The organism is Acinetobacter sp. ANC_7504 (genome assembly GCF_056779995.1).
In genome coordinates, this window is sequence record NZ_JBWYIZ010000004.1 from 115,344 (window position 1) to 198,840 (window position 83,497).

At 38.2% G+C, this 83,497-nt stretch carries 78 protein-coding genes and 1 pseudogene (1 of these 79 running past the window's edge); 24 read left to right on the top strand and 55 right to left on the bottom strand.

Features of this window, described 5'->3' with window-relative positions:
- The 6 genes from hcaD to hcaE form a co-directional block, all read right to left on the bottom strand.
- On the bottom strand, nucleotides 1–1,065 hold the 5' portion of the coding sequence (gene hcaD / locus AC1M9F_RS06795; protein ID WP_481589006.1) for a 3-phenylpropionate/cinnamic acid dioxygenase ferredoxin--NAD(+) reductase subunit. The gene continues 165 nt to the left of window position 1, outside the view; only the first 1,065 of its 1,230 coding nucleotides appear in the window; its start codon is at nucleotides 1,063–1,065; its stop codon lies off the left edge, out of view.
- A 4-nt stretch (nucleotides 1,066–1,069) separates the two neighbouring features.
- Nucleotides 1,070–2,035 (bottom strand): 3-carboxyethylcatechol 2,3-dioxygenase, encoded by a 966-nt coding sequence (locus tag AC1M9F_RS06800; RefSeq protein ID WP_481591390.1) that lies wholly within the window; start codon nucleotides 2,033–2,035, stop codon nucleotides 1,070–1,072.
- A 68-nt stretch (nucleotides 2,036–2,103) separates the two neighbouring features.
- A complete protein-coding gene (gene hcaB, locus AC1M9F_RS06805) occupies nucleotides 2,104–2,919 on the bottom strand; it encodes a 3-phenylpropionate-dihydrodiol/cinnamic acid-dihydrodiol dehydrogenase (RefSeq protein WP_035267124.1) in 816 nt (271 codons plus the stop codon).
- Between the two features lie 2 nt (nucleotides 2,920–2,921).
- A complete protein-coding gene (hcaC, locus tag AC1M9F_RS06810) occupies nucleotides 2,922–3,248 on the bottom strand; it encodes a 3-phenylpropionate/cinnamic acid dioxygenase ferredoxin subunit (protein WP_005181999.1) in 327 nt (108 codons plus the stop codon).
- The gene (hcaF, locus tag AC1M9F_RS06815; RefSeq protein ID WP_481597383.1) at nucleotides 3,248–3,766 is read right to left on the bottom strand and encodes a 3-phenylpropionate/cinnamic acid dioxygenase subunit beta; all 519 of its coding nucleotides are present in this window, start codon (nucleotides 3,764–3,766) and stop codon (nucleotides 3,248–3,250) included. Before hcaF ends, hcaC begins: the two co-directional genes overlap by 1 nt.
- Nucleotides 3,763–5,130 (bottom strand): 3-phenylpropionate/cinnamic acid dioxygenase subunit alpha, encoded by a 1,368-nt coding sequence (gene hcaE / locus AC1M9F_RS06820; protein ID WP_092767097.1) that lies wholly within the window; start codon nucleotides 5,128–5,130, stop codon nucleotides 3,763–3,765. The genes hcaF and hcaE overlap by 4 nt, the downstream gene beginning before the upstream one ends.
- A gap of 281 nt (nucleotides 5,131–5,411) precedes the next feature.
- Between hcaE and hcaR the strand changes: the two genes are divergently transcribed.
- Entirely contained in the window at nucleotides 5,412–6,311 is a 900-nt protein-coding gene (gene hcaR / locus AC1M9F_RS06825) for a DNA-binding transcriptional regulator HcaR (protein ID WP_035267131.1), read from the top strand.
- 332 nt (nucleotides 6,312–6,643) lie between these two features.
- Here hcaR and AC1M9F_RS06830 read toward each other — a convergent pair whose 3' ends face one another.
- From AC1M9F_RS06830 to AC1M9F_RS06850, 5 genes are all read right to left on the bottom strand, one after another.
- The gene (locus AC1M9F_RS06830; RefSeq protein WP_481597384.1) at nucleotides 6,644–7,504 is read right to left on the bottom strand and encodes an alpha/beta fold hydrolase; all 861 of its coding nucleotides are present in this window, start codon (nucleotides 7,502–7,504) and stop codon (nucleotides 6,644–6,646) included.
- Between the two features lie 331 nt (nucleotides 7,505–7,835).
- Nucleotides 7,836–9,107 (bottom strand): OprD family outer membrane porin, encoded by a 1,272-nt coding sequence (locus AC1M9F_RS06835; protein WP_481597385.1) that lies wholly within the window; start codon nucleotides 9,105–9,107, stop codon nucleotides 7,836–7,838.
- 397 nt (nucleotides 9,108–9,504) lie between these two features.
- Nucleotides 9,505–10,524, bottom strand: coding sequence for a 4-hydroxy-2-oxovalerate aldolase (dmpG, locus tag AC1M9F_RS06840; protein WP_092767099.1), 1,020 nt, complete (start codon nucleotides 10,522–10,524; stop codon nucleotides 9,505–9,507).
- A gap of 11 nt (nucleotides 10,525–10,535) precedes the next feature.
- Complete coding sequence (locus tag AC1M9F_RS06845; RefSeq protein WP_035267137.1) at nucleotides 10,536–11,432, bottom strand: acetaldehyde dehydrogenase (acetylating); 897 nt, start codon at nucleotides 11,430–11,432, stop codon at nucleotides 10,536–10,538.
- Between the two features lie 25 nt (nucleotides 11,433–11,457).
- The gene (locus AC1M9F_RS06850; protein WP_180028836.1) at nucleotides 11,458–12,255 is read right to left on the bottom strand and encodes a 2-keto-4-pentenoate hydratase; all 798 of its coding nucleotides are present in this window, start codon (nucleotides 12,253–12,255) and stop codon (nucleotides 11,458–11,460) included.
- Between the two features lie 543 nt (nucleotides 12,256–12,798).
- On the opposite strand from AC1M9F_RS06850, the gene AC1M9F_RS06855 reads away from it, so the two are divergent.
- Nucleotides 12,799–13,500 carry an SIMPL domain-containing protein gene (locus tag AC1M9F_RS06855; RefSeq protein WP_180028835.1) on the top strand — a complete coding sequence of 234 codons (702 nt, stop codon included), beginning with the start codon at nucleotides 12,799–12,801 and terminating at the stop codon, nucleotides 13,498–13,500.
- 50 nt (nucleotides 13,501–13,550) lie between these two features.
- Here AC1M9F_RS06855 and AC1M9F_RS06860 read toward each other — a convergent pair whose 3' ends face one another.
- Both AC1M9F_RS06860 and AC1M9F_RS06865 read right to left on the bottom strand, forming a co-directional pair.
- On the bottom strand, nucleotides 13,551–14,645 hold the full coding sequence (locus AC1M9F_RS06860) for a fatty acid desaturase family protein (protein WP_035267144.1): 1,095 nt from the start codon (nucleotides 14,643–14,645) through the stop codon (nucleotides 13,551–13,553).
- A 12-nt stretch (nucleotides 14,646–14,657) separates the two neighbouring features.
- Nucleotides 14,658–15,728: a flavin reductase family protein gene (locus AC1M9F_RS06865; RefSeq protein WP_481597386.1), complete on the bottom strand. Its 1,071-nt coding sequence runs from the start codon at nucleotides 15,726–15,728 to the stop codon at nucleotides 14,658–14,660.
- 139 nt (nucleotides 15,729–15,867) lie between these two features.
- Here AC1M9F_RS06865 and fabR point away from each other — a divergent pair, with 139 nt between their 5' ends.
- A complete protein-coding gene (gene fabR / locus AC1M9F_RS06870; RefSeq protein ID WP_092767102.1) occupies nucleotides 15,868–16,548 on the top strand; it encodes an HTH-type transcriptional repressor FabR in 681 nt (226 codons plus the stop codon).
- 43 nt (nucleotides 16,549–16,591) lie between these two features.
- Here fabR and AC1M9F_RS06875 read toward each other — a convergent pair whose 3' ends face one another.
- Complete coding sequence (locus AC1M9F_RS06875; protein ID WP_035267149.1) at nucleotides 16,592–18,298, bottom strand: AMP-binding protein; 1,707 nt, start codon at nucleotides 18,296–18,298, stop codon at nucleotides 16,592–16,594.
- Nucleotides 18,299–18,616: 318 nt separating this feature from the next.
- Here AC1M9F_RS06875 and AC1M9F_RS06880 point away from each other — a divergent pair, with 318 nt between their 5' ends.
- Both AC1M9F_RS06880 and AC1M9F_RS06885 read left to right on the top strand, forming a co-directional pair.
- Entirely contained in the window at nucleotides 18,617–19,819 is a 1,203-nt protein-coding gene (locus AC1M9F_RS06880; protein ID WP_481597387.1) for an iron-containing alcohol dehydrogenase, read from the top strand.
- Nucleotides 19,820–19,898: 79 nt separating this feature from the next.
- A complete protein-coding gene (locus AC1M9F_RS06885; protein WP_481597388.1) occupies nucleotides 19,899–20,702 on the top strand; it encodes an enoyl-CoA hydratase-related protein in 804 nt (267 codons plus the stop codon).
- 29 nt (nucleotides 20,703–20,731) lie between these two features.
- On the opposite strand, the gene rapA is transcribed toward AC1M9F_RS06885, so the two are convergent.
- The 8 genes from rapA to AC1M9F_RS06925 all read right to left on the bottom strand — a co-directional run bounded on the left by rapA (nucleotide 20,732) and on the right by AC1M9F_RS06925 (nucleotide 29,606).
- Entirely contained in the window at nucleotides 20,732–23,569 is a 2,838-nt protein-coding gene (rapA, locus tag AC1M9F_RS06890; protein WP_481597389.1) for an RNA polymerase-associated protein RapA, read from the bottom strand.
- 203 nt (nucleotides 23,570–23,772) lie between these two features.
- A complete protein-coding gene (locus AC1M9F_RS06895; protein ID WP_481597390.1) occupies nucleotides 23,773–24,417 on the bottom strand; it encodes an RluA family pseudouridine synthase in 645 nt (214 codons plus the stop codon).
- A gap of 160 nt (nucleotides 24,418–24,577) precedes the next feature.
- Nucleotides 24,578–25,288: a phosphopantetheine-binding protein gene (locus AC1M9F_RS06900; RefSeq protein ID WP_481597424.1), complete on the bottom strand. Its 711-nt coding sequence runs from the start codon at nucleotides 25,286–25,288 to the stop codon at nucleotides 24,578–24,580.
- Nucleotides 25,289–25,295: 7 nt separating this feature from the next.
- Nucleotides 25,296–25,712, bottom strand: coding sequence for a GlcG/HbpS family heme-binding protein (locus AC1M9F_RS06905; RefSeq protein WP_035267160.1), 417 nt, complete (start codon nucleotides 25,710–25,712; stop codon nucleotides 25,296–25,298).
- Between the two features lie 89 nt (nucleotides 25,713–25,801).
- On the bottom strand, nucleotides 25,802–27,100 hold the full coding sequence (gene hemL / locus AC1M9F_RS06910) for a glutamate-1-semialdehyde 2,1-aminomutase (protein ID WP_481597391.1): 1,299 nt from the start codon (nucleotides 27,098–27,100) through the stop codon (nucleotides 25,802–25,804).
- Nucleotides 27,101–27,131: 31 nt separating this feature from the next.
- Entirely contained in the window at nucleotides 27,132–27,752 is a 621-nt protein-coding gene (gene thiE / locus AC1M9F_RS06915) for a thiamine phosphate synthase (RefSeq protein WP_481597392.1), read from the bottom strand.
- 501 nt (nucleotides 27,753–28,253) lie between these two features.
- A complete protein-coding gene (locus AC1M9F_RS06920) occupies nucleotides 28,254–28,928 on the bottom strand; it encodes an HAD family hydrolase (RefSeq protein WP_481597393.1) in 675 nt (224 codons plus the stop codon).
- A 297-nt stretch (nucleotides 28,929–29,225) separates the two neighbouring features.
- The gene (locus AC1M9F_RS06925) at nucleotides 29,226–29,606 is read right to left on the bottom strand and encodes an Mpo1-like protein (protein ID WP_035268687.1); all 381 of its coding nucleotides are present in this window, start codon (nucleotides 29,604–29,606) and stop codon (nucleotides 29,226–29,228) included.
- Between the two features lie 215 nt (nucleotides 29,607–29,821).
- On the opposite strand from AC1M9F_RS06925, the gene AC1M9F_RS06930 reads away from it, so the two are divergent.
- On the top strand, nucleotides 29,822–31,288 hold the full coding sequence (locus tag AC1M9F_RS06930; protein WP_481597394.1) for a CYTH domain-containing protein: 1,467 nt from the start codon (nucleotides 29,822–29,824) through the stop codon (nucleotides 31,286–31,288).
- Between the two features lie 39 nt (nucleotides 31,289–31,327).
- Here AC1M9F_RS06930 and AC1M9F_RS06935 read toward each other — a convergent pair whose 3' ends face one another.
- On the bottom strand, nucleotides 31,328–31,975 hold the full coding sequence (locus tag AC1M9F_RS06935; protein WP_481597395.1) for a TetR/AcrR family transcriptional regulator: 648 nt from the start codon (nucleotides 31,973–31,975) through the stop codon (nucleotides 31,328–31,330).
- 117 nt (nucleotides 31,976–32,092) lie between these two features.
- Between AC1M9F_RS06935 and AC1M9F_RS06940 the strand changes: the two genes are divergently transcribed.
- From AC1M9F_RS06940 to AC1M9F_RS06950, 3 genes are all read left to right on the top strand, one after another.
- Nucleotides 32,093–33,331, top strand: a complete 1,239-nt coding sequence (locus AC1M9F_RS06940; RefSeq protein ID WP_481597396.1) for an MFS transporter — start codon at nucleotides 32,093–32,095, stop codon at nucleotides 33,329–33,331.
- Nucleotides 33,332–33,672: 341 nt separating this feature from the next.
- Nucleotides 33,673–33,897 (top strand): hypothetical protein, encoded by a 225-nt coding sequence (locus AC1M9F_RS06945; RefSeq protein WP_180028591.1) that lies wholly within the window; start codon nucleotides 33,673–33,675, stop codon nucleotides 33,895–33,897.
- 383 nt (nucleotides 33,898–34,280) lie between these two features.
- A complete protein-coding gene (locus AC1M9F_RS06950; RefSeq protein ID WP_481597397.1) occupies nucleotides 34,281–34,970 on the top strand; it encodes an aspartate/glutamate racemase family protein in 690 nt (229 codons plus the stop codon).
- Nucleotides 34,971–35,138: 168 nt separating this feature from the next.
- On the opposite strand, the gene AC1M9F_RS06955 is transcribed toward AC1M9F_RS06950, so the two are convergent.
- Entirely contained in the window at nucleotides 35,139–36,848 is a 1,710-nt protein-coding gene (locus tag AC1M9F_RS06955) for an ATP-binding cassette domain-containing protein (RefSeq protein ID WP_481597398.1), read from the bottom strand.
- 144 nt (nucleotides 36,849–36,992) lie between these two features.
- Nucleotides 36,993–37,625, bottom strand: coding sequence for a hypothetical protein (locus tag AC1M9F_RS06960; protein ID WP_035268706.1), 633 nt, complete (start codon nucleotides 37,623–37,625; stop codon nucleotides 36,993–36,995).
- 115 nt (nucleotides 37,626–37,740) lie between these two features.
- Between AC1M9F_RS06960 and AC1M9F_RS06965 the strand changes: the two genes are divergently transcribed.
- Nucleotides 37,741–38,130: a DUF3144 domain-containing protein gene (locus tag AC1M9F_RS06965; RefSeq protein WP_092767127.1), complete on the top strand. Its 390-nt coding sequence runs from the start codon at nucleotides 37,741–37,743 to the stop codon at nucleotides 38,128–38,130.
- 141 nt (nucleotides 38,131–38,271) lie between these two features.
- Complete coding sequence (locus AC1M9F_RS06970) at nucleotides 38,272–39,336, top strand: amidohydrolase family protein (protein WP_481588990.1); 1,065 nt, start codon at nucleotides 38,272–38,274, stop codon at nucleotides 39,334–39,336.
- Nucleotides 39,337–39,391: 55 nt separating this feature from the next.
- On the opposite strand, the gene AC1M9F_RS06975 is transcribed toward AC1M9F_RS06970, so the two are convergent.
- From AC1M9F_RS06975 to AC1M9F_RS06995, 5 genes are all read right to left on the bottom strand, one after another.
- On the bottom strand, nucleotides 39,392–42,181 hold the full coding sequence (locus AC1M9F_RS06975; RefSeq protein ID WP_481597399.1) for a M16 family metallopeptidase: 2,790 nt from the start codon (nucleotides 42,179–42,181) through the stop codon (nucleotides 39,392–39,394).
- A 72-nt stretch (nucleotides 42,182–42,253) separates the two neighbouring features.
- On the bottom strand, nucleotides 42,254–43,081 hold the full coding sequence (locus tag AC1M9F_RS06980) for a PhzF family phenazine biosynthesis protein (protein ID WP_092767133.1): 828 nt from the start codon (nucleotides 43,079–43,081) through the stop codon (nucleotides 42,254–42,256).
- A 173-nt stretch (nucleotides 43,082–43,254) separates the two neighbouring features.
- Nucleotides 43,255–43,380 carry a hypothetical protein gene (locus AC1M9F_RS06985; RefSeq protein WP_257219857.1) on the bottom strand — a complete coding sequence of 42 codons (126 nt, stop codon included), beginning with the start codon at nucleotides 43,378–43,380 and terminating at the stop codon, nucleotides 43,255–43,257.
- Nucleotides 43,381–43,484: 104 nt separating this feature from the next.
- Nucleotides 43,485–43,676, bottom strand: a complete 192-nt coding sequence (locus tag AC1M9F_RS06990) for a hypothetical protein (protein ID WP_035268717.1) — start codon at nucleotides 43,674–43,676, stop codon at nucleotides 43,485–43,487.
- A 235-nt stretch (nucleotides 43,677–43,911) separates the two neighbouring features.
- A complete protein-coding gene (locus tag AC1M9F_RS06995) occupies nucleotides 43,912–44,463 on the bottom strand; it encodes a M23 family metallopeptidase (RefSeq protein ID WP_035268718.1) in 552 nt (183 codons plus the stop codon).
- A 304-nt stretch (nucleotides 44,464–44,767) separates the two neighbouring features.
- On the opposite strand from AC1M9F_RS06995, the gene AC1M9F_RS07000 reads away from it, so the two are divergent.
- From AC1M9F_RS07000 to AC1M9F_RS07010, 3 genes are all read left to right on the top strand, one after another.
- Entirely contained in the window at nucleotides 44,768–45,550 is a 783-nt protein-coding gene (locus AC1M9F_RS07000) for an rRNA large subunit pseudouridine synthase E (protein ID WP_481597400.1), read from the top strand.
- Nucleotides 45,551–45,677: 127 nt separating this feature from the next.
- Nucleotides 45,678–46,073, top strand: a complete 396-nt coding sequence (gene uraH / locus AC1M9F_RS07005; RefSeq protein WP_481590269.1) for a hydroxyisourate hydrolase — start codon at nucleotides 45,678–45,680, stop codon at nucleotides 46,071–46,073.
- A 568-nt stretch (nucleotides 46,074–46,641) separates the two neighbouring features.
- Nucleotides 46,642–46,890 (top strand): hypothetical protein, encoded by a 249-nt coding sequence (locus AC1M9F_RS07010; RefSeq protein ID WP_481597401.1) that lies wholly within the window; start codon nucleotides 46,642–46,644, stop codon nucleotides 46,888–46,890.
- A 51-nt stretch (nucleotides 46,891–46,941) separates the two neighbouring features.
- Here AC1M9F_RS07010 and AC1M9F_RS07015 read toward each other — a convergent pair whose 3' ends face one another.
- The gene (locus AC1M9F_RS07015; protein ID WP_481597402.1) at nucleotides 46,942–48,645 is read right to left on the bottom strand and encodes a M61 family metallopeptidase; all 1,704 of its coding nucleotides are present in this window, start codon (nucleotides 48,643–48,645) and stop codon (nucleotides 46,942–46,944) included.
- Nucleotides 48,646–48,824: 179 nt separating this feature from the next.
- Between AC1M9F_RS07015 and AC1M9F_RS07020 the strand changes: the two genes are divergently transcribed.
- From AC1M9F_RS07020 to AC1M9F_RS07035, 4 genes are all read left to right on the top strand, one after another.
- Nucleotides 48,825–50,135 carry a D-alanyl-D-alanine carboxypeptidase family protein gene (locus AC1M9F_RS07020; RefSeq protein ID WP_481597403.1) on the top strand — a complete coding sequence of 437 codons (1,311 nt, stop codon included), beginning with the start codon at nucleotides 48,825–48,827 and terminating at the stop codon, nucleotides 50,133–50,135.
- 122 nt (nucleotides 50,136–50,257) lie between these two features.
- Nucleotides 50,258–51,544, top strand: a complete 1,287-nt coding sequence (locus AC1M9F_RS07025) for an NAD(P)/FAD-dependent oxidoreductase (protein ID WP_035267310.1) — start codon at nucleotides 50,258–50,260, stop codon at nucleotides 51,542–51,544.
- A 135-nt stretch (nucleotides 51,545–51,679) separates the two neighbouring features.
- Nucleotides 51,680–52,162, top strand: a complete 483-nt coding sequence (locus AC1M9F_RS07030) for an FKBP-type peptidyl-prolyl cis-trans isomerase (RefSeq protein ID WP_092767151.1) — start codon at nucleotides 51,680–51,682, stop codon at nucleotides 52,160–52,162.
- A gap of 131 nt (nucleotides 52,163–52,293) precedes the next feature.
- Nucleotides 52,294–53,706, top strand: coding sequence for a cryptochrome/photolyase family protein (locus AC1M9F_RS07035; RefSeq protein ID WP_481597404.1), 1,413 nt, complete (start codon nucleotides 52,294–52,296; stop codon nucleotides 53,704–53,706).
- Here the strand turns inward: AC1M9F_RS07035 and AC1M9F_RS07040 are convergent.
- Both AC1M9F_RS07040 and yaaA read right to left on the bottom strand, forming a co-directional pair.
- Nucleotides 53,693–54,328: an HD domain-containing protein gene (locus AC1M9F_RS07040; protein ID WP_481597405.1), complete on the bottom strand. Its 636-nt coding sequence runs from the start codon at nucleotides 54,326–54,328 to the stop codon at nucleotides 53,693–53,695. The two genes, AC1M9F_RS07035 and AC1M9F_RS07040, sit on opposite strands and share 14 nt — an antisense overlap.
- A 33-nt stretch (nucleotides 54,329–54,361) precedes the next feature.
- Nucleotides 54,362–55,141 (bottom strand): peroxide stress protein YaaA, encoded by a 780-nt coding sequence (yaaA, locus tag AC1M9F_RS07045; protein WP_481597406.1) that lies wholly within the window; start codon nucleotides 55,139–55,141, stop codon nucleotides 54,362–54,364.
- A 123-nt stretch (nucleotides 55,142–55,264) separates the two neighbouring features.
- Between yaaA and AC1M9F_RS07050 the strand changes: the two genes are divergently transcribed.
- On the top strand, nucleotides 55,265–55,894 hold the full coding sequence (locus tag AC1M9F_RS07050; protein WP_035267316.1) for an alpha/beta hydrolase: 630 nt from the start codon (nucleotides 55,265–55,267) through the stop codon (nucleotides 55,892–55,894).
- A 67-nt stretch (nucleotides 55,895–55,961) separates the two neighbouring features.
- Here the strand turns inward: AC1M9F_RS07050 and AC1M9F_RS07055 are convergent, their stop codons facing one another.
- The 4 genes from AC1M9F_RS07055 to AC1M9F_RS07070 form a co-directional block, all read right to left on the bottom strand.
- On the bottom strand, nucleotides 55,962–56,336 hold the full coding sequence (locus AC1M9F_RS07055; RefSeq protein ID WP_481595920.1) for a hypothetical protein: 375 nt from the start codon (nucleotides 56,334–56,336) through the stop codon (nucleotides 55,962–55,964).
- A gap of 111 nt (nucleotides 56,337–56,447) precedes the next feature.
- Nucleotides 56,448–58,694: a bifunctional prephenate dehydrogenase/3-phosphoshikimate 1-carboxyvinyltransferase gene (locus AC1M9F_RS07060; RefSeq protein ID WP_481597407.1), complete on the bottom strand. Its 2,247-nt coding sequence runs from the start codon at nucleotides 58,692–58,694 to the stop codon at nucleotides 56,448–56,450.
- 19 nt (nucleotides 58,695–58,713) lie between these two features.
- The gene (gene pheA / locus AC1M9F_RS07065) at nucleotides 58,714–59,823 is read right to left on the bottom strand and encodes a prephenate dehydratase (protein WP_035267321.1); all 1,110 of its coding nucleotides are present in this window, start codon (nucleotides 59,821–59,823) and stop codon (nucleotides 58,714–58,716) included.
- Nucleotides 59,824–60,106: 283 nt separating this feature from the next.
- Complete coding sequence (locus AC1M9F_RS07070; RefSeq protein ID WP_481597408.1) at nucleotides 60,107–61,249, bottom strand: acyl-CoA dehydrogenase family protein; 1,143 nt, start codon at nucleotides 61,247–61,249, stop codon at nucleotides 60,107–60,109.
- Between the two features lie 211 nt (nucleotides 61,250–61,460).
- Here AC1M9F_RS07070 and AC1M9F_RS07075 point away from each other — a divergent pair, with 211 nt between their 5' ends.
- Nucleotides 61,461–62,462, top strand: coding sequence for a glycosyl transferase family protein (locus tag AC1M9F_RS07075; protein ID WP_481586426.1), 1,002 nt, complete (start codon nucleotides 61,461–61,463; stop codon nucleotides 62,460–62,462).
- Between the two features lie 50 nt (nucleotides 62,463–62,512).
- Here AC1M9F_RS07075 and AC1M9F_RS07080 read toward each other — a convergent pair whose 3' ends face one another.
- Both AC1M9F_RS07080 and AC1M9F_RS07085 read right to left on the bottom strand, forming a co-directional pair.
- The gene (locus tag AC1M9F_RS07080) at nucleotides 62,513–62,779 is read right to left on the bottom strand and encodes a YeaC family protein (protein WP_035267325.1); all 267 of its coding nucleotides are present in this window, start codon (nucleotides 62,777–62,779) and stop codon (nucleotides 62,513–62,515) included.
- Between the two features lie 2 nt (nucleotides 62,780–62,781).
- On the bottom strand, nucleotides 62,782–63,723 hold the full coding sequence (locus tag AC1M9F_RS07085) for an NAD(+) kinase (RefSeq protein ID WP_092767167.1): 942 nt from the start codon (nucleotides 63,721–63,723) through the stop codon (nucleotides 62,782–62,784).
- A gap of 227 nt (nucleotides 63,724–63,950) precedes the next feature.
- On the opposite strand from AC1M9F_RS07085, the gene mrcB reads away from it, so the two are divergent.
- Entirely contained in the window at nucleotides 63,951–66,347 is a 2,397-nt protein-coding gene (gene mrcB, locus AC1M9F_RS07090) for a penicillin-binding protein 1B (RefSeq protein ID WP_481591358.1), read from the top strand.
- A 26-nt stretch (nucleotides 66,348–66,373) separates the two neighbouring features.
- Nucleotides 66,374–66,943 (top strand): tetratricopeptide repeat protein, encoded by a 570-nt coding sequence (locus AC1M9F_RS07095; protein WP_481593028.1) that lies wholly within the window; start codon nucleotides 66,374–66,376, stop codon nucleotides 66,941–66,943.
- A gap of 30 nt (nucleotides 66,944–66,973) precedes the next feature.
- Here the strand turns inward: AC1M9F_RS07095 and AC1M9F_RS07100 are convergent, their stop codons facing one another.
- On the bottom strand, nucleotides 66,974–67,876 hold the full coding sequence (locus AC1M9F_RS07100; protein WP_481597409.1) for a thiamine phosphate synthase: 903 nt from the start codon (nucleotides 67,874–67,876) through the stop codon (nucleotides 66,974–66,976).
- 136 nt (nucleotides 67,877–68,012) lie between these two features.
- Here AC1M9F_RS07100 and hemP point away from each other — a divergent pair, with 136 nt between their 5' ends.
- Nucleotides 68,013–68,183 (top strand): hemin uptake protein HemP, encoded by a 171-nt coding sequence (gene hemP, locus AC1M9F_RS07105; RefSeq protein ID WP_035267337.1) that lies wholly within the window; start codon nucleotides 68,013–68,015, stop codon nucleotides 68,181–68,183.
- A gap of 101 nt (nucleotides 68,184–68,284) precedes the next feature.
- Here hemP and AC1M9F_RS07110 read toward each other — a convergent pair whose 3' ends face one another.
- The 5 genes from AC1M9F_RS07110 to tsaA form a co-directional block, all read right to left on the bottom strand.
- Nucleotides 68,285–69,616, bottom strand: a complete 1,332-nt coding sequence (locus AC1M9F_RS07110) for a sensor histidine kinase (protein WP_481597410.1) — start codon at nucleotides 69,614–69,616, stop codon at nucleotides 68,285–68,287.
- A gap of 12 nt (nucleotides 69,617–69,628) precedes the next feature.
- Nucleotides 69,629–70,294 (bottom strand): response regulator transcription factor, encoded by a 666-nt coding sequence (locus AC1M9F_RS07115; protein WP_481597411.1) that lies wholly within the window; start codon nucleotides 70,292–70,294, stop codon nucleotides 69,629–69,631.
- A 146-nt stretch (nucleotides 70,295–70,440) separates the two neighbouring features.
- Entirely contained in the window at nucleotides 70,441–70,818 is a 378-nt protein-coding gene (locus AC1M9F_RS07120; RefSeq protein ID WP_035267340.1) for a NirD/YgiW/YdeI family stress tolerance protein, read from the bottom strand.
- Nucleotides 70,819–70,920: 102 nt separating this feature from the next.
- Nucleotides 70,921–72,678, bottom strand: a complete 1,758-nt coding sequence (gene tfpB, locus AC1M9F_RS07125; protein WP_035267342.1) for a type IV pilus assembly ATPase TfpB — start codon at nucleotides 72,676–72,678, stop codon at nucleotides 70,921–70,923.
- Nucleotides 72,679–72,806: 128 nt separating this feature from the next.
- Entirely contained in the window at nucleotides 72,807–73,526 is a 720-nt protein-coding gene (tsaA, locus tag AC1M9F_RS07130; RefSeq protein ID WP_481597412.1) for a tRNA (N6-threonylcarbamoyladenosine(37)-N6)-methyltransferase TrmO, read from the bottom strand.
- Nucleotides 73,527–73,631: 105 nt separating this feature from the next.
- On the opposite strand from tsaA, the gene AC1M9F_RS07135 reads away from it, so the two are divergent.
- The gene (locus tag AC1M9F_RS07135; protein WP_035267346.1) at nucleotides 73,632–74,411 is read left to right on the top strand and encodes a ferredoxin--NADP reductase; all 780 of its coding nucleotides are present in this window, start codon (nucleotides 73,632–73,634) and stop codon (nucleotides 74,409–74,411) included.
- A gap of 233 nt (nucleotides 74,412–74,644) precedes the next feature.
- Here the strand turns inward: AC1M9F_RS07135 and AC1M9F_RS07140 are convergent, their stop codons facing one another.
- The 10 genes and pseudogenes from AC1M9F_RS07140 to AC1M9F_RS07185 all read right to left on the bottom strand — a co-directional run.
- A complete protein-coding gene (locus AC1M9F_RS07140) occupies nucleotides 74,645–74,797 on the bottom strand; it encodes a transposase (protein WP_481591441.1) in 153 nt (50 codons plus the stop codon).
- Between the two features lie 3 nt (nucleotides 74,798–74,800).
- On the bottom strand, nucleotides 74,801–75,115 hold the full coding sequence (locus AC1M9F_RS07145; protein WP_481597413.1) for a transposase: 315 nt from the start codon (nucleotides 75,113–75,115) through the stop codon (nucleotides 74,801–74,803).
- Nucleotides 75,116–75,221: 106 nt separating this feature from the next.
- Complete coding sequence (locus AC1M9F_RS07150; protein ID WP_481591351.1) at nucleotides 75,222–75,458, bottom strand: helix-turn-helix domain-containing protein; 237 nt, start codon at nucleotides 75,456–75,458, stop codon at nucleotides 75,222–75,224.
- A 375-nt stretch (nucleotides 75,459–75,833) separates the two neighbouring features.
- A pseudogene (locus tag AC1M9F_RS07155) lies at nucleotides 75,834–76,129 on the bottom strand (type VI secretion system Vgr family protein); the annotation flags it as partial.
- Between the two features lie 56 nt (nucleotides 76,130–76,185).
- Nucleotides 76,186–77,304 carry a hypothetical protein gene (locus AC1M9F_RS07160; RefSeq protein WP_481597414.1) on the bottom strand — a complete coding sequence of 373 codons (1,119 nt, stop codon included), beginning with the start codon at nucleotides 77,302–77,304 and terminating at the stop codon, nucleotides 76,186–76,188.
- A gap of 122 nt (nucleotides 77,305–77,426) precedes the next feature.
- Nucleotides 77,427–78,353, bottom strand: coding sequence for a hypothetical protein (locus AC1M9F_RS07165; protein ID WP_481595901.1), 927 nt, complete (start codon nucleotides 78,351–78,353; stop codon nucleotides 77,427–77,429).
- Nucleotides 78,353–78,634 carry a hypothetical protein gene (locus AC1M9F_RS07170; RefSeq protein ID WP_481597415.1) on the bottom strand — a complete coding sequence of 94 codons (282 nt, stop codon included), beginning with the start codon at nucleotides 78,632–78,634 and terminating at the stop codon, nucleotides 78,353–78,355. The genes AC1M9F_RS07165 and AC1M9F_RS07170 overlap by 1 nt, the downstream gene beginning before the upstream one ends.
- Nucleotides 78,635–78,850: 216 nt before the next feature.
- The gene (locus AC1M9F_RS07175) at nucleotides 78,851–79,957 is read right to left on the bottom strand and encodes an Imm72 family immunity protein (RefSeq protein ID WP_481595899.1); all 1,107 of its coding nucleotides are present in this window, start codon (nucleotides 79,955–79,957) and stop codon (nucleotides 78,851–78,853) included.
- Between the two features lie 11 nt (nucleotides 79,958–79,968).
- A complete protein-coding gene (locus AC1M9F_RS07180) occupies nucleotides 79,969–81,462 on the bottom strand; it encodes a hypothetical protein (RefSeq protein ID WP_481597416.1) in 1,494 nt (497 codons plus the stop codon).
- A partial coding sequence (locus tag AC1M9F_RS07185) for a DUF2345 domain-containing protein (protein ID WP_481597417.1) occupies nucleotides 81,459–83,497 on the bottom strand: 2,039 nt, incomplete at its 5' end. The genes AC1M9F_RS07180 and AC1M9F_RS07185, both read right to left, overlap by 4 nt.

The following is an 83,497-nucleotide window of genomic DNA, read 5'->3' on the forward strand; positions in this document are numbered from 1 at the left end:
AGATTCTGCACGTAGCTCAGGATTGATTTCACCACGTACTAACCACTCAGCTGCTGCCATATCACCTACGAATTGGTAGTTAATGTCCAACTGATCTGTCCAGAACCATGCTGGATTAGGAGTAGGATGTTCTACACCCATCACATGGCGTGCAAAGATACCTGCTTGAAGATTGGCATTTTCCCAAGTCTCAACACGACGGTGGTTACCACAGTCACGAAGTTGAGTTGCCACATCACCTGCCGCATAAATATCAGCATTCGAGGTTTGGCAATTTTCGTTTACTTTGATCGCGAGATCAACGTCAAGACCAGCATCAACTGCCAACTGTGCATTTGGCACAATACCGATACCGTAAACCACAGCATCCGCACGAAGTTCTTCGCCATCAGCTAAAGTCACCACAATTTCTTCGCCATCAAGCTTGCACTCTGCAATTGAGGTTGAAAGACGAACATCCACACCTGCCAATTTTTGCTGTTCAAGCAAGAATTCACTCAAGATGCGTGGCGATGAACGCCCCATCACCATTGGTCCCATTTCAATGACAGTGACTTCACATTCTTTGAAACGTGCAGATGATGCAAGCTCAAGACCGATTACACCACCACCAATCAGGATGATACGTTGACCTTTTTGTAACACTGGTACAAGGGCTTGTGAATCTTCAAGATTACGCAGCGTGTAAACATGTTTGCCAAGTGCATCGAAGTTTGGAAGACGACGTGCTGCACCGCCAGTTGCAATCAGCAATTTGTCATAAGCAACAACATCACCATTTTGAAGTTCGACAGTTTTGGCTTCAGCGTTGATTTTCACGACACCATTACCGCGAATTGCTGTCACACCAAGATCTGCTAATTTTTCTTCAGATAAAATTTCAATCTTGGTTTCTTCAGGTTTTAAAATCACGTCTTTAGACAGTGGTGGACGCTCATAAGGAAGATGCGTTTCATCACCAATTAATGTGATTTTACCTTCATATTTGTTTGCACGAAGCTCAAGGATCGCACTTGCGCCTGCTTGACCCGCACCAACGATGACGATGTTGTTTACATTGCTCATGGGATTAACCTTTTAATTCCGCAGATACGATACCGAAGCCCGCAATCCACTCACTAATATCTTCATAGCAGTGAGTTGTCATTTCATACTCACCAACTTCGCTCAGTGCAGCAAATGCTGCCATCCAGCAACGCACTTCTTGACCACCACGACCACCTTCGACACGAATTTCTGCCTCAGTCATCGCTTCCATTGCAGCAAAATCTGCTTGTTTAAATTTCTCAAGCAATGCGATATCCCACTCAGGGCTCAGCGGTACTGCAACTGATGTATCTCCAGCAGCAAGTTTCTGACCAACTGCAATAATTTTCGCTTGACGAGCATTACGTGCTTCTTCAGTTGGATTACGGCCAGCAATTAAAAACTCTTCAACTTCTGGTGGCACTGAACCCATTTGAGGTGTTGGTGGATCATGAGACAAACCACCTGTACCCAATACAAGTACACGCTCATTTTCAAGATTAAGTGACTTAATATATTGTCCAACCGCACGGCCTAAAGCAATGGTACGCTTTGTGGTTGGCATTGGTGCGGCAGCGCCATTAATAAATATTGGAATCGTTTTATAACGATCAAGTTTTCCATCACAAAGGAAGTGTAATGGTTGAGTCACACCATGGTCAGCCTGCATACGATATGAGTATGCAACATCAACACCTTCATCTAGAACTTGACGCACAAGTGCCAAAGCCTTGTCTTCAGGAACATCGATTTTATTGTCAATTTTACCGTAATCCCAGTCACCAGCAGCCGTAGCACGGATACCGACACAGAAACTTGGCATAAGGTCGTAGAAAAAACCGTTAAAATGGTCTGGACCAAAAGTAATGATCAGTGTTGGATCGTAAGCTTTTACTTCAGCAGATAATTGTTCAAAAGCAGCACGTACTTTTTGCTCTTTTGACTGATCTTGAGGTGAAGCAAATTCCATTAAAGGACTGTGCGAAGCACAAATAAGTTTAACGGCCATGAGAGACTCCTTAAAAGGAAGGCAGCCTTAGAACAGGCTGCCGATAAGTCCATTTTTTAGACTAGATTTTATTCGTCAAAGAAACCAGCACGTGGTTGACGTAGACCACGAATACCCAAACCACATTCTGCATTGATCAGAACACCAGTTAAAGGTCGGTTATTTTGACGAGATGCCAAGAGCACATAAGAACCTGTCATTTCTTCAGGCTCAGGTAAGAAGTTCAACGGCATACCACGCGCGATTTTCTCAGGATCACGCGCATCTAAAAGACCTAGATTTTCTTGGCCTAATGATGCAGCACCTTTAATGTTTACATTCATACCTGACGGCGCAACAGCATTCACACGAACTTTGGGTGCAAGCTCGTACGCCAATTCCTTCATGATGCCTACGCCAGCATGCTTAGATGCTGTGTAAACTGGACCACCACCCGCAGAATATAATGCTGAGTTAGATAGTGTGAAGATTATCGAACCTTCAGATTTTACTAACTCATCAAGTGCAGCTTTAGCACCTAGAATTAATGCTTTCGTATTAATTCCCATGATTTCGTCAAACGCTTTATCAAGTTGCTCACCTGAAGTATTGACGATATCTGCGTAGTGATCCCAGATTCCTGCATTACCAATAAAGCAATCAAGCTTACCAAAACGCTCAACAGTTGCTTTTACAGCACGGACATTGTCTTCATAGTTGGCAACATCACCAGCGATTGCAACAATTTGATCACCAAAGCGTTCTTTTAAAGCATCGACTTTAGATTGTGAACGTTGTAACACACCAACGTGTGCACCTTCTTCAAGGAAGCGTTCAACTAAAGCCCAACCTAAACCAGAACCACCACCTGTGATCAGTGCAACTTCGCCTTTAAGCCAACCCATGATTACTCTCCTGCCATCTCAACGTATAACGCACCATCTTCAACAATCACTGGGAAAGTTTGAATTGGATCTGTCGCTGGTAAACATAATGCTTGACCGGTTTTTAAACAGAAGCGAGCTGAATGCAATGGGCATTCGACAGTGCCATCGTCTTCAAGATAACCTTCTGACATTGAAGCATTACCATGAGAACAACGGTCATTCATTGCGAAGAACTCACCACCATTGTTAAACACTGCAAGCGCATCGATACCGTTAACGCCGCAATCTACTTTCAACGCTTCGCCTTCGTCTAATTCGTCAACTTGGCAAACAAAAATCTTATTCATTAGAAGAATACACTCAGGTTGTGAGAGTTATAGGTAACTTGATCAAGCGTGATCTTACGGTTGAAAATTTGGAAGCCTAGGCCACCTTCAACTTTACGGATCTTGTCATGACGTTTACCACAGTAAATCGTGACATCTTTCTCTTTTTGTGTACGGTACAAAAGATATGTAACGTATACATCGTATTCGCCTTCCACTTCAGTAGTTTCTACGATCACGTTACTCACCATATGAGTTGTACGTGATGGAGGCTCTTCAGCCCAAGCCATACCTGTTTCAAGACGAGCAACACGACGCTCTAAAAGATCTTTCGTATCATTGAACACCCAAGTTGTAGGTGGTTCAATTGAACGACGACGGTCACGTGTTTGAGCATTTGGTGTTGTACGTAGCGTGTAAGAAATATCTTCAGCTAACGTATCTAACCAGTCGCGGAATTTCCAATCGTCAAGCAATTTCGCTTCACGATAGAGGAATTGGCTAATTTGATGGTGAAGTTCTAAACTCACTTGACTCATTTCATAAGCTCCTTCTCATATTCGTCAGCTGCTTTCTCAACATCTTCCCATTTTTCATGGATTAGCAAGTCTGCCCAACGACGGTACATGCCGCGTGCCGCAGTTTCTGAGAAAATATAGTTAGTGATACCAGGGATACCATCTTCACGAATTTTCTCGTTGCCAAGACCCATTTCCATAATGAGTTTGTTTTGACGCGCTTTATAACCACGTAAAACTTTTTGAATCTCGATCCAGTTTTCAGAGTCATCTTGCTCTAAGAAACCAGCCGGACCAAATGCACGTGTCGCAGAACGCTCAAACGCTTCTTTCACTTCTTGTGATGCTTCAGCATCCGCAATACAGAACGCCCATACTTCAGTTTTGTTTGGACCACGTGGGTGCCATACGCGAAGTGTTGCTGTACCGTTTAACCAAGACAATGTTGGGAACATAGTGTTATGACCAGCAAGACGTAACGCACGAATTTCACCAAGACGCTCTTTAACTTCTTCGTAAGTTTCGCGGAAATAGTTTGCTACTTCACCATCAACCCATACGTTTGCATCTGGTTTCTCTGTAAAGAAGAAGCCTGAACCGTGACCACGTGAACCATATTGGATCGCGTCTTTCGCAGTTTCCCATACAGGACGTGCAGTTTGCGCAGCACCTAATTTCTTAGTAGATTCGTCATCAGGTTTAGCACCTAATACTTGAATCGCAGATGCGTGAGAGAACAATGCATGATATTGGTCAGATGCAAACTGTTCAGCCGCAAATTTCCAGTTACATTCGATTTCCCACTTATGAACACCACCGATGATCTCAGTACCACCTGGACGACGATCTAATACGCCATCTAAGTACCAAGCGATATCACCCATGTATTCTTCAAGGTCTGGAGTTGTTTCATCCCAACAACCGAAGATTAAGCCTTTATAAGACTTCACACGGTTTACTTCGATCAAACTCCACTTCTCTTTACATGCGCCTTGAGGGAATGCACGATCTTCAAGAGGAATATCTTTAAGAGAGCCGTCTACGCCATAAGACCAACCGTGGTATGGACATGTAAATGCACGAGTGTTACCGCAGTCAGCAAAGCTCACGCGCATTGAACGGTGACGACATTGGTTTAACAATGCTTTGATTGAACCGTCTTTTTGACGTACCACGATGATCGGATCTTCACCCATATAGGTATTGAAGAAATCACCAGCCTTTGGAATTTGGCTTTCATGGCAAAGGAATAACCATGTACGACCGAACACACGTTCAAGTTCTAGTTCATAGATATCTGGATCTGTATAAATAGATGGCGTGATACGTCCATTTTGTGCATCGACTAAAGCATCGATTTCGCGCACATCAATTTTCCCACTCATGAAAAGCTCTCCTGTGACTAAATTAGACACAAACTAATAGACTCAACTTTGCAGAGATAATGAGTTTTGAACGAGTTTTGGGGAAATATTTTTTTTGTTTGAATCAAGATGTTTTATCGATAAATTAATCAATCGCTGAATACGTGAATTTTACCATATTTTAATAATAACGTTGATATTTCAATATGCTCAGCCCCACTTCACCGAATATCCATTTGTGAACTATACTCGCACTTGATCATATTTAGACATTATATGAATCAATCTTTGGATGATTTTTTATGGAACTACGACACCTACGATATTTCATTGCTGTGGCAGAAGAACTCAACTTCACCAAAGCAGCCTTGCGCCTTTATACTGCTCAGCCATCATTGAGCCAGCAGATTAAAGATCTTGAAGATGAAATTGGCGTCCCTTTGCTTTATCGTACAAAACGTAAGGTAGAACTCACTGAGGAGGGTCAAGTCTTCCTTGAACAAGCTCGCCTCACGATAGCCCAAGCAGACAAAGCAGTCGCAATGACTCGTCAGATTGCCAAATCTAAACAGCAATTGTTACGTATCGGCTTTGTTCCCGTCGTTGAAATGAAAATTTTTCCTTACGTTCTCCCTAATCTTCGTGTTCAAAACCGGGATTTAAAGATTGAATTGTTAAGCTTAAACAACTCCGATCAGTCAAAAATGTTAAAAAAAGGCGAAATTGATATCGCTTTTACTCGTCAAAATCTATTTAGTGATGAAATCGAAAGTCAATTTGTTTTACGAGAACCTTTGATTTTCTTACTCCCCAAAGATCATCCACTCGCTAAATACGATCGCATTCCAGTAAAAGAGCTCGATGGAATCGATTTCATTATTCCTTCTGAACAGCAATCTCAAACCCTAAATAAGATCATTCTAGATTTTGCAAAATATCATCAAATCAATTTAAATATTGTTCAAACTGCAGACAATATCCTCTTTAACATTAATTCTATTGGCATGAACCTGGGCTGTACTTTTCTACCTGGATATATCGCACCACTGACGATGAACAACACCGTGATTCGCCCGCTAGACGTGGAATTACCTTCAATCGATTTATTTGCAAGCTATAGAAAAAGTACTAACTCAGAAGGCGTCAAAAAATTTATGGACTTACTGAGCTCTGTTTTTTATCTTGATATTAATCGTAATTAATTAATTTTTTCAAATTAATGATCACCGTTAGAATTAGCGGTGATTTTTATTTTTTATTTTAACTGCCCACCTTAGACTTTAGTCTAATAAAGTTTTACGAATATCATCATAAATTCTATGAATTCAGGCTTTAGATTAGACTATTTTTTAAACAACCCATTAACTAACTAGACTTGATCTACCACTTAAGTCTAATGAATTAAAACAGCTCAATGCTCAATATTGATTATCAATATGCAGATTTAAACGTATTAAACACATGTTCTGTATTTTCAGTTTTAAAAAAGAGGATGATTAAATCATCCTCTTTTTTAGTTTTTTAGGATCTGAAATTATTTAACACCATGAACTGCTAGATAATTTTTGATCACCGTATTAAATTCTTCTGCTTTTTCAACTTGTGACCAGTGACCGCACTGACTGAAAATATGTGCATCAGCATTAGGAACGATATTTAAAATGTCCCAAGTACGAGACACAGGAATCACCACATCTTGAGTACCATGAATCAATAATACAGGAACTGTAATATCTTTCATTTTTTCAAAGTCTAATGGGAACTCGAAACGATCACGGTCACGCGCACCCACGACATCCATTAAACGATCAGATGCGTAGTCATTCGCCGCAGAATCAAAACGTACTTTTACCAGCTCATCTGTAATTAAGTCTTTATTTACAACGAACATTGAAAGTGTCTTACGAATACCTTCTTCTGTTAAAACTGGGTTTGCATGCGCTTTTAGGGCTGCAGTTTGTTTTGCACCACCTGTACCCATTGAAACAATACCGAGTACACGCTCTGGATAATCAAGTGCCAATTGGAATGCTAACCAACCACCTAGCGAATTACCTACTAACCATGTTTTTTCAATACCAAGTGCATCAAGAGTACGAATTGCATGATCAACCCATGCACGGATACCGTATTGAGTTCCTGGTGCAACGACAGTTTGACCATAACCAATGGTATCAATTGCGATACAACGCGCTTGCTCACCAATTGCAGGTAAATTCAACCACCAGTTAGCAGCTGCTGATACACCAGTACCAGAACCATGAAGGAATAAAATAGGCGTGCCTTCACCAATTTCATGATAATGGGTTAACTCGCCTTCTGCTGTTTCAATCCATTTATCTTCCAAACCAAAAAAAGCATCTGTTTTATAATCAGGAATCTGAACAGTACTCATAAATCTTCCTCGTAAAATCCAATATTCATCCATGTTCAGATAAATATTGTCGGTGGGTTTAAATTCAGCTTTACGCCACATATAAGCATGAATTTTAAAGCTTCACCATTTTTTTAATCATACTAAATAACGATAAAAAACAATCTTATATCTATAATTTAAGTTTTTGATTTCATTAAATATTTAAATCACTAACACTGAGATCCATACAACCAAATAACAGCCAAGCATTTATAGAAAATGATGCGGCATCATTTGATACCGCATTGTGTTAGCGTTAACACCAACTGGTAACAATATAGGCATTGAATCGCTTATATTGAAATTCGACTTAGAATGTATAGGTATAGGTTGTTGCTACACGGTGCTCTTCAAGGTCATTACCGAAGCTATAATCTGTATCGATAAACATATAGTTGAAGCCCAAGCCTTTCAACTTTCCTTCAGGCACGACATAGTTCACAATCACATTATTCTCTTTCTCTTCACCTTTAGCTTTGCCTGCACCAAAATCAATGTTATCACCATTGAAATGACGAACTGTTGCAGTTAAACCAGGAATGCCTGCATCTTTAAAGTTATAGGTATAACCTACACTCCAAGAACGCTCATCTTTACGAATAAAGCTTGCAACTGACCAGTTGTCTAAATACGGCTGCGGCACCCAACCACCTAATGTTGGGAACATGCCTGAACCACCCATGTCACCAAACATTTGCTGGTAGCCCAATTGAACGGTGTGCATACCATGATTAATTTTCGTACCTACTGAGACCGCTTGACTGTCGATTTCGCCGTACAATTTGTCGCCTGAATCACTATTATTAAAATAGCGTACATGGCTATCAAGCTTAGTTTTCTCAGTTAAGTTTGTTTTGAATGTTGCTGCTGCATAATGCTGCTGATAGATGTCTGTTACATCAGCATACCAATAGCTACCACCAAGTTCTGGCGTAAATTGATGATCTACACCCGCAATATACATGCCATCACTATTTGTTTTGGCAATTGCAAAGTTATTATGTGGGAATAAGCTAAAGTCTTGGTACTGGTTGTCGTAACGCGCATTAATCCCATCAATATACGCCAAAGTGAGCTTTGTATCTTTGATATCTTTTGATTCGAACCAAGCACCACTATATGTAGTCAACAATTGACGTGATGGATCAAAAAACAATACAGGTGACATTGGTAATAAATCACCTACTTTTAACTCAGTTTTTGCGTATTTAACTTTTAATGTTGCGCCTAATTTTGCGTTATCTTTTTCAACTTTTTTGTTCGCATAATCATATGGCATGTGAATATCATCGACAGTGCCTTGAGACTTTAAGCCCACCGCATATTGTGCCAAAAGGTCTGCACCGACTTGAATGCCTGCACCGATATCATGATAGCCAGATTTAGCATCTAAAGTGACTGCTTGTGTCCAGTTACCATAGCCACGTGTAACGTCACGTCCTGCTTCATGATTATATTCACGATCTAAATAAAAGTTTTTGAATTTCAGTTGAACATTGCTGTCTTTTACAAAATCTGCGTGTACTGTTGCACTCATCCCTGTTGCAGCAATCATTGCTAGCCATAATTTTTGATGACGCATGGCTTCATCCTATACTCAAATCAGCGTTGATGAGCATATTGCTAAATTGTGCACTCTGAAGAAATCAGACTAGAGTCTAAAAAAAATTTAGACTTTTCCGATGAAAAACAATACTTTAAAAACTCTCATTGTTATAAACAATTAATAATAGCTCAGTAACTAAGCAAATTAACTTTTACTATGGATAATTTATTATATTTTAATATCTTACAAATTAACCCAAAAGCATTTTGCCATTTTATTTAATAGTTTTTAAGTTTAACAATCACGATACGCTCTACACCAAATCACTCAATATAAGCACCCAAACATCTCACGCAATTGTTTTTTTATATGTATCTTTTCTAAATTCATAAAAAAAGCACTCCTAAGAGTGCTCTTTCAAATCACTTTTAAATTATGCGTTAAGTTCTTTTGCTTTCGCCATAGTCAAAGCTAGATCTTCAATCATGTCTTCCTGACCACCAACAGTACCACGGCGACCAAGCTCCATTAAGATTTCACGCGCAGATACGCCATATTTCGCTTCAGCACGTTTAGCGAACAATAGGAATGAAGAGTAAACACCCGCATAACCTAAAGTAGCTGCATCACGGTCTGCACGAATTGGGTTGTGCATCATTGGAATCACGAGATCTTCAGCAACATCTTGTACTTTGAACAAGTCAACGCCTGTGTCCATACCCATACGATTTGCAACAGCGATGAACAATTCAAGTGGTGTGTTACCTGCACCCGCACCGAGACCTGCAGACGCCAAGTCAACACGTACCGCGCCTGCTTCAACAGCAGCAACAGTATTTGATACACCCATACCTAAGTTGTGGTGACCGTGGAAACCCAACTCAATGCTTGGGTCCAAGTGTTGACGTAAGTGTCCAACGCGATCAATTACATCTTGAGGAAGCATGTAACCTGCTGAGTCAGTCACATAAATACAGTTTGCACCGTAAGACACCATCTTCTTCGCTTCTTCTAAAAGACGCTCTGGAGATGCCATGTGAGCCAACATTAAGAAGCCCACTGTGTCCATTTCTAATTTACGCGCAGCGGTGATGTGCTGTTCAGAACAGTCAGCTTCAGTACAGTGAGTTGCAACACGAATCGTTGATACACCGATTTCATGTGCCATTTTCAAGTGGTCAACCGTACCGATACCAGGAAGAAGAAGTGCAGAAACTTTTGCATTCTTCATACGCGGTACAACAGCAGACAAGTATTCTTCGTCAGTCGCAGCAGCAAAACCGTAGTTTACTGATGAACCACCAAGGCCGTCACCGTGAGTGACTTCAATTAATGGTACGCCTGCATCATCAAGTGCTGTTGAAATTGCAATCATTTGCTCAACAGTCGTTTGATGGCGCTGCGGATGCATACCATCACGTAAAGTCATATCATGAACAATAATCTTAGACATGCGGTTGCTCCTTAAGCTTCTTCTTTGTTGAATACGTGTTCAGCAAACATTTCTGCTGTACGAGCAGCTGCAGCTGTCATAATGTCGAGGTTACCTGCATATTTCGGCAAGAAATCACCCAAACCTTCTACTTCCAAGAAGATAGAAACACGGTTACCATCAAAAATTGGACCATTTACAAGTTTGTAACCTGGTACATATTTTTGCACTTCTTTAATCATCGCGTGAACTGATTCAGTGATCGCAGCTTGATCTGGCTCACCTTCAACAAGACAGTGTACTGTGTCACGCATCATAAGTGGTGGCTCAGCAGGGTTAATGATGATGATCGCTTTACCTTTTTTCGCACCACCAACTTTCTCAATAGCACCCGCAGTTGTACGTGTGAATTCGTCGATGTTTTTACGTGTACCAGGACCTACAGATTTTGTAGACACAGTCGCGATGATCTCACCATATTCAACAGGTTGAACACGTGAAACTGCTGCAACCATAGGAATTGTCGCCTGACCACCACACGTTACCATATTCACGTTAGGCACTTCACCTTCTGCAAGTAAAGCTTCTAAGTTCACAGGTGGAACACAGAAAGGACCAATTGCAGCAGGTGTTAAGTCAATCATCAGTACACCAAGTTCATTTAACTTGCGGCTGTTTTCAGCATGTACATATGCAGACGTTGCATCAAAAGCAATTTTGATATCATCTTCAATGACGTGAGGAAGAAGACCATCAACCCCTTCTGCAGTGGTTTTTAAACCCATTTTCGCAGCACGAGCAAGACCTTCAGAAGTAGGATCGATACCCACCATCCAAACTGGCTCTAACCATTCGCTACGTTGAAGTTTGTAAAGCAAATCAGTACCAATGTTACCTGGTCCGATCATTGCACATTTAATCTTTTTCATTAACGTACTCTCTCAAAATTCCGACTTATTCAGCAGCGAAAGCAGCAGTCACTGAACCAAAGCCTTCAATCTCAACTTTGAATTCATCACCTGGGTTTGCTACAACCATAGGGCCTAATGCACCTGTTAAAATAATGTCACCAGCTAACAATGGACGACCACGACGTACCATTTCATCAGCAAGCCAGACAGCTGCATTTAAAGGGTTTGCTAAGCAAGCCTTACCAACACCTTGAGACACGACTTCTTCACCACGTGTCATGATCATTTTACAATTCACTAGATCAAGGTTATCGAGTTTTACAGGACGTGAACCCAATACAAATGCAGCTGAAGATGCATTATCTGCGACAGTGTCAATCAAACTGATCTTCCAGTTTTCAATTCGACTATCCACCACCTCAACAGCAGGAAGTGCATAATCAGTCGCGCTGATAATGTCAGCATAAGTGTGTTTTTCTTTCGTTAAATCTTGTTTGATCACCAAAGCGATTTCCGCTTCTACTTTAGGTTGGATCAATAGACCTGCAGGAATCGCCTCTCCATCACCATAAGCCATGTCTGCAAACAGCATACCGAAGTCAGGTTGATCTACACCGAGTTGTGCTTGAACCACTTTTGATGTCAAACCGATTTTACGCCCAACTAAACGACGACCTTCTGATAAGGCACGCGCTGTATTCACTTCTTGTACAGCGTAAGCGATATCTACATCAGCAGCTTCACCACCCAACGTTGGGCGAATTGGTGCGATTGCACTTTGTGATAATTCAGCAGTTCGTAACGCTTGTGCTACTGATTCAACTACAGCAGAATTAGACATCAAGACTTCCTTCAACTTCATTCGATGATCTATTTGACCTTAGGAAATTGCTTGAAAACAACCTTCTAAAGGACAAATTCTTTTAGAGAGATACCTGCATCTCTGATGAGAGCTAGAATGGAAAAATCTTGACCTATATGCCAATACTTATTTTCTTTATGACAATAGTTTCAGACTATAAATAATTTATCAAATCAAGACACTATCTTATTGTTTTACATGTTTTTAAAAATTTATTATTTAAATATACAGAATGTTTAATCTATTTCTAATACTACTTATTAGACCATTGATAATAGAATTATCCATGAATTACAAATTATTAATGCACTAATCCAAAGACAAGTTATATTCTTTTATTGTTCAACTACAATTCAATTAAAATGCATTTTAAAAGCCTTGTTAAGGCGACTTAAGTCGTAAAATCGGTGTTGAATATTACAATTGCTACTATCTCATCACCAAATAATCACATTTTCTCTCCATCAAAAAAGATTAGAATAATCTGTAGAATATTCATCAGGTGAAGATACAGAGATAACAATGAAATTATTAAAACTGCCACTATTGATCTTAGCTACTGGCATTAGCTTTTCGGTACTTGCTGACACAGAACCTAAAACTAATATTATTAATCTTCAAGCAGATGCTTCTAAACAAGTCTCTAATGATGAAATGCACGCCATTCTATTTATTGAAAAAAGTAATAAACAGCCTGCACAACTTTCAACACAAATGACCCAATTGATGAATCAGGCCATCAACATCAGTAAAAAATACCCCCAAGTTAAGGTCGAAACAGGTTCTCAGACCACTTACCCTGTCTATGACAACAACAATTCAACAAAGCTGAAGGAATGGCGCGGCCGCGCTGAAGTGAATATTGAAAGCAAAGATTTTAAAGCAGCGAGCCAGTTAATTAGCGAGTTACAACAAGATTTTCAAACACAATCGATTAATTTCACTGTTTCCACTGAAAAACGAAAGCAGGTTGAAAATGAGTTATTGACAGAAGCCACGCAAAATTTCCAACAGCGCGCTCAGGTTCTCACTAAAGCTTGGAATCGTTCTAGTTATAACTTGGTTAACTTGAATATGAACACCAATAATTATTCACCAAGACCATTAGCCATGGCACGTGCCGCAATGGTTGTAGAGAGTGCACCCGCTGCAGACTCACAAAATATGGCTGCTGGAGAATCAACAATCACAGTCAATGCAAATGGATCAATTCAATTAAAATAGTTCGCTATTAAAGTTCAAAAAGCCACTCAATAAGTGGCTTTTTTTGTTTCTTACTTTTTAAATGGGAAGGCATATTTCACAATACGTCCCAAAACCTGACCATATTGTTTAAATAAACTCGCATTATTGTAATTCAGGCCGTATTTTTCACACACCGCTTTCACTTTAGGCCCCATTTGACGGTAACGTCGAGCAGGAATATCTGGATAAAGATGATGCTCAATCTGATGACTCAAATGCCCCGTCAAAATATGGAATCCTTCAGAACCTGTCAGGTTAGAAGACCCACGAATTTGACGCATATACCAATGGCCACGGCTTTCATTTTCTAAAACTGACTTTGGAAAAACTTCCACATCTTTGGTGAAGTGACCGCAGAAAATGATACTGAATGTCCAAATATTACGAATACCATTAGCGACTAAATTACCTGTGAAAACGGGTAATGCTGCAGGACCTGCAATGAGTGGGAAGAAAACATAATCTTTAAATAACTGTTTCCCCATTTTCTTTTTCATCGGGTTCAAACGTTGTTGAAATTCTTCTTTGGTCATGCGCCCTTTTAAGCGCTTACCAATTTCTAAGTTCTGAATCGCTACACCCCACTGGAATAACAAACAGAATGGAATACTGTAAAGTGGTTGTAATAAATATCCTTTTTTCCAGCGTTGCTCTGGGAACAAACGAAGAATTCCATAACCAATATCATCATCCATACCTTTAATATTGGTATAGGTATGGTGTTTGTAGTTGTGGGTTTGGCGCCAATCATCAGATGTGCCGACGATATCCCATTCGTAAGTTGTCCCTTTAAATTTAGGGTCGTTCATCCAATCATATTGACCATGCATCACATTATGGCCCAACTCCATGTTTTCCATGATTTTGGCAAAACCAAGCAAGCCTGTGCCTAAAAGCCATGCTGGAGGAAACCAGCCAGCAAATAAACATGCACGTCCAAGGATTGAACTGTAGCGAATCGCTGCATACACTCGCTTAATATACTTTTCGTCTTTTTCACCTAAATCATCAAGAACTTCCTGCTTAATTGCATCAAGTTCACGTGCGAGTTCATCAAGTTGTGCATCAGTGAGTTCACGATTTTTTGGGTTTTTGAAATATTGTGCTTGAACTGGCATATTCATGATTATTCTCGCTTATAGGTCGATAGTGAGATCAGACTGAGCTGAATTGATACAGATTTTGAGCAGATTTCCAGGCTCAGTATTTTCTGCACCATTGACGAGGTTTTTAGTTGCACCTTGCGCTTTATGGCATGCACATTTATTACATACCCCCATGCGGCAACCGTGCTGTGGGCGAATATTTTGTTGCTCTAAACTTGCAAGTATTGATTGTCCCTTTGGAATCGTGACGACCTTATTTGATTTCGTAAGTGTGACCTGAACAAAACCAGTTTCATCACTAATGAATGGTTCAACACTGAATGCTTCACCTTTAAATTTATGAACACGAGTATCAGTTAGTTGTTCAGCAACTTGCACAAATCCTGCTGGACCGCATGCATAAACCGTATATTGATCTAAGGATTCGATAGCAGTTAAATGCGAATCTTCTAAACGGGAATCAGCCACTTCATCTTGAGTGGTAAAAAATTCAACATTAAAATTTGAGTGTTGATTCGCCAAAGCAATCAACTCTGTTTGAAATGCTAAATCTTCTGTTTTTTTTGCCCAGTACATCAATTTAACTGACTGAACTAATTTTTTTTCTTGCTGCAATAATGCCTTGATCAAGCTGTACATTGGAGTAATACCACTCCCTGCGGCCAGCATTAATAGAGGTGTATTTACACTTCCAAGTGTCATATCTCCATAGGGTGCACCAAACTCAACAATATCGCCTACCTCAGCAATATCGTTAATCCAAGAACTGACTACACCCTCATCGACTTTCTTAGCAGTCAACAATACATGTTGAGTGTCGATTTTGGTCAAACTATAGGTACGTTCAAAACAACGACCTCGTGTCGTGACAATAACTGGATGATGTTGCCCTGCTTCACCAAACTGAAATTTTCGATTAACCGCAATTTTTAAGCTGACCGTATCATTTGCAACTTGTGTACGTTCAACAATTTTGCCTAATGATTGATTCACCGACCAAATTGGATCGATCTTTTGCAACCAAAAATTGGCAGCATTCGGATCAAATACAGCATTTACTGCGGATCTAATCAAATTTTTAGGTGGCTTAACTGCTTGCATTATGGGCTCATCACAGTGGGTTTAGAATTATTATACACATGTATATATATTTGTATAGACACTTGTATATCATCTATTGATTTCCATATCCTGACACAGATCGATATAATGCAACTCTAACTGTAAACTTCTGATATTTATGAGCAGCTCTACGATTACTCTTTCTCCTCTACATGCCAGTGAATCCGCATCCATTTTGGAGCATCCAACTGCACGTACAGTCGGAAGAAAAGCCACAATCACGAAAGAAGAATTATTCCAAGCTGCTCTCAACCTTATCGGACCTCAAAAAAGCATCGCATCTTTAAGCTTGCGCGAAGTTGCCCGTGAAGCAGGAATTGCGCCAAACAGTTTTTATAGACATTTTAAAGATATCGACGAACTTGCCATTGAATTGATTGATCGCTCAGGTATTGTTTTACGTCAAATCTTGCATCAAGCTCGCTTAAAAGCAGTTCGCAATTCAAGTATTGTGCGTAGTTCAGTTGAAGTATTTATTGAACAGTTAGATGCTGACGAAGGTAATCTGAGCCTGTTGTTACGTGAAGGTTATACTGGTTCTGCCTCTTATAAAGAGGCGGTTGAAAAACAGCTCAATTACTTTCAGCAAGAACTCATGGATGATCTTGTTCGTCTCGAGCAAAATAACTCTCATAAAATCAAGCATCCAGAATTGGCTGCAAAAGCGATTACTCAATTGGTATTCACTATGGGTGCTAAATTAATCAACATGCCACACGATGAAAGAAAAGTTGTAGCTGAACAAACGATGACGATGATCCGAATGATTTTAGAAGGCGCACGTCATCTGAAAGAATAAATACTGAGTGTAAAAAAAGCCCTTCAGTTGAAGGGCTTTTTTATTACTTTTCCCAAATAACTTCTTTATTTTGAGCAACCCAAGTTGGAATAAGAGCTTCGTACTTCGCCTCAATTTTATTACGCTTAATCTTCATAGTCGGCGTCAACATATCGTTATCCATCGTCCACAAATCCATAATGACCACAAAGAATGCAATTTTTTCATGTGGCTCAAGCTTTTCATTAATTTCATTCTTCAACTCAATTAATTTTGCTTCGATATCATCACGTTTATTATCTTGTTGCAATTTATTGCGAATTTCTTCTGCCAACATCACAAAGGCGATCGGCTGTTTATGGCTTGCACCACCAACACAGACAGATTCAATCATTTGGTTATTACCAATCTTTTGTTCAATTGGTACAGGCATCACATACTTACCTTTCTGAGTTTTAAAGATGTCCTTTACACGTCCAGTAATTTTTAGACGGCCAGTCGCATCAATTTCACCCATGTCTCCTGTTCTTAAATAACCATCCTCAGTCAAATCTTCAGCTGTTTTTTCTGGGTTCTTGTAATAACCCAACATGGTTCCTGGGCTTCTGACTAAAATCTCACCATTCTCATCAATCTTGCAGTCTACTCGTGCTTGAACATGTCCGACATATCCACTCATATATTCACCCATACGTGTGATATGCGAGTATCCACAGTTTTCTGTCATTCCATAAACTTCAAGCAACTCTAAGCCCAAATTACGATACCATTTAATAATATCGACGGGTAAAGGTGCAGAACCCGTTAAAGCATAACGAACATGATTCAAACCCAATTTTGCCAAGAGTTTTTGCTTAATCTTATTGCCCAAGAATGGGATTTTAAACAACACGTTTTGTACATTCAGTGGAATTTTTTCATTAATCCCCAAATAAAATTTAGTCCATAAACGTGGCACAGAAAAGAAGATCGTTGGTTTTGCACGATTAAGATCTTCAATAAATGTATCTAATGAATTGGCAAAATAAACGGTAAAACCACAAATCATCACGGATGATTGAATAAATACACGCTCTGCAACATGAGCTAGCGGCAAGTAAGATAAAGCACGATCTTTTTCTGAAACACCAAACGTAGATTTCAGCTCACTCGCAGGTGAGAGCAAGGTCTTATAACTTTGCATAACGCCCTTAGGTAGACCTGTACTGCCCGAGGTATAAATAATGGTCGCAAGCTCATCCTCGTTTGGAAAATAAGGCTCACTGGTTGGTGCTGTTTTCGCAGTGATTTCATCCCATGTTGGCGCATTATAGTCAGGTGCCAATGGCAATTTAATACAATGCATATCTTGCGGGATGATTTGTTTCACATCGTTCCAACTGTCGCCAATACCATCCAATTTACCGATAAACAAAGCCTTAGTTTCACTATGATCTAGAACATATTTGGTTCCTTCACCATTGAGAGTCGTATATAAAGGAACCGACACATGACCTGCCATCCAAATTGCAAGATCTGCCATAATCCAATGCGCACTATTCTTACCAAAAATTGCAATCTGAGAACGACCAGGCAAATTCAAAGATTGTAAATAAGCAGCCATTTTTTTGACTTGACTGGCCACTTCTCCCCAAGTGTATTTAATCACCTGACCATTTGGTAAAGGCTGAACCAAGAAATCTTGGTTTGGCGATTTCTTTTCCCAATACATTAAATAGTGAATATGAGTCGGTAAAAACTCAAATTGGTTGTTGTTCTGATTTACTTCCATGTGTAATGACTCCCAATAACGCATCATTGTTGTTATGTAATGACTCATAACCGAAAGCTGATTTAATCGTTTTAAACTCGTCCTGAGTTCCTGATTGCCGAGTAAAAACTACAGCTTTACGATTTAAATTTTCGAATTATTTTCTATTTTCTATCATGAATTCTGATCAAAATCCAACCATTATTTTGCTCAGTTTAATAGCGCTATATTTTTGATAAAATTGTAATTTAAGACCAATGTGTTGATGATTATCGCCAATGTACTTGGACAATGATTATCCTATAACTAAATCAAACTCATGGATAGAGATTGATCATTATGGCTCAGATTGCCACTATTTTACGTGCAAAAACTCAACTCATGGCTGTCAAAGCCCTCACCCTTGCAATCCCAGTATCACATCCTCTCGTATTTGCGGGTGAAGATTCATCAATGCAATTGTGTGGCAATATTGCTCAGCTCGGCATGAAAAAAGTGATGATTGTGACTGATGCAGTATTGGTCAAATTAGGTGTCATACAACCCATTCAAGATCAATTACAGCACAATGGGATTGAAGTTGTTATTTTCTCTGATGTAAAACCTGATCCAACTTGTGAAATTGTCGAAAAATCTCTAGCACTGTTTAAAAATACCGCATGCGATAGCGTATTGGGTATAGGGGGTGGTTCGACGATTGATACAGCAAAAGTATTAGCGCTCGCAGCCGCAAACCATAAATCGCCTAAACAACTTTTTGGAATTTTAAAAAGCCGTAAACCTGCATATCCATTGTTCGTGATTCCGACCACCGCAGGTACAGGTTCTGAAGTTACCATTGCCGCAGTTATTTCAGACAGTGAAACTCATATTAAAGGCTTAGTTATTGATCCCAAAGTCGTTCCATTAGCAACTGCTTTAGATCCCGTCATCATGAAAGGCATGCCACCTGCTATCACTGCTGACACTGGCATTGATGCCCTTACTCATGCAATTGAATCGTGGGTAAGCGGATTCGCCAACAAACAATCAGATTATTACGCCAGTGCAGCCATGAAATTGATCATGGAGAATTTAAAAAAAGCATTTGAAGATGGTCAGAATATTGCAGCACGTGAAGCAATGGCGCTCGGTTCTCATTATGCTGGTTTGGCAATGAATAGTGCTGGAATTGGCTATGTACATGCTTTGGCGCATCAATTAGGGACTCAATATCAAATCCCACACGGACGCGCTAATGCCATTATCTTGCCTCATGTTCTAGAATTTAATCGTAAAGCATCAGAAAAACGCTTAGCACTAGCAGCGAAGAAAATTGGTTTAAGCTCGTCACACACTTCGGATGAACAAGCCGCAAATATATTCATTCAAAGCGTAAAGCAATTACTCAAAGATTTGAAAATCAATACTGAGATTCCGAATTTAAAAAAGCAAGATTTCCCAGAGATGATTAAATCTGCTTTTACTGAAGCCCATGGAATTTATGCCGTACCAAAATACATGAATTATTCAGATGCTGAGCAAATTTTAAATCGACTTTAATGCCAATAAGGCACGAATAAAAGCTCAGTATACAATCGTGTCTACTGAGCTTTTTTAATTTGCGACAAGGAATGCCGCCATGTTAAAAAATTTAGATTCACTAAACCCTTTTATTCATGTCACGATTGAGAATAGAATCCTGACCATCAAAATTGATCACCCCGAGCAAAAAAATGCTTTAACTGGGGAAATGTACAATGACATTGCAAAAATATTGGATGCGGCAGATCAATCTCAACAAGTGAATGTTGTGATTTTACAGGGTAACGAACATGATTTTACCGCAGGAAATGATCTGAAAGATTTTATGTCTGCCGCTCAAAAATATGTTGGTTTAGCCGCTGATGCTACACCACCATTTGTCTTCCTAAAAGCGATCGCAAGATTTTCTAAACCTATTATTGCTGCGGTACGTGGCTGCACTATAGGCGTTGGCGTCACTATGCTATTTCACTGTGACATGGTATACGCTCACCCCGATACAGAATTTCAAATTCCATTTGTAAGTTTGGGATTATCTGTAGAAGGTGGCACCAGCCTTCTTTTCACTGAGTTGGCTGGTTATCATATGGCTGCCGAATTATTGCTCACAGGTCGAAAATTTTCAGCGGAAGAAGCGCTAAAATGTCGAATCATCAATCAGATTTGCGAGCAACCTGAACAATTAGCTTTGCAGCGAGCTCAACAGATGAGTCAACTGCCAATGACCACGCTAAAAATTATTAAAAAACAAATTCGACCCGAGCAAGATCAAATTCTGAATTGTATTGTTCAGGAAGCTGAGGTTGTTGCAGAACGTTTAACATCACCTGAAATGATTGAAGCCGTGATGGCTTTCTTACAAAAAAGAAAACCTGACTTCAATCAATTTCTGCAGTCCTAAAAAAAGCACCCTAGGGTGCTTTTTTTATTTTATGGCTTTACCACCACCAAGACTCGAATCGCTTCAGGCGTTACAGCTAAACCTTCTAAAAGGCTTAAGCCTTCTTTTTGAAGCTTCTGCAAACGTGCAATTTCATCTTCGCGAATACTTGGGTTAAATTGTTTCAAATAACTTAAACGATCAATTTCATATCGCCATTTATTGCTATAGATTTCTTTCGCTTGCTGTTTTAATTCAGGCAAAGCACCTTTTGCAATGTCTAAAGCTTGTGCATAACGTTGTTCAACGACATCACGACGTGCTTTCACCACTTGGCGACAACTATTACCGTCAAGATGATGTAAGTATGGTTTCAAAATATCTGGTGCAATTTTAGCTGATAAATCTTGGCCTTTTTCACTTAATAACACACGAATCAATTGTGTTGGTAAACTCGCTGGCAAGTTCAATGCTTTCGGTGCAATCACATCCACTTTGAACCACACCTCAACTAAAACTGAACCTTGTGGTAAAGCTGCAGATTTCAATAACGCCACATTGGTACTACCAAACGATTGCGTATTGATCATTTCCATGACACTTTCAGTGAAAGGATGCTCTAGCGTTATGTATTGCGCATCTTCACGGATCTGAGCCTGATCACGATAGAACGTCACGGTCATGCCTTCCTCATCCAAAGTCAGACCTTGGATTTGCATTTGATCAGTAGGCTTAATAATCACCGTGCCATTACTTTGCTCATCAAAATCAATATTGGTTGACGCCATGAAGCGTTTCATAAACATTGGCAAAGTCGTATTGTCATCATACTCTTCAAGCGCTTGCACAATTTCTTGCGCAACCATTGGGCGACAAGAATTGTATTCCAATAAACGATCACGTCCTGCTTGTAGCTCTTGCTCTAAAGCTTCTCGTTGCACACTTACAGCTTCAAGCAAATCTTCAAACGCTTGACCTTTATCAGCCAACAAGCAATCTTTAAGATCAATAATAAAGTTTTCTTGTAAGGTTTGCGCGGTCGGAGAAATATTGCTGAAAATATTTAATGCTTCATTGTACCAACGGAACATACGCTCTTGTGCAGTGCCCACTAAATATGGCACATGAATCTGAATACGGTTTTCTTGACCAATACGATCAAGTCGACCAATACGCTGTTCAAGAACATCAGGGTTCGCTGGCAAATCAAATAGAATTAAATCTGAAGCAAACTGGAAGTTACGACCTTCTGAACCAATTTCTGAACACAATAAAATCTGAGCACCATAGGAATCTTCTGCAAAATAAGCAGCTGCTTGGTCACGCTCTAATAGACTCATGCCTTCATGGAACATTGCTGTACGAATCCCTGCATGGATACGTAATGCATTTTCTAAAGCTTCAACCACAGGCCCACTACGCGCAATGAGTAAGACTTTTTTATGCTTTAACTGAGTACGGAGCATTTCCATAATCCACGTTACACGCGGATCAGTTTCCATCCAAGCCCCGTCCAATTGCGCTTCTTCTGGCCACATTTGTTCACGAAGTTTACCATCCATCGACCATCCTTCTGGCGCAGGTAATGGTGCAGGCTGACAATCACGACCAGGGAAGCCTTGAATCGCTTCACGTGTATTACGGAATAGTACACGTCCCGTACCGTGACGATCTAACAATTCATGAATTGCACGGAAACGCTGTTCTGGCTCATCTTCAATCTTGTGACCCAGTAACTGCTCAATTGCTTGGAAATGATCAGCTTCAAGGGGTTGATCCGACATCAGCACTTCCGCAATTTGAGCAGTTTGCTGATATTTTTCTTCTTCATCTAAGAAACGATCAAGTGAACTGAAACGTTGCGGATCGAGTAAACGTAAACGAGCAAAATGGGACTCGACCCCTAACTGTTCAGGCGTTGCAGTCAGTAAAAGTACGCCTGCTGTTTTTTCAGCAAATTCTTCAACAAGGTCATAGCGGTCATTACCCCCTTCTTCTTCTGACCACATCAAGTGATGTGCTTCATCCACCACAAGCAAATCAAAACCTGCTTCGAGCGCTTGCACACGTAAATCTTCATGGTCGATCATAAGATCAACAGACGCAATGATGCACTGTTCAGTTAAGAACGGATTCAATTCTGGATCATGTTCTTTGATCGAAGCAGTACGCGTTAAATCAAATAGCGAGAAATTCAAATTGAAACGGCGACGCATTTCAATCATCCACTGATATTGCAGCGAATCAGGTACTAAAACGAGGATGCGTTCAGAACGTCCTGTTTTAAGTTGCTGGTGTATGATTAAACCTGCTTCAATAGTTTTACCTAGACCAACTTCATCCGCCAATAAGACACGTGGAGCAAAGCGCTTACCTACTTCATGCGCGATATAAAATTGGTGAGGAATCAATCCAACACGAGCACCCACCATGCCACGTAATGGACTATTTTGCATATTAGCTTGCATTTGTAATGCTTCAATACGCAGGTCATACCATTCTTTATAATCAATTTGGCTTGCCAGTAAACGATCAAGTGGTTTAGACAATTGAATCGTCGCACCAACACGAGTTTCATTTAATGATTTACGTTCATCAGTACCATCTTGTAACTGACGAATTACGTTGTAACGAATAACGCCACCACGCTCTTCTAATGATTCGACTTTCCAGACGATGCCCTCTTGGTCTTGAAGCTCATCATTCACATTGAACACAATTCGAGATAAAGGTGCGTTACTACGTGCATAGACACGGGTTTCGTCACTTTTAGGAAAGAGGATACTAATTGATCGTTCATTTACATCAATCAAAACCCCTAAACCTAACTCTGTCTCTGTGTCTGATAACCAACGTTGACCAATAGCAAACTGCTGCAATTTTTCCACCTTATCTCAAGTTAGGACTGAAAACTTATGCTCAAACAGGAGATGATTTGAGCAAAATTTAACGTCTATAAGCAATATATTTTGACATAAAGCCCACCAAAAAGTGAGCAATATTTAGCAACGATATACTTAATTGATCATAACCATAATTTCATCATGATCAGATCATAAAAATATTCGTATGCTGATTTTAAAATGTGTATTTAGAACGGCACTGGACAATGAAAGTTCAGTCGTTCACCGGTAACAGGATGATTGAAACTTAACTGCTCTGCATGCAAACAGAGTCGATCTTTCAAAGCTTGTTGCGCTGGTGTTGCATACAAAGTATCCCCTACGATGGGATGCCCTAAATGCTGCATGTGAACGCGAAGTTGATGTGCTCGACCTGTGATTGGCGTTAATTTTACGCGTGTCACCCACTGATCTTGAATTTGAAATTGTTCAACTGCTTCCCAATGCGTTAACGCTGCTTTATTGTGATGCGCATCTACGATATGCAATGGCGGACGCGATGGGTCGTAAATCACAGGAATATCTACAGTTCCTAGACCTTTTACATATCCCACGACTAGTGCTTGATAAGTTTTATCCGTTTCACGTTCTTGAAATTGGCGAGAGATCGATTTTTGACCTGTTTTACTGAGTCCAAACACCAATAAGCCTGATGTATCACGATCTAAACGATGAATCAGAAGCGTACGTGGTTCTTCTTGAAGAAGACGATTGATAACGCAATCTTGAAGATCAGGCGTTTTGCCCGGAACAGAAAGTAATCCAGCTGGTTTGTGAATCACCATAAAATCTTGATCACGATGAATGAGATGTTCCTGAAGAAAATGACTCAAATTTCTATTCCTAGCAGATCGTGAAAACAAGGCGGCAATAATAGAAAGCTTAGCGATAAATTACAATCTTGAAATGGACAAACAGTGATGATTTTTCCGATATCTGATAGAAATTAAATCAATCTAACGATTCAAATGAATTAAGTTTTATTTTTGACATCTAGCAGTCTTTTCTCAGGATTGGAAGCAATTGAGAAAGTGTGCAATTTTGCACAAATGATTCAAAATCTATATGTGCGCCATTGGCTCTCCACAAGCCAATCAAACTCACCATTGCGACTGAATCTAAGCCATAGTTCCGTAAATCTTGAAATGGATCAATTTCAAAAATATCGAATTCGAGATATTCAGCAATAGACAGTAATATGCCCTTTTCAGAAAGAATAAATGAAGTCGGCGCACTTAATTCCAGCATTCGAATCATGGCAGAGGTATTCATATGATGAATACCTTGTTCTACATAGTTCTCAATCCACTGTAAATGTTGGCTCTTCGTTTCTACATGAACAGCATCGTTCACCACACAAATTTGAGGAGTGATCGAAATGATATGCTGTAAAAGTTGTTTTATAGGTGAATTGATCATGCCAGACACAATCAGTTGTTTTTTTTCTGCCAGTAATTCACCCAACTGCGCTACTTTAGAAAATGATTGCTGCTCTTCAATTTCAATCACTTCAATATCTAAAGCCTGAGCTTTTTTAATTAAGCGATTTAAATGAATTAATAATTCTTGATGTTGGTCATTGCTATATTCAACTAAACGTTGAAATCCAAAAACCACCAAGACGCATTGTTCAGCTTGAATGGACCACTTTGCCAAACTCGCGCTGAGTTCAATTTTTTTGGGTGGTGTATAAAAATATGACATTGCCACTTTAATCAGCTAAAGCCAAGAAAACTTCAATGGCATGCAGCGCAATTTCAGCATCTTCAAAAGATTTAGCACCTGAAACTCCCACGGCTCCCACCAATTGCCCTTGATAAATAATGGGTTCCGCACCTTCTAACATTCCCGACAATGAGTGAACAGTCAGAAAACCCAATTGCCCATCTTTGATCAGCTCTTCAAAAATTTGAGATGGGTGGCGGCTCAAAGCTGAACATTTTGCTTTTTCAGCTGACAAATTCGCAGTCATCGGAGATGCACCATCCATGCGTTTCATTGCAAGTAAACTTCCAGTTTCATCTACAACAGAAATACTGACATTCAACTTTTTATCAATCGCATATTGTTGCGCACGCGTCAGTAAGAACTCCGCGTCTTCTAAAGTTAAATAATGTTTTAATTTCATTTCTATTTTAAGTCCGTGAATTTTATACGTGCAAAAAAGCCTACAGTATTTACACTGTAGGCTTATGTTAATAGATTTTCAAAAAAATTCTATTTTAAACGCGCAAATACATTCTTAGCTGCTTGAATAGTGAACGCAATATCTTCATCGGAATGCGCACTTGAGATAAAGCCGGCTTCAAAAGCAGAAGGCGCTAAATTTACACCTTCATCCAACATGCCATGGAAGAATATACGGAACATTTCAACATCGCATTTCAACATTGAATCAAAGCTTGTGATGTCTTCTTGATCAGTGAAATACAACCCAAACATACCTCCAACCTGTTGAGTCTTAAATGGTATACCTGCTTCATCTGCGGCAGTCTGTAAACCAACCAATAACTTTTCGAGCTGTGCAGTTAGATTTTCATAGAAACCTGGTTGACGAAGATGTTTAAACATCTCAATCCCAGCTCTCATTGCCAGCGGGTTACCTGATAAAGTTCCTGCTTGGTAAACTTTACCTAGAGGTGCAATACATTCCATCACTTCGCGCTTACCACCAAATGCGCCTACAGGAAGACCTGCACCAATAATTTTACCTAGCGTAGTTAAATCAGGTGTAACACCGTAGTGTGCTTGAGCTCCACCTAATCCAACACGGAATCCAGTCATCACTTCATCAATAATGAAGACTGAACCATGCTCATCACACACATCTCGAATGGCTTGCAAGAATCCATCAATTGGTTTAACCAAGTTCATGTTACCTGCAACAGGTTCAACAATAACCCCCGCAATTTCGGAACCAAACTTAGCAAAGCATTCTTTTAAAGTCGCAATATCATTGTATGGAAGCGTTAATGTATGTTTTGCAAAATCAGCAGGAACACCCGCTGATGTCGCCTCGCCTTCACCACTTGTGAGTAGACCAGAACCTGCTTTCACTAAAAGTGAATCTGAGTGACCATGGTAACAGCCCTCAAACTTAACAATCTTGTCACGACCTGTATACCCACGTGCAAGACGAATCGCAGTCATTGTTGCTTCTGTCCCTGAGTTGGTCATACGTACCAATTCAATCGACGGCATAATTTCACAGATAATATCTGCCAATGTCGTTTCATGCACTGTAGGTGCACCAAAACTTAGACCATCAACAGCGGCTTCTTGAACAGCTTTAATGATCGCAGGGTGTGCATGTCCTAAAATCATTGGTCCCCATGAACCAACATAATCCACATAGCGTTTGCCATCTACATCGTACAGGTAGGCACCTTGAGCTTTTTCAATAAATACCGGCGTACCGCCTACACCATTAAAAGCACGTACTGGTGAATTCACACCACCAGGAATATGTTTGCTGGCTTGTTTAAATAATTGTTCTTGCTTAGGAGATAAACTCATGAAAATCACTCAACTCAAAAAAGTAAAAAATTTAAGCTTGTTTAGTAAATAGTTCTGACCAATCGTAAACACGTTGACCAACGGTTGACATAGACCGACCCAATACATCGCTAATAACAGCACAAAGATCTGCTCCGGCAGCAATCACTTCAGCACCATTTTCAACCGTCAAACCTCCAATCGCGCAAATAGGTACATTTAATTTTGCTTTTGCAGCTTTTAATGTTTCTAAACCAATATTACCTGCTTCAGGTTTGCTTTGTGTCGCATAAATTGCGCCAAATGCTACATAATTTGCGCCGTCTGCGATCGCTTGCTCAGCTAGTTCAATAGAATTATTACAACTACGTCCAATTAAGACGTTTTTTGGCAATCTTTCCACAGCCTCTAGGATTGAACCATCATCTTGACCAAGATGCACACCCACGCCATATTTGACTGCGGCCTCTAAATCATCATTGATGACAAAAGGAACCTTATATTGATTACACATATTCTTCATGTATTCAATTTCATAAGCTTGATCTTCTTTCGCAACGTTTTTACGACGATACTGAAGTACTGCAACTTCATAAGTTGCCATCGCTCCTTCAAGCTTTGCTAATAGAAGTTCAATAGGATCATCGTTGGTGATTAAATACAAACCGCGCATAAAGAATAACTCTAGGCAAATACTAAAAATTTAAAACATTATAGGACAAAGCCTTGGAAGAACACATTCATAATTAGTATGAAAACACCTTTTGGCATGTTATGTACAGTAAATGCTTAAAGGATTCCCTCTTCCATTAAAGTACAGTCAATAATTTTGTATAATCTCAATTATATTAAATAAATGCATTTAATTATTTGATTCAGTACTTAATTCATGATGTTTGATAACTTCATCAATAATCAATCGTAAAACTTGCCGGCAACTAATGGACTTAAATAGCTTCATCAGAAAGTTTTTAAAATTAACAATTTGATTGTTTTCTCTTTCAGAGATCTACTGAGGGTAACTCAGATTAAGTCTTTAATTTTCCTAGTTTTATTAGTTTAGTTAAAGCGCTCGGATAGTATCAAAATGAGTGAAGCACCAATATTATCAATACATTTTCTTAATTCATTCAATTTTATAAAACGTTTTCATATAAATTAATTTTATCATTCATCATAAGCCCCCATTATTTATTCTATTGATGGCTCGCTCTAATTCATCATAATGATGAATACTCTCATCTGTAATTGCTTTTTTTAGTATTTTATTTGGGTGAAAAAAAATAGTTTTCATACCAACATTTTTTGCACCTTCTATATCAGCTTTAGGATTGTCACCAATAAAAATACAATCAGAAGGTGTACAATTTAACTGGTTACAAGCGTAAGCAAATATTTTTTTATCGGGCTTTCTCAAGCCAATCGCTTCTGAAACTATGATAGTCGAGAAATATTCGGTAAGACCTAAAGCATAAAAATTATGTTCCTGAAATGGGCTTTTTCCATTGGAGACTAACCCAATCTTATATCCCTTTTGATAAAGATCTGAAATGACTTTTTGGACGTCATCAAAACCAATTGAAAATTTATTGAAATCAGTAATGTAAGAATTAAGTAATTCATCAACAGTAAATTTTTTTATATTAAAATCTTTGATTAATTGACTGTAAACGATATCTTTCCAAACATTTCCATTATCATCCAATTCAATAAATTTTTTTATAAATGCATCTTTTAGTTCTTGTGGTACTAATTGGAAAAAATTTACTTGCCAACTTATAAAACGAATAAGTGACTCATTCCTATTCAAAATAGTTTGATCCAAATCAAACAGAAGTATGTTTCGCATTAAAAATACTTACTCTCATAATAAAAGTTCTATATATAGTTCATCTTCTTTTTTTTTCAGTATCATTCAAATTAACATAATATGTATTATATGCGGTTTATCAGAATAATACCGTTAACTCATCTAACTGAATACATTAATTTTTTTATTTAATCCCAATATTTATAATTTGGATTTATTCATTGGATCCTAAGCCTTTCCAGCTATCATATAATCATATTTTTGTGTAGCTTTCTTAAAACATTTCATGACAAAAAAAGCCCAGAATCTGCTGAGCTTTTTTAACAATATATAAATTTAGCTATCAATTTTATCAAATTTACGATCTTTCAAACTCAAGTTTCCGCGCAAAATATCCGATAACATTCTCCAGTCTGAAATAAAGCTATACAACGGTTGTTTAAAGCTTGCTGGCTTATTTTTTTCAAAAACAAAATGCCCCACCCACGCGCATGCGTAGCCTGAAACTAATCCGTAGACTAGATATTTAGCTTTACGCTGACGAATCGCTTGAGTAAAAAAATAAATACCTATTGAGCTACCTGCTGCATGTAAACGACGACTCATAATGCTGCGGTGTTCAGTCAAATAAAAACGATAAAATTCTGAGTAATTCTTGATGGGTAATTGTAATTTAGCTTCTTCTTGCGATGAAGACGGCTCTACATAAGCATTCATTGTTGTATTCCTGTCCTTTTTTTGACCACCATAATTCAAAAAATCGCACTTGAAAAGCTTATCTTACAAATATTGTGATTAATCATTCATTCAAGTAAACGTAAGTGAATTGTCAAGATTGTGGTTCTAACTGAATCAGTTACAATCCCCTTTAAATTAAAAGGCAATCAAATGTCTTAATTCTACGAAAATGATTGATCGATTAGGAAAATCACATGCTTGAAATTGAATTAAAGTTTCAGATCCCAGAAGCTCGACGGAATGCGATTTTAAAAGCAATCGATCCAAAAAAGTCTGAACTCATTCGAATGCAAGCAAAGTACTATGACACTCCTGATCGCCTACTCTCTCAGCATGGGATAGCCATTCGACAACGTCTTGAAAATACCAATTGGGTTCAGACCTTAAAAGCGACGAAAAGTAAAAGTCATTTACACCGTTTCGAACATAATCATGATTTAGGTAATCTTGAGGCTGCACCGAATTTAGATCTATCTATTTATTCAGATGATTCCGAAGCTTACAAGGTCTTAAATGACGCATTGAAAGGTGATTTTGACCAATTAGTCTTGCAGTTTGAAACAGACATTCAACGTACAGTTCGAGTGATTAGCTTTGAAGATGCCGAGATTGAAGTGAGTCTAGATATTGGCGTTGTACGATCAGATGATCGAGAACATGAGATTCATGAAGTAGAGTTTGAACTCAAACAAGGAAAAGTTGAAACATTACTAGCGTTTAGTTTTGAGTGGGTCAAAAAATATCAACTTTGGCTAGACGTTCGAAGTAAGGCTGAGTTTGGTAATTTATTGGTTTCAAATTTAGTTGTAAGCCCAGCGCGAACTGAAAAAGAATGGATCGTTGCAAAAAAAGAAAGCGCAGAAAAAACGATTCGAATGATGATCGGTCACCATATGCAACATTTGCTGCCGAATATTGCTGCGATTTCTGCGGAAGTGGCTGAACAGGAACACATCGAACAAGCACATATTGCTTTGAACTATTTGTTTTTAAGTTTATCTATTTTTAAAGACTGGACATCAAAGAGCACAGATAAATGGGCACATCAGTTATCTGCATTTAAAAGTCATTTTGAAAACCTAAAACATTATGAGCATATGCAACACACCTTAGGTGCTATTCTGCAAAACCCTAAAACTGCTGAAATGCTCAGCAAAGATGTGCTCTACGCCCGAGAAAAATTAAACAACCTAGTCAGATCTACTCAAAACGTTCAACACTATCTTGAACTTTTGAGTTTTAGTTTAGGCAATTCCAAGAAGGTGCAACCCCAAGACCTCAAAACCTATGCTCAAAATACGCTTCAACAGCAGTATAAAGTTTTACAGGAATGTCTAAATGAAGCTGATCCCTCTAACTTTGAAAGTCTTGACCAATTGGCAATACATTTAAGTGAATTAAAATTCAGTTTCCCAGTCTTAACACAAATTTTTGATGTGAAGAACTTACAAAAATACGGCAAGGCGCTTAATGATGCACATTATGCAGCTGAACAATATCAAGTATTGTCTTCCTCATCATCCTACTTACAGCAAACAGAATTAGAAGCCAGTGACTGGTTCGCCTTAGGTTGGTTGACGGCAAAACAAGAAATTTACGCTGAAAAACTTTTGGAAGCGGCTGAACAATTCCTAGTCAGTCGAAAATTTATCAAGTCATAAAATTTAAGTCAGAACTTTTCGTCAGTGAGAAGTTCTGACTCAAAAATGATCCCAAGTTTGCATCGCCTTGTGTACAACGCTTTCCAATTGTTCAACAGTTGCACCATCACGTGCTTGTAAGCTTAGTCCTTGCAAAATCGTCATATAATAATCTGTCATTGCCTGAATATTAGTTTGTTTACTAATGTCACCTGAAGCTTGGGCAGCTAATAATTTTTCTAGTAAATTCGATTTAGATAGCTGTCTTTTTTCCGAAATTGATTGTTGTATTTGTTGATTTTGAATCGAACAGTTCATTGTCGACACGACCAACATACATCCTTTGGGTTTGTCTTTCTGCACCAGTCGTTTTAGATTTTCAATCAAATAAAGTTCCATTGCTAATTTTATGGAATGTGCATGTTTAAAAATCATTTCCATCGAGCATGATTCGTGCCTGAGATAATAGTCAATGCAACGATTAAAGAGCTCAGATTTATCACCATACGTACTATAAAGACTAGGTGCAGTGATTCCCATGGCGAATGTTAAATCACTCATTGAAGTGGCTTCATAACCGTATTTCCAAAATAGTGTCATGGCTTTTTCAAGTGCTTGTTCTTCATTAAAACACTTAGGACGTCCACGCCCCTTAGATATTGATTTGACACTATCCATTTGATTTATTGGCTTTGAACTTTCCTGCATATTCAACCCAATTAATTTTATAATGATCATTAATAAATTAATTGACCCAGATCTTAAATTCAAATATTTTATTTTTATAACAATCATTATGAAATTATTTTCAAGGAGCGTTGGTCAATGAAATCCGAATCTCATCTGACTGAAACCGCTGTTAATTCTCCATCTCCTACAAAAAATCAAGGAAATTGGTTTGCTGTTATTACACTTTCTATCACCGCTTTTATATTAGTGACCAGTGAGTTTCTCCCTATTGGTGTGCTCAATGCAATCGCACTAGATCTCAACATTTCAGTCGGTACTGCTGGCCTGTTCATTACCCTTCCAGGCGTGATGGGTGCTTTCGCAGCACCGCTTATCTCGGTCTGGGTGAAGCAACTTGATCGACGCTATTTATTAATCGCACTCACAGCGGTCATGGTCATTGCAAATTTCATTACGAGCTATTCAGAAAGTTTCACTTGGATTCTATTGAGTCGCTTTTTCTTGGGTATCGCGATAGGCGGATTCTGGGCAACTGCAATCGCCTTAAGTGGTCGTGTTGCACCTCCTCACCTACCCATCGCCAAAGCAACAGCTATCGTCATGGCTGGCGTGACTCTGGCAACTGTGCTGGGTGTTCCGGTTGGAACATGGCTAAGTGAAATTTACGGTTGGCGTAATGCTTTTATGATCACCTCGGTGATTGGTGCCATTATTCTGTTTTTTGAAATTAAATTCCTACCGAAATTACCGCCGACTTCAGCTATTCAATATAGTGATCTACCCGCATTGTTTCGAGATCCAAAAGCTCGTAAAGGGTTAATCATTGTTTTATTTATCGGATTAGCGCATTTTTCAACATACAGTTACTTGGCGCCTTTCTATAAAAATGAAGCAGGATTTGATGGTTCAACCATCAGTTCTTTACTTCTTATTTATGGAGCAGCAGGCTTCGTAGGCAATGCATTCTCCGGTTATAGCAGCAATATCAATGTCCGCTATACGCTTTTTGCTGTTGCATTGTGTTTAGCAATCGTATTCCTTACATTCCCTGTTTATGCCAAATTCTTAACTGGTGCATATATTCTTACAGCATTATGGGGTTTTGCTTTTGGTGCCTTTCCTACGACAGCCAATATCTGGATGTTTTTACATGCGCCACATGCGGTTGAAAAAGGGATGCCTCTTTTTGTCAGTATGTTCCAAATCATGATTGCAGCAGGCGCTTTATTTGGTGGTTTTATGGTAGATCACTTCAATACCAGTACCTTAATTTACAGTGTATTGATTTTTATCTCTTTAGCTGTAATTGCTGTATTCACTCACAGTCGAGGATTGAATAATCCTAAAGCTCAGCAATGTACATCAATTAATTGAGTTGAGTTGAGTGTAATTTTTTACGCTCAATTCTTAAATAATTCTATGAAATATAAACTCATTTCGTTGAGTGAAATCAATTTAAGAAATTAACGCGCTAAATTCTCAACCATCATTCAAATCGATCAATGCACCAATTCGGTGACATTTGCACAAAAATGATGAATTTTTTCATGAAAAATCCGTTAATCACTCCTCCATATTATTAATTATACCTAAATTATATATTTATCATTATTTATTAGTTGGCATACAAAATGCATTCATTATGATGAGTCTATCGTTTAACGCTAGTTATTCGATTTACTTGAAAATAAAATCAAACATGAATGGTGAATACAATGAATAATTCAAATCCAACAACTTTAAAAGAACTTACATTAGATGAAATTGAAGCAGTATCTGGTGCAGGTTTAGTGACTAATTTGCTTGGTACTGTCGGCTCTCTTGTAGGATTAAAAGATCCTTTAGTGAAAATTGGCACTGGCGTAAATGAAACACTTAATGGAACAATTGATTCACTAGGATTAGGTGTATTAAAAGGTGTTGTAGACACGTTGATTTAATTTTAAAAATCTTATGAACAATAGACTTTTTAATCTTTCAAATCACTCATCAAAAGGCTCATGAATGAGCCTTTTGATTGATATCCTACAAGATTTTGAACCAGAATGCTCTATACATGGATTGTTCAGCAATACAATAATTTTCCTCTATTTATGGCTTCTAAGTTCTGGGTTAATGTGAATTCTTCCGATGAGAAGCTTACTCAACCATAAGATTGGTAAATTCTGCTGCTAAACTTATATACATTCATCCCTAAAAATACACATCAAAAGCTGAACTTTTCTCACTTTGATTAAGTCATTATTTTAAAAAGTAGCAATTTCATACTCGATAATTTTCATTATATTGATAAATTAAATATTTAATTTTTAAAGGTGCGAACTTGAAGACAATTGGTTTATTAGGTGGAATGAGTTGGGAGTCGACTGATTTGTACTATCAACAAATCAATAAGATGGTTCAAACGAAACTTGGCAAGTTACACTCTGCTAAGGTTATTCTTATTAGCGTTGATTTCGCTAAAATTGAGGAGTTACAACGCAAAGGATTATGGGAAGATGCAGGAATCTATTTAAGAGATCAAGCCATACAATTAGAAAAAGCAGGTGCAGATGGCATAGTACTTTGTACAAATACAATGCACAAAGTAGCAACTTATATTGAGGAATCAACCAACATACCATTTATTCATATAGCAGATGCGACAGCCATGGAAATCATGAGCCAGAAAATTATAAAAATTGGGCTGCTTGGTACTGCATTTACGATGGAACAAGATTTTTATAAAAGCAGATTGGAGGAAAAAGGACTTAAAGTAATAACACCTAATAAAGCGAGTAGAAAAATTGTTCATGATATTATTTACAACGAATTATGTTTAGGCATAATTAGCGAAGCTTCGCAAAAGAAATATATTCATATTGTCGAAGAATTAATATCTTCTGGCGCTGAAGGAATCATTTTAGGATGCACTGAGATTTGTATGCTTATAGGAGATCTAAAATTCTCAGTCCCTCTATTTGATACAACTTCTATTCATGCGCAAGCAGCTGTAGATTTTGTATTATCCTAAATATTTCATAGCATAAACATCATTCAGCTCATGCTAAAAAATATTTAACTGACATCAAAATCTATCATCAAGTACATGAATCGTTGCTCAAGACTAAATTTAATCAAATAAATACATATTTTAAAAATCGCTTTTTTTGATTGATATTCATGCCACAACAATCATCATTTAATCCTCATTGTTAGAATTTAAAATTATGTTGAAATCAATAATTTCATCAGCAATTTCTGTCGCCATACGTTCATGAGAAATCATAATGACTGTTTCAACTCGCTCTTGAATAATTTTTAAAATTTTCGAACTTGTTTTCTCATCTAAGGCTGCTGTAGGTTCATCTAAGATCAGAAGCTTTGGTTGTTTTAGTAATGCACGAATGATGTTCAATCGTTGTTTTTCACCACCAGAAAAATTTTTATAAATTTCTTGTATATCATCGTCTAACTCAATTTGATTTTTTTCCAGCAAATGGATTAAATCAAACTCTTTTAGCCAATGTTTAAGCTCCTCATCAGAATATTTGATCTCAGTATTTTGAATCAAATTTTGTCTTAATGAGGTTGAATATACGATCGGAGTTTGGCTGACCACAGCAATCTGATCAAATATCTTTTCTGAAAATACTGAAGTGATCTCTAAATTTCTAAAGAATAGTCGTCCAGATTTGATCTTTTCTATTCCCACCAAATAATTGAGGAAACTTGATTTTCCAATACCTGTTCGACCTTGAATTAAATATATTTTTCCACACACGATGTCTAAATTAAAATTTTCAATCGTCTGCTGACCTAGATCAAATGTCACATTTTGAAATGAATACGCCACCGCACTTTCTTTCTGTTCCTCAGCTGTTAGATCATTCGTACTGAATGACTCATGTTCCAATTCAAAATATTCTAGGTACTGATCAATAGCCACAATATGACCTTTCAAATGAATGATATTTTGAGACATCATCATTAAAGGAATGGTTAAACCTATAATATAGGTACTGACTAAAACAAAATCACCTGAACTAAAACTTTGATATTCAAACATATAGACTGATAAAACCATGAATACCAAAAGAAAAAATGACACAAATAACAGTTGATATATCATGAGATACTGAAGTTTTTTATAGGTATCCTGAGTCTTTATTTTATAGTCATCGATTCTGCGGCTAAACTCTTCAAATTCGTAATATTTCGAATGACTGAGTTTGATATCATAACTTTGTTGGAGTTTTTCAATCACAAATTGATTCAGTTGATTTCGAGCACCATACATAATCGTAAAGATATCTTGTGTCTTAAAGGTAATGATGAGCGATAAAGCAACTGTACAAGCTGAGAATACGAAAAAATACACACCAAATTCAAGATTGATCGTATTTCCGAGCACATACACCATACCTAAGATTTTAAATACCGTAGGTACAATGACAAAAAATATAGTAAAAATAATTGTACCAAGTGCTTCACTGCCACGAATTAGATTTGCATTAAATACACCGATATCTTGTTGTCGTTGATCTTTTAATTTCAAATCAAGAAAATTAAATACTCCAGCTTTAAGCATGGATGCATCAACATTTCTGATCATCATAGACATGGCAAAATTATTTATATTCTTCATCCCCTCATTGATAAACCAAGCGAGTGCATAAGCAACGGCGAATAAATAGAGCAGATGAATTTGAAAAAAGTCTTGAATCGAATAGTAATGATCAGGTTCACTGGTCTGGTCAATCAGCAGCTTAAACAAATACGGTAAACCAACACTCGTACCAATAATTAAAATTTGAAGTATGGCTAAAACGAAGAATACACTTAATCCATTTTCATCATGTTGACGGAATAACATCCACGCCTTTTTAAATTGTTTAATCTTTTCAGTCATCATTCTTTAAATTAGTTATTTTTTGTGATGACTATTTTAAACAATACTAATCAATAAGTTTGGATATTGATCGTAGAAGCTTTGTACTTATAAAGTAGCTAATCATTGATTCTAATGTCTAAAAACTAAGTTCAATCAGCTCAACTAACGATATTTACCATAAATACGCCACGTGTTGTTATCCGCCAATGGATCGCTATATGAGTCATTTCGTTGCTTACGTGGTTTATCGCGAGCATCAACCAACTCGAAATGAGGCTCAACACTTAAGACAATACCATTTACATAAAAACGTGTTCTCGTATATTCACTTTGCCCATGCTGAAATACATAAGTTCTTAAATCTATAAATTCGCGATGCGCAACTAATGCAGCAGTGTCATCATGATCCAACCAACGACTCATTGCCAAAACTTGTTCAGGTTCAAACTGTCCACACTTCTCTAATACACTAGCAATACCACGAAAAGTCTTTGATTCCTTTGCACGTGTTTTGTTAATGCGAATTCGGTCTACATGAAAATAAAACAGCGGTAAATTTAGATGACTCGGTAAATGAATGGCATCTAAAACCTCATCTTCCATAAAAGGTTGAAATAAATCTTGTGCCCTTTCGATTAGACCTGTCCACTGCTGGTAATAAGCAGCTACTTGCTCTTTGCTTCCATAATAAATGGGAAGACCTTCGACATTCGCAAGATCAACAGGTGGCCAAATATTCTGTCTCAGTAACGCAATATCACTTTTTAGACTTTGAACTGCGATAGCATCTTGCATAGAAAAGCTCATAAAAAAATTACTTAGGCTATTTTTAGATTAAGTGAAAGGTTTAGTTTATGCAAGCCTTTGCCTATAATAGTGCTTGAATTAAGTTATTTATTAGGAACAATTCATGGTTCAAAAGATTCAAGCGACTGATGTCACTGAAGAAGAAGCATTGAATGCGATTTTCTTCGAACGTGCTGATGAATTTATTAAGCAAGCCAATGAATTTTGCCGTGTTGAAAAAGGTTCTACTGTTAAACCAGCCGATGCTCGTGGTCAAGTCAGTGCTGCGATGCTATTTGGTACTGCTCGTTTTAATACATGGGTTGCTGCCAATAACTTTAAAGATGGCAATGAAATGCGTGATGCTAAAGAACAAGTGATGTCTTATATCATGCAACAGTTTCATATGATGCTTGAAGATAATTATGACGAATACTGCGAACAGTTTGAGAACTACCTTCGCTTCCGTCGTAATGAAGAGTTTCATGCAAATAAACATGACCACGAACATTAAATAGATTTGCTTTGTGTGCATTGGGCCTCCTTTAGGGGGCTTTTTTAATGCTTAAACTCTAATATTCAAACGAAAATGCAATTCAAAAATTGATCAATTTCTCGTATGTTATTCTTATTGATGACTCAACTAAGGATAGCGATGAATCAACTCAACTTTCCCATCGTCGATGCTCATATCCATCAATGGGATCCTTATCACACACCGCATGCTGCCGCTTTAGCTGTTAAGCTTTTTGGAAAACATCCAAAAATATTAGATAAAGTCGTTCGTCTCGTAAAACCTAAAGATTTAATTGATACAGTAGGACTTACAGATTACATCACAGCACCCTATTTACCAGCGGATTACCACAAAGACATTGGACACTATACTGTGAGCCGTGTTGTACATGTCGAAGCCAGCTGGCATCATCAAAAAGGGACTGGCGTTGTAGAAGAAACGCAATTTATTCAGCAGCTTCCTTTTTCTCAAGAAAACATCAAATTGGCTGGAATTGTTGCAACAGCTGATCCTCGTGAAAGTAATTTCAAAAAAATTCTTAAAATGCATAAAAAGGCATCTCCGCATTTTCGTGGTATTCGAAAAATGGCTGCACATCATGAAGATCCTGGAATTCATGCATGGAACGATGATCCCCACCTCTACACTGATCGAAAATTTTTAAAAGGTTTTGAAGCCTTAGCCCAGTACAATTTAAGCTTTGATGCTTGGGTTTATTCTAGCCAGCTTAAAGATGTTATTGCTTTGGCAAAACGTTTTCCTGAGACTTCGATTGTCTTAGACCATTTGGGCACACCAGCAGGTTTATTCGGCCCAGTAGGTAAACACACAGGAATCACCCAAACTGCGCGAGACAATATCTATTTCCACTGGAAAGAAGATCTTGCAGAATTAGCTCAATGTCCGAATGTATATACAAAAATGTCTGGACTCTTCATGCCTGTTTTAGGTCATCAATTTCATACACGACGAACACTAGCATCTAAACAACAAATCATTGAATTGGTCTCTCCTATGATTATTCATGCTTTACAATGTTTTGGGCCTTATCGTGTCATGTTTGCATCCAACTTCCCGATGGATAAAGTGAGCACATCACTCACAAATATCATTGATGCCTTTAGCGACATTGTCGCTACCTATAATTCAGATGTTGTTGAACAGATATTTTGTAAAAATGCGCAGCAATTTTATAAGCTTTAAAAAAAAAAGGCTCATTCACGATCGAATGAGCCATTTTGAATCGTACATTGTGGCTCTAAGTTTTAGGCTTTAAAATCATTTCAGGTTGTGGTTTACCATACTGATCTGCCATAACTTCAACCAAAAACTCAGGCTTAATATATTTTTTGATCACTGCATCTATATCTTGCTTCGTCAGTTTTGCAAATGCCTGATCTCGCTCTAGTCTTGAAAGCTGTGTTTTATTTTGCTCAAGCTGACTGTTCAATCCACGATGAATACGGCGCTCATCCTCTAAATTCGTGACACGCTGTTTCATAATATTGGCTTTAGCCGCTTCAAGCTCTTGCTCCGTCACACCATTCTTTAATAAGTCAGTGAATACTTTATGCACACCTTGAGAAACTTGAGCTGATTTTCCTGCTGCATAATTAGCACTTACACCTAGAGCACCAGCATTGATAAAATTATCCAAACTCAAACTACTTCCAAAGCTGTAAACCAACGCATTTTTTTCACGTAACTCCATGGCAAGGCGTGATGATAATTGTGACTCGCCTAGAATATGGCTCAACACATATAATGCTTCTGCATCAGGATGATTATTACCCACTGGAATGGCAATAACCGCTTGATAATTACCAAATTGACGCTGTTCAGCCAGCGCATGAACTTTTTGAGCAGGATAATCTATATGACTGCCCTGCAAACGTTGGTATGGTTCTTTTGTCTTAGACTGACCTAAAGATGAATTCAAATATTTCAGAATGGCTTTGTCATCAAAATCACCAGTCACCGATATTTGACCATTTTGAGTTGTAAAATACTTTTGGTACAAAGCTTTAATTTGATCATTGGTGATGGTTTCAATTTGCTGCTTTGCCAGCTTAGGTTCAAAATGATATCGCAAATCACCTGGTTCATATCGCTCTACGATTCTAGCGATAGTCAGTCCTGCAACAGTTTCAGGCTCTGTATATGGTCGATTTAATGACGACAATGTTTGCGATTTGATGAGGTCAAACTGACTTTGCTCAAATTTCGGATTATTCATAACGTCGACAATAAACTTGAAGAATTCTGTAAATTTTTCTTTCTTCGCAGATACGTTAATCACAATACCATTATCAACAGCTGAAGCAGATGCTCGACCACCCGCCTCGATTGATTTGTCTGCAATATCTTGCAGGCTATACTGCTCAGATGCTCTCAATAGCAAATAAGACATAAAGCCTAGTGCTTCACCTTGATGCTTGAGTGATTGTGCTGTCCCAAAATTTAAAGATATCGATGCGTAAGTTTTGTCATCGCGTGTTGACGTTGGGAATAGTGCATACTGCATCCCATTTTTCAAAGTACCACGCTTGATTTTTTTCTCTAACTTTTCAACATACTGTTTGGAATTTTTTAAGTGCTCAGCCACTTCAGCTTTATACACAGCTGGGTCTTTTAAAGGCTCTTCTTGAGTTGTCACTTGATCTAAAGTTTTTGATTCTTGCTCATGAGCGTCTAGCTCGAGTGCCTTTTTTTGATCCTCAGGCGTAGGTTGTATGTCTCCCGAAATACGATGCTCAGCAACCAAGAATTGATTTATTGCCTGATTAACCTGATCGACATTTAAACTTTGTATCTCTGCTTGGTCTTTAAAATATTTTGTCCAATCCCCATTGGATGAAACCACATAATCACTAATGAAACCACCCACAGAAGAGGCATTGGTCATCATGCTCTCTTGACCATTTTTAATCATGTTTTTGACACGATTTAATTCTGTTTCATTAAATTGATGCTTTTTCTCAATTCCTTTCTCTAGAGAAAGGGCAACTTTTTTCTCATCATGATTAGGAGCATACACTGCCCCCATAAAAACAAGATTAAAATCTGGTGTTAACCATGTCGTCGATTGAACCTGTGTAGCCGTACCTGTTTCTACAATATCTTTGTACAAGTGACCACTAGGTTGCATTGTAAATAAATAAGGTGCTAAAGCGAGTGCAGTCTGTGTTTTTTGCTGGGTGCCATTGAGATAAATATTGTATTTGCCTAAATCACTTCCCTTTTGCACGATAAATTGACGATCTTTGATCTTGGTCGAATCAAGCATTGGAACTTTGGTTGACTCAGGAATTTGACGCGCAGGAATTTGATTAAAATTTTTATCCACTGCTTTCAGGATATCCGTTTTATTAAATTTACCTGCAATCACTAGAACTGCATTATTCGGTGCATACCATTGTCGGTTAAATTGATTCAGTTCCTTCATGTTGATTGACTGAAGCTCAGTTAAATCACCAATCGGTAGACGACCTAGATACTGATTTCCGTAAGCAGATTTCCAAATTTGATCCATCAATACTGAAAAAGGTTGATCCATTCGAACCTCACGCTCTCGTTTTACGATTGCGATTTCTGACGGAACAAATTTTTCCTGAAGTACGAGCTTATCCATTCGCTCTGCCTCCAGATACAACATTTCATCAATGGCTTTTTGTTCTGGACGGATGACACTCATATACTGGGTAGAATAGTAGTCAGTCATCGCATTACTCATGAGCGTATGCTGATCTAGACGACGTTGAAACTCATCTCCTTTTACATTTTCTGTGCCTTTAAACGCGAGATGCTCAAGTAAATGTGCTAAACCACCTTTACCTTGTGGGTCATTCAAAGCTCCCGTTAAATACACCATATTCATAAAAATTTTATTTTCTTTAGGTATCGGTGCCAAAATCACCCGTAAACCATTTTCTAGTTTGTATTCTTCAATATTTTGTTCAGTCTTGACCAAAACAGGTTGTGCTAAACCGCTAGAACTGACCGCAACGATCATTAAAGTAAGTGAAAGTTTTTTAAAACGAGTTAGCATTGTTCTTCCAATTATTGATATAAAAAAATTGATCACACGCCTGACAAGGGTATGATCAATAGGGTTTATGCTTTAAAGGTAAATTTCAGCTTTCATATAAAGTTTGGCATAGCCAGAAATTTCAATTCTTTGATTCTCTTTAAGTTGGCAATACAACACGCCACCTCGTTCTGAGCTTTGAAAAGCAATAAGTTCTGTTTTATTCAATTTCTCAGCCCACAAGGGTGCTAATCCTGTATGCATAGAACCTGTTACAGGATCTTCATTGATGCCTTTATGTGGTGCAAAATAACGTGCCACATAATCATATTGTTCTGATGCTGCAGTTATAGCAATATCGGGATGATCGGATGCTGTAATACAAGTACTAACCTCATATGCTTCAGCAATTGCATTAATATTGGCAAAATTAGGTTTGGCATCAAGCACATCTTGTTCACTTTCCAAGACTAAAATATAAGCTTGTTGATTTAGATAAATTTCCTTGATTGGACGATCAACCACTTCTTTTAATAACTCAGGAAACTCTTCAGTTAAATGAGGGATTCGAACAGGGAAATTCATTGTAATTTTTCCATCATCTTGTCGAGTGATGGTAAAAATTCCTAAATCTTTGACATGAAATTTAATTTTTTTCGCTTGAGTATACTCATTAAAAAGTACATAACTGCTCGCTAAAGTGGCATGACCACAAAAATCGACTTCAACTTTAGGTGTAAACCAACGGATTTCATAATTTTCATCATCAATAATTTTAACAAAAGCCGTTTCAGCCAAATTATTTTCAAATGCAATATTTTGCATGAGTGATGTATCAAGCCATTCTTCACTGACCACTACAGCTGCAGGATTCCCCTTAAACAACGCTGTAGTAAAGGCATCAACTTGATACATTTTCATAAATACACCCCTAATATTTCCAAACTTCTAATTGAGAATAATAATCTTTTATCATTTCAAATCATAGATTAATTTCAATCTTGACTATAAATTATTGCTTCACAAAGATTCGTTCATAAACTGTATATTTCTAATGATCTTCCATAAAAAAACCCTCACATGAGGGTCTTTTGCTATTTACGCTTTTTGAGCGCTTTCTTTAAATCTTTTAACTTAGATTCATGTTTAGAAATTTTCTTAAGTCTCGATTTAATTTGATCTTTCAAATCTTTAATTTTTAACTTGGACTTATTCGCCATATCTTATCTTCCTTGTGTCATTCACTTTAAATTGTTAATGCTTGAATTTACTGACAAGAATGGGCATTCATCCCTAAATTCCCATTCAATTCATGATTAATGGATTAACGATTTTGTTGATCTAAATCAGATTGCTGTTGTGATTGTTGACGGGACTGTTGCTGATTCTGCTGCTGTTGATCTTGTTGCTGTTGCTGCTGATTCGGTTGTTGTTGATGTGGCTGTTGACCTTGTTGACGTTGTTGGTGATTTTGTTGCTGTTGCTCATTTTGATCTTGATTGTATTGATTACTCATTTCATATCTCCATGATTATCAGTTTTTTGATACGGATCTTAAATTCTTTTTTACTTGAATTAGACCAGTACAAATAACAATAAACCTTTTGCACGAAACTGCGAGCATAGAGCTGTATCAAAATACTGCATCGTAACTTCCATTGTGTAAGCTATTTAAATTTCAGAGGATTAAAATTGATATATGTTACGAGGCTTACAAGGCTCTCTCATTTGTTTACTTGTATTAACGAGACTTATTCCTCTGGTTTTAAATCTGGTTTTAAATATGGATATGGATTTGTAGCACCACTCGTTAAATAAATCCCATAATGTAAATGTGGAGGTGTATTGATCGCATTGCCAGTATTTCCCACATATCCTAATACTTCACCGACTTCAACCCAGTCACCTTCTTGGATGTGTGCTGCATATTCATCTAAATGTGCATAGTAATGGCGACTTAACTGAGGTCCTACCACCCAGATGACTTTACCTCCCAAACTATTTGTGCCGATACGACTTACAATACCTTGTGTTGTACTCAATACAGGCGTACCTCGTTTGGCAAAAATATCAATTCCTTGATGTGTACGACCATTTGAACGTGCTGCCCCCCAAGTATCTGCTATTTGAGTTACTTTGACTCCTTCAACGGGTATCGCCAACGGCTCTGTCAACGCTTGCTGTTGAAGTTTCCAGTATAAATATGGATATTGTATTCCTGCTGTTGCGCCTGAATTTGGGGGCTGACAAGCAGTAAGCATCCAACTGATTGCAATGAGTGATCCGATAATCCTTTTTTTCATATACAACCTAACATCTTAAATTAAGTTAAATTTTAGCGTCTGATTGACGTTTGCATTGTATTGTTTAAATTAAAAGCACTTGTCAGAAACCAATAAAAGCCTGCTTATACCGATTAAATCGTCAGAATTACATATTTTTTTTGATCAATACGATACTTTCTTTTTTGAATCACGCATAATAGTCACCAATTCCCCTATTTATTTTGTTTGACTTCAATGATCGAATCCTCAGATCAATTCAGGATGTTCATAAATTCTTGATAAGTCAGACCTTTCACTATTTGCACATTATTGAAGTTTTTATATGAAAATCGTCATTCTCAATAAACCTTATGGCGTTCTCTCCCAGTTTCGTAAAGACGAAGCGCATATGACAATGTCTGATTTCGTTGACGATCCGACTTTACGTCTTGCTGGACGTTTAGACATGGACTCTGAAGGTCTAGTGTTTTTAACCGACCATGGTGGTTTAAATCAGTATATTACCAACCCTGCCAATAATAAATTTAAAACTTATTTGGTTCAAGTTGATGGTGATGTGACTGAAGAGGCTTTAGAACAGCTTCGTAAAGGTGTAGAGCTTAAAGACGGTATGACTCTACCCGCAAAAGCTGTAAAAGTTGAACAGCCTGAGTGGTTATGGGATCGTGATCCTCCTGTTCGTTTCCGTGCTTCTGTACCTACTTCTTGGGTTGAAATTTCGATTTGCGAAGGTCGTAACCGCCAAGTTCGACGTATGACTGCAGCAGTAGGTTTCCCAACTTTACGTCTTATTCGCACTAAAATTGGATCAATAGACTTAGTACAGATGGGTCTTGAATCTGGCGAAACTAGAGAAATTGAACCATTACTTTATCCTGACTTTCAAAATGTTCCTGCAGAAGAGCCATACCGCTCACGCTCTTATGTGAAGAAACCAGGCGGTACAGGTGGCAAGCCGATTAATAAGAAAGTCAATAAAGATGGTACTAAGAAAAAATCGGGTACTAAGCGTATTTGGCAAATGGAAGAACATGAGAAACCACGTCGTAAGACCAATGGTACTACTCGCCCAAATACAAAAGCTCCACGTGGACGCGCACGCTAAGCTCAAGCTATTGTATAAAAAGTAAAAAGGATGCGATTGCATCCTTTTTTTATACATAAATTAACTTAAATAATCTCTCATTTTAAGTACACTTTTTCGATTATTTGCTTATTGTGAGTTGATACTTATGAAAAAATTTACGCTTGCTCTTTCAGGTTTTGCATTTTCAACATTCACTTTGGCAAATCCTTTAAGTGTTCATGTGCTTAATCAAGAAACTGGTCTTCCATCCTCAAATATTGCAGTTACCCTTGAAGCGCAGCAGGGTGAAAAATGGGTAAAGCTCAACGAAGCTAAAACGGATGAAAATGGTCGTATCAAGGCTCTATATCCAGCCGAAACAGATCTTCAAAAAGGTGTTTACAGAGTAACTTTTAAAACTGGCGACTGGTTTAAAGCAAACAACAAGCGTACTTTTTTTCCAGAAGTGCCAGTGGTTTTTTTGATTGATGGTAGTTTAGATCATTACCATATTCCGTTGTTATTAAGTTCATATGGTTATTCAACCTATCGAGGGAACTAATGTTTTTTTTGTTGATCATTTATGACACAAATTTAGCTCACATTATGTGAGCTTTTTTATTTCTTTATTAATTTTAAAAGTTTAATTATCCTATTCAAAAGAATAAGGATTTCTTATGAACATAAAAAAAGCTTTCCTAAAGGCTATTACGCTGCTTTTATTTTATCAATTCTTTACTACTTCTTTTATGCATTGAATGAAAACAAGTTATCTCACTATTGTGATAACTATATTTGTCTTGAAATCTTATCTTTAGCTGAATTTCTTGGGATAATCACAGCTTGGATCAGCCTATATTTCGTACTGAAGTCCCTAGAATCATGGAAAGATGCCTATAAATTCCATAGAGCAATTGAAACTTTATCCAAGTTTGAAGAACTCAAGATTATTTCAAATCAATATCACACGATCTTATACCAATTAAAAAAACTCACTCATCCGCGCTAAAGGTTATGAATTACACAACTCATTTAATTTAGAAGAGCAAATTTATGAAGATAAATTCAATAATCTGTATTACTACGACAAATTAATAAATCTTCAACAGTGGCTCAATCAAGAAAAAAATGTGAACAAGCATAAAAATTTTAAAGAAGTTTTAAGAACTTTTGAAACTGCTATAGATTATGCTCATAGACTTGTTTCAGAAGCTCATTTGAGTGAGGTAAATTATGGTCAAAATTACGCTACAGAAACCGACGTAAACAGAAGAAAAGAATCTCTAAAAAAGGTTCAAATTGCTTTTGAAAAATACTCAAAAGACAAAACAATATTTGATAAGCGTTTGGAATATCTAAGACGAAAACTGGAGTCATGAAAAACCCATAGCTAAGCATGGGTTTTTCATGAATTTTATAACCTAGGCAAATTAAGCTTTAAGCCATTTATCAACTTTAGATTGATCTGTAACCTTAAGTTCCACTTCAGTGAGTTCACTACCACCTGATTGAACTTCAAATTGCATTAATTCATCACGACGGAAAGCATGTACATTAAAAGTAACTTCCAATTTTGCATACTTGTCGAGTTGCTTAGTGGTCGCCTTTAAACCATCAACTGCGATGATAATATCATGAGCAGAAAGCCCAGCTTTAACACCAGCGCCATCACGACGAGCAGACTGAATTAATACACCTTCAGGTTTATCTACAAGTTTTAAACCAAATGGTAAAGATTTATCATGCTTTAAAACATAGTCTAAGCCAAATTCAGGGAACAACTGATCAAGCGGTAACTCATCCGTGGTATTAATCAAATGGTTAATTTGTTCAGACCAATCATCACCTGTTAATTCTTGGCATAGTTCATAGATGGTACGTTCATGAACCTGTATACCCTGTTGCGCATTTTCATACAGCTTACGCATCAATGCATCAAGACTTGAACCTCTTAAACGTAAACCTAAATCTAGACACAGCGCTACTAAGCAACCCTTGTTATAGTAACTTGTGCCAGAATTGTTAGAGTTTTCATCTTGACGATAGAATTTGACCCATGCATCAAAACTTGACTCTGCAACAGTTTGAACAAAACGACCTAGATTTTGCAAATAACGATCGATCTGCGCCTTTAACAACTTCAAGTAAGATTCCTGAGAAATCACACCACTACGAAGTAGAATTAAATCATCATAGTAGGACGTAAAGCCTTCAAAAATCCATAACAAAGAGGTATAGCCTTCTTTGTCTAAATCATAATTCACAAAATTTTCAGGGCGAATATATTTCACCAACCATGAATGAAAATATTCATGGCTACATAAACCTAAGAAACGCTGATAATCAGCGGAAGGTTCAACAGGCTCATTGGACTTAGGTAGATCATCACGTGGAGAAATCAAACTGGTTGAGTTCGGGTGCTCTAAACCACCATAACTGTTACCCGTCGCGATGGTCATAAAAGTGTAGTTTTCAAATGGTGCTGAACCAAACATGGATATTTCTGTCGCACAGATTTTCTCAATGTCTTGTTTCATACGTTGGACATTCATCGCATGTTTGCCAGAAACCACAAACTCATGTGGAATACCATTTGCTTCAAAAGCAAAACGAGTTTGATCTGCAAGCTCAAATGGTGCATCAATCAATTCAGCGTAGTTTTTTGCCTTAAGGGTATAGCGACCACGCACTAAACTTTTAGATGCCAATCCTGTAGCGAGTTGGAAATGTTTCAATTCATCTGGCAAAAATAACTCAACTTCTACCGCTTTATCTTCTTGTCCTTCTAAACCTAAACATGCACAAGCAGGATTCACATATAAGCGTGTTTCATCAACATAAGCACCACGTACTGAGAGGTCGTATGCATAGACGTCGTACTCAACCGTAATCAGCTCAAAATCAGTATTAAATAACTGCCACTTATTTTTTTCATTTTTACGAATCTTGAGTATTCGACCATCTTCATCATAGGCACGAACAGACTCAATATGTTTTGAAAACTCTCGAATGAGATAACTTCCTGGAATCCAAGTTGGCAAGCTCAATACTTGAGTTGGTTGAGCAACGAAACGAACAGTAACGTGAATGAGATGCTGACGAAAGTCGTCAAATTCGATCTGATAATGCAACATAATGTCTTAATTGAGAAACTATAGAACCAACTTGTATTTAGATTAGCATTTTTTTACTTGGAGTTGCGCGATTCGTATTAATTGTCTACAAATCTGACTAGAGTTTCAGAAAAAAAAGGCATAGCATGCGGTGTGCTTGATGATCTATGCCATTGGATTGGCTTATATAGGTAAACCCGTTGAAACTCTACTCTGCTCTACTCATAATTTTTAGTTTTTTTATTGTAAATATCACACATGCTTCCTTGTTCGAAGTTGCACCAGAAAGTTTAGAAGCTGAAGCATGGACTGTCTTAGATCCACAATCAGGTCAAGTCATTACTGAACACAATAGCCATGTCCAACGTGCACCAGCTTCGTTAACCAAAATGATGGTGGCATACATCGTTCTGAAAGACATTCAAGCAGGTAAAATTAACAAAAATGAAGTTGTTACTGCCACACCAGTCGTCAATGTAGTTCAATGGGATGAGTCTCAGATGTATCTGAAACCGACTCAACAAATTACGATTGATCAACTTTTGGCAGGCTTAATTATCATGTCTGCCAACGATGCTGCTGTCACATTGGCTGAACGAATTTCAGGATCTGTACCTGCATTTGTGCAACGCATGAATCAAGAAGCCAAAGCACTTGGCATGAAAGATACAAACTTTGCCAATCCCGCGGGCATTACAATGGATATGCACTATTCAACAGCGCATGATTTAGCCGTGCTCGCACAAGCACTCACCAATGAAACACCCGATTACCTTGACTACTCGAAACAGCAAAGTTTTACTTACAATCAGCATTTTCATCGTGCAACAAATATTCTACTAAAACAAGATGCCACTGTTGATGGTTTAAAAACAGGGTTTACTCGTGCTGCAGGCTATAACCTTGCACTTACAGCCAACCGACCAACTCAACAATTTGACCTCAATCAAAGGAGACTTATTGTTGTGGTACTCGGTGCTCAAAGTGGCTTTAAACGCGCTGAAATCGCACATCAACTTTTAAACCTATCCTATGCCTATACACGCAATGAAATTGCAATTAAAAATAAGCAACTAATTGCTGAACTCCCTGTAGTCGCATCTACCTTAAAAAGGTTCAAAGTCGAAACTAAAAAGCCAAGTATCGTGACGACCTCTTTGTATAACGCGAATCAAATGATTGATATGCGTAATTTTGACAATCAAACTCATCGTTTGATTCAAGCAGATGCTTTTGGATTCACTTCAGCTCTTGAGCCTTTACAGCAAACTCAAACGCATATGAACGTCGAGCTACTAACACAATCATTAACTGCACCTATCGCGCAAATTCAGCAGTTGGCACGTATTCATATCTATCAAAATAACAGACTCATTCAAACGGTATTGATTGAAGATGAACTTCAAATTGATGAAGCATCATGGTTTGAAAGTATTTTGAATTGGTTTAAACAATTATTTAGTTTTGGATCTAGCAGTACAAATCAAGCAAAAATCTATCCTTTAAACTGATTGCAGTTTTTTATTGTAAATCTGTAACTTGTAATACAAAAAGAACAATTCTTTTAAAAAAGAGATGGCATATTAACCCCATCTCTTTTTTATTTATGACGCTATAAAAATAGGAATATTAAATGTCGAATCTTCATCATATTGTCATTGTGGGTGGTGGTGCTGGTGGCTTAGAACTAGCAACACAACTGGGTGACACGCTGGGCAAATCGAAAAAAGCAAAAATTACATTAGTGGACCAAAAGCTCACACATATCTGGAAACCACTTTTACACGAAATTGCAGCAGGTACGTTGAGCCCTAGTGATGAAGAAACAAATTATTTTGGTCATGCTGCGAAGCATCATTATGAGTTTGTATTGGGTAAATTCGAACAATTAGATCGTGAAGCCAAGACCATTCAATTGCTCAAACCTGTTGCATCGACCTATGACCAATCGACTGATCATTTAACGCTAAGTTATGACACTCTTATTCTGGCGGTTGGTTCGGTTTCCAATGATTTCAATACTTCAGGTGTGCAAGAACATTGTCACTATTTAGATAATCCAAAACAGGCTGAACAGTTCCAGCAGCATCTACTTCATCTTTATATTGAAGCTCAAAATAATAATGACCATCGTGAGCTGCATATTGGCATTATAGGTGCAGGTGCAACTGGCGTTGAGCTTGCAGCGGAATTAGTTCAAGCCAAACAAAACTTCTTTAAATATGGACTTAATAAAATTGATCCTAAAAACGTCAAAATTTCACTAATTGAAGGCGCGGATCGTATTCTACCGGCTCTTTCTGAAAAAATGTCAGACCACAGCACTAAGCAGCTTAAGCGCATGAATGTGGATATTTTAACGTCTAAGCGTGTCGAAAAAGTGGATGCTGATCAAATTTACTTTAATGATGGAAGTTCAATTCCAGCACAATTAAAAGTTTGGGCTGCAGGCATTAAAACTCCAGCAGTGATTCAAAACCTAGAAGGCTTCGAAAAAGATCGTATGGGTCGCTTACACGTATTTGCAACACTCCAAACAAAAGCAGATCCGAATGTTTTTGCATTCGGTGATTGCGCATACTGTATTCTAGATGCCCGTGAAACAGCTTTAGGACCGCGTGCGCAAGTTGCAAGTCAACAGGCTGCTTTCCTCGTTGATGCAATGAAAGCGCGAATTTCAGGGAAATCACAACCGATGTTCAATTTTTCTGACAAAGGCTCACTTGTATCTTTAAGTGAGAATAAAGCAGTTGGTGAATTACTTGGTCAGGTCAATGTTCAAGGATTTGTGGCGAAGTCGATGTATGTATCGCTTTACCGACTGCATCAAGCCACGATTTATGGTTATGCACAGGCAGGGTTACTCACAGCCAAAGATTTTGTGACCAGAAAAATAGCACCTAAAATCAAATTGCATTGAAAAATCTAAAAGACGCCCCAATGTAATATTTAAGCGTTATAAATTATCGAAACTGCATTTTTTTTAGAAAATTGTCTACAAAAATTGGTTTTCACTTTATGATGTACCCTTAAAATATTTGAATGGATCATTAACATGACAGTTATTGCAAATGACCTTGTGGTTTTATTTAACTATAAATTGACTAATGCAGAGGGTGAAACTCTCGATCAATCTCAAGGTGAACCACTTGCATATTTGCAAGGCGCTGGCAACATTATCCCTGGCTTAGAAAAAGCAATGTTAGGTAAAACGACTGGTGACAAATTTACAGTAACGATTCCTGCTGCTGAAGCTTATGGTGAGTACAACACTGATTTAGTTCAAGAAGTACCTAAACAAATGTTCCAAGGCGTAGACAACATCGAAGCTGGTATGCAATTCCAAGCGCAAACTGATGATGGCGTTCAAATTGTGACTGTTAAAGCGGTTGAAGGCGAAAACGTAATCGTTGATGCTAACTTCCCGCTTGCTGGTCAAGACTTAACATTTGATGTTGAAATCGTTGAAATCCGTGAAGCAACTCAAGAAGAGTTAGATCACGGTCACGTTCACGGTGTAGGTGGTCACCACCACTAAGATCTACGGATTTTAGGACAAAAAGGTGAAGCTTCTGCTTCGCCTTTTTTTTATGCAAAAAATTACAATGCTTAACGATTTAAATGATTCAAATTCTTATAATTTCCTGAGGATATTTGGATATTAATCATATGAATCTCATTTGGTTTCGTCAGGATTTAAGAGTTAGGGATAACACGGCGTTAATGGAGGCAAACCGGCATGGGAATACTTGTGCGGTGGTGATACTTTCGCCTCAACAATGGAAATTGCATGATGATGCAGTGATTAAAATTGACTTTTATCTTCGCCAACTTAAATCACTTGAAAGTGAGTTAAAGCAATTCAATATCCCACTTGTGGTGGAAATCGTTACCCAATGGGACGATGTACCAGCTAGATTATTAACTTTCGCAAATAAATATCAAATTACTGCGATACACGCCAACATTGAAATCGGCGTGAATGAGTTACATCGTGATGCGCAAGTCCAGACCTTATTAGAATCGCATCAAGTGACTGTCGAGTATTATCATGACCGCACAATTTTCCCACTTGGATCAATTCGCAATAAGAGTCGCCAGCCTTATCAAGTTTTTGGTGCTTATAAACGTGCATGCTATGAAATCTTGAATATCTCTGTTCCTCAACCACTCGCTGTACCGATAGTACAGCCTCATGAGCTTATACAACGCTTTCATACTTCCAAAATTCCATCGATACATGATTTTTATCCTGATGCTCAGATTAAATATCAATGGCCTGTTGGAGAGTCATTTGCACTACAAATGCTCGAGAAATTTGTTGACGAGAATTTAGAGACGTACAAACAACAACGCGACTTTCCAAACATTGATGCAACCAGTCAATTATCACCGTATTTAAATCTAGGAATTATTTCGATTCGACAATGTTTGGCTGCAATTTTTAGTCGCTCAAATGGCAATTTTCATCTCTACTCTGATGGTCAACAAACTTGGTTAGATGAATTATTATGGCGAGAATTTTATCAACACATCCTGTTTGACTTTCCAAGATTATCGAAATATCAACCATTCAATTTAAATACATCTAATGTGCCATGGCGTGATGCACCCGATGAATTAAATGCTTGGAAGTTTGGACAAACGGGTATTCCAATTGTGGACGCTGGAATCCGTCAAATGCTTCAAACAGGATGGATGCACAATCGTGTCAGAATGATTGTCGCCATGTTCCTTAGTAAGAATTTGCTCATCGACTGGCGTAAAGGCGAACAATGGTTTATGCAACATTTGATTGATGGAGATTTAGCGGCAAATAATGGTGGCTGGCAATGGTGTGCTTCAACAGGTACAGATGCTGTACCTTATTTCCGTATTTTCAACCCCATTAGTCAATCACAAAAATTTGATAGTCAAGGTGATTATATTCGCAAATGGGTACCTGAATTAGCTCATCTTGATGCGAAAATCATTCATGAGCCTTATGCTAAAAATCCGAATCTTAAACTCAATTATCCAAAACCTATTGTTGATTTAAAGATGAGTCGACAGCGCGCATTAGCTGCTTTCAAATCAGCCTAAATATTGCTCGTTCTAAATTTTGTTTGGCTTGATTTTCTAATGTGTCATGAAAATATGCTGTTTTATAAATGGATTCCATTTGATAAAAGCTATTAAGAACTTCATTTCGTTTTAGTGTATAAAATTCAGAGGGTACCCAACTGAATTCTTGATGAATTTGCTGCTGATATTCTTCAAAACGTTTGGCGTTTGAACCGAGAATTGCAAGATCAATATCAAGTAAGTAGTTAAGATCCGAATCAACTGAAGCACGATGCTCTTTGGTCGCTAATATCCACTGATAAATTTTCTCACATCTCCTCATCTCCATGTGGGGAGATATGATGTTCAGCATCAGATCAGCACTTTGTTGTTCATTATCGTGTGCCTTAGGCTCATAAATGACATCATGAAACCAAAGAGCTATTGAGACTGATAAAGGATCTTTTAAATTTGGTAGAACCAATTGTAAGTGATCCATACATTCAACGATATGCTGCACTGTATGATAGTGACGATGAGGCTCACTGTAATGAAATTCTAATCTATCAAGAATAGATATGGAATCCTCTGAGGACAGTTCAAGCTGTTGTGCAGTAGCGGCCCAGTATCTTCTCAACTGGTTTAAATATGAATCAATCATCAGACACCTTGCCCCGCTACCGCCTATTTATTTTTAAGCAGCCTGCTCATCACGTTTAAAAATGAGCTCACCTTTCAAAGAACTTTCAGCATCGAAATAATAGCCGTCTGTATTGAATGATTTAAGATCATCCACAGTATTAGGTTTACTTTCGATAATATAACGTGCCATCAATCCTCGCGCTTTTTTAGCATAGAAACTTATCACTTTATATTTTCCATTTTTCTGGTCTAAAAATACGGGCTTGATAATTTCAGCTTTAATTTTGCTTTCTTTCACCGATTTATAATATTCATCGGATGCGATATTGACCAATAAATCACTCTTGGCTTCTGATAAATCTTGATTGATCAATTGGGTAATTTCATCTCCCCAAAACTCGTAAAGATTGTGACCACGTGGATTTGCTAATTTCGTGCCCATTTCTAAACGATAAGGCATCATTAAATCCATTGGTCGAAGTAATCCATAGAGACCTGATAGCATTCTTAAATGGCGTTGAGCATATTCTAAATCAGCTTGCGTAAGCGAATACGCATCCAGACCTGTATAAACATCGCCCTTAAAGGCAAATATTGCTTGGCGTGCATTTGATAAATCAAAATCTGATTGCCAATCTCTAAAACGCTCCACGTTAACATTCGCAATCTTTTCACTCACACTCATTAACTTGGCGATTTCTGAAGCAGACAATTTACGACTTACGTCTATAAGCTGTTGTGAGTGGTCAAGCAATCTTGGTAAAGTATGTTCATCAGTTGGAAGTGTAGATTCATAATCTAATGTCTTAGCAGGAGAAATTAAGGCAAACATAGAAACCTGATCAAAAAACAATTAATCAAACTATAACAGTAGACTTATTTTATTTCCAATTGTGTTTTTTTTAATTATTGACGTTAAAATATACGATTCTCCTGCACGTTAATCGGTATTTTTATGTCTGAACAAATGTTCATTCAAGGCCCTGTTGGCAAAATTGAGGTTTTTGTAGATTATCCTCAGTCTGAAGTAAAAGGATTTGCGGTCGTTTGTCACCCTCACCCGCTTCAAGGTGGTACTCCTCAGCACAAAGTTCCCACTCTGCTAGCTCAAATGTTCCTTGAGCGTGGTTATATCGTTTATCGTCCAAGTTTCCGTGGATCAGGTCAAAGTGAAGGGGTTCACGATGAAGGATTTGGTGAAACAGAAGATATTTTAGAAGTCATTCGTCAAGTACGTGCAAAACACCTTACATTGCCTTTCTACGTTGGAGGCTTTAGTTTTGGTGCACACGTTATGGCGAAGGCATATCATGCACTACCTCAAGAAATTCAACCTGAACAAGTCATTCTATGTGGTTTACCAACAGCCACAGTTGCTGGTATCCGTCACTATGTTACTCCGGCAATTAAAGGTGATATCCTGTTTATTCATGGTGAGGCAGATGAAGTCACCTTATTATCCGATTTAATTGAATGGGCAAAGCCTCAACGCCATATTATTACAGTGCTACCTGGTGCTAATCACTTCTTCACAGGTTATTTGAAGCAACTTCGCGTCGCGATCACTCGCTTCCTTACGGCTTAATATAAATATTACGTGTTTCAGAAAAACCCAGTGTAGATTCTTTACATTGGGTTTGTTTTATTCCTCGTTAAGATTTCCATTCTAGCGACTGGAATGACTCATCTTCTCTTAATGTCTGCTCTACTGCTTGCGCAAGTTGTTTAATCACACTCTGCGTCTCAATTTTTTGGAACCAATCCTGTTCCTCATCTGCATGCGCACTTATTTCACATACAAAATGTCCTTCGCCATCTGGTTGATTACAGTTCACCCCTAAAGCGATTGGGTGATCAGAGACACTGACTTCTAATTCATGCGGATTCGTAGTTTGAGTGTAAAATCCATGTTGCACCAACTGTTCAGATAACAATGCTGTAACGTAAGTTTGTGCATTATCATGAGAATGACTTGAATGAGCCTTAGCGTATTTCGTTTGATCAACTAAAAATTGTAATTTTTTCATTTCCTCATCCAAAGGCTTTTTAATTATATAGAATTAGAATAAGCAATATAAACAAAACAGCCAAGCTTTTGCTTGGCTGTTTGAAAAGAAATATACAAATCTTTGGTCGTATTATTCACTAACTTGAATAGATAAACCCGCTTGTTCAGTGAGTTGAGTAAATGTTGGGAAACTTGTTGCAACGGTTTCAGTTCCCACAATTTTAATTACGCCTGAAGTACGCAGACCCGCAATGGAGAAACTCATGGCAATACGATGATCATGATGTGACTCAATTTCACCACCTGTAAAGATAGCAGACCAATCACCAGACTTACCTTTACCTTCAATAATAATGCCGTCATCCGTAGGCGTACATTCAACACCCATTGTTTTCAATCCATCAGCCATCACTTGGATTCGATCAGACTCTTTTACACGAAGTTCAGATGCACCAGTTAACACTGTTTGACCTTCAGCACAAGCTGCAGCAATAAATAATGCTGGGAATTCATCAATCGCTAAAGGTACTTGATCTTCAGGCATGTGGATGCCTTTCAAAGTACGAGTGCCACGAATTCGAATATCAGCGATTGGTTCACCACCTGCAATTCGTTCATTCTCGACTGAAATATCAGCCCCCATTTGCTTCAAAATTTCGATCACACCAGTACGAGTAGGGTTAATACCCACTGCCTCAAGTGTTACATCTGAATTTTCAGTAATGGCAGCACCCACCATAAAGAACGCAGCAGATGAAATATCTGAAGGCACTTGAATATTCGTGCCAACTAACTTACCACCACCTTTTAAAGAAATACGGTTACCTTCAGTTTTCACATCATAACCAAATGCACGTAACATACGCTCAGAGTGATCACGTGTCGGTTCTGGCTCAGTCACCGACGTTACACCTTCTGCCCATAAACCAGCGAGCAGAATGCCAGACTTCACTTGTGCAGAAGCCATTGGTAAATCGTAATGAATACCTTTAAGTTGCTGATTACCTGTGATCGATACTGGCGGTGTGCCACGCTCACCCGTTGTTTGAATTTGAGCACCCATTTCACGGAGTGGCTTTGCAATACGTTCCATGGGACGTTTGCTCAACGATGCATCACCAGTCATTACTGAGTCAAATTTTTGCGCAGACAACATCCCTGACAGAAGACGCATCGAAGTCCCAGAGTTACCCATATAAAGCTCACTTGCTGGAGCTTTAAGGCCATACATTCCTACACCATGAATCGTGACTTCACCATTTTTTGGACCTTCAATATTTACACCCATATCACGGAATGCTTGAAGTGTTGCTAAGGCATCTTCACCTTCTAAGAAACCAGTAACATGTGTTGTACCTTCAGCGATCGCACCAAACATGATTGAACGGTGTGACACAGATTTGTCACCTGGCACGCTAAATTTTCCAGTAAATGATTTAGCACCCGGCAGAATAGTAAATTGCTGTGTCACAGTTTTGTTCTCCATTAAAGGTTTCTTGGCAAGCATATGGTTAAAATGTTGGCGTGCTGCTTGAGCATGTCCAAGCAATCCCATGAGTGCTTTTGAATCTTCGTTTTCAATGAGCTGTCGAATATGAGCCAATTGGTTCTCAAATCCATCAACAGCATTCAAAATCGCTTTTTTATTGGCAAAGAATATGTCATGCCACATTTGTGGATCACTCGCCGCAATGCGAGAAAAGTCTCTGAAACCACCTGCTGCATAACGGAAAATGTCCAGATTATCTTCACGATTTGCAAGTTGCTCAACCAAATTGAATGCCATTAAATGTGGCAGATGACTTGTATGCGCAAGCACCTCATCATGCTTTTCCACATCCATACAAATTACTTCAGCTTGAGCAGCTTGCCATAACTGAATCAGTTTTTGCACTGCCCACTCAGCACTTGTTGCTAACGGCGTTAATATCACTTTGTGGTTAGCAAATAAATCTACTTTACCTGCATGAACACCAGTATGTTCAGCACCAGCTATTGGATGCCCTGGAACAAAACCTGCGGGTAACTGCTCACCAAAAACCGCAATTGCAGCCTCAACCACATTGCCTTTGGTACTGCCCACATCTGTAATTATAGTATCAGGAGTAATCACAGATTTGATCGAGTTCAATACAGATTGTGTAGCTCTCACGGGTAAAGCAAGAACAATTAAATCTGCATCAACCACTGCATCTTTGGCATCAGCATATCCTTCACTAATCAAACCTAAAGCTTTAGCATCTTCTAACGTTTGAACAGATCGCGTAGATGCCACAACATTTTCAGCAAGACCATGTGCTTGAATGACACGTGCTAAACTTGATCCAATCAATCCTAGCCCAATAAATGCAACTTTTTTAAATAAAGGTTGAGACATATCTAAGTTTCAACTCTTTTTAAAGTACCGCAATTGGGTATGAACCAAGAACACGGATTTCTTTGACTAATGGACGAATTTCTTCGACAGCCGCACGTACGTTCTCTTGTTCGATATGCCCTTCTAAATCGATAAAGAATACATAAGCCCATTTTTCAGGCAAAGCAGGTCTTGTTTCGATACTGGTCAAGCTAATGTTATGTTTAGCGAACGGCGCTAAAATTTCTAATAACGCACCTGCACGGTCATGTGCAGAGATCAATAAAGAAGTTTTATCATTACCACTTTGTGGTACTTTTTCACGCCCAATAACTAAGAAGCGTGTTGTATTTTCTGGATTATCTTCAATATTGCTATGTAAGATTTCTAAATCATATAAGCTCGCAGCTGTTTCAGATGCGATTGCCGCAGAATGCCATTCATTACGGATACGGCGAGCAGCTTCAGCATTCGAACTCAAAGCCACACGTTCAACACCTGGATAATGAGCATCGAGCCAGCCACGACATTGAGCTAAAGTTTGTTGATGCGCATAGATTTGTTTAATGCTGTCTTTACGCGTATTTGAAGAAATCAAAAATTGATGATGAATACGTAATTCAACTTCACCAATCACATTTAAATGTGACGCTTTAAAACAATCAAGCGTGTGGTTAACCACACCTTCGGATGAGTTCTCAACAGGAACTAAACCATAATGTGCACTGCCTGCTTCGACTTCACGGAACACTTCATCAATTGTAGGAAGTGGGCGCACAACCGCATCATGTCCAAAATGCTTCAGTACTGCCGAATGGGTGTAAGTTCCTACTGGACCAAGGAAAGCAATGCTTTGTGGTGCTTCTAAAGCAAGACACGCAGACATAATTTCTCTAAACAAACGCGCCATCGTCACGTCAGATAAAGGACCTTCATTACGCTCCATCACATTACGCAAAACTTGTGCTTCACGCTCAGGACGATAAAACATTGGATTTTCTTCAGAAGCAAATTTTGCTTTTGCTACAGCTTCAGCAAGTCGTGCTCGACGGTTAATCAGTTGTTGGAGTTGTTGATCTACTGAGTCGATATCTTCGCGTATTTTAGCTAAGTCTAAAGAATTCGTCGTGTTTTGATCATCGTTGATCATTGTAATGTCGCCTTACAGAATCAGTTATGTAAACAGTATAACAATAGTTAGCTTTCAAATGTTAAGCAACCAAACTTTATGGCAATAAGACTTAAAAATATACAGTTGAAATAATCATCAATCCAATATGCACTATAAATTAGAAAAAAAGACAAGGTCAATGAATAGGATAGCTTTAATCTTTTTTTTTAAAATCAGTGCGTTCTATAAGTTTTAAAATTGAAAACACATTCGAATACATCTCGCTTGTTTTCATCAAGCGAGATGTAAATACGGATAAAAATTAACGTCCTAGCATGCCACGTGCTACGATTTCTTTCATGATCTCGTTGGTTCCGCCGTAGATTCGTTGAATACGTGCATCCACAAAGAAGCGTGAAATAGGATATTCCGTCATATAGCCATAGCCACCAAAGAGTTGCAGTAGATTATCCGCCACTTTCATTTGCATATCTGTACTGAAACTTTTTAATGCAGCTGCTGTTTCAACATCCAATTTCCCTTCTTTATACAATGCTAGGTTTTGATTATAAAACGCGGCTGTAGCCAGTTCATCGATTTTCGCTTGTGCTAAAACAAAACGAGAATTTTGGAATTGTCCAATTTTTTGACCAAAGGCCTGACGCTCTTGGACATATTGAACAGTCACATCAATTGAACCTCTAATTGCCCCTAATGCTGTCGCAGCAATCGCTGTCCGCTCACGTGGTAATTCTTGCATCAAATATGCAAATCCCTGACCCGCTTGACCTAAAAGCTGATCAGCTGGAACTTTTACATTGTCAAAAAAGAGTTCCGAGGTATCTTGGGAATGCAAACCGATTTTGTCAAGATTTGTACCTTTTTTAAACCCTTCTAAATGAGTATCAACCAATAGAAGTGAGACGCCTTTAGCACGTGCCTGAGGATCTGTTTTAACGGCAAGCACAACCAAGTCTGCATGCTGACCATTTGAAATAAAGGTTTTAGAGCCATTCAAAACATAATGATCACCATTCAAAATGGCATTCGTACGGATGGCTTGTAAATCAGAACCAGCACCTGGCTCTGTCATTCCAATTGCCCCGACCACTTCACCAGAAACCATTTTTGGCAACCAGTATTTTTTTTGTTCTTCGTTCGCGATGTGTAGAATATATGGTGCTGCAATTTCTGAGTGACATGAAATACCTGTCGATAATGCGCTATAACCTGCACGTGCCGACTCTTCAACCAACATTAAAGAATATTCTGTTGGAACACCATAACCACCATATTCTTCAGGAACATCTACGCACAAGAAGCCATTTTCACCAAGTGCATTCCACACTGAACGTGGCATTTTTCCTTCACGTTCCCACTGCTCATAATAAGGAGCAACGTGCTCACTCATAAAACGTTTGAAATTATCACGGAATAATTCTAAATCTGCATCATATGCCAACATTCTTGTGTTCCTTACACTTCATTTTTTTATAAGTTTTCATGCTATCCCGTTTTTTTCCAGTTGTCATGGACAAAAGCGCTTGAAAATTCATACAATTTGGTCAGTCTCAAAAGCTAAAAATAATGCTTGATCATTGAATTTGATATTTAGCTTTTATTCGAAGCATCATTCCACGTTACAATGTCATTAAGAACATCCAACTGCATTGATCATGAATACAAAACGTAATTTATATAAAGACTTTGAACATCCATTTGCGCAATTTGTTCGTATTCTTGGCAAAGGAAAAAATGGTGCGCGATCACTGACCTATGAAGAAGCCTATCAAGCATTTGAGATGATTTTAAAAAATGAGGTATTAGACGTTCAGCTGGGTGCTTTTTTAATGCTTTTACGAGTGAAAGAAGAATCTGTAGATGAACTGGCTGGCTTTGTGCAAGCGACTCGTGATCAACTTAAATTTAGAGCTATTGATGTCGACCTAGACTGGCCATCTTACGCGGGGAAACGCAAACACTATCCGTGGTTTATCTTATCGGCGTTAACCTTAGCAAAACATGGTCATCGTATTGTAATGCATGGGGCTTCTGGACATACCATTAATCGATTATATACAGAACAAGTTTTACAGTATTTAGGTTATACCATTTGTCAAAATGAAAACGAAGTGGCATCAGAACTGAATCAGCATAACTTTGCCTATATACCACTCGAAGTCATTTCACCTACCTTGAGTGATTTAATTGCATTACGCAATATCATGGGCTTACGCTCACCCATTCATACGCTTTCACGACTCATCAATCCCTTCAATGCCAAAGCCACTTTGCAAGCGATATTTCACCCTGCGTATCGCAGTTCTCATCAACAGACTGCTGCCAAATTAGGTTACGTTAACAGTGCGGTGATTAAAGGTGAAGGCGGTGAATTTGAACGAAACCCAGATGCAAAAACCTTAATTTGCGGTATACGAGACGGTGAACTGTATGAGCTTGAACTTCCGAAACTCACAGCTGATCGTTCAGCAATTGAAGAAGAGTTGAACTTAGATACTTTCAAAGCCGTATGGTTAGGTGATGCCCACCATAGCTATGGAGAGGTGGCTATTATTGAAACTATGGCAATCGCAATCTACACTATGAATGTGGCTGAAACATTTACACAAGCACAGACCTTGGCTCAAGAATACTGGCAGTCACGTCATCGAGTTTAACTTCGGATTAAAAAAAGACACCATCAGGTGTCTTTTTTTAGCATAGAACATTATACAAAACGTATAGGTTGAAATTCTGGCTCTGGAACATGTGAATCACATTCATCACCTTCCTCTTTATGACCTTTATCAATATACCCTGATCTTTCTGTTTCTGGCAGATTTTTAGCTTCCCAAGCAATGACTGCTTGCATTGAAATCTGACGCTGCTCTTGAGTTAAAGCTACACCGTTTGGCCATTTACCGATTTCAACGGCAGTTCTTAAACGAGCAACGATGTCTGCATCCAAAACTGATAACATTTGTTCAATATTCATGTTTAGTCCTGCTGATGAAATGAATCGTAATCTTGATTCCATCCTAGTTTGGTACGACATGCCATATAAAAGTCGTATCCAGGTGGATGTAATAAAGTAAGTTTGAAAGGATGTTTGCGAATATGCAACCAATCACCTTCATTTAAAGAAACACTGTGTTGCCCATCAGCACTCACCATTGGCAACACTCGATTCTTACGAATTTGAATTTTAATTTCACTTTGACCACCCACCACAATCGGACGAGAAGAAAGCGTATGCGGGTGCATTGGCACTAGCGCGATCGCATCCATACTTGGGTGCAAAATTGGACCGCCACCAGAAAGTGCGTATGCTGTTGAACCCGTAGGTGTCGATACAATCAAACCATCACTGTGTTGACGATAAACATATTGACCATCAATATGAAGATCAAACTCAATCATATGGACTGACTTACCTGAATGCAGAACCACATCATTCAATGCTATTGCATCATAAATCAGTTCATTTTTACTACGAACTTCGACTTCTAATAAAAAACGGCGATCTAGCTGAAACTCACCTTTCAAGACTTGATCTAATTTAAATAACACTTCTGTCGGTTTGATATCAGTTAGGAAACCTAAACGCCCACGGTTTACCCCGATGACGGGAGTATTGTATTTCACTAAAGATCTAGCCGCTTGAAGCAATGAACCATCACCACCTACGACAATCACCAAATCTGTAACTTCACCCAATAAAGCTCGACTGACCGTTTGCGAATTTTTATAAGGGACCAATTTAGCGGTTTCTGAATCAAAAACTGGATGCAAACCTAAACTAATCAAATGGTCATGAATTAGACTTAAAGTCTCAACCACAGATGATTTATCTGGTCGTCCAATTAATCCAATATTACGAAATGACTTTGCTGAAAGTTGCACGTATGCTACGGCTCCAGATGAATTGTTGAGTATCATATCATCATCATTCTGTGACTTACATATTTCAAGCCTGTTTCATGTTATGAATTTCACGAATAATTTCACATTTCCCCAACTTAAAATCTTAATTTTCTCCTTAATATTGAATTAGATAAATCATTACATTTATCTAAAAAAGGCATAAATTCACAGTTTAATTATTGCAAATTATAAAAAAGCTTCGCATGATGAGCGCAATAAAACAGGGTTTTGCTTTTTGATCTATGAAGTTTGAACGTGGTATTGGCTTAATTGCATTGATTTTCTCAGTGCTGGTGATTTCTGCATTTGTAGCTTTTAGTATTTATCTAATCCGTTTAGATAATATTATTCGCGATAAATTTGAAGGCAATCGTTGGGATATTCCAGCGAAAGTATATGCACGTCCCTTGGAAGTTTATGCTAATGCACCCGTTGAGCAACAAAACTTCATTCAAGAGCTAGGTCTGTTGGGTTATAAAAACGCTGAAGACTATACCAAGCCAGGTAATTTTTTGGTTCAAGGTAATACCATTTATGTCCACACGCGTGGTTTCGATTTTGGTGATAGTGTAGAACCAGAACAAATCCTCCAAGTCAGTTTTGGCGCTAGTCAAATTTCAGAGATTAAAGCAACAAAACCATCGAGTACGGGGATTGCCCGTCTAGAACCAATGTTAGTTGGGGGAATCTACCCTCAACACAACGAAGACCGTGTTCTCATTAAACTCAATCGTGTTCCTAAACCTTTAATTCAAGCGCTTATTGCCACTGAAGACCGTAACTTCTATCACCATCACGGCGTCTCGTTTCGCGGTACAGCACGCGCAGTTGTAAGCAACGTTACTGGTGGTAAGCGTCAAGGTGGTTCTACACTCACGCAGCAATTGGTTAAAAACTTTTATTTGACCCCTGAACGTACAATCAAACGTAAAGTAAATGAAGCCTTTATGGCGTTGTTGCTTGAGTTTCATTATGACAAAGATGAAATTCTGGAAGCATATTTGAATGAAGTTAATTTAGGACAAAATGGTAATTACTCGATCAATGGCTATGGTTTAGCGTCTCAATTTTATTTTGGTTTACCACTTAGAGAATTGAGTGTAGCGCAACAGGCTTTCCTTGTTGGACTCGTTCAAGGTCCTAGCTTATACAATCCTTGGAGAAATCCTGAAAGTGCATTAAAACGCCGTAATGTTGTTCTAAACAATATGTTAGTCATGGGATATTTGACTGAAGATCAATATGAAACTGAGTCAGCTAAACCTTTAAACGTGATTAAAAAACCGACTTTAGGTCCAGCTCGCTTCCCTGATTTCCTAGACATCGTACGTCGTCAACTCAGAACAGAATACCAAGAAAGCGATTTAACGAAACAAGGTCTTCGAATTTTCACAACATTAGATCCAATCGCACAAATCAAAGTACAAAAATCATTTACAGATTCAGTATCAAGACTGTCTAAGGCCAATCCTGCACGCTTGAAAGAGCTTCAAGGCGCGGTATTAGTTTCTCACCCTGAAAATGGTGAATTGATTGCGGCCGTAGGTTCAGTATCTGACTTCACAGGTTTTAACCGCGCAGTTGATGCAAAACGTCAGGTAGGCTCATTATTAAAACCTGTTATTTTCCTAACTGCTTTGGAATCTGGTCGTTATAACTGGGCGACGGCAATCGAAGACTCGCCAATTAGTGTGCCAGTCGATCGCAATCAGACTTGGACCCCAAAAAATTATAGCGGAACTTCGTATGGTTACGTCCCAATGGTTCAAGCTTTAGCCAATTCATATAACCTATCTACAGTTCGCTTGGGACAAGAATTTGGACTTTCTTCATTTACCAATCATTTAATGAAGTTTGGCGTGACTTCACCTATTCCGAATTATCCATCGATTTTCTTAGGGGCTGTTGAAATGTCGCCTATGGAAATCATGAATATTTATGGCAACTTTGCAACTGGAGGGTTTAAATATCCTACAAAATCTATCCGAACAGTTGTTGATACCAATGGTCAGCTCATTAATCGCTATAGTTTAAATGTTCAACAAACGATCGACCCATCGGCTGCTTATATTTTAAATTACGGATTACAACGTGTGATGTCGGCAGGTACAGGACGTGCTGCTTATAACGGCCTCGCTCCGAATCTAAATCTAGCGGGTAAATCAGGTACGACCAATGATACAAGAGATTCTTGGTTCGCGGGGTATTCAGGTAATCATTTGGCTGTTGTCTGGCTTGGATTAGATGACAATAAAGTCACAGGCTTAACGGGCTCATCTGGCGCTTTACCCGTGTGGACCAACGTAATGAAGCAACTGAAGCAAAAACCAGTCAATTTACGTCAACCTGATGAGGTACAATGGCATTGGATTGATTCAAATAGCGGTGAGCTTTCAGCACAAGGTTGTCAAGGTGCGCTCTATGTACCGATACTTAAATATACTGTTCCACGTCGCGCAACAGCATGTGGCTTACCACACTACCAAGTAGAGCCGACTTACGTTCCTGAAACGAATGCAGAAGAAATTCCAGCAGAAGACAGCATCGACCAATATATTCGTGAGAGCGAAACAGAAATGGAACGGGATTTAAATACGAATGCCACTCGAGTACTTTCGAGTGGAAGTTATAATCCTTAAAATAAGTTTAGGAGGAGTTAAGGTTAATGAAAAAACTGAATTTTAGCGTAGTATTCACCAGCATATTACTCTTAGGCGGTTGCCAAACTTTAACCTCCCCTCAAAACTCACAACCGTCTCAGAAACCTAAACAAGCTGAGACTAAAACAACACCATCTCAAAAAGATGCCGATGGTATTAAAATTACGCCTTATGATCGACCCGAGATTAAACGGGAACAATTACAAATTGTTATTCCTGAACAGAAAAGCTCAACTCAAAAATTCGATGATGGCCGCCAACTTCCCGCATTTAAAAATCTAATGCAACAAACCCATCATGCATTTCGTCAAGCAAAATGGAGTGAAGCTGAGAAAGCCGCACTCCAAGCACAAAGACTTGCCCCTCAATCTGCAGAGACCTATATGTATCTCGCGATGATTGCCAATCAAAAAAATGAGGCAAAAAATGCTGAATCGTTGGCAAAACGAGGTCTCAGTTATGCTCAAACAGCAACGATGAAGCGACAACTTTGGCAAATTATTTTGAAATCAGGTCAACTCCAAAAAAATCAAAAACTCATCCAAGAAGCACAAAACCAAATCAAGAAATTTTGATTTAAGCATGAGTTTTACTTTTTAATGCCTTTAAAAAGCACGAATGCCAGCAATTCCATAAGCTCCATGTTGTATGGCCTGATCTAATAATTCAGGCTTCATACCGCCTAGCGCATAAACTGGTATATGTATATCTTTTGATAACAATTCAAACTGCGTCCAACCTAAGGGTGCTTGCTGAGGATGCGATGTTGTACACAGTACTGGACTTAAAAATATTGCATCAAAACCTAACGCTACAGCTCGACTGACACTAGAATGGTCATGACAGGATGCGATGCGTTTAATGCCCTTCCATTCCTCCATAAATGAATCAGAATTTAATTGCATCAATTGATCATGTTTAAATTGTACGGCAAATACTTTTTTCTGATTTGATTCTGATAATCCTATCCACACATCACGATTGATAATGAGCTGATCCAGTTGATTATACTGGTTGAGTTGCAGCGCAAAATCTAAAGTATTTTCAGTTCTCAAATAGCTAACTCGATTAAGATCAATGGTTGTATCGAGACGATCTATATTTTTTATTGCAATTTTATTCGGCCAGAGTAGTCGTTTAACAATGGCATCATTGGCTTTAGGAAAATTCAAAATGGTTAGTGCTGAACGATCATGCCATGTCCAAGGACTTTGAATATGATCTAGTAGAGACTGATCAACGTAAGCCTGATAAATGTTCAATTTTACGATTAGATCTTCATATTCATGCGTAATAAGATCAAATAAATAGACATGATCTAGAAAAATTCCCACCTCTTCTTGAACTTCACGCTGGCAAGCTTGTTCAGGAGTTTCTCCTAACTCGACTTTCCCTCCAGGAAACTCAGCTTTCCCCCCCTGATGTAAAGAGGCTTCTCTCCACCCTACAAGAACTTGATTTTTATGGAATAACAACGCTATAGAAACATTAATCGTTTTTTTTGACATGATTATCTTTCAAAAAATGAGTACTTAATTGTAAGCATTTTATGTTTTTTTATAAATGAGAAAAATTATCGTTGACAGCTCTATTCGATAATGATTATCATTTAAATCGTTCACCACATACCACGGAGTCCAAGGAATGAACGCACCATTTAGCTTATTCACACGTAATAACGAAAACCACCAAGCATTACCAATGCTTCACTCAAATAATCTATTTGCTCTAGGCAGAGAAATTCGCATCATGCATGCAGGAGAAGAATATCGCCTTCGTCTCACACGAAATAATCGACTCATTTTGACCAAATAAAAATTCTAAAATTTGATAATAATAATCGTGGAACTAAGCAGTATGAATCAGCGCATACTGCTTCTTTAATTTTATTTCTTCAAATTTATTGATAATTAACTTTAATGAAATTTAATTTCAACTATTAACCCACCTAACTCAGATTTCTTAAATACAATCTCGGCTTGATGTAATTCGACAATTTTACGGCAAATTGATAATCCTAATCCTGAGCCCGATGTACGTGTGCCTAACTGACGATAAAATCTTTCTCCCAGCCGATCAATCACTGTTTGCTCAATGCCGTGACCTTCATTTTCAATCACAAATAGAATTTCATTATTATTTTGTTTGATTGAAATATCAACGATTCCATTCAGTGGCGTATAGCGGATTGCATTATCGACTAAATTTCGAATGCAGCTAAACATTAACTCAGGATTTGCCTTAATCGCATGATTTCCTAACTCAGTTTTAAACTGAATATTTTTTTCTTGGCTCAAAGGTTGTACTGAATGTAAAACCTCTTTCGTCAAACGGTCTAAATATATGGACTGTATCGGTACATCTTGCGTTGAAGATGGGTCAAGTCTGGCCAACAAAAGTAAATTTTCTAAAATATTTGAGCCCCTACTCACATCTTTTAGAATCTGCTCTAAGTCTTGTGACAAATCCTTATGATCAGACTGGTATTTTCGTTTTAAAAGTTGTAACCGCATTTGAATCGCTGAAAGTGGCGACCTTAATTCATGGGATGCATCAGCTGTAAAGCGTTGTTCTGCAGTAATTGCACGATCTAAACGCTCCATCATTTGGTTTATTTGATGCACAATAGGTTGCAGTTCTTTTAGTTCTGGTTTTGAGGGTGTAATCGGTGATAAATCCTTAACAGTCTTTTGCGATATTAATTTTGAAAGTTGGTGAATAGATCGAAACTGACGTCGTATAATAAAGTGTAGAATAAACCATTGAATGCCCCATAAAATAATGAGAACACCACCATAGCCCAGCAAACTTTTGAATAACTGATCAACACGCGCTGACATGGGTTGAAGCATAGTTAGAATTTGCTGATCACTTTGCTCACTGTAATAACGAAATAATCGTCCTTCTAGCCAAACAAAACCAAAGTGATCATTCTGAAAAAAGACCTTGGAACCATTTTGATTGAAAGCAAGGTCTTGCGATTCAATCAAAATAAGTTCATCGAGCTTTAACTCATATTTGATATCAAATTGTTCACTTAAATCATCTAACTCATTTCCCACATGACTTGAAATATCACTGGCCAAAATCAAATCGGCGATTTCATCCATCATATTGTCATGGGTCTGCATGTTTTGGTAAAGCGAGATCACCAATAAAAGAATTAATGCGATAACGCCCGCCAACATCGAACTGAGCATTGAAGACTTAACAAGACGATTTTGTAAAGAAATAGGGTGCTGATGCAACGCTGTTCTACCTTAAGCCTGATCTAAATTCATTCTATAACCTAATCCGCGAATCGTTTTAATCATGGTTGAGCCTATTTTTTTCCGAATCTGATAAATAAAAACTTCAACTGCATTACTTTCGATTTCATCACCCCAAGCATATAAGGACTCTTCTAGTTGTTCACGTGTCACAACACGTTCAGGATGTTGCATCAACTTATATAAAATTTGGTACTCTTTCGCTGTGAGATTGACAATTTCTGAATTCAATTTAACAACTTTGGTTTGGGGGTCCAAACTCACGGATCCATACATTAGGATTTGAGACGTGCCTTTGTGTTGAGTACGTAATTGTGTTCTCACTCTCGCCGAGAGCTCATCTAAACTGAATGGTTTAACTAGATAATCATTAGCCCCCAAATCAAGTCCTCCAACACGATCTTGGATACTGTCTTGGGCTGTAATAAAAATAACTGGTGTATTGTGTTGGTGTTTTCTTAAATGTGTCAGAATGTCATCACCAGTTGCTTTCGGTAATCCACGATCGAGTAATAAACAATCATATTGATGCTGCTTAATTGCTAATATCGCATGATCTCCACGCTCGACCCAATCGACACTATATCCATCCATTTCTAACCAAGCTTTGATACTTTCAGCTTGTGACACATCATCTTCTGCTAATAATATACGCATGTCTCTCTTCACTAAGCCACAATTCATTCACTATAAAGTTTTTCAAAAAAAGATGCATAAAAAAACCACATTTCTGGAGAATGTGGTTTTTTTGATTTGAGTACTTGAAAGCCATAAATCAAATACTCAATTTATTAGATAGCTCATTAAAATTGAACTTGATCTACATCAATTTCTACACGCTTAGCAGGCTTATAATCAATATCCACTTCACCAATTAATACCACAGGTGTTTTTGCAGAGATTGGTTTACCTTGCCAAAGTTCATCATCAATATCCACAGTGATCACACCCGTGCTATCGCGGAATTGATATTTTTCATCACCAGTTGCCTTAACAATATAGCCTTTTAATTTCACTGGAGTATCATCTTTGGCAGTTAAAGCACTTTTAACAGTCGTAATTGCTTGCGGTGCAATTGCTGCATGATTAACAGCACTTTGGTTCACTGCCGTATTAGCCATTGCAAATGTAGTTGCACCGACTAAAGCTGTCGCGATTAAAGCTTGATTTAACACTTTCATTTTCTATACCTTTTCAAGTGATGTTTGTTTCGATGAAGCTATTAAAACAAACAAAGCTGAAGCGAATCTTAAGAAATATGAATATTTATTAATCTTTGACAATTAACTTAGTGGTACGACTCTTAGCACCTCTTCTAACGTCGTTACCCCTTCAAGGACTTTTCGAGCACCCGCAATACGCAACGGTTCTACACCTTCTTTTTTTGCGTGAGCACGTAATTCATCTAAATTAAGATTAGCACTGATTTTTTGTTTTGTTTCTAGAGACACAGGCATAAATTCATATATACCCACCCGCCCCTTATACCCTGTGTGACGACAATGTTCACAGCCTTTGGCATGATACACTTGAGCAGGCATCTTCACTAAATAGCCATAGGTCAGATGCTCCCATTCTTGAGCATTAATTTCCCGTTTTTCTTTACAATGAGAACATAATTTTCTGACTAGCCTTTGCGCCAAAACCCCTAAGATTGTTGCCGCTGTTAAAAATGGCTGCACCCCTAGATCATGTAAACGAGTCAAGCTTGAAGGTGCATCGTTTGTATGAAGTGTTGAAAGTACGAGATGACCTGTTAACGCAGCTTGAATCGCCATATTCGCTGTATCTTGGTCTCGGATTTCCCCTACCATGATAATGTCTGGATCTTGGCGCATGAGGGCACGTACACCATCGGCAAAATGAAGATCAATTGCAGGGTTTACCTGCATCTGATTAAAGCTCGGCTCTATCATCTCGATAGGATCTTCAATCGTACAAACATTTAATTGCTCAGTCGCAAGTTGTTTCATTGATGAATACAGGGTTGTGGTTTTACCTGAACCAGTTGGACCTGTCACTAAAATGATGCCGTGACTATTTTTGGTAATGGCATTCCATTGTTCTAGCAGTTTTCCTTCAAAACCCAGTTGTTGGAAACTCCTCACTAATACTTCAGGATCAAAAATTCGCATTACCATTTTTTCGCCTGCTGCAGTAGGCAGAGTTGATAAACGCAGTTCAGTTTCTTGACCCTTAGGTGTACGCGTTTTTAAACGCCCATCCTGAGGACGTCGTTTTTCTGCAACGTTCATACGACCCAGAATTTTAATACGCGAAATTACTGCCGTGAGTGTATTGCTAGGCATGTTATAAATCGTATGCAGCACACCATCGATACGGAATCTAACACGTCCTTTCTCCGCACGAGGCTCAAGATGAATATCACTCGCACCCTGTTCAAAGGCAAATTGAAGCAACCAGTCGACTAATTTTACGATGTGCTGATCGTTGGCATCAGGATTTTGACTATCACCCAATTGTAAAAGGGATTCAACACCTCGGCTCTGTCGGTCGTAAGCTCCTGAATATTGAGAAGAGTTTACTGCTCGGCTCACTTGATAATATTCAATCAAGTAACGTTGTAACTGCTCTGGATTCAGTAAAACCTTAACAATTTTTTTAGGACTTAAGCTCTTTTCTAAATTCTTAACCCAATCATCCAAGAATGGTTGATCTGTACCAATTAAGATCTGATCAGGATGCACCTCCACCGCTAGAATTTTATTTTTGAATGCATATTCTTGTGACATGACCTGAGTCAGTGCTGCAACATCTGCTTTAAGCGGGTCGATCACATAATATTGGAGTTGTGTTTTTAATGCTAACCATTCACATAAGCGTTGCAATGTTAACTTATGTTGAGGTTGAACTTGATCAACCAATTCAAAATGTGCAATCCACTGCAATGGATGCCATTTAAATTGATCTTTTTGACGGTGTCGGGTTTGTATGAGCAACTTATCTCGCTCTAAAATACGACCATCTTTTAGTAGTTGTTCTAAACACCATGTTGTATCAATTTCAAAATTAAAATTCATTCAAATTGCCCCATTCCTTGAGCCCAACTATAGCAAATTCTTTATTCAACATTAGCCTTTAGCCTATTCAGAATTTACAATTAAATTCATTAGATCAAATTCAGCTTTAAATACATCAGTCCAACAATTTATTCGTTTGAACAAAGTTCCAGTGCAACGATCTCAACCTCATTATCCACTTTAAATTTGACATTTAAGGGGCCGAAACTTAGCCCATAAATTCGCTCAGGATCATTTTGATAAGATGGTCTTGGATCAAATGACAAAACTTGTTCCAATTCCTTGATTAAACTTTCAGCGACACATTGTTGATCCAACAGTTGATTTCGCTGAATTTCAGCAGTTTTTGACCAAATAACTTTTTTTTGAATTGGCTTATCCTGTGCATAACCGCTCGTCGCCTCAACCACGGCATCAGAATATTGAATATATGGTTTGATATCGATAACGGGTGTTCCATCTAGTAAATCACTGCCAGACACATACAATCTCAAAGAATCACCTTCTTTAAAAAGTTTTTTGAATTGTACGACTGACATACCGATAGGTGCTGGACGGTACATGCTTCTTGTCGCAAAGACCCCCATTTTTTTATTTCCACCTAAACGTGGTGGTCTGACTTGAGGCTTAAATTTTTGATTATTCTGATTTTTATTATCGTGAAACTGCCAAATCAGCCATAAGTGACTGAAATCAAGTATACCTTCAAAAGCCAATTCATCATTATATGGCGCCAATAGTTCAATATAACTTTCAACATTTACTAAATTTGGCTGACGTGGAATACCAAACTTTTCTTTGTAGGGAGATCTCATTATACCAATCACAGGTAAAGTCAGCTCATTCATAATCACTTTTTTTGATAAGCTCAATTAAATATATTCAGTTTATCGAGAATGGTTTTAGTTTAGAATAGCAAGCTGTTCTAATTTGATAATTTATTGAGACCTTTAATGGCTGCTTTTAACGTCGAAAAGATTACTCACGTACACCACTGGAATGACACATTATTCAGTTTTAAAACGACTCGCGATACAGCATTGCGTTTTAAAAATGGTCAATTTGTGATGATTGGTTTAGAAGTCAATGGCAAGCCTTTAATGCGTGCATATTCGATTGCTAGCGCGAACTATGAAGAAGAACTTGAGTTTTTCTCTATTAAAGTTCCAGATGGTCCTTTGACATCAATCCTACAAAAAGTAAAAGTTGGTGATGAAATTTTAGTTTCTAAAAAACCGACTGGTACACTTGTTCTTGATGATTTAAATCCTGGTAAAAACTTGTATCTTTTATCATCAGGTACTGGTTTAGCTCCTTTCCTTTCGACTATCCGTGATCCAGAAACTTATGAGCGTTTTGAGAAAATCATCGTTGTACACGGTACACGCTATATCTCAGAATTGGCGTATCAAGACCTTATTCAAAATGAAATTCCAAACCATGAGTTCTTTGGGGAACTTGGTGCGAAAGAAAAGTTAATTTATTACCCAACAGTTACACGTGAAGACTTCCATACTCAAGGTCGTGTTACAACTGCGATTGAAACTGGTGCTCTTTTCGAGAAAATTGGCTTACCTCGTTTTAATCCTGAAACTGACCGTGCAATGTTATGTGGTTCTCCTGCATTCCTTGACGATGTAGCTGCACTTCTTGACCAACATGGCTTAAAAGAATCTCCACGTATGGGTGTTCTTGGTGATTATGTGATTGAACGTGCTTTTGTTGAAAAATAAATAACGTACAAAAAAAACCGAGCTTTTTTGCTCGGTTTTTTTATGGAGTGTTTTATTTTCCCTATTATTTAAATCGATTTTATCTTGATTTAACTCTGTAGTAACTTTATTCAGCAATGCTGAACTAGAAGCAATATCGTCATTTCAGATATTCAACATTCACAGTAATCACTAACACTTAGTTTCTAATGTATTAACTTTAATACTAGTAAACAATAGGGTTCTTTCATAAATCATTTTTTACTCAGTTCTAAATTATAAATCCCTGCGATTAAACTGAATCTTAATCCCAATCTTTTGCCACGGTTGCGATATCGCTCAGCAAGGATTTTGAAGGTCTTCAAAGTCCCAAATACATGCTCAATCCCAATTCTTCTTTTATTGATTTCTTAATTGTAAACTTTTAGCTCAGGTTCTAGTTTACAGTGCTTTTTTGCTTTTAATGGCAATAGACTATTTGGATACACCGTATAAATCCCTTGATAGCCTTTATCTGCAAGGATAAAAGACCCTTTAGGAATTTGATTCAGGTTATGTTTGAAGAGCTCGAAATCATGTACTGCACCACGACTCGTACATAAACTCAGAATTTGCTGAGTCTTATAGTGGATGATGGCTTGTACATTGAAAGTATCAGCTTTCTTCTTACCACTATAGCTTTTCTTCTGTTTTTTTAGGTCTTTGTATTGGAATTTCTGTGGCATCTACGATCACCACATTCCAGTCGATACTTTCGCCTTCAGGCAAACTCTTGGGTAAATTAAATAGATTGGACTTGATCAGGCAATCCTCTACGTGGCGGACGATTCTTTAAGCAGTAGGCTCTGACACACCATAACTCGTTGCGACATGAAACAATGTTCGATATTCACGCCAATAACTTAAGCACAGAAGGATTTGATCTTCTACACTTAACTTAGATGGTCTACCTTTAGCAGGTACAAGCATTTTTAGCTGTTTAGCCATTAAATCAAAGGTTGACCATGAGATGCCTGTATATCGCTTAAACTGTGTTTCAGAGAGCTTCTTTGAATCAATGTATTTCATCCGCAGATTATGCATGAAGATTTAAAATTCTTCGGTACAAATAATCAACTAAAGATAGATCAGTTTTTGATTTATGAAAGAGGTCTATTATTGACGTATCAAGAGGAATATCCTGAACTAACTCTTCTATTTCTTGATTATTCAAAAATAAAGTTGATGTGCTCATTTACAAATCTTAATTAATAAGCTATTTAATTTCTTCCACGACCATTATTAGATGAATTACCGTGAGGCTTATCATCGTTAGATTCTGGTGACTTATCTTCAGGATAACGAAACAACGGTAACTTAAATCCTTCACCAACCGTAATACCACTAACTCTATTTATTGTTTAGATTGATTATTTAATTTGCCATATTCATCAAATTGTTTTTCTGATTGATCTGCCCATCTACACTTAGATGTATATCTTCATTACTTTCTATGGCAATGGAACTTGGTGAAGCCAAGAGCATCATCGCTTGTTTAAAGGTAGCTGCTTTACTTTGGTCTTCGCTCTCTAAGTTTTTGAGGTAGCCCTGTAGGTTTTCGAGTAAGCTCAGTGGATCAGTTTGTTGATTTTTTGCCACTTCACTGAGGTCTTTCGCTTGTTCCTGTTTGTAGGTAGAGATGAGTATACCTTCTCCTGCACGCACTGCCCCCTTTGATCTGTTCTGAGTTCAAAGATTTCATCATAAGGGGTAGCATGACAAAGCGTTCAATTAAATAAAAGCCTAGAATGACTTTCTATTCTTCACCGTCATATAACCAATATTCTTCGCCCCAATCTTGACTAGATTTATTCATTATGGTTCCTTTGGTGAAATACAATCGTTTTGCTTTATCATTAGATAAAATCCAATAACCTGTTCTTGGGCATAATTCTCCCCCTATAACTTTTAAATCAGGTGTAGCAAAAGTATCTACATCCTCAACCCCAATATCTTCAAACTCACCTTCTATTAACTCAACGAAATACCAGCTAGAATCAAAGCTAGTAAATGCATTTCTTGAGATTAATGATGGGGTTAGTTCCAATTGTACTTCTCGATCTGATTTTAAATAATCCCAATCATCTTCTATTCGCTTATTTTTAATATTTTCAATTGTGAACGCCCTTAACTCTTCAGAAGGAGTCCATGCTGTATATTCATTAAACTTAGAAAATAAGTCCTTTCCTAAAGCATTTAATGTTTCACACTCTTCTAATTGCCCACGTGTAAAACTATTTTCATCACGATAAGTCCAAGCAAATTGTGGTACGCCATATCGATCACCCACAGGAATATATACCCCTGTTTTTGGAATAATTTCCCCACTATTTACACGTATGTCTGTACGAAGCTTAAATTTAGGTACTTTATATTCAAAAATTCCCAGTTCTTTAATCACTTCAAATAAACCATATAAACTCCATGATCTTGGAGGCTTTACGCAAGAGTCGTAATAACTACATAATCTATATAATTCATCAAAACGCAATTTAAAATCAGCTTCTTCTTCTTCTGACATCCAGTTCGGTCGAAACTCGCCTAACATACGTGCTGTATTATATGCAGGTGTCCAGCCATATTTTTCCTGTTTCGTTTCTTCAATAATTCTGATTAGACCTAATCTGAAATCGAGTAAAGATGGGTAAGCATAGGTACTCCAATTAGCTGAAGTATCCCCCATTCCCCAACCTTCTTGCAATAAAACACGGTCACGATACTGCTGATCAGCTAAATCAATTACTCCACCCGTATATTGAATCAAATCATCCAGTTTGGTCAGTAACATTTCCAAATAAGGTTGTGAAGTAACATAATAGATTAAGGCAACTGATTGTTTTTGAAAACGAGTTAATTTAGAACAGCTTCTAAGCATAAGTTAGTCATCACTATCAAACTACTAAAACTCCTTATCCCAATCAGATTTGATCTCAGATAGAATTTTACCTTCATCAAAACTTTATCATTATTTTGACAATCCAATCTTTTATATATAAATTATTTCTTATTAGTAACTTCTAAATACCAAATCGTTTCTCCCCAGCTATTATTCTCAATCTTCGGAAATACTTCTCCCTGTTCAAAATAACGGGATTGCAATTGATTTGCAGGACTCCACCAATTACCTGTCTGTTGACAAGTCTGCCCAGCAAAACCTTTTAAATTTTCAGCTTGAATAGTCTCAGATGACCCACCCTCGTCTGCAATTCGTTCAACCAATACCCATTCCGTATCTTCCTCATGATCATATTGTGGGCAATCTGGATCAAGTCCCACTAATGCTTCTATCGCATCATGCCCTTTAAGCAGCAGCTGTGCACTTGCTTCCTGTATTTCAGGAATGTAAATACCATCCTGTGGCACAGTTTCGCCTGTTTTTACCGTAACATTTTGGTTTAACTTATATATTGGTAAAGATGATGGTAAGTTTAACTCTCCTAAATAATCTGAATCATAGTCTTCTTTTAAAAAAGTCATAGGCCAGCTACCAAAAACTGTAGCTTTAATATTAGATGATAACTTACTAGCTTTACTTTGCCATTGATCAAATAAGGCTAAATTACCCTCATCCATCCAATCAGGGAAATAGTCTATTCTTTGATTTCTAAAGTCAGTCACCACATTCCCTGCATATTGCAAAGCAGATAAATCACCCTCTAATAAACGTTTATATCCATAATTCAAGCTCTCAAGAGTTGATCTGAAATTAGGCAATACATGCTCACCCCAAACTATGTCAGGTTGTTGTGAAATATGTTGGTTTCGATAATCATAAGGTAAATCCTGCATAAACAGCTCAAGTGCATTTTCCGCTGCATCGAGCATATTTTTAAAAGCATCTACCAGTTCTTTAAAATATTCAGCCGAACTATAGCGTTCAAGTAGGAAAATTTCCTGCGGACGAATTTCAGATGATTGCGACATTATTTTTTATCTCCATACCAATTCTGCTCTAAACGCGGCACACCAACCATATTGGTTTTCGTTTCAACAATTAAACCACTGTCATAGCCCCAAGGGGTTGCTTCACGCTTACTTACATTTGCTCGTACTAAATCTTTTGGGTCCAGAACAATTTGTATGCCACCACCTTCAAGTACAAATATCTCGCCTTTGCTATTCACTTTTTCAACTTTACCCGCACTATTTTTAAAAGTCTGACTTGCGGCTGGACCTTCCCATACATTGATCCCACCCCTTGGCACTCGGTATTTAACAACCTCACCATTATGATTCCATGATGCAAATACCGCAAAATAGCGTCGCCAATCGGCTTTACTCTACTTGGGTTGTGCCTGAGGGTACGGGTGGTCCGAACTATCCGAATATGTAATCTCGTTTGAGATCAAAAAAACCCGCGAAAGCGGGTTTTTTATTAAACTTCCATCAATGCGAAAGTTTTCACCTTGAGCGATATAGTTTTATTCTTCTCCATCAAACTGCCAGTACACCTCGCCCCAATCACTTTCATAATTTGGAAAGATCTCACCCTGTTTAAAGTATTGCCGTGAATTTGATTTCGCTGTTGTATACCAATAGCCAGCTTTAGGACAAACCTGCCCAGCCGCTATACTTAATTTTTCAGTTGATTCAGTTTCGGGTTGATTGGATTGTTTTCCTATATTTTCTATATCAAAAATATAATTCTTTTCTTCCTCGGGTATGGTTCCATCTATATAGCGATTGTCTTCCCAAATTAAACGCCATTTAACATCGTACCAATCATCGGTCCCTTCCAATTTATATTGGGTTGCTTCTGTCCCTTCTAAAAAGTAGTTTGGACATCCAACATAAATATTATAGTCAGAATCATTGGTTAATTTTTGATAGACAGGTTTTTCGAACCATGGTTCATAAATGCCTGAAATTTGGATTTCTTCACCTGAATGAATTTGACCTTTTGAGCTTTCATTATAATTTGGGCAAGGGATGATCGGTTCAACGATTTGCTTACATGGTGGCCAGTTTAGTTTACTAAATAAAGATTCATAGCTCCATTTCTTATAATAAATTCGATTATTATTTGGTACATCATATGAAACGTTATACAAAGTATTAACTGTGATACCCTCCATAGCTCTTGCTATCAATAATTTTAAAATATGTCGTGTGTGGTCATGTTCAATAAAAATATTTCCATTTGGCTCTTGACCTATGCCTAGGTTTTGATAAAAAACATCATATAGCAAGCCATGTTCATCACCATAGCGACCAAAAATCCTCCCCTGAATATTCCCTTCAAAATAAAGATCATATGCTTCTTTTTTGAATTTGCTTTTTCTCAGTTCCGTTAAACCTTTTTCTGTATCACTTAGATCACTCAAATAATATAATAATTCTTCTTCATGACTCTCCTTAAAGCCTTCAGGTTCATTCAATAAGTTTAGAGGAGGATGCCTTAATTGTTGCTCAAATGCGTCTACAAATTCTTTCTCCAGTTCATATGCAACATATAAATACCGATAACTGGTATATTTTTTCATGAGATAAAAAGTTTGGTCTCTCGCTTTCTGATCAATGATATACATCATAAATTCCCTTAATTCGCCTTACTTTGCTCATGCTTAGTATTTGCTCGACCTGTCGCAGACACACCACGAGCTACCTGACCCTGTTGAACAGTTTTCTGTGCTTTTTCTCTTGCCGCCAAATACGCAACCGTATCTTCTAATTTTTTTGGAAGAATGGCATCATTCCAATTGGTTTTTTGAATTTTAACCATGTTTTCAATATATTGCCTGATCGGCTGATTGTCTGGGTGGCCAAAATCTATATATAACTGTTTTTCACCACCAGCTAACAACAATCCACTGCCTTGCATTTTTTCTAAATCAAGTTGCTCTGCAACCTGACCTTCCCATACTTTTAAGCCTTGCCAATTTTTAGGTACAACAATATTTAATTTTTCTAACTCAGCTATGGTAGGTATACGGTCTAGGGCCACAAATATACCATTTTTAGACCAGTCACTTTTTACAGCATAATCAAAACGCCATGCTGTGCCATTAATTGGCATTTTATCCGCCCAATACGCACCAGATTTAAATGGTTTTTTTTGATCAATGATTCGTTTCCAGCCAACTCTAGCACCAGGTTTATATAACTTTGCTTCAATATTAGCTTTCTGACTAAATGAGGCTATTACATAATATTTTAAAACATCATTTGTCGCAGAATCATTTTTCTTCTTAGCTAAATCCGGCCATCCGTCCTTATGCTTATAATGGCTTAAAGGCGCAGGTTTATGACCCTTGCTCGCAATCGTATTTCTAGCAGTAGAAGCCAAACGTGCTTCCGTGGTTAAAACTTTAGTTTCTCCACCACCTATCTTCGCACCAGCTTTATTCATCTGGTTGATCATTTCAGATCGGACTTTATTTAAAGCACTGTCCAACTCTTTAATTGCAGAAGGAATCATTTTATCTGCGAGTTTGGCAAGCTTATCTAACTCAGGTAAAAATGAGTTTAATTGTTGTTGTACATGCTTAGGTAGAACGACTCTCGTTTTTGATAAGAAAAACTGAATCGAGGATTTTAATCGCGCAATAAATTTTTTAAACTCGGATAATATTTTAGTTTGGTATTTTGAAAATTTAAGTGCGTTTATAAATTTAATTGGGTCTCCATAACCCATTTTTCTTAAAAAAGCCAAAATTGCAATTGCTACTTCTGCGGCTTTACTGGCATCTTTAATCACAGTAATGAGTAAGCGCCCAATACCTTTTAACACACCACCAAATATTGGAATGAGTGGCAATAAACACAAAATAATACTAACCCAGTTCAGGACTTTATTTTTCTCTTGTTCACTACCTGCCATGCGATTTGAAATAGCGATTAAATCCCTAACAGCTGTGGCTTCACCTGCGACAGGAAACATACTAATAACTGCATCAAATACGATCTGACCTAAAGTTGATTTTTCGTTAAATTCACCTTGTAAGGCTCCACCTACCCAACTGCCGGCAGCCTTGGTATTCGACCAAAGCTCTGAACCAATTTGAATTATAGCTATTTTATTTTCTGCACTCATTTTTTAGAATCCTTAAGTGCTTGTTGGTATGATTCTTCTAGATCTGAGATGTTCCAATCTGCTTTAAAATTAATATTTTCTTCTGCTTGTGCTACAACTTCATAAGATCTAGCATCTTCCCCAAAAATAATCTCTGCTTCACCATCAGGCGCATCTCTTATATCAGCTATCCCTTCATCATTAGTCACACCTGAAAATATCTGACCATTTGCGTATTTCATTTTAAAGTTTACACCTTTAACAGGCTCATCATCATGATATTTAATTGCAATCTGTTGTCTTATTTCATTTGGCATGAGTGGAAAATTCAACGGCACCTTTGCTCCCCCCACAAATTGATGCTGCCCTGCCTTAACCTCAAACTTACCAGCTGTGGTCGGTAAAACTCCCGAACTGCTAATTTCAATCTGTGAGCCACCACCGATCAACACTATTTTTTTTGCCGCTTTAATTTCAATTCGATCTTCCGTGGAAATAATCTGCACACCCTTTCTTGCAATCAGATCAGCACCATCCCCTTGAGCTTGAATCTCGATCTTGCCTTTGCCTGCATAGACTCGTGCCCCTTCTTGCGCGGCAAATAAGCTGATCTTTTTGCTGGCATGTCCGATGATGCTGTCTTGCGTGCTGGTGTTAATGCTTCCTTGTGCAATCTGGTTGATCTGCCCATCTGCACTGAGGTGGATGTCTTCGTTACTTTCTACGGCAATTGAACTTGGTGAAGCCAAGAGCATGATCGCTTGTTTAAAAGCCGCGGCTTTGCTTTGGTCTTCGCTCTCTAAGTTCTTGAGATAGCCCTGTAGGTTTTCGAGTAAGCTCAGTGGATCAGTTTGTTGATTTTGTGCCACTTCACTCAAAGCTTTGGCGTTGTTTAAGCTACTTTCGAGTTGTTGTTTGGCTTCGCTTGCATCGAGATGGTTTGCTTTGGCTTGTTCTTGTTTGTAGGTGGAGATGAGTATGCCTTCGCCCGCTCGTACTGCACCCCATTGGTCAGTTCTGAGTTCGAAGCCTTCGCCGCGTCCTTCACTTTCTGCTGTTGCTTTGGGATGACTGAGATTCCCTAGGTTAAGTTGGCTCGCCCCGTGGGTGTTTTGCAGTTGGGTGGAGATTTGTCCTGTGGTGTCATCAAAGCGGAGTTGTCCATAACCTTCGCCTTGGACTTCTTTACTTTTAATCCCTGCGAGTTTTTTTGTGTCCGGCAGTTGGCCTTGACTGTCGAATCGGGTTGGGCTGCGTTGGGCTTCATGTAGGCGGCCCACCACAAAGGGACGGTCGATGTTGCCGTCAAAGAAGTCGATGACCACGATTTCATTGATTCGAGGAAGGAAGCGTGCGCCATAGCCTTCGCCTGCCCATGGGGTCAGTACATCGACCCAAGCTGAATCGGTGTCGTTGTTGTTACTGCCGGCACCCCCATCAAATTGGTGGTCTTCTGCTCGGGTAAATAGGAAGCGTACTTTGATGCGTCCCCATTCATCGACATGGATTTCTTCTCCTGCAGGTCCCACCACTTTGGCGCGTTGCGGATGGGTGCTAGGTCGATGTTGTAAGGGGTTGTATTCGGGTACGGTTTTGATGTTGCGTCGTTGTAGGATGAGTTCGCTGGCTTGGCGTTCTTGGTCCTTGTGGGTTGCTTGGTTGGTGTCTGTCTTGTGTTTTGGCGTCCATTGGCTGCGTTGTAGCAGTTGTTGGACTTGTTGGTCTAAGTCTTTGGGTAGGTTGTTTTGGTTGTAGTAGCGTTTGCCAACAATGAGGAATTCTTGATCAGCTCCGCTGTGTTGTTCAATTTCTGGGTGTCCATCGAGTTTGAACCAGTAGCCGACTTGGCTGTCTCTGACGCTGGCTTTGGCGATGAATTGTTTGCTTTGTCCCGCGTAGTAGTCGCTAAGGTGTTGGTTGAGTTTTTCGACTTGGCTGTTGCCTGAGGCGGTGGCTTGGTCTTCACCTTTGAGGTCTTGGATCCATGCAGGGCTGATGTGCCATGCTTGTTCGAGGCCTAGGCTGGCATTGTCTTGGTGGTCACTGTGTTGGTGTT

What these genes read in the sequence shown, in the direction of transcription:
- AC1M9F_RS06800 (WP_481591390.1), bottom strand. Translation starts at nt 2,035, where the DNA reads ATGGCCGTTAAACTTATTTGTGCTTCGCACAGTCCTTTAATGGAATTT.
- hcaB (WP_035267124.1), bottom strand. Translation starts at nt 2,919, where the DNA reads ATGGGTTGGCTTAAAGGCGAAGTTGCACTGATCACAGGTGGTGGTTCT.
- hcaC (WP_005181999.1), bottom strand. Translation starts at nt 3,248, where the DNA reads ATGAATAAGATTTTTGTTTGCCAAGTTGACGAATTAGACGAAGGCGAA.
- hcaF (WP_481597383.1), bottom strand. Translation starts at nt 3,766, where the DNA reads ATGAGTCAAGTGAGTTTAGAACTTCACCATCAAATTAGCCAATTCCTC.
- hcaE (WP_092767097.1), bottom strand. Translation starts at nt 5,130, where the DNA reads ATGAGTGGGAAAATTGATGTGCGCGAAATCGATGCTTTAGTCGATGCA.
- hcaR (WP_035267131.1), top strand. Translation starts at nt 5,412, where the DNA reads ATGGAACTACGACACCTACGATATTTCATTGCTGTGGCAGAAGAACTC.
- AC1M9F_RS06830 (WP_481597384.1), bottom strand. Translation starts at nt 7,504, where the DNA reads ATGAGTACTGTTCAGATTCCTGATTATAAAACAGATGCTTTTTTTGGT.
- AC1M9F_RS06835 (WP_481597385.1), bottom strand. Translation starts at nt 9,107, where the DNA reads ATGCGTCATCAAAAATTATGGCTAGCAATGATTGCTGCAACAGGGATG.
- dmpG (WP_092767099.1), bottom strand. Translation starts at nt 10,524, where the DNA reads ATGTCTAAGATTATTGTTCATGATATGACTTTACGTGATGGTATGCAT.
- AC1M9F_RS06845 (WP_035267137.1), bottom strand. Translation starts at nt 11,432, where the DNA reads ATGAAAAAGATTAAATGTGCAATGATCGGACCAGGTAACATTGGTACT.
- AC1M9F_RS06850 (WP_180028836.1), bottom strand. Translation starts at nt 12,255, where the DNA reads ATGTCTAATTCTGCTGTAGTTGAATCAGTAGCACAAGCGTTACGAACT.
- AC1M9F_RS06855 (WP_180028835.1), top strand. Translation starts at nt 12,799, where the DNA reads ATGAAATTATTAAAACTGCCACTATTGATCTTAGCTACTGGCATTAGC.
- AC1M9F_RS06860 (WP_035267144.1), bottom strand. Translation starts at nt 14,645, where the DNA reads ATGAATATGCCAGTTCAAGCACAATATTTCAAAAACCCAAAAAATCGT.
- AC1M9F_RS06865 (WP_481597386.1), bottom strand. Translation starts at nt 15,728, where the DNA reads ATGCAAGCAGTTAAGCCACCTAAAAATTTGATTAGATCCGCAGTAAAT.
- fabR (WP_092767102.1), top strand. Translation starts at nt 15,868, where the DNA reads ATGAGCAGCTCTACGATTACTCTTTCTCCTCTACATGCCAGTGAATCC.
- AC1M9F_RS06875 (WP_035267149.1), bottom strand. Translation starts at nt 18,298, where the DNA reads ATGGAAGTAAATCAGAACAACAACCAATTTGAGTTTTTACCGACTCAT.
- AC1M9F_RS06880 (WP_481597387.1), top strand. Translation starts at nt 18,617, where the DNA reads ATGGCTCAGATTGCCACTATTTTACGTGCAAAAACTCAACTCATGGCT.
- AC1M9F_RS06885 (WP_481597388.1), top strand. Translation starts at nt 19,899, where the DNA reads ATGTTAAAAAATTTAGATTCACTAAACCCTTTTATTCATGTCACGATT.
- AC1M9F_RS06900 (WP_481597424.1), bottom strand. Translation starts at nt 25,288, where the DNA reads ATGTCATATTTTTATACACCACCCAAAAAAATTGAACTCAGCGCGAGT.
- AC1M9F_RS06905 (WP_035267160.1), bottom strand. Translation starts at nt 25,712, where the DNA reads ATGAAATTAAAACATTATTTAACTTTAGAAGACGCGGAGTTCTTACTG.
- hemL (WP_481597391.1), bottom strand. Translation starts at nt 27,100, where the DNA reads ATGAGTTTATCTCCTAAGCAAGAACAATTATTTAAACAAGCCAGCAAA.
- thiE (WP_481597392.1), bottom strand. Translation starts at nt 27,752, where the DNA reads ATGCGCGGTTTGTATTTAATCACCAACGATGATCCTATTGAACTTCTA.
- AC1M9F_RS06920 (WP_481597393.1), bottom strand. Translation starts at nt 28,928, where the DNA reads ATGCGAAACATACTTCTGTTTGATTTGGATCAAACTATTTTGAATAGG.
- AC1M9F_RS06925 (WP_035268687.1), bottom strand. Translation starts at nt 29,606, where the DNA reads ATGAATGCTTATGTAGAGCCGTCTTCATCGCAAGAAGAAGCTAAATTA.
- AC1M9F_RS06930 (WP_481597394.1), top strand. Translation starts at nt 29,822, where the DNA reads ATGCTTGAAATTGAATTAAAGTTTCAGATCCCAGAAGCTCGACGGAAT.
- AC1M9F_RS06935 (WP_481597395.1), bottom strand. Translation starts at nt 31,975, where the DNA reads ATGCAGGAAAGTTCAAAGCCAATAAATCAAATGGATAGTGTCAAATCA.
- AC1M9F_RS06940 (WP_481597396.1), top strand. Translation starts at nt 32,093, where the DNA reads ATGAAATCCGAATCTCATCTGACTGAAACCGCTGTTAATTCTCCATCT.
- AC1M9F_RS06945 (WP_180028591.1), top strand. Translation starts at nt 33,673, where the DNA reads ATGAATAATTCAAATCCAACAACTTTAAAAGAACTTACATTAGATGAA.
- AC1M9F_RS06955 (WP_481597398.1), bottom strand. Translation starts at nt 36,848, where the DNA reads ATGACTGAAAAGATTAAACAATTTAAAAAGGCGTGGATGTTATTCCGT.
- AC1M9F_RS06960 (WP_035268706.1), bottom strand. Translation starts at nt 37,625, where the DNA reads ATGCAAGATGCTATCGCAGTTCAAAGTCTAAAAAGTGATATTGCGTTA.
- AC1M9F_RS06965 (WP_092767127.1), top strand. Translation starts at nt 37,741, where the DNA reads ATGGTTCAAAAGATTCAAGCGACTGATGTCACTGAAGAAGAAGCATTG.
- AC1M9F_RS06970 (WP_481588990.1), top strand. Translation starts at nt 38,272, where the DNA reads ATGAATCAACTCAACTTTCCCATCGTCGATGCTCATATCCATCAATGG.
- AC1M9F_RS06975 (WP_481597399.1), bottom strand. Translation starts at nt 42,181, where the DNA reads ATGCTAACTCGTTTTAAAAAACTTTCACTTACTTTAATGATCGTTGCG.
- AC1M9F_RS06980 (WP_092767133.1), bottom strand. Translation starts at nt 43,081, where the DNA reads ATGAAAATGTATCAAGTTGATGCCTTTACTACAGCGTTGTTTAAGGGG.
- AC1M9F_RS06985 (WP_257219857.1), bottom strand. Translation starts at nt 43,380, where the DNA reads ATGGCGAATAAGTCCAAGTTAAAAATTAAAGATTTGAAAGATCAAATT.
- AC1M9F_RS06990 (WP_035268717.1), bottom strand. Translation starts at nt 43,676, where the DNA reads ATGAGTAATCAATACAATCAAGATCAAAATGAGCAACAGCAACAAAAT.
- AC1M9F_RS06995 (WP_035268718.1), bottom strand. Translation starts at nt 44,463, where the DNA reads ATGAAAAAAAGGATTATCGGATCACTCATTGCAATCAGTTGGATGCTT.
- AC1M9F_RS07000 (WP_481597400.1), top strand. Translation starts at nt 44,768, where the DNA reads ATGAAAATCGTCATTCTCAATAAACCTTATGGCGTTCTCTCCCAGTTT.
- uraH (WP_481590269.1), top strand. Translation starts at nt 45,678, where the DNA reads ATGAAAAAATTTACGCTTGCTCTTTCAGGTTTTGCATTTTCAACATTC.
- AC1M9F_RS07015 (WP_481597402.1), bottom strand. Translation starts at nt 48,645, where the DNA reads ATGTTGCATTATCAGATCGAATTTGACGACTTTCGTCAGCATCTCATT.
- AC1M9F_RS07025 (WP_035267310.1), top strand. Translation starts at nt 50,258, where the DNA reads ATGTCGAATCTTCATCATATTGTCATTGTGGGTGGTGGTGCTGGTGGC.
- AC1M9F_RS07030 (WP_092767151.1), top strand. Translation starts at nt 51,680, where the DNA reads ATGACAGTTATTGCAAATGACCTTGTGGTTTTATTTAACTATAAATTG.
- AC1M9F_RS07035 (WP_481597404.1), top strand. Translation starts at nt 52,294, where the DNA reads ATGAATCTCATTTGGTTTCGTCAGGATTTAAGAGTTAGGGATAACACG.
- AC1M9F_RS07040 (WP_481597405.1), bottom strand. Translation starts at nt 54,328, where the DNA reads ATGATTGATTCATATTTAAACCAGTTGAGAAGATACTGGGCCGCTACT.
- yaaA (WP_481597406.1), bottom strand. Translation starts at nt 55,141, where the DNA reads ATGTTTGCCTTAATTTCTCCTGCTAAGACATTAGATTATGAATCTACA.
- AC1M9F_RS07050 (WP_035267316.1), top strand. Translation starts at nt 55,265, where the DNA reads ATGTCTGAACAAATGTTCATTCAAGGCCCTGTTGGCAAAATTGAGGTT.
- AC1M9F_RS07055 (WP_481595920.1), bottom strand. Translation starts at nt 56,336, where the DNA reads ATGAAAAAATTACAATTTTTAGTTGATCAAACGAAATACGCTAAGGCT.
- AC1M9F_RS07060 (WP_481597407.1), bottom strand. Translation starts at nt 58,694, where the DNA reads ATGTCTCAACCTTTATTTAAAAAAGTTGCATTTATTGGGCTAGGATTG.
- pheA (WP_035267321.1), bottom strand. Translation starts at nt 59,823, where the DNA reads ATGATCAACGATGATCAAAACACGACGAATTCTTTAGACTTAGCTAAA.
- AC1M9F_RS07070 (WP_481597408.1), bottom strand. Translation starts at nt 61,249, where the DNA reads ATGTTGGCATATGATGCAGATTTAGAATTATTCCGTGATAATTTCAAA.
- AC1M9F_RS07075 (WP_481586426.1), top strand. Translation starts at nt 61,461, where the DNA reads ATGAATACAAAACGTAATTTATATAAAGACTTTGAACATCCATTTGCG.
- AC1M9F_RS07080 (WP_035267325.1), bottom strand. Translation starts at nt 62,779, where the DNA reads ATGAATATTGAACAAATGTTATCAGTTTTGGATGCAGACATCGTTGCT.
- AC1M9F_RS07085 (WP_092767167.1), bottom strand. Translation starts at nt 63,723, where the DNA reads ATGATACTCAACAATTCATCTGGAGCCGTAGCATACGTGCAACTTTCA.
- mrcB (WP_481591358.1), top strand. Translation starts at nt 63,951, where the DNA reads ATGAAGTTTGAACGTGGTATTGGCTTAATTGCATTGATTTTCTCAGTG.
- AC1M9F_RS07095 (WP_481593028.1), top strand. Translation starts at nt 66,374, where the DNA reads ATGAAAAAACTGAATTTTAGCGTAGTATTCACCAGCATATTACTCTTA.
- AC1M9F_RS07100 (WP_481597409.1), bottom strand. Translation starts at nt 67,876, where the DNA reads ATGTCAAAAAAAACGATTAATGTTTCTATAGCGTTGTTATTCCATAAA.
- hemP (WP_035267337.1), top strand. Translation starts at nt 68,013, where the DNA reads ATGAACGCACCATTTAGCTTATTCACACGTAATAACGAAAACCACCAA.
- AC1M9F_RS07115 (WP_481597411.1), bottom strand. Translation starts at nt 70,294, where the DNA reads ATGCGTATATTATTAGCAGAAGATGATGTGTCACAAGCTGAAAGTATC.
- AC1M9F_RS07120 (WP_035267340.1), bottom strand. Translation starts at nt 70,818, where the DNA reads ATGAAAGTGTTAAATCAAGCTTTAATCGCGACAGCTTTAGTCGGTGCA.
- tfpB (WP_035267342.1), bottom strand. Translation starts at nt 72,678, where the DNA reads ATGAATTTTAATTTTGAAATTGATACAACATGGTGTTTAGAACAACTA.
- tsaA (WP_481597412.1), bottom strand. Translation starts at nt 73,526, where the DNA reads ATGAATGAGCTGACTTTACCTGTGATTGGTATAATGAGATCTCCCTAC.
- AC1M9F_RS07135 (WP_035267346.1), top strand. Translation starts at nt 73,632, where the DNA reads ATGGCTGCTTTTAACGTCGAAAAGATTACTCACGTACACCACTGGAAT.
- AC1M9F_RS07145 (WP_481597413.1), bottom strand. Translation starts at nt 75,115, where the DNA reads ATGCCACAGAAATTCCAATACAAAGACCTAAAAAAACAGAAGAAAAGC.
- AC1M9F_RS07150 (WP_481591351.1), bottom strand. Translation starts at nt 75,458, where the DNA reads ATGAAATACATTGATTCAAAGAAGCTCTCTGAAACACAGTTTAAGCGA.
- AC1M9F_RS07160 (WP_481597414.1), bottom strand. Translation starts at nt 77,304, where the DNA reads ATGCTTAGAAGCTGTTCTAAATTAACTCGTTTTCAAAAACAATCAGTT.
- AC1M9F_RS07165 (WP_481595901.1), bottom strand. Translation starts at nt 78,353, where the DNA reads ATGTCGCAATCATCTGAAATTCGTCCGCAGGAAATTTTCCTACTTGAA.
- AC1M9F_RS07175 (WP_481595899.1), bottom strand. Translation starts at nt 79,957, where the DNA reads ATGTATATCATTGATCAGAAAGCGAGAGACCAAACTTTTTATCTCATG.
- AC1M9F_RS07180 (WP_481597416.1), bottom strand. Translation starts at nt 81,462, where the DNA reads ATGAGTGCAGAAAATAAAATAGCTATAATTCAAATTGGTTCAGAGCTT.